Origin of the sequence: Streptomyces sp. NPDC059009, assembly GCF_042740175.1 — a bacterium.
In the GTDB taxonomy this organism is placed as follows: domain Bacteria; phylum Actinomycetota; class Actinomycetes; order Streptomycetales; family Streptomycetaceae; genus Streptomyces.
Window position 1 is genome coordinate 1 of sequence record NZ_JBHYJB010000030.1, and the last position, 109,079, is coordinate 109,079.

At 68.7% G+C, this 109,079-nt stretch carries 125 protein-coding genes, 2 tRNA genes, 2 pseudogenes and 2 riboswitches (1 of these 131 running past the window's edge); of the genes and pseudogenes, 56 read left to right on the forward strand and 73 right to left on the reverse strand.

Features of this window, described 5'->3' with window-relative positions; translation table 11 throughout:
* Positions 1–138: 138 nt before the first annotated feature.
* Together ACFWYM_RS27325 and ACFWYM_RS27330 are read right to left on the reverse strand one after the other, a co-directional pair.
* Complete coding sequence (locus ACFWYM_RS27325) at positions 139–723, reverse strand: isochorismatase family protein (RefSeq protein ID WP_384842649.1); 585 nt, start codon at positions 721–723, stop codon at positions 139–141.
* A gap of 152 nt (positions 724–875) precedes the next feature.
* Positions 876–2,204, reverse strand: coding sequence for a nicotinate phosphoribosyltransferase (locus ACFWYM_RS27330; protein WP_384842652.1), 1,329 nt, complete (start codon positions 2,202–2,204; stop codon positions 876–878).
* A gap of 100 nt (positions 2,205–2,304) precedes the next feature.
* On the opposite strand from ACFWYM_RS27330, the gene clpS reads away from it, so the two are divergent.
* From clpS to ACFWYM_RS27380, 10 genes are all read left to right on the forward strand, one after another.
* Positions 2,305–2,616, forward strand: coding sequence for an ATP-dependent Clp protease adapter ClpS (gene clpS, locus ACFWYM_RS27335; RefSeq protein WP_384842654.1), 312 nt, complete (start codon positions 2,305–2,307; stop codon positions 2,614–2,616).
* A 9-nt stretch (positions 2,617–2,625) separates the two neighbouring features.
* Positions 2,626–3,243, forward strand: a complete 618-nt coding sequence (locus ACFWYM_RS27340) for a DUF2017 domain-containing protein (RefSeq protein ID WP_384842657.1) — start codon at positions 2,626–2,628, stop codon at positions 3,241–3,243.
* 359 nt (positions 3,244–3,602) lie between these two features.
* Positions 3,603–5,099: an amino acid permease gene (locus ACFWYM_RS27345; protein WP_384842660.1), complete on the forward strand. Its 1,497-nt coding sequence runs from the start codon at positions 3,603–3,605 to the stop codon at positions 5,097–5,099.
* 83 nt (positions 5,100–5,182) lie between these two features.
* Positions 5,183–5,605 (forward strand): Mov34/MPN/PAD-1 family protein, encoded by a 423-nt coding sequence (locus tag ACFWYM_RS27350; protein ID WP_384842663.1) that lies wholly within the window; start codon positions 5,183–5,185, stop codon positions 5,603–5,605.
* A gap of 3 nt (positions 5,606–5,608) precedes the next feature.
* Positions 5,609–5,745, forward strand: a riboswitch (cobalamin riboswitch).
* A 43-nt stretch (positions 5,746–5,788) separates the two neighbouring features.
* Entirely contained in the window at positions 5,789–6,787 is a 999-nt protein-coding gene (locus tag ACFWYM_RS27355; RefSeq protein ID WP_384842666.1) for an ABC transporter substrate-binding protein, read from the forward strand.
* On the forward strand, positions 6,784–7,830 hold the full coding sequence (locus ACFWYM_RS27360; protein ID WP_384842669.1) for a FecCD family ABC transporter permease: 1,047 nt from the start codon (positions 6,784–6,786) through the stop codon (positions 7,828–7,830). The genes ACFWYM_RS27355 and ACFWYM_RS27360 overlap by 4 nt, the downstream gene beginning before the upstream one ends.
* A complete protein-coding gene (locus ACFWYM_RS27365) occupies positions 7,827–8,681 on the forward strand; it encodes an ABC transporter ATP-binding protein (protein ID WP_384842672.1) in 855 nt (284 codons plus the stop codon). Before ACFWYM_RS27360 ends, ACFWYM_RS27365 begins: the two co-directional genes overlap by 4 nt.
* A gap of 66 nt (positions 8,682–8,747) precedes the next feature.
* Entirely contained in the window at positions 8,748–8,849 is a 102-nt protein-coding gene (locus ACFWYM_RS27370; protein WP_384842675.1) for a putative leader peptide, read from the forward strand.
* 147 nt (positions 8,850–8,996) lie between these two features.
* Positions 8,997–9,275, forward strand: coding sequence for a MoaD/ThiS family protein (locus ACFWYM_RS27375; protein ID WP_384842678.1), 279 nt, complete (start codon positions 8,997–8,999; stop codon positions 9,273–9,275).
* Positions 9,276–9,281: 6 nt separating this feature from the next.
* On the forward strand, positions 9,282–10,235 hold the full coding sequence (locus ACFWYM_RS27380; RefSeq protein WP_384842681.1) for a PLP-dependent cysteine synthase family protein: 954 nt from the start codon (positions 9,282–9,284) through the stop codon (positions 10,233–10,235).
* A gap of 177 nt (positions 10,236–10,412) precedes the next feature.
* Here the strand turns inward: ACFWYM_RS27380 and ACFWYM_RS27385 are convergent, their stop codons facing one another.
* Positions 10,413–10,886 (reverse strand): type II toxin-antitoxin system PemK/MazF family toxin, encoded by a 474-nt coding sequence (locus ACFWYM_RS27385; RefSeq protein ID WP_384842685.1) that lies wholly within the window; start codon positions 10,884–10,886, stop codon positions 10,413–10,415.
* A 249-nt stretch (positions 10,887–11,135) separates the two neighbouring features.
* Here ACFWYM_RS27385 and ACFWYM_RS27390 point away from each other — a divergent pair, with 249 nt between their 5' ends.
* Positions 11,136–11,888 carry an MBL fold metallo-hydrolase gene (locus ACFWYM_RS27390; RefSeq protein WP_384842688.1) on the forward strand — a complete coding sequence of 251 codons (753 nt, stop codon included), beginning with the start codon at positions 11,136–11,138 and terminating at the stop codon, positions 11,886–11,888.
* 57 nt (positions 11,889–11,945) lie between these two features.
* Here the strand turns inward: ACFWYM_RS27390 and ACFWYM_RS27395 are convergent, their stop codons facing one another.
* From ACFWYM_RS27395 to ACFWYM_RS27405, 3 genes are all read right to left on the reverse strand, one after another.
* Positions 11,946–12,851: a hypothetical protein gene (locus ACFWYM_RS27395; protein WP_384842691.1), complete on the reverse strand. Its 906-nt coding sequence runs from the start codon at positions 12,849–12,851 to the stop codon at positions 11,946–11,948.
* Between the two features lie 93 nt (positions 12,852–12,944).
* Complete coding sequence (locus ACFWYM_RS27400) at positions 12,945–14,210, reverse strand: PTS transporter subunit EIIC (RefSeq protein ID WP_384842694.1); 1,266 nt, start codon at positions 14,208–14,210, stop codon at positions 12,945–12,947.
* A gap of 253 nt (positions 14,211–14,463) precedes the next feature.
* Positions 14,464–15,777 carry a PTS transporter subunit EIIC gene (locus ACFWYM_RS27405; protein WP_384842697.1) on the reverse strand — a complete coding sequence of 438 codons (1,314 nt, stop codon included), beginning with the start codon at positions 15,775–15,777 and terminating at the stop codon, positions 14,464–14,466.
* Positions 15,778–15,999: 222 nt separating this feature from the next.
* On the opposite strand from ACFWYM_RS27405, the gene ACFWYM_RS27410 reads away from it, so the two are divergent.
* From ACFWYM_RS27410 to rdgB, 4 genes are all read left to right on the forward strand, one after another.
* Positions 16,000–16,233, forward strand: coding sequence for a glucose PTS transporter subunit EIIB (locus ACFWYM_RS27410; RefSeq protein ID WP_384842700.1), 234 nt, complete (start codon positions 16,000–16,002; stop codon positions 16,231–16,233).
* Between the two features lie 135 nt (positions 16,234–16,368).
* The gene (rph, locus tag ACFWYM_RS27415) at positions 16,369–17,109 is read left to right on the forward strand and encodes a ribonuclease PH (RefSeq protein ID WP_384842703.1); all 741 of its coding nucleotides are present in this window, start codon (positions 16,369–16,371) and stop codon (positions 17,107–17,109) included.
* A 132-nt stretch (positions 17,110–17,241) separates the two neighbouring features.
* Positions 17,242–17,634: a hypothetical protein gene (locus tag ACFWYM_RS27420; RefSeq protein WP_384842706.1), complete on the forward strand. Its 393-nt coding sequence runs from the start codon at positions 17,242–17,244 to the stop codon at positions 17,632–17,634.
* An 81-nt stretch (positions 17,635–17,715) separates the two neighbouring features.
* Entirely contained in the window at positions 17,716–18,321 is a 606-nt protein-coding gene (gene rdgB, locus ACFWYM_RS27425) for an RdgB/HAM1 family non-canonical purine NTP pyrophosphatase (protein WP_384842709.1), read from the forward strand.
* Positions 18,322–18,425: 104 nt separating this feature from the next.
* Here the strand turns inward: rdgB and ACFWYM_RS27430 are convergent.
* From ACFWYM_RS27430 to bcp, 3 genes are all read right to left on the reverse strand, one after another.
* Positions 18,426–18,509: transfer RNA gene (locus ACFWYM_RS27430), tRNA-Leu, on the reverse strand.
* 61 nt (positions 18,510–18,570) lie between these two features.
* Complete coding sequence (gene proP / locus ACFWYM_RS27435) at positions 18,571–20,070, reverse strand: glycine betaine/L-proline transporter ProP (RefSeq protein WP_384842713.1); 1,500 nt, start codon at positions 20,068–20,070, stop codon at positions 18,571–18,573.
* 111 nt (positions 20,071–20,181) lie between these two features.
* Positions 20,182–20,649 carry a thioredoxin-dependent thiol peroxidase gene (gene bcp / locus ACFWYM_RS27440; protein ID WP_384842716.1) on the reverse strand — a complete coding sequence of 156 codons (468 nt, stop codon included), beginning with the start codon at positions 20,647–20,649 and terminating at the stop codon, positions 20,182–20,184.
* A gap of 176 nt (positions 20,650–20,825) precedes the next feature.
* Here bcp and ACFWYM_RS27445 point away from each other — a divergent pair, with 176 nt between their 5' ends.
* The 3 genes from ACFWYM_RS27445 to ACFWYM_RS27455 all read left to right on the forward strand — a co-directional run bounded on the left by ACFWYM_RS27445 (position 20,826) and on the right by ACFWYM_RS27455 (position 22,070).
* Entirely contained in the window at positions 20,826–21,173 is a 348-nt protein-coding gene (locus ACFWYM_RS27445; RefSeq protein ID WP_384842719.1) for a DUF3618 domain-containing protein, read from the forward strand.
* Between the two features lie 114 nt (positions 21,174–21,287).
* A complete protein-coding gene (locus ACFWYM_RS27450) occupies positions 21,288–21,590 on the forward strand; it encodes a GroES family chaperonin (protein WP_384843083.1) in 303 nt (100 codons plus the stop codon).
* Between the two features lie 65 nt (positions 21,591–21,655).
* Positions 21,656–21,719, forward strand: a riboswitch (guanidine-III (ykkC-III) riboswitch).
* Positions 21,720–21,749: 30 nt separating this feature from the next.
* Positions 21,750–22,070, forward strand: a complete 321-nt coding sequence (locus ACFWYM_RS27455; RefSeq protein WP_384842721.1) for a DMT family transporter — start codon at positions 21,750–21,752, stop codon at positions 22,068–22,070.
* 4 nt (positions 22,071–22,074) lie between these two features.
* On the opposite strand, the gene ACFWYM_RS27460 is transcribed toward ACFWYM_RS27455, so the two are convergent.
* Positions 22,075–24,525, reverse strand: coding sequence for a transglycosylase domain-containing protein (locus ACFWYM_RS27460; RefSeq protein ID WP_384842723.1), 2,451 nt, complete (start codon positions 24,523–24,525; stop codon positions 22,075–22,077).
* A gap of 226 nt (positions 24,526–24,751) precedes the next feature.
* On the opposite strand from ACFWYM_RS27460, the gene ACFWYM_RS27465 reads away from it, so the two are divergent.
* Genes ACFWYM_RS27465 through ACFWYM_RS27480 form a run of 4 tightly spaced genes read left to right on the forward strand, consistent with a single transcriptional unit; the run spans position 24,752 to position 28,181 of the window.
* Complete coding sequence (locus tag ACFWYM_RS27465; RefSeq protein WP_384842726.1) at positions 24,752–25,567, forward strand: ABC transporter permease; 816 nt, start codon at positions 24,752–24,754, stop codon at positions 25,565–25,567.
* Positions 25,568–25,616: 49 nt separating this feature from the next.
* A complete protein-coding gene (locus ACFWYM_RS27470; RefSeq protein ID WP_384843086.1) occupies positions 25,617–26,381 on the forward strand; it encodes an ABC transporter permease in 765 nt (254 codons plus the stop codon).
* Positions 26,382–26,387: 6 nt separating this feature from the next.
* Positions 26,388–27,353 (forward strand): ATP-binding cassette domain-containing protein, encoded by a 966-nt coding sequence (locus ACFWYM_RS27475; RefSeq protein ID WP_384842729.1) that lies wholly within the window; start codon positions 26,388–26,390, stop codon positions 27,351–27,353.
* 9 nt (positions 27,354–27,362) lie between these two features.
* Positions 27,363–28,181 carry a DUF1707 domain-containing protein gene (locus ACFWYM_RS27480; RefSeq protein ID WP_384842732.1) on the forward strand — a complete coding sequence of 273 codons (819 nt, stop codon included), beginning with the start codon at positions 27,363–27,365 and terminating at the stop codon, positions 28,179–28,181.
* Positions 28,182–28,271: 90 nt separating this feature from the next.
* On the opposite strand, the gene ACFWYM_RS27485 is transcribed toward ACFWYM_RS27480, so the two are convergent.
* Complete coding sequence (locus ACFWYM_RS27485; RefSeq protein WP_384843089.1) at positions 28,272–29,591, reverse strand: SGNH/GDSL hydrolase family protein; 1,320 nt, start codon at positions 29,589–29,591, stop codon at positions 28,272–28,274.
* 239 nt (positions 29,592–29,830) lie between these two features.
* On the opposite strand from ACFWYM_RS27485, the gene ACFWYM_RS27490 reads away from it, so the two are divergent.
* From ACFWYM_RS27490 to ACFWYM_RS27505, 4 genes are all read left to right on the forward strand, one after another.
* Positions 29,831–31,318: a DUF445 domain-containing protein gene (locus tag ACFWYM_RS27490; protein WP_384842734.1), complete on the forward strand. Its 1,488-nt coding sequence runs from the start codon at positions 29,831–29,833 to the stop codon at positions 31,316–31,318.
* Positions 31,319–31,416: 98 nt separating this feature from the next.
* Positions 31,417–32,997 (forward strand): MFS transporter, encoded by a 1,581-nt coding sequence (locus ACFWYM_RS27495; RefSeq protein WP_384842737.1) that lies wholly within the window; start codon positions 31,417–31,419, stop codon positions 32,995–32,997.
* A gap of 45 nt (positions 32,998–33,042) precedes the next feature.
* Positions 33,043–34,017 carry a GlxA family transcriptional regulator gene (locus ACFWYM_RS27500; RefSeq protein WP_384842740.1) on the forward strand — a complete coding sequence of 325 codons (975 nt, stop codon included), beginning with the start codon at positions 33,043–33,045 and terminating at the stop codon, positions 34,015–34,017.
* Between the two features lie 107 nt (positions 34,018–34,124).
* Complete coding sequence (locus ACFWYM_RS27505; RefSeq protein WP_384842743.1) at positions 34,125–34,736, forward strand: Uma2 family endonuclease; 612 nt, start codon at positions 34,125–34,127, stop codon at positions 34,734–34,736.
* 4 nt (positions 34,737–34,740) lie between these two features.
* Here ACFWYM_RS27505 and ACFWYM_RS27510 read toward each other — a convergent pair whose 3' ends face one another.
* On the reverse strand, positions 34,741–35,049 hold the full coding sequence (locus ACFWYM_RS27510) for a hypothetical protein (protein ID WP_384842746.1): 309 nt from the start codon (positions 35,047–35,049) through the stop codon (positions 34,741–34,743).
* A 165-nt stretch (positions 35,050–35,214) separates the two neighbouring features.
* Positions 35,215–36,249: a hypothetical protein gene (locus ACFWYM_RS27515; protein WP_384842749.1), complete on the reverse strand. Its 1,035-nt coding sequence runs from the start codon at positions 36,247–36,249 to the stop codon at positions 35,215–35,217.
* 41 nt (positions 36,250–36,290) lie between these two features.
* On the opposite strand from ACFWYM_RS27515, the gene ACFWYM_RS27520 reads away from it, so the two are divergent.
* On the forward strand, positions 36,291–36,926 hold the full coding sequence (locus tag ACFWYM_RS27520) for a hypothetical protein (RefSeq protein WP_384842752.1): 636 nt from the start codon (positions 36,291–36,293) through the stop codon (positions 36,924–36,926).
* Here ACFWYM_RS27520 and ACFWYM_RS27525 read toward each other — a convergent pair.
* Together ACFWYM_RS27525 and ACFWYM_RS27530 are read right to left on the reverse strand one after the other, a co-directional pair.
* Positions 36,919–37,125 (reverse strand): DUF397 domain-containing protein, encoded by a 207-nt coding sequence (locus ACFWYM_RS27525; protein ID WP_384842755.1) that lies wholly within the window; start codon positions 37,123–37,125, stop codon positions 36,919–36,921. The genes ACFWYM_RS27520 and ACFWYM_RS27525 overlap by 8 nt on opposite strands.
* A complete protein-coding gene (locus ACFWYM_RS27530) occupies positions 37,122–37,970 on the reverse strand; it encodes a helix-turn-helix domain-containing protein (protein WP_384842758.1) in 849 nt (282 codons plus the stop codon). Before ACFWYM_RS27530 ends, ACFWYM_RS27525 begins: the two co-directional genes overlap by 4 nt.
* A gap of 180 nt (positions 37,971–38,150) precedes the next feature.
* Here ACFWYM_RS27530 and ACFWYM_RS27535 point away from each other — a divergent pair, with 180 nt between their 5' ends.
* Positions 38,151–38,852 (forward strand): ATP-binding protein, encoded by a 702-nt coding sequence (locus ACFWYM_RS27535; protein ID WP_384842761.1) that lies wholly within the window; start codon positions 38,151–38,153, stop codon positions 38,850–38,852.
* On the opposite strand, the pseudogene ACFWYM_RS27540 reads toward ACFWYM_RS27535, so the two are convergent.
* Both ACFWYM_RS27540 and ACFWYM_RS27545 read right to left on the reverse strand, forming a co-directional pair.
* Positions 38,805–40,991 (reverse strand): annotated as a pseudogene (locus ACFWYM_RS27540) (DUF3427 domain-containing protein); the annotation flags it as partial. The gene ACFWYM_RS27535 and the pseudogene ACFWYM_RS27540 sit on opposite strands and share 48 nt — an antisense overlap.
* A 440-nt stretch (positions 40,992–41,431) precedes the next feature.
* Positions 41,432–42,472: a hypothetical protein gene (locus tag ACFWYM_RS27545; RefSeq protein ID WP_384842764.1), complete on the reverse strand. Its 1,041-nt coding sequence runs from the start codon at positions 42,470–42,472 to the stop codon at positions 41,432–41,434.
* A 141-nt stretch (positions 42,473–42,613) separates the two neighbouring features.
* Here ACFWYM_RS27545 and ACFWYM_RS27550 point away from each other — a divergent pair, with 141 nt between their 5' ends.
* The 3 genes from ACFWYM_RS27550 to ACFWYM_RS27560 are packed head-to-tail and all read left to right on the forward strand — an operon-like array spanning position 42,614 to position 45,212.
* Positions 42,614–43,429 carry a class E sortase gene (locus ACFWYM_RS27550; protein ID WP_384843092.1) on the forward strand — a complete coding sequence of 272 codons (816 nt, stop codon included), beginning with the start codon at positions 42,614–42,616 and terminating at the stop codon, positions 43,427–43,429.
* Between the two features lie 11 nt (positions 43,430–43,440).
* Entirely contained in the window at positions 43,441–43,680 is a 240-nt protein-coding gene (locus tag ACFWYM_RS27555; RefSeq protein WP_384842766.1) for a DUF3311 domain-containing protein, read from the forward strand.
* 38 nt (positions 43,681–43,718) lie between these two features.
* Complete coding sequence (locus ACFWYM_RS27560) at positions 43,719–45,212, forward strand: sodium:solute symporter (RefSeq protein ID WP_384843095.1); 1,494 nt, start codon at positions 43,719–43,721, stop codon at positions 45,210–45,212.
* Here ACFWYM_RS27560 and ACFWYM_RS27565 read toward each other — a convergent pair.
* Positions 45,160–46,632: an MFS transporter gene (locus ACFWYM_RS27565; RefSeq protein WP_384842769.1), complete on the reverse strand. Its 1,473-nt coding sequence runs from the start codon at positions 46,630–46,632 to the stop codon at positions 45,160–45,162. The two genes, ACFWYM_RS27560 and ACFWYM_RS27565, sit on opposite strands and share 53 nt — an antisense overlap.
* A gap of 129 nt (positions 46,633–46,761) precedes the next feature.
* On the opposite strand from ACFWYM_RS27565, the gene ACFWYM_RS27570 reads away from it, so the two are divergent.
* The 5 genes from ACFWYM_RS27570 to ACFWYM_RS27590 all read left to right on the forward strand — a co-directional run bounded on the left by ACFWYM_RS27570 (position 46,762) and on the right by ACFWYM_RS27590 (position 51,056).
* Positions 46,762–47,292: a winged helix-turn-helix transcriptional regulator gene (locus tag ACFWYM_RS27570; RefSeq protein WP_384842772.1), complete on the forward strand. Its 531-nt coding sequence runs from the start codon at positions 46,762–46,764 to the stop codon at positions 47,290–47,292.
* A 26-nt stretch (positions 47,293–47,318) separates the two neighbouring features.
* The gene (locus ACFWYM_RS27575; protein WP_384842775.1) at positions 47,319–47,660 is read left to right on the forward strand and encodes a DUF6412 domain-containing protein; all 342 of its coding nucleotides are present in this window, start codon (positions 47,319–47,321) and stop codon (positions 47,658–47,660) included.
* A 116-nt stretch (positions 47,661–47,776) separates the two neighbouring features.
* Positions 47,777–48,535, forward strand: a complete 759-nt coding sequence (locus tag ACFWYM_RS27580) for a YidC/Oxa1 family membrane protein insertase (RefSeq protein ID WP_384842778.1) — start codon at positions 47,777–47,779, stop codon at positions 48,533–48,535.
* 147 nt (positions 48,536–48,682) lie between these two features.
* Positions 48,683–49,540 (forward strand): fumarylacetoacetate hydrolase family protein, encoded by an 858-nt coding sequence (locus tag ACFWYM_RS27585; RefSeq protein WP_384842780.1) that lies wholly within the window; start codon positions 48,683–48,685, stop codon positions 49,538–49,540.
* Between the two features lie 121 nt (positions 49,541–49,661).
* Positions 49,662–51,056: a choice-of-anchor A family protein gene (locus tag ACFWYM_RS27590; protein WP_384842783.1), complete on the forward strand. Its 1,395-nt coding sequence runs from the start codon at positions 49,662–49,664 to the stop codon at positions 51,054–51,056.
* Here the strand turns inward: ACFWYM_RS27590 and ACFWYM_RS27595 are convergent.
* Together ACFWYM_RS27595 and ACFWYM_RS27600 are read right to left on the reverse strand one after the other, a co-directional pair.
* Positions 51,043–51,522 carry a heme-degrading domain-containing protein gene (locus ACFWYM_RS27595; RefSeq protein ID WP_384842786.1) on the reverse strand — a complete coding sequence of 160 codons (480 nt, stop codon included), beginning with the start codon at positions 51,520–51,522 and terminating at the stop codon, positions 51,043–51,045. The genes ACFWYM_RS27590 and ACFWYM_RS27595 overlap by 14 nt on opposite strands.
* Positions 51,519–52,643 carry a Gfo/Idh/MocA family oxidoreductase gene (locus ACFWYM_RS27600; protein WP_384842789.1) on the reverse strand — a complete coding sequence of 375 codons (1,125 nt, stop codon included), beginning with the start codon at positions 52,641–52,643 and terminating at the stop codon, positions 51,519–51,521. Before ACFWYM_RS27600 ends, ACFWYM_RS27595 begins: the two co-directional genes overlap by 4 nt.
* A 56-nt stretch (positions 52,644–52,699) precedes the next feature.
* Between ACFWYM_RS27600 and ACFWYM_RS27605 the strand changes: the two genes are divergently transcribed.
* From ACFWYM_RS27605 to ACFWYM_RS27655, 11 genes and pseudogenes are all read left to right on the forward strand, one after another.
* On the forward strand, positions 52,700–53,944 hold the full coding sequence (locus ACFWYM_RS27605) for an ROK family protein (RefSeq protein ID WP_384842792.1): 1,245 nt from the start codon (positions 52,700–52,702) through the stop codon (positions 53,942–53,944).
* A 197-nt stretch (positions 53,945–54,141) separates the two neighbouring features.
* A complete protein-coding gene (locus ACFWYM_RS27610) occupies positions 54,142–55,281 on the forward strand; it encodes a hypothetical protein (RefSeq protein WP_384842795.1) in 1,140 nt (379 codons plus the stop codon).
* A gap of 159 nt (positions 55,282–55,440) precedes the next feature.
* The gene (locus tag ACFWYM_RS27615) at positions 55,441–56,223 is read left to right on the forward strand and encodes a GntR family transcriptional regulator (protein ID WP_384842798.1); all 783 of its coding nucleotides are present in this window, start codon (positions 55,441–55,443) and stop codon (positions 56,221–56,223) included.
* 138 nt (positions 56,224–56,361) lie between these two features.
* Positions 56,362–57,486 carry a TIGR03364 family FAD-dependent oxidoreductase gene (locus ACFWYM_RS27620; RefSeq protein ID WP_384842801.1) on the forward strand — a complete coding sequence of 375 codons (1,125 nt, stop codon included), beginning with the start codon at positions 56,362–56,364 and terminating at the stop codon, positions 57,484–57,486.
* Positions 57,487–57,491: 5 nt separating this feature from the next.
* Positions 57,492–58,184 carry a phosphonatase-like hydrolase gene (locus tag ACFWYM_RS27625; protein ID WP_384842804.1) on the forward strand — a complete coding sequence of 231 codons (693 nt, stop codon included), beginning with the start codon at positions 57,492–57,494 and terminating at the stop codon, positions 58,182–58,184.
* Positions 58,181–59,251 (forward strand): ABC transporter ATP-binding protein, encoded by a 1,071-nt coding sequence (locus tag ACFWYM_RS27630; RefSeq protein ID WP_384842807.1) that lies wholly within the window; start codon positions 58,181–58,183, stop codon positions 59,249–59,251. Before ACFWYM_RS27625 ends, ACFWYM_RS27630 begins: the two co-directional genes overlap by 4 nt.
* Positions 59,244–60,116, forward strand: coding sequence for a 2-aminoethylphosphonate ABC transporter permease subunit (locus tag ACFWYM_RS27635; protein ID WP_384842810.1), 873 nt, complete (start codon positions 59,244–59,246; stop codon positions 60,114–60,116). Before ACFWYM_RS27630 ends, ACFWYM_RS27635 begins: the two co-directional genes overlap by 8 nt.
* On the forward strand, positions 60,103–60,900 hold the full coding sequence (locus ACFWYM_RS27640; RefSeq protein WP_384842813.1) for an ABC transporter permease: 798 nt from the start codon (positions 60,103–60,105) through the stop codon (positions 60,898–60,900). Before ACFWYM_RS27635 ends, ACFWYM_RS27640 begins: the two co-directional genes overlap by 14 nt.
* Before the next feature lie 61 nt (positions 60,901–60,961).
* Positions 60,962–62,038, forward strand: a complete 1,077-nt coding sequence (locus ACFWYM_RS27645) for a 2-aminoethylphosphonate ABC transporter substrate-binding protein (protein ID WP_384842816.1) — start codon at positions 60,962–60,964, stop codon at positions 62,036–62,038.
* Positions 62,039–62,167: 129 nt separating this feature from the next.
* Complete coding sequence (locus ACFWYM_RS27650; protein WP_384842819.1) at positions 62,168–63,670, forward strand: alkaline phosphatase family protein; 1,503 nt, start codon at positions 62,168–62,170, stop codon at positions 63,668–63,670.
* A 71-nt stretch (positions 63,671–63,741) separates the two neighbouring features.
* Positions 63,742–64,119, forward strand: a pseudogene (locus ACFWYM_RS27655) (TIGR01457 family HAD-type hydrolase); the annotation flags it as partial.
* Between the two features lie 130 nt (positions 64,120–64,249).
* Here ACFWYM_RS27655 and ACFWYM_RS27660 read toward each other — a convergent pair.
* Entirely contained in the window at positions 64,250–65,029 is a 780-nt protein-coding gene (locus ACFWYM_RS27660; RefSeq protein ID WP_384842822.1) for an HAD-IIA family hydrolase, read from the reverse strand.
* A gap of 349 nt (positions 65,030–65,378) precedes the next feature.
* On the opposite strand from ACFWYM_RS27660, the gene ACFWYM_RS27665 reads away from it, so the two are divergent.
* The gene (locus ACFWYM_RS27665) at positions 65,379–66,647 is read left to right on the forward strand and encodes a hypothetical protein (RefSeq protein WP_384842824.1); all 1,269 of its coding nucleotides are present in this window, start codon (positions 65,379–65,381) and stop codon (positions 66,645–66,647) included.
* Here ACFWYM_RS27665 and ACFWYM_RS27670 read toward each other — a convergent pair.
* From ACFWYM_RS27670 to ACFWYM_RS27705, 8 genes are all read right to left on the reverse strand, one after another.
* Positions 66,582–66,956 (reverse strand): glutamate ligase domain-containing protein, encoded by a 375-nt coding sequence (locus ACFWYM_RS27670; protein WP_384842827.1) that lies wholly within the window; start codon positions 66,954–66,956, stop codon positions 66,582–66,584. The two genes, ACFWYM_RS27665 and ACFWYM_RS27670, sit on opposite strands and share 66 nt — an antisense overlap.
* The gene (locus ACFWYM_RS27675; protein WP_384842830.1) at positions 66,953–67,369 is read right to left on the reverse strand and encodes a hypothetical protein; all 417 of its coding nucleotides are present in this window, start codon (positions 67,367–67,369) and stop codon (positions 66,953–66,955) included. The genes ACFWYM_RS27670 and ACFWYM_RS27675 overlap by 4 nt, the downstream gene beginning before the upstream one ends.
* 162 nt (positions 67,370–67,531) lie before the next feature.
* A complete protein-coding gene (locus ACFWYM_RS27680) occupies positions 67,532–68,437 on the reverse strand; it encodes a JmjC domain-containing protein (protein ID WP_384842833.1) in 906 nt (301 codons plus the stop codon).
* Positions 68,438–68,450: 13 nt separating this feature from the next.
* Positions 68,451–68,846, reverse strand: coding sequence for a hypothetical protein (locus tag ACFWYM_RS27685; RefSeq protein ID WP_384842835.1), 396 nt, complete (start codon positions 68,844–68,846; stop codon positions 68,451–68,453).
* A 176-nt stretch (positions 68,847–69,022) separates the two neighbouring features.
* Positions 69,023–69,253, reverse strand: coding sequence for a DUF397 domain-containing protein (locus tag ACFWYM_RS27690; RefSeq protein WP_384842838.1), 231 nt, complete (start codon positions 69,251–69,253; stop codon positions 69,023–69,025).
* Between the two features lie 196 nt (positions 69,254–69,449).
* A complete protein-coding gene (locus tag ACFWYM_RS27695) occupies positions 69,450–69,575 on the reverse strand; it encodes a hypothetical protein (protein ID WP_384842841.1) in 126 nt (41 codons plus the stop codon).
* A gap of 21 nt (positions 69,576–69,596) precedes the next feature.
* Entirely contained in the window at positions 69,597–69,842 is a 246-nt protein-coding gene (locus ACFWYM_RS27700; RefSeq protein ID WP_384842843.1) for a hypothetical protein, read from the reverse strand.
* Positions 69,839–70,063, reverse strand: a complete 225-nt coding sequence (locus ACFWYM_RS27705) for a hypothetical protein (RefSeq protein WP_384842845.1) — start codon at positions 70,061–70,063, stop codon at positions 69,839–69,841. The genes ACFWYM_RS27700 and ACFWYM_RS27705 overlap by 4 nt, the downstream gene beginning before the upstream one ends.
* Before the next feature lie 159 nt (positions 70,064–70,222).
* Between ACFWYM_RS27705 and ACFWYM_RS27710 the strand changes: the two genes are divergently transcribed.
* Both ACFWYM_RS27710 and ACFWYM_RS27715 read left to right on the forward strand, forming a co-directional pair.
* The gene (locus ACFWYM_RS27710; RefSeq protein WP_384842848.1) at positions 70,223–71,461 is read left to right on the forward strand and encodes an XRE family transcriptional regulator; all 1,239 of its coding nucleotides are present in this window, start codon (positions 70,223–70,225) and stop codon (positions 71,459–71,461) included.
* The gene (locus ACFWYM_RS27715) at positions 71,452–72,006 is read left to right on the forward strand and encodes a GNAT family N-acetyltransferase (RefSeq protein WP_384842850.1); all 555 of its coding nucleotides are present in this window, start codon (positions 71,452–71,454) and stop codon (positions 72,004–72,006) included. The genes ACFWYM_RS27710 and ACFWYM_RS27715 overlap by 10 nt, the downstream gene beginning before the upstream one ends.
* 17 nt (positions 72,007–72,023) lie before the next feature.
* Here the strand turns inward: ACFWYM_RS27715 and ACFWYM_RS27720 are convergent, their stop codons facing one another.
* From ACFWYM_RS27720 to ACFWYM_RS27800, 17 genes are all read right to left on the reverse strand, one after another.
* Positions 72,024–72,299, reverse strand: coding sequence for a hypothetical protein (locus ACFWYM_RS27720; protein WP_384842853.1), 276 nt, complete (start codon positions 72,297–72,299; stop codon positions 72,024–72,026).
* Between the two features lie 85 nt (positions 72,300–72,384).
* Positions 72,385–72,789 carry a hypothetical protein gene (locus tag ACFWYM_RS27725; protein ID WP_384842855.1) on the reverse strand — a complete coding sequence of 135 codons (405 nt, stop codon included), beginning with the start codon at positions 72,787–72,789 and terminating at the stop codon, positions 72,385–72,387.
* A complete protein-coding gene (locus tag ACFWYM_RS27730) occupies positions 72,786–73,169 on the reverse strand; it encodes a hypothetical protein (RefSeq protein WP_384842858.1) in 384 nt (127 codons plus the stop codon). Before ACFWYM_RS27730 ends, ACFWYM_RS27725 begins: the two co-directional genes overlap by 4 nt.
* Positions 73,166–73,486: a hypothetical protein gene (locus tag ACFWYM_RS27735; RefSeq protein ID WP_384842861.1), complete on the reverse strand. Its 321-nt coding sequence runs from the start codon at positions 73,484–73,486 to the stop codon at positions 73,166–73,168. The genes ACFWYM_RS27730 and ACFWYM_RS27735 overlap by 4 nt, the downstream gene beginning before the upstream one ends.
* Positions 73,483–74,673, reverse strand: coding sequence for a hypothetical protein (locus ACFWYM_RS27740; RefSeq protein ID WP_384842864.1), 1,191 nt, complete (start codon positions 74,671–74,673; stop codon positions 73,483–73,485). The genes ACFWYM_RS27735 and ACFWYM_RS27740 overlap by 4 nt, the downstream gene beginning before the upstream one ends.
* 4 nt (positions 74,674–74,677) lie before the next feature.
* Positions 74,678–74,887, reverse strand: a complete 210-nt coding sequence (locus tag ACFWYM_RS27745; protein ID WP_384842867.1) for a hypothetical protein — start codon at positions 74,885–74,887, stop codon at positions 74,678–74,680.
* The gene (locus ACFWYM_RS27750) at positions 74,880–75,236 is read right to left on the reverse strand and encodes a hypothetical protein (protein ID WP_384842869.1); all 357 of its coding nucleotides are present in this window, start codon (positions 75,234–75,236) and stop codon (positions 74,880–74,882) included. The genes ACFWYM_RS27745 and ACFWYM_RS27750 overlap by 8 nt, the downstream gene beginning before the upstream one ends.
* Positions 75,233–75,697, reverse strand: a complete 465-nt coding sequence (locus ACFWYM_RS27755) for a toprim domain-containing protein (protein WP_384842872.1) — start codon at positions 75,695–75,697, stop codon at positions 75,233–75,235. The genes ACFWYM_RS27750 and ACFWYM_RS27755 overlap by 4 nt, the downstream gene beginning before the upstream one ends.
* A 34-nt stretch (positions 75,698–75,731) precedes the next feature.
* Positions 75,732–76,172 carry a CHC2 zinc finger domain-containing protein gene (locus ACFWYM_RS27760; RefSeq protein WP_384842875.1) on the reverse strand — a complete coding sequence of 147 codons (441 nt, stop codon included), beginning with the start codon at positions 76,170–76,172 and terminating at the stop codon, positions 75,732–75,734.
* Positions 76,145–76,297: a hypothetical protein gene (locus ACFWYM_RS27765; RefSeq protein WP_384842878.1), complete on the reverse strand. Its 153-nt coding sequence runs from the start codon at positions 76,295–76,297 to the stop codon at positions 76,145–76,147. The genes ACFWYM_RS27760 and ACFWYM_RS27765 overlap by 28 nt, the downstream gene beginning before the upstream one ends.
* Positions 76,294–76,671: a hypothetical protein gene (locus ACFWYM_RS27770; RefSeq protein ID WP_384842881.1), complete on the reverse strand. Its 378-nt coding sequence runs from the start codon at positions 76,669–76,671 to the stop codon at positions 76,294–76,296. Before ACFWYM_RS27770 ends, ACFWYM_RS27765 begins: the two co-directional genes overlap by 4 nt.
* Positions 76,672–76,676: 5 nt before the next feature.
* Positions 76,677–77,552 carry an AAA family ATPase gene (locus tag ACFWYM_RS27775; protein WP_384842884.1) on the reverse strand — a complete coding sequence of 292 codons (876 nt, stop codon included), beginning with the start codon at positions 77,550–77,552 and terminating at the stop codon, positions 76,677–76,679.
* Positions 77,553–77,633: 81 nt separating this feature from the next.
* Positions 77,634–78,071 (reverse strand): hypothetical protein, encoded by a 438-nt coding sequence (locus tag ACFWYM_RS27780; protein ID WP_384842887.1) that lies wholly within the window; start codon positions 78,069–78,071, stop codon positions 77,634–77,636.
* A gap of 118 nt (positions 78,072–78,189) precedes the next feature.
* Entirely contained in the window at positions 78,190–78,645 is a 456-nt protein-coding gene (locus ACFWYM_RS27785) for a hypothetical protein (RefSeq protein ID WP_384842890.1), read from the reverse strand.
* A gap of 44 nt (positions 78,646–78,689) precedes the next feature.
* A complete protein-coding gene (locus ACFWYM_RS27790) occupies positions 78,690–79,625 on the reverse strand; it encodes a hypothetical protein (protein ID WP_384842892.1) in 936 nt (311 codons plus the stop codon).
* Positions 79,607–79,873: a hypothetical protein gene (locus ACFWYM_RS27795; RefSeq protein ID WP_384842895.1), complete on the reverse strand. Its 267-nt coding sequence runs from the start codon at positions 79,871–79,873 to the stop codon at positions 79,607–79,609. The genes ACFWYM_RS27790 and ACFWYM_RS27795 overlap by 19 nt, the downstream gene beginning before the upstream one ends.
* A gap of 282 nt (positions 79,874–80,155) precedes the next feature.
* Positions 80,156–80,605, reverse strand: coding sequence for a hypothetical protein (locus tag ACFWYM_RS27800; protein WP_384842898.1), 450 nt, complete (start codon positions 80,603–80,605; stop codon positions 80,156–80,158).
* 223 nt (positions 80,606–80,828) lie between these two features.
* On the opposite strand from ACFWYM_RS27800, the gene ACFWYM_RS27805 reads away from it, so the two are divergent.
* The 3 genes from ACFWYM_RS27805 to ACFWYM_RS27815 all read left to right on the forward strand — a co-directional run bounded on the left by ACFWYM_RS27805 (position 80,829) and on the right by ACFWYM_RS27815 (position 83,045).
* The gene (locus tag ACFWYM_RS27805; RefSeq protein ID WP_384842901.1) at positions 80,829–81,758 is read left to right on the forward strand and encodes a hypothetical protein; all 930 of its coding nucleotides are present in this window, start codon (positions 80,829–80,831) and stop codon (positions 81,756–81,758) included.
* Between the two features lie 41 nt (positions 81,759–81,799).
* Positions 81,800–82,477, forward strand: a complete 678-nt coding sequence (locus ACFWYM_RS27810) for a hypothetical protein (RefSeq protein ID WP_384842903.1) — start codon at positions 81,800–81,802, stop codon at positions 82,475–82,477.
* 67 nt (positions 82,478–82,544) lie between these two features.
* Positions 82,545–83,045, forward strand: a complete 501-nt coding sequence (locus ACFWYM_RS27815; protein WP_384842906.1) for a hypothetical protein — start codon at positions 82,545–82,547, stop codon at positions 83,043–83,045.
* Positions 83,046–83,158: 113 nt separating this feature from the next.
* On the opposite strand, the gene ACFWYM_RS27820 is transcribed toward ACFWYM_RS27815, so the two are convergent.
* From ACFWYM_RS27820 to ACFWYM_RS27930, 23 genes are all read right to left on the reverse strand, one after another.
* Positions 83,159–84,094 (reverse strand): alpha/beta fold hydrolase, encoded by a 936-nt coding sequence (locus ACFWYM_RS27820; RefSeq protein WP_384842909.1) that lies wholly within the window; start codon positions 84,092–84,094, stop codon positions 83,159–83,161.
* Positions 84,095–84,251: 157 nt separating this feature from the next.
* Entirely contained in the window at positions 84,252–84,461 is a 210-nt protein-coding gene (locus tag ACFWYM_RS27825; protein WP_384842912.1) for a hypothetical protein, read from the reverse strand.
* Positions 84,458–85,258, reverse strand: a complete 801-nt coding sequence (locus ACFWYM_RS27830) for an N-acetylmuramoyl-L-alanine amidase (RefSeq protein WP_384842914.1) — start codon at positions 85,256–85,258, stop codon at positions 84,458–84,460. The genes ACFWYM_RS27825 and ACFWYM_RS27830 overlap by 4 nt, the downstream gene beginning before the upstream one ends.
* Positions 85,259–85,394: 136 nt before the next feature.
* On the reverse strand, positions 85,395–85,751 hold the full coding sequence (locus ACFWYM_RS27835) for a DUF2746 domain-containing protein (RefSeq protein ID WP_384842917.1): 357 nt from the start codon (positions 85,749–85,751) through the stop codon (positions 85,395–85,397).
* On the reverse strand, positions 85,748–87,073 hold the full coding sequence (locus ACFWYM_RS27840) for a tail fiber domain-containing protein (protein WP_384842920.1): 1,326 nt from the start codon (positions 87,071–87,073) through the stop codon (positions 85,748–85,750). The genes ACFWYM_RS27835 and ACFWYM_RS27840 overlap by 4 nt, the downstream gene beginning before the upstream one ends.
* Positions 87,074–87,086: 13 nt before the next feature.
* Positions 87,087–89,552, reverse strand: a complete 2,466-nt coding sequence (locus ACFWYM_RS27845; RefSeq protein WP_384842923.1) for a siphovirus ReqiPepy6 Gp37-like family protein — start codon at positions 89,550–89,552, stop codon at positions 87,087–87,089.
* Positions 89,552–90,403, reverse strand: a complete 852-nt coding sequence (locus ACFWYM_RS27850) for a phage tail family protein (RefSeq protein ID WP_384842926.1) — start codon at positions 90,401–90,403, stop codon at positions 89,552–89,554. Before ACFWYM_RS27850 ends, ACFWYM_RS27845 begins: the two co-directional genes overlap by 1 nt.
* The gene (locus tag ACFWYM_RS27855; protein WP_384842929.1) at positions 90,397–94,476 is read right to left on the reverse strand and encodes a hypothetical protein; all 4,080 of its coding nucleotides are present in this window, start codon (positions 94,474–94,476) and stop codon (positions 90,397–90,399) included. The genes ACFWYM_RS27850 and ACFWYM_RS27855 overlap by 7 nt, the downstream gene beginning before the upstream one ends.
* A 4-nt stretch (positions 94,477–94,480) precedes the next feature.
* Positions 94,481–94,747 (reverse strand): hypothetical protein, encoded by a 267-nt coding sequence (locus ACFWYM_RS27860; protein WP_384842933.1) that lies wholly within the window; start codon positions 94,745–94,747, stop codon positions 94,481–94,483.
* 110 nt (positions 94,748–94,857) lie between these two features.
* Positions 94,858–95,196 carry a phage tail assembly protein gene (locus ACFWYM_RS27865; RefSeq protein ID WP_384842936.1) on the reverse strand — a complete coding sequence of 113 codons (339 nt, stop codon included), beginning with the start codon at positions 95,194–95,196 and terminating at the stop codon, positions 94,858–94,860.
* Positions 95,197–95,299: 103 nt separating this feature from the next.
* The gene (locus ACFWYM_RS27870) at positions 95,300–96,040 is read right to left on the reverse strand and encodes a hypothetical protein (RefSeq protein WP_384842940.1); all 741 of its coding nucleotides are present in this window, start codon (positions 96,038–96,040) and stop codon (positions 95,300–95,302) included.
* Positions 96,041–96,114: 74 nt separating this feature from the next.
* Entirely contained in the window at positions 96,115–96,612 is a 498-nt protein-coding gene (locus ACFWYM_RS27875) for a hypothetical protein (protein WP_384842943.1), read from the reverse strand.
* Positions 96,612–96,995: a DUF5403 family protein gene (locus ACFWYM_RS27880; RefSeq protein WP_381272668.1), complete on the reverse strand. Its 384-nt coding sequence runs from the start codon at positions 96,993–96,995 to the stop codon at positions 96,612–96,614. The genes ACFWYM_RS27875 and ACFWYM_RS27880 overlap by 1 nt, the downstream gene beginning before the upstream one ends.
* Positions 96,995–97,330 carry a phage head-tail adapter protein gene (locus ACFWYM_RS27885; RefSeq protein ID WP_384842946.1) on the reverse strand — a complete coding sequence of 112 codons (336 nt, stop codon included), beginning with the start codon at positions 97,328–97,330 and terminating at the stop codon, positions 96,995–96,997. The genes ACFWYM_RS27880 and ACFWYM_RS27885 overlap by 1 nt, the downstream gene beginning before the upstream one ends.
* On the reverse strand, positions 97,327–97,788 hold the full coding sequence (locus tag ACFWYM_RS27890) for a hypothetical protein (protein ID WP_384842948.1): 462 nt from the start codon (positions 97,786–97,788) through the stop codon (positions 97,327–97,329). Before ACFWYM_RS27890 ends, ACFWYM_RS27885 begins: the two co-directional genes overlap by 4 nt.
* A gap of 70 nt (positions 97,789–97,858) precedes the next feature.
* Positions 97,859–98,920, reverse strand: coding sequence for a hypothetical protein (locus ACFWYM_RS27895; RefSeq protein ID WP_384842951.1), 1,062 nt, complete (start codon positions 98,918–98,920; stop codon positions 97,859–97,861).
* A 73-nt stretch (positions 98,921–98,993) separates the two neighbouring features.
* A complete protein-coding gene (locus ACFWYM_RS27900; protein ID WP_384842955.1) occupies positions 98,994–99,527 on the reverse strand; it encodes a hypothetical protein in 534 nt (177 codons plus the stop codon).
* On the reverse strand, positions 99,524–100,630 hold the full coding sequence (locus ACFWYM_RS27905; RefSeq protein ID WP_384842958.1) for a hypothetical protein: 1,107 nt from the start codon (positions 100,628–100,630) through the stop codon (positions 99,524–99,526). Before ACFWYM_RS27905 ends, ACFWYM_RS27900 begins: the two co-directional genes overlap by 4 nt.
* Positions 100,627–102,048: a phage portal protein gene (locus tag ACFWYM_RS27910; RefSeq protein WP_384842962.1), complete on the reverse strand. Its 1,422-nt coding sequence runs from the start codon at positions 102,046–102,048 to the stop codon at positions 100,627–100,629. Before ACFWYM_RS27910 ends, ACFWYM_RS27905 begins: the two co-directional genes overlap by 4 nt.
* A gap of 32 nt (positions 102,049–102,080) precedes the next feature.
* Positions 102,081–103,082, reverse strand: coding sequence for a terminase (locus ACFWYM_RS27915; RefSeq protein ID WP_384842965.1), 1,002 nt, complete (start codon positions 103,080–103,082; stop codon positions 102,081–102,083).
* Between the two features lie 37 nt (positions 103,083–103,119).
* Positions 103,120–103,431 (reverse strand): hypothetical protein, encoded by a 312-nt coding sequence (locus tag ACFWYM_RS27920; protein WP_384842968.1) that lies wholly within the window; start codon positions 103,429–103,431, stop codon positions 103,120–103,122.
* Positions 103,415–103,741 (reverse strand): hypothetical protein, encoded by a 327-nt coding sequence (locus ACFWYM_RS27925; RefSeq protein ID WP_384842971.1) that lies wholly within the window; start codon positions 103,739–103,741, stop codon positions 103,415–103,417. The genes ACFWYM_RS27920 and ACFWYM_RS27925 overlap by 17 nt, the downstream gene beginning before the upstream one ends.
* A gap of 38 nt (positions 103,742–103,779) precedes the next feature.
* Complete coding sequence (locus tag ACFWYM_RS27930; protein WP_384842973.1) at positions 103,780–104,208, reverse strand: hypothetical protein; 429 nt, start codon at positions 104,206–104,208, stop codon at positions 103,780–103,782.
* Between the two features lie 45 nt (positions 104,209–104,253).
* On the opposite strand from ACFWYM_RS27930, the gene ACFWYM_RS27935 reads away from it, so the two are divergent.
* The gene (locus ACFWYM_RS27935; protein WP_384842976.1) at positions 104,254–104,853 is read left to right on the forward strand and encodes a hypothetical protein; all 600 of its coding nucleotides are present in this window, start codon (positions 104,254–104,256) and stop codon (positions 104,851–104,853) included.
* An 11-nt stretch (positions 104,854–104,864) separates the two neighbouring features.
* On the opposite strand, the gene ACFWYM_RS27940 is transcribed toward ACFWYM_RS27935, so the two are convergent.
* From ACFWYM_RS27940 to ACFWYM_RS27955, 4 genes are all read right to left on the reverse strand, one after another.
* The gene (locus tag ACFWYM_RS27940) at positions 104,865–105,059 is read right to left on the reverse strand and encodes a hypothetical protein (protein WP_384842979.1); all 195 of its coding nucleotides are present in this window, start codon (positions 105,057–105,059) and stop codon (positions 104,865–104,867) included.
* 49 nt (positions 105,060–105,108) lie between these two features.
* Positions 105,109–105,180 (reverse strand) — tRNA-Trp (locus ACFWYM_RS27945).
* A gap of 321 nt (positions 105,181–105,501) precedes the next feature.
* The gene (locus ACFWYM_RS27950; RefSeq protein WP_384842982.1) at positions 105,502–105,825 is read right to left on the reverse strand and encodes a hypothetical protein; all 324 of its coding nucleotides are present in this window, start codon (positions 105,823–105,825) and stop codon (positions 105,502–105,504) included.
* Between the two features lie 88 nt (positions 105,826–105,913).
* On the reverse strand, positions 105,914–106,441 hold the full coding sequence (locus ACFWYM_RS27955) for a DNA cytosine methyltransferase (RefSeq protein WP_384842985.1): 528 nt from the start codon (positions 106,439–106,441) through the stop codon (positions 105,914–105,916).
* 1,618 nt (positions 106,442–108,059) lie between these two features.
* On the opposite strand from ACFWYM_RS27955, the gene ACFWYM_RS27960 reads away from it, so the two are divergent.
* Both ACFWYM_RS27960 and ACFWYM_RS27965 read left to right on the forward strand, forming a co-directional pair.
* Positions 108,060–108,458: a hypothetical protein gene (locus ACFWYM_RS27960; RefSeq protein ID WP_384842988.1), complete on the forward strand. Its 399-nt coding sequence runs from the start codon at positions 108,060–108,062 to the stop codon at positions 108,456–108,458.
* 86 nt (positions 108,459–108,544) lie between these two features.
* Positions 108,545–109,079, forward strand: the 5' portion of a protein-coding gene (locus ACFWYM_RS27965; RefSeq protein WP_384842991.1) for a hypothetical protein. 287 nt of this gene lie beyond the right edge of the window; 535 of the gene's 822 nt are visible here — the first part of the coding sequence; the start codon lies at positions 108,545–108,547; the stop codon falls past the right edge of the window.

Consider the following 109,079-nt stretch of genomic DNA (forward strand, 5'->3'; position numbering starts at 1 on the left):
GGGCTAGAGATAGCCCGTCCGGCGATTGAGGACTAGCCGCGTTCAGCGCCGATAGGGGGGTCTAGGGGCGCAGCCCCAGGAGGCCCGCCCAGGGCGACGGAGTCGCCGGATTCGGGTAGGGGTGGGATCGGGGGAAGGTCACACCACCGGCTTGCCCACGAGCTCGATGCCCGCGTCCCGCATCTCCGCCAGCGCCGCGTCCGTCGTCCCCTCCGCGACCCCCGCCGTCAGGTCCAGCAGCACCGTCGTCCGGAACCCCGCCCGCACCGCGTCCACCGCAGTGGCCCGCACACAGTGATCCGTGGCGATCCCCACCACGTCCACCTCGGAGATCTCCCGGGCCCGCAGCCAGTCCGCCAAGGACACCCCGTTCTCGTCGAGCCCCTCGAACCCGCTGTACGCGGCCGTGTACGCCCCCTTGTCGAAGACCGCGTCGATCGCCCCGGACGCGACGACCGGCGCGAAGTTCGGGTGGAAGCCCACGCCCTCCGTGCCCGCCACGCAGTGCGCGGGCCAGGAGTGGGCGTAGTCGGGGTGCTCGGCGAAGTGGTCGCCGGGCTCGATGTGGTGGTCGCGGGTCGCCACCACGTGGCGGTACCCCGCGGGGGCCTGGCCGATCAGCTCGGTGATGGCGGCGGCGACGTCCGCGCCGCCGGCCACGGCGAGCGAGCCGCCCTCACAGAAGTCGTTCTGCACGTCTACGACGATCAGTGCGCGGCGCATGGCGGATGTCCTTCTGTTCGGCGAGGTCCCGGCCGGTTCACACCGAGCGTAGAGACTTCAAGTACGTTGCGGGAGAGGGTAATTGGCGGGTGTGACAGAGCGGGGACACGCGCCCCGCGGGGCGCCCGGTTCGGCGCCCCGTAAGACTCCCTTCAGATGTATTCCGTCGGAATGACCGCTTCCCCCCGCGACAGCTGCGTCGCGGACAGCGGCAGTCGCCCCCGCGCCTGCGCGTGCCGGGCGCGCACCGCGTCCAGCGGTTCGCGGGCCACCACGGAGCCGCCCTTGATCAGCTGGACGAGGAGCTGGCGGTCCTCGAGCTCGGCGGGGACCGGACCGGTGCCGATCACCTCGGCCTCGGCGACGCCCTGCGCGTCGGTCCTGCGCGCGGCCCACTTGCGGCCGCCCACCGAGGACTTGGCGCCGAGCGACTTCTTCGCCACCGCCTCCAGGGGGGCCTTCGGGTCGGCGGAGTGGGCCCGGGCGACGAGCTTGTAGACCATCGAGCAGGTGGGGTGGCCCGAGCCGGTGACGAGCTGGGTGCCCACGCCGTACGCGTCCACGGGCGCCGCCGCGAGCGAGGCGATCGCGTACTCGTCCAGGTCCGAGGTCACGATGATCTTCGTGTCGGTGGCCCCGAGCTCGTCGAGCTGCTGGCGCACCCGGTGCGCGACCAGGAGCAGGTCGCCGGAGTCGATGCGCACGGCGCCCAGCTCGGGCCCGGCGACCTCGACGGCCGTGCGGACGGCCTGCGTCACGTCGTACGTGTCGACGAGCAGCGTCGTGCCCCGGCCGAGCGAGGCCACCTGGGCCTCGAACGCGGACCGCTCGTCGTCGTGGAGCAGGGTGAAGGCGTGCGCGCTGGTGCCGACCGTCGGGATGTCGTAGCGGAAGCCCGCGGCCAGGTCGGACGTGGTGGCGAAGCCGCCCACGTACGCGGCGCGCGACGCGGCGACCGCGGCCAGCTCATGGGTGCGGCGGGCGCCCATCTCGATCAGCGGGCGCTCCCCGGCGGCCGAGGCCATGCGGGAGGCGGCGGCCGCGATCGCCGAGTCGTGGTTGAGGATGGAGAGGATCACGGTCTCCAGGAGCACGCACTCCGCGAAGGAGCCCTCGACGCGCAGGATCGGCGAGCCCGGGAAGTAGACCTCGCCCTCGGGGTAGCCCCAGACGTCGCCGCTGAAGCGGTAGTCGGCCAGCCACTTGAGGGTCGGCTCGTCGACGACGCGGCGCTCGCGCAGGAAGCCGATGACGTCGGCGTCGAAGCGGAAGTTCTCGACGGCGTCCAGGACGCGGCCGGTTCCCGCCACCACTCCGTAGCGCCGCCCCTCGGGCAGCCTGCGGGTGAAGACCTCGAAGACCGAGCGCCGGTCGGCGGTGCCCGCCTTCAGCGCGGCCTGCAGCATCGTGAGCTCGTAGTGATCCGTGAAGAGTGCCGTGGAGGGGACGTCGACCGGCAGCCCAAGGTCCGCTGTGTTCATAAGGACGGATGCTACTCCCATCTCGTCACTCTGACGATTTCTAGGGGGTCGCCCGCGCCACCCGGGGGCATTTGTGCGAGGCCCCCCTCGGGGTGGCAGCATGGGGCAAGTGAGTACTCCCGTGGAGATCGAACGACCGGAATCGGCGGAGGAAGCCTTCGCGGTGCCCGAGCCGGACGTCCCCTGGATCACGCTCGTCCACAATGACCCGGTCAACCTGATGAGTTACGTGACGTACGTGTTCCAGACGTACTTCGGGTACTCGAAGGAGAAGGCCACGAAGCTGATGATGGACGTCCATCACAAGGGTCGCGCGGTCGTCTCCAGCGGCACCCGCGAGGAGATGGAGCGCGACGTCCAGGCCATGCACGGCTATGGCCTGTGGGCCACCCTCCAGCAGGACCGGAAGTAGCGACACCCGATGCCCTCACAGCCCAGTCAGTTCGAACCCCTCCCGGGCGGCGGCGCGGCCGTCGCGCTCGACGAGGTCGAGATCTCGATCATCCGCTCGCTCGCCGTCCAGCTCCTGGAGCTGATCGGCCCGGGCCCGGGGGCCGACGGCCCCGCCGAGGACCCGCTCGCCGAGCTCTTCGCCGAGGGCCCCAGCGAGCCGCCCGCCGACCCGGTGCTCCTGCGCCTGCTGCCGGACGCGTACGGGGGGCCGGGCAGTGAGCGGGCGGCCGCCGCCGAGGCCGACGAACTGCGCGCGTACTCCGCCGAGTTCCGGCGCTTCACCGAGAACGACCTGCGGGCCAAGAAGCGGGAGGACGCCCTCACGGTCATCCGCTCGCTCGACTCGGCGACGGCGGCCGGTGAGGGCGGGGCGGTGCTCAAGCTCACCGCCGAGGAGTCCCGGCAGTGGCTCGGCGCGCTCAACGACCTGCGCCTCGCGATCGGCACCCGCCTGGAGGTCACCGACGAGGAGGACGCGGACCTCCTCTACCACCTGCCGGACGCCGACCCGCGCAAGCCGATGGTGATGGCCTATCTCTGGCTCGGCGGGCTCCAGGAGACGCTCGTCGGCACGCTGCTGGGTTGACCTGCGGCCTTGCTGATGGCCTGAAGCAACCACTTCTGCGGCCGACTCGAAACCGTCCGCTCAACGGACGCTCAAATCCGGATAACGATCGTGTCACCATGACGTCCACCTATGGGGCGTCAAGGGAATTTTGTCCGGTTCTTCCAGTGGCGTGCGCCACACGCCGTCCAGTTGATCACTGTTGTGGCCGTGATAAATCTTCACGACCGCTCGGTGACGCCACCCATGTCGCCGAGGGCGCTTCAGCCGGCAGACCGCCGGTAGCACTCCATTCCATATCCGGGGGGATCAGGACCTGATCCGCGGCCAAGACGCAGGACGGCCTGCGGGCGCGGATCAGCATGGAGAAAGGCGTCACCATGACCTCAGTGCAGGTCGAAGAGCAGCACGGCGAGCCCGGCGGCGACGGAGCCGTGCGGGCCGATGGCTCGGCCGCTGAGGGCGAGGGCTATCAGCGCGGGCTCGGGGCCCGGCAGATCCAGATGATCGCGATCGGCGGTGCCATCGGCACCGGCCTGTTCCTCGGCGCGGGCAAGGCCATCCACAAGGCCGGACCGAGCCTCATCCTGGCGTACGCCATCGCGGGCCTCGTCATCTTCTTCATCATGCGGGCGCTCGGCGAGCTCCTCATGTACCGGCCCGTGTCCGGCTCCTTCTCGGAGTACGCGCGCGAATTCATGGGCCCGTTCTTCGGATTCGTGACCGGCTGGACGTACTGGCTCTTCTGGGTCGTCACCGGCATCACCGAAGTGACCGCGGCCGCCCAGTACATGCAGTACTGGACGCATGACTCGATCCCTCAATGGGCGTACGCGCTGATCTTCACGGTCATCCTGTACGGCGCCAACCTCATCTCCGTGAAGCTCTTCGGTGAGCTGGAGTTCTGGTTCTCCATGGTCAAGGTCACCGCGATCATCGGCATGATCCTGATCTGTGTCGGCATCCTCACCATCGGCTTCTCCGACGCCGGTGACACCGCCTCCGTGAGCCACCTGTGGAACCAGGGCGGGTTCTTCCCGAACGGCATCGGCTCCACGCTGATGACCCTGCAGATCGTGATGTTCGCCTTCCTCGCCGTCGAGCTGGTCGGCGTCACCGCGGGTGAGTCCAAGGACCCGAAGACGGTCCTGCCGAAGGCCATCAACACCGTGCCGTGGCGCATCGCCGTCTTCTACGTCGGCGCCCTGATCATGATCCTCTCGGTCGTGCCGTGGACCTCGTTCCAGCCGGGCGTCTCCCCGTTCGTCGCCGCCTTCGACAAGATGGGCCTCGGCGTCGGCGCCGCGATCGTCAACTTCGTGGTCCTGACGGCCGCCCTGTCCTCCTGCAACTCGGGCATGTACTCCACCGGCCGCATGCTGCGTGACCTCGCGCTCAACGGCCAGGGCCCGAAGTTCTTCACCAAGCTGACCAAGAACGGCCTGCCGCTGACCGGCACCACGGTCTCCGCCGCGTTCATGCTGGTCGGCGTCTGGATCAACTACCAGTGGCCGGGCGAGGCGTTCAACTACGTCGTCTCCTTCGCCACCATCTCCGGCATGTGGGCCTGGATCATGATCCTGGCCTGCCAGATCCGCTACCGCCGCAAGGCCGACCGCGGTGAGCTGCCGCAGTCGACCTTCAAGGCGCCCGGCGCCCCGTACACCAGCTGGTTCGCGCTGCTGTTCATCGGCATGGTCATCGTGATGATGGGCGTCGACAAGGACGCCCGGATCTCGCTGTACGCCGCTCCGGTCTGGGCCGCGATCCTGGTGGTCGCCTACCTGTTCCTGAAGGCCCGCAACCCGCAGGCGGCGGCCTTCAACAAGGCGAAGGCGGTCGCGTCCGCCGAGCCGCAGGACGCCGCCAAGGACTGACGTCCCGGCCGCGAAGTCCAGCATTCGGGCCCGCCCGTACCACCCTCCGGTACGGCGCGGGCCCTCTGCATATGCTGACTTCCATGCTGACCATCACCCAGGCCCTCCACGACCAGATCGTCGCGCACGCGCGCCAGGACCACCCCGACGAGGCGTGCGGCGTGGTCGCGGGACCGGCCGGTACGGACCGCCCCGAGCGCTTCATCCCGATGCTGAACGCGGCCCGCTCGCCCACCTTCTACGAGTTCGACTCGGGCGATCTGCTCAAGCTCTACCGCGAGATGGACGACCGCGACGAGGAGCCGGTGATCGTCTACCACTCGCACACCGCGACCGAGGCGTACCCCTCGCGCACCGACATCTCGTACGCCAATGAGCCGGGCGCCCACTACGTGCTCGTCTCGACGGCGGACACGGACGACGCGGGCCCCTTCCAGTTCCGCTCGTTCCGGATCGTGGACGGAGAGGTCACCGAGGAAGAGGTCCAGGTCGTCCAGGCATACTGAGCCTCGACCTTTCGACCTTTTGGACCTTGAGGCGGCAGGACCCAGGAAGCCGGTGCGAATCCGGCGCGGTCCCGCCACTGTGAGTCCGCCCCCGCGCGGGGCGGACGAGCCAGGAACTGACCTGCCGCCCTCTCCCACGACTCAGGGGACGCGGAAATCCCCTGGAGGAGGCAGAGCACCCCCATGTCCCGGCTCCGTACCGCGGCCCTCATATGCGCCGCGCTGCTCCCCCTCGCCACCTCCTGTTCCGGCTCCGGCGGGAGCGCGAGCGGGACCGACACCAAGGCGGCCGGGCCCGGATTCCCGTACACCGTCACCAACTGCGGGGTGAAGACCACCTACCAGGCGCCCCCGCAGCGCGCCGTCACCCTGAACCAGCACGCCACCGAGGTGATGCTGGAGCTGGGCCTCGCGGGGTCCCTCGCGGGGACCGCCTACTTGGACGACAAGGTCCTGCCGAAGTACGCGAAGGCGTACAAGGCGATCCCGGTGCTCGCCAAGGAGTACCCCTCCAAGGAGAAGCTGCTCGGCGCCAACCCCGACTTCGTGTACGGGGGTTACACCAGCGCCTTCAACGCCAAGGAGGGCACCGCCCGCGACGACCTCGCCGAGTCCGGCATCAAGACCCGCCTCAACACCGAGTCCTGCACCAGCGGGCGCACCTCGCTGGACGACCTCTACCGCGAGGTCACCGAGGTCGGCCGCACCTTCGGTGTCGCGGACCGGGCGCGGAAGTGGGTCAGGGAGGCCCGCGCCACCGTCGCCGCCACCGCCCGCGAGACCAAGGGGGCCAAGGGGGCCGAGGCCCTGAAGGTCTTCGTGTACGACAGCGGGGACAAGACCGCGTTCACCGCGGGCGGCAAGGGCATCGGCAACGAGATGATCAAGCGGGCGGGCGGCACGAACATCTTCGCCGACCTCGACAAGTCCTTCACCGACGCCTCCTGGGAACAGGTCGTCACGCGCAGGCCCGAGGTCATCGTGATCTACGACTACGGCACGACGACGGTCGAGCAGAAGAAGCGCCGCCTCCTCGACGACCCGGCCCTGCGCGACGTACCCGCGATCAAGCACAAGCGGTTCGCGGTGATGCCGCTGTCGGACGTGGTCCTCGGGGTGCGCGCCCCGGCCGCGATCGAGAAGCTGGCCCGTCAGCTCCACCCCGAGCCGGCCCACAAGTGAGCGACAGGACCCCGCCCGCGCGCGGGCCGCTGCGCTACTCCCTCGTGCTCGCCCTCCTGGTCGCCGCGCTGCTCGCCGCGATGGTCGCCGGGCTCGCCCTCGGGCAGGTCCGTGTGCCGCCGTCCCAGGTCCTCGACATCGTCACCGGCCGCGCGGAGCCCAGCCCCTTCCGCACGATCGTCCTCGACGTGCGGCTGCCGAGGGTGCTGCTCGGCGCGGTCGTCGGCGCGGGGCTCGCCGTCGTCGGCACGGTGCTCCAGGCACTCGTACGCAATCCCCTCGCCGACCCGTATCTGCTCGGCATCTCGTCCGGGGCGTCCGCGGGCGTGGTCCTCGTCCTCGTCTTCGGGCTCGGCGGGGGGCTCGGGCTCGCCACCACCGTCACGATGCCCGCGGGTGCCTTCGCCGGGTCGCTGCTCGCGCTCGTCCTCGTGTACGCCCTTGCGCGCCGGGGCGGGCAGCTGACCGGGGCGCGGCTCGTCCTCGCCGGGGTCGCCGTCGCGTACATCCTCACCGCCCTCGCCAACCTGGTCCTGGTCACCTCGGCCCGCCGCGAGCACTTCCAGGAGGCCCTGTACTGGACCTTCGGCGGGCTCGGCTCGGCCCGCTGGGACCTGCTGCCGCTGCCCGCGGCCGTCCTCGTCCTCGGCACCGGGCTGCTGCTCGCCCTGGCCCGGCCGCTCGATCTGATGCTGGTGGGGGAGGAGGGCGCGACCGTCCTCGGCCTGGACGCGTCCCGCTTCCGCGCCGCCGTGTTCGTGCTGACCTCGCTGGTGACGGGGGTCCTCGTCGCGGTCAGCGGCGCCGTCGGCTTCATCGGCCTGCTCGTGCCGCACGCCGCGCGCATGCTGGTCGGCGCGAGCCACCGCACGCTGCTGCCGGTGGTGGCGCTCGCCGGAGCCGCGTTCCTCGTCGTGGCGGACCTGGCGGCGCGGACCGTCGCGAGCCCGCAGGACGTGCCGGTGGGCATCCTCACGGCGCTCACCGGCGGCCCGTTCTTCCTGTGGCTGCTGCGCCGCCGCCCCGAGGGAGCCCCGTCATGACGGGCGACATGACGGGCGACATGACCGGCGACATGAACGGCGGAATGACCGGTGAACTGCGCGTGCACGGACTCTCGTACGAGATCGCCGGGCGCGGGCGCCCCCTCGTCGACTCCGTCGACCTCACCGCCGCCCCCGGCGAGACGGTCGGCCTCGTCGGCCCCAACGGCAGCGGCAAGACGACGCTCCTGCGCTGCGTGTACGGCACCCTTCGCCCCACCGCGGGGCGCGCCCTCCTCGACGGCGACGACCTGACCGCGATGGCGCCCAAGGCGCGCGCCCGGCGCCTCGCCACCGTCCCGCAGGACGGACAGGCCGTCTTCGAGCTGACCGTCCACGAAGTGGTCGCCATGGGCCGCTCCCCGCACAAGCGGTTCTGGGAGGCCGACACGGCGGCGGACACCGAGCTGGTCGGCGAGGCCCTGGAGCGGGTCGGCGTCGCGGACCTCGCGCACCGCCCCTTCCCGTCCCTGTCCGGCGGCGAACGCCAGCGCGCCCTCGTCGCCCGCGCCCTGGTGCAGCGCCCCACCCTGGTGGTCCTCGACGAGCCCACCAACCACCTGGACATCCGCTACCAGCTGGAAGTCCTGTCCCTCGTACGGCAGTTGGGCACGACGAACCTCCTCGCCCTGCACGACCTGAACCTGGCCGCGTACTACTGCGACCGGCTGTACGTGCTCGACGGGGGCCGGGTGGTGGCGTCGGGCGCCCCGAAGGAGGTGCTCACGGCGGAGCTCCTGTCCCGGGTGTGGGGTGTGACGGCGGAGGTCAGCACGCATCCGACGACCGGAGCTCCGACGGTCGTGTACCTCCCGGACCGCCCTTCTGCGCCCCCTCTGCCCGCATCCTGAGCGCGATCTGTCCACTATCTGAGATCACATTCCGGGACCCGGACAGGGAATCGATACGATGAGCCCATGGTTCTTCACGACGTGAGCATTCAGACGCCGGGCACGCTGCTCGTGGCGCGGCTGCACGTCGACCTGTGCCGTCTCAACAGCGCCATCTGTTCGCGCTGACCTGCCCGCCGCCGTCCGGCCGTGAGCCGCGGCGCCGCGCCCCGTGCGCTCTTCGCGCGCACCACGCACCCAGGCGGCTGCACGCCGCCACGCGCCACTCAGCGGGCGCGACGCCTCCCTCTCTTCTTCCGACAGGAGCCCCCTGCCATGGCCATCGAGGTCCGCATCCCGACCATCCTCCGCACCTACACCGACGGCGCGAAGTCCGTGGAGGGCAGCGGGGACACCCTCGCCGCGCTCTTCGCCGACCTCGAGTCCCGGCACACGGGTATCCAGGGCCGCATCGTGGACGGCGACCAGCTGCGCCGCTTCGTGAACGTCTACCTGAACGACGAGGACGTCCGCTTCCTCGACGGCATCTCCACGAAGCTCGCCGACGGCGACAACGTCACGATCCTTCCGGCGGTGGCCGGCGGAAGCCGGTAAGCGCCGATGCCGCGCTACGACTCCCCGCTGGCGGCGGTCGGCAACACCCCGCTGGTCCGCCTGCCGCGCCTGTCCCTCTCCGACGACGTCCGCATCTGGGCCAAGCTGGAGGACCGCAACCCGACCGGCTCCGTCAAGGACCGGCCCGCGCTCCACATGGTCGAACAGGCGGAGAAGGACGGCCGGTTGACGCCCGGCTGCACGATCCTCGAACCCACCTCGGGCAACACGGGCATCTCCCTCGCGATGGCCGCGAAGCTCAAGGGCTACCGGATCGTGTGCGTCATGCCCGAGAACACCTCGCAGGAGCGCCGCGACCTCCTGGCCATGTGGGGCGCCGAGATCATCTCGTCCCCCGCGGCCGGGGGCTCCAACACGGCGGTACGGGTCGCCAAGGAGCTGGCCGCCGAGCACCCCGACTGGGTGATGCTCTACCAGTACGGCAACCCGGACAACGCGGGCGCCCACTACGCCACGACGGGCCCGGAGATCCTGGCGGACCTCCCCTCCGTCACCCACTTCGTGGCGGGCCTCGGCACCACGGGCACGCTCATGGGCGTGGGCCGCTACCTGCGCGAACACAAGCCGGACGTCCGGATCGTCGCCGCGGAGCCGCGCTACGACGACCTGGTGTACGGCCTGCGGAACCTGGACGAGGGCTTCGTCCCCGAGCTCTACGACGCCTCGGTCCTCACCACGCGCTTCTCGGTGGGCTCGGCGGACGCGGTGACGCGCACGCGGGAGCTCCTCCAGCAGGAGGGGATCTTCGCGGGCGTCTCCACGGGGGCCGCGCTGCACGCGGCGATCGGGGTCGGGAAGAAGGCGGTGGCCGCGGGGGAGTCGGCGGACATCGTGTTCGTGGTGGCGGACGGGGGCTGGAAGTACCTGTCGACGGGCGTGTACACGGCGGCCACCACGGAGGAAGCGATCGAGACGCTGCAGGGCCAGCTGTGGGCGTAGGGCTGAGCCTCAATCGCCGGACGAGCTAGAAATAGCCCGTCCGGCGATTGAGGACGAGGCGCGAAGCGCCGACTGGGGGCAAGGGGCGTAGCCCCATGACAGCGCGCCAGGGCGACGGAGTCGCGGTTTCGGGAAGGGGCGGGATCGGGGAAAGAACCGCCGGAGGCCCCCCGCCCCCTACCCCGCCAGGTACCGCACCTGATCCCACAACACCGGATCCACCACCCCCGCCCGCCGCCGGAAGTCCCCCAACGGCACATCCCGCAGCTCGTCCGTCTCCAAGAAGCTCGCCCGCCCCTGCGCATCCCCCACCGACCCGGGCGGCAGCGGAATCACCCCGGCCCGCTCGTCGTGGTACTTGCTGGTGATCTTCGCGACGAGAGCGGCGTCCCCGCGCACGGCCAGCACCAGACACGGCCGGTCCTTCCCACCCGTCCCGTCCTCGTACGGCACCCGCGCCCACCAGATCTCCGCCGCCTGCGGCACCGGCTCCCGCCGCCGACGCGGCCCACGAGGCCCCCGCGGCGGCCGCCCAGCCCGGGGACGCGACCCCCGAGACCCCCGCCCGCTGCGCCCCCAGCCGTCCACGACCGCGACGACCAACGCGAGCCCCACCACGGCCGCGAGCGCCAGCCACCACGACGTATCCATACGGCCGAAGGTACCGGCGCCCAAGGAACCTCGCGCGCCCGCCCGTCTCCCACCACCGCCCTACCTGACGCGCTTCGCGCGGCCCCTCCTGTCCCATGCGCCCCCCGAACCGGTGACACCGCAGGTGAGTTCGCCCACAACGGCCCGCGACGGAGGAGCGACCGGTCCTTTCGCGCCTTACGCTCGACGGACCGCAGCACACTCCAGCACGCCCCCTTTCCCCCTTGCCAGCGCGGAGGTTCCGGCTCAATGAAGCTCACCGTCGTCGGCTGCTCGGGGTCGTTTCCGTCCGCGGACTCGGCCTGCTCGAGCTACCTCGTCGAGGCCGACGGCTTCCGGCTGCTGCTCGACATGGGCAATGGCGCCCTCGGCGAGCTGCAGCGCCACTGCGGTCTCTACGACCTCGACGCGATCTTCCTCAGCCATCTGCACGCCGACCACTGCATCGACATGTGCGCGTACTTCGTCGTGCGCTACTACCGGCACGACGGCGGCCGCTGCGAGCCGCTGCCCGTGTACGGCCCCGAGGGCGCCGAGCAGCGGCTCACCACGGCGCACGCGGACACGCCCTCCGCGTCCTCGATGAGCGAGGTCTTCGACTTCCACACGATCAAGCCGGGCACCTTCGACATCGGGCCCTTCACCGTCCGCACCGAGAAGGTCTGCCACCCCGTCGAGGCGTACGGCATCCGCGTCGAGCACGGCGGGAAGTCGCTGACGTACTCCGGGGACACCGGCCCCTGCGACGCCCTCGACGAACTCGCCGCCGACAGCGACCTGTTCCTCTGCGAGGCCGCCTTCACGCACGGCAAGGAGAACATCCCCGACCTGCACCTCAACGGCCGCGAGGCGGGCGAGGCCGCCCGGCGCGCGGGCGCCCGCAGGCTGGTGCTCACCCACATCCCGCCGTGGACGGACCCGCAGATCAACCTCGCGGACGCGCGCGCCGTGTACGACGGGCCCGTCGAGCTCGCGGTGCCCGGAGCGACGTACGAGATCTGAGCGACGTACGAGATCTGAGTCCGTCAGGCCGTACGCGACGTACGAGATCTGAGCCGGTCAGGCCGTACGCCGGTAGCCCCGGCCGCTGAGCGCCATCCGGTTCCACGTGTGCCGGCGGCCGCGGATCGCCACCGAGTAGTCGTACATGACCTCCGGGTCGCACATGCCCGGGATGTACGAGTCGCCGAAGTGATGGGCGTCGATGCCCACTTCCTTTGCGTTCAGGGCGAGTTGGGGCACCACATTGGCGTGCGAGCCCTCCTGGCTGGTGCCGATGGCGCCCATCACGATCGCGCCCGCGTCCTGCACGGCGGCCACCGCCTCGGCGGCCAGCTCCTTGGTGACGCCCGGCAGCGTGCCCGGCAGGGGCATGACGACGCCGTCCGCGCCCGCGTCGACGAGGGCGGTCAGGCGCCCGACCGTCACCCGCTCCGGGTGGCCCGCGTGGTGCATCTTGCCGCTCCACAGCGCCACGTCGTCGCCGAGGCCCTGGCGCAGCTCCTCGGTGACCCGGGCCATGCCCTCGAAGGAGCCGCCGGTGCCGGGGTTGGCCGTGATGCAGAGCATCGCCGCGCCCATGTCGATCAGGCGCTTGGCGTGCTCCGGCTTGGCGCGGCGGATCTCGGGCACGTCGCCCGGCTCCAGGTTGATGCCGACCGGGCGGCCGATGTAGGCGGCCAGGTCGGAGATGGAGGTGAAGGTGCCGAGGCCGGGGAGTTCGAGCTGCTCGCCGTCCCAGGCGCGCTCGATCAGGTTCAGTACGACGATGTCGGCGCCGAAGGCGGAGACGAGCTCCATGTTGTGGACGCCGCGGCCGTTCGGTTCGGGGATCATCGCGGCGCGCTCGGCGAACACCTCCGCGATCATCGTGCGGCCCTCGGCGGCGGCGACGGAGGCGGTGAGCTCCCGGCCGCGCAGGGCGGAGAGCTGCTCGCGGTGCAGGTCGAGAATGCGCGTAGTCATATCACCGACCGTACGGGGTGCAACAGGACAAAGCCCCCCGCCGTTGGTGCCAACGGCGGGGGGCTTAAGTCCTCTGGAAAGGGCCCGTGAGGCTTACTTCGCCTCGGCCTTCTGCAGCTCCGCGAGCTCCTCGTCGGACTCGCGGCCCGGCGTCGGGAGGTTCCACTTGGTGATCGCGAAGCGGAAGACCACGTAGTAGACCGCCGCGAAGCAGAGGCCGACCACGGCCAGGCCGATCGGGTTGGAGGCCCGGGTGAAGTTCAGCGCGTAGTCGATGAAGCCGGCCGAGAAGCCGAAGCCGTCCTTCATGCCGAGGGCCCAGGTGAGGGCCATGGAGACACCGGTGAGCACCGCGTGGATCGCGTACAGGACCGGGGCGATGAACATGAAGGTGAACTCGATGGGCTCGGTGATGCCCGTGACGAACGCGGTCAGGGCGAGCGAGAACATCATGCCGCCGACGACCTTGCGGCGCTCGGGGCGGGCGCAGTGCGTGATCGCGAGGCAGGCCGCCGGGAGGGCGAACATCATGATCGGGAAGAAGCCGGTCATGAACTGTCCGGCGCTCGGGTCACCGGCGAGGAAGCGCGGGATGTCGCCGTGGGCGCCGTTGTAGTCGCCCGCCTGCCACCAGGGGAAGGAGTTCAGGAGGTGGTGCATGCCGATCGGGATCAGCGAGCGGTTGGCGACACCGAAGATGCCGGCGCCGACGGAGCCCGAACCGACCAGCCACTCACCGAAGTTGTGCAGACCCGTGCCGAGGACCGGCCAGATGAAGCCGAAGACGATGCCGATGACCAGGCCCGCGAAGGACGACAGGATCGGGACGAGACGGCGGCCGCCGAAGAAGCCCGCCCAGTCGGGGAGCTTGGTCCGGTAGAACTTCTGGTACAGCAGGGCCACGACGATGCCCATGACCACGCCGCCGAGGACGCCGGCGTTGACCGGGGCGGCGTTGTGGACGATCTTGCCGTCGACGACCGCGTCGACCTTCGGCAGGTTGCTGTCGGTGAAGGTGCCGAGCACCTTCTGGAAGACCAGGTAGCCCGCGACGGCCGCGAGACCGGTGGAGCCGTCCGACTTCTTGGCGAAGCCGATCGCGATGCCGACGCAGAACAGGAGCGCGATGTTGTCGATGATCGCGCCGCCGCCGGCCGCCATGTAGCCGGCGATCTTCGTTATCCAGGTCGGGAAGGACGGCTTCCCGAGCATGTCGTCGGCGCCGAGACGCACCAGCAGCGCGGCGGCCGGCATCACGGCGACCGGCAGCATCAGGCTGCGGCCGATGCGCTGCAGAACAGCCATCACGCCGGAGCCCTTTTTCTTGTCGGCCGCGGGGGCGGCACTGGCCGTGGACACAACTTCCTCCAGTGGGCAAGGCGCCGCCTGGACATGGAAGTGGGGGACGGCGGCGTCTCCGGGGGACGCGGCGAGAAGGCCGCGTGGTCTACACCAATTAGTGGTGTAGACCTGTTGTAGCACGGTGAAGGCGACGTAAGGAACCCACGATTTCTGTGGGGCCGGTCATATCTGGAAATGACAGACCAAAGGCCCCCGGATCCGAGGTCCGAGGGCCTTGTGGGACGGCAGGGAACGCCTCCCGGGAGGCGGGTTACGCCTTGGTCTGCTCCGCGTCCAGTGCCGCCGCCTCTTCCTCCGGTTCACGTCCCGGAGTCGGCAGATTGAACTTCTGGATGGCGAAGCGGAACAGCACGTAGTAGACGACCGCGAAGCACAAGCCAATAGGAATGATCATCCATGGCTTGGTCGCGAGGCTCCAGTTGATGACGTAGTCGATCAGTCCCGCGGAGAAGCTGAAGCCGTCCTTCACCCCGAGCGCCCAGGTGACCGCCATCGAGACACCGGTGAGCACCGCGTGGATCGCGTACAGGAGCGGCGCGATGAACAGGAACGAGTACTCGAGCGGCTCGGTGATGCCGGTGACGAACGAGGTCAGGCCGACCGAGAGCATCATGCCGCCGACGACCTTGCGACGCTCGGGGCGGGCGCAGTGGGTGATCGCGAGGGCCGCGGCGGGCAGCGCGAACATCATGATCGGGAAGAAGCCCGAGGTGAACTGGCCCGCGGTGTGGTCGCCCGCGAGGAAGCGGTTGATGTCACCGTGCACGACCGTGCCGTCCGGCTTGGTGAAGTCGCCGAACTGGAACCAGACGAAGGTGTTCAGGAACTGGTGCATGCCGATCGTGAGCAGCGCGCGGTTGGCGACACCGAAGATGCCGGAGCCCAGCCACCCGAGATCCACGAGCCACTTGGAGAAGCTGGTGAGGGCGTCACCGATGGGCGGCCAGATCCAGACGCAGATCCCGGCGAAGACCAGGCCGACGAAGGCCATGATGATCGGCACGAGCCGGCGGCCGTTGAAGAAGCCGAGCCAGTCGACCAGCTTCACACGGTGGTAGCGCTGCCAGAAGAAGGCGGCGAGCAGGCCCATGATGATGCCGCCGAAGACCCCTGGATTCTGGTACGCGGCCTGCGCCACCGTCCCGTCCTCGGCCACGCAGACGCCGCTCCACATCCCGGCGCCGCTGAAGGTCGTGTCGGCCGGGCAGTCGTCGGGGAAGGCCCGCAGCACCGCGTAGTACACGAGGAAGCCCGCGACCGCGGCGAGCGCCGTCGAGCCGTCCGCCTTCTTGGCCATGCCGATCGCGACGCCGATGCAGAACAGCAGCGGCAGGCCGAGCGAGGAGTCGAGGAGCGAACCCCCCGCCGCCGCGAAGACCTTGGCGACGTTGGTCCAGCCCAGGCCGTCGGCGCCGAAGACATCGGGCTGGCCGAGCCGGTTGAGAATGCCCGCTGCGGGGAGCACGGCGATCGGGAGCTGGAGGCTGCGGCCCATCTTCTGCAGTCCGGGGAGCAGCCCGCTCCACCACTTCTTCTGCGGCACGGCCGCGGCGTCGGAACTCATCGGCGTCCTCCGGGAACACACCTGGTTTGGCAGTCGTTGCAAACTGGTGTAGACCAGTTGCGGAACTGACTCGGTGACGCCCCGCCAGGGAGTCACCTTGATCGCCATCATTGGGTACGGGTGCCGTAACCGCCCGTGAAGATGGTCCAACCGTGCGTTACCGTGGCAAAGCGGACCTACGGTGCGTCGAGGCCGCATCCTTCAGGAACAGGGAGAAACACCATGGCCAGCAAGGCTGAGAAGATCGTTGCCGGGCTCGGCGGCATCGACAACATCGATGAGGTCGAGGGCTGCATCACCCGCCTCCGCACCGAGGTCCACGACCCGAGCAAGGTCGACGAGGCCGCGCTGAAGGCCGCCGGCGCCCACGGTGTCGTGAAGATGGGCACCGCGATCCAGGTCGTCATCGGCACGGACGCGGACCCGATCGCGGCCGACATCGAAGACATGATGTGAGCGACTGAGCTCACCGCCGTGGGCCCCGTTCCGGACACCGGAGCGGGGCCCACGCGCGTACGCGGTCCCGGGCGGGCCCCCTCCCGTACACATTCACGGGTGGGGCCCCCTCCCGTACCGGATAGGGTCGTTGCCATGTCTCGAATTGACGGCCGCACCCCCGAACAGCTCCGCCCGGTCACCATCGAACGCGGCTGGAGCAAGCACGCCGAGGGCTCCGTCCTCATCTCCTTCGGCGACACCAAGGTCTTCTGCACCGCCTCCGTGACCGAGGGCGTCCCACGCTGGCGCAAGGGCAGCGGAGAGGGCTGGGTCACCGCCGAGTACTCGATGCTGCCGCGCTCCACCAACACCCGTGGCGACCGCGAGTCCGTGCGCGGCAAGATCGGCGGCCGCACGCACGAGATCTCCCGCCTCATCGGCCGCAGCCTGCGCGCCGTCATCGACTACAAGGCGCTCGGCGAGAACACCATCGTCCTCGACTGCGACGTCCTCCAGGCCGACGGCGGTACGCGCACGGCGGCGATCACCGGCGCGTACGTCGCCCTCGCCGACGCCGTCTCCTGGGCCCAGGGCAAGAAGCTGATCAAGGCCGGGCGCAAGCCGCTCACCGGCACCGTCTCGGCCGTCTCCGTCGGCATCGTCGGCGGCGTCCCGCTCCTGGACCTCTGCTACGAGGAGGACGTGCGCGCCGACACCGACATGAACGTCGTGTGCACCGGCGACGGCCGCTTCGTCGAGGTGCAGGGCACCGCGGAGGCCGAGCCCTTCGACCGCAAGGAGCTGGGCGCGCTGCTCGACCTGGCCACCGGCGGCTGCGAGGAACTCGCCGCGCTGCAGCGGCAGGCGCTTCAGGCGACGGTCCAGGACGGCTGAATTCCACGCTCTGCGTGGACAGTTGAACGGGCGCGCGGTCAACCGTCAGGCAGTCTGAGGGCGTTGTAACGAGTACGACGGGCGCGCGGGCCAGGCCGCGCGCCCGCCCGCACACGGGGAGGGACTCCGCCCATGTCCGCGCGCCACCGACGCATCGCCGTCGCCGTCACCACCACTCTGCTCGTCGTCCCGGCCGCGCTCGGCCTCGCCGCCTGCGACCCGCAGGAGGCGGTGGACTGCGTCCGCGCCGCCGACGCGGTCTCCGACAGTGTCGACGCCCTGCGCAAGGCCGCCCAGGAGGCGGCGCTCTACCCGGAGAAGGCCGACAAGTCCTTCGACAACATCCGGTCGGACCTCGACGAGATCCGCGACAAGAACGACGACCAGGACATCCGCGACGCCGTCGACCAGATGAAGAAGGCCGTGGACAACGTCGAGCGGTCGGTCGACGGCGGCGACAAGACCCCCGATCTCAGCCCCGTCGTGGACGCGGGCGGCAAGGTCACCAAAGCCTGCACGCCGTAAACCCCGTACATCCTGTGGGCCCGCACGCCGCAGAGGCGGGCCCGTCGGGGGCCGGTGCCGTCCGGGGCCGATACTTGAGGAATGACCCGCCTCATCCTCGCCACCCGTAACGCAGGCAAGATCACCGAGCTCAGGGCGATCCTCGCCGCCGCAGGTCTGCCCCACGACCTCGTCGGCGCGGACGCCTACCCCGAGATCCCCGACGTCAAGGAGACCGGCGTCACCTTCGCCGAGAACGCCCTCCTCAAGGCGCACGCCCTGGCCCAGGCCACCGGGCTGCCGGCCGTCGCCGACGACTCGGGCCTCTGCGTCGACGTGCTCGGCGGCGCCCCCGGCATCTTCTCGGCGCGCTGGGCGGGCCGCCACGGCGACGACACCGCCAACCTGAACCTGCTGCTCGCCCAGCTCTCCGACATCGCCGAAGACGCCCACCGCGGGGCCCACTTCGCCTGCGCGGCCGCCCTCGCGCTGCCCGACGGCACGGAGCGGGTCGTGGAAGGCCAGTTGCGCGGCGTCCTGCGGCACGGGCCCGCCGGGTCGGGCGGCTTCGGCTACGACCCGATCCTGCAGCCCGAGGGCGAGATCCGCACCTGCGCCGAGCTCAGCGCCGACGAGAAGAACGCGATCTCCCACCGGGGCAAGGCATTTCGGGCCCTCGTGCCGGTGCTGCGCGAGCTGGTGGCGTAAGCGCCTTCCAGCTCGGGTGGTTGCCGTCCGTTCGCGGCTGCGGACCGCGGTCCGTCCTCGCGCAGTTCCCCGCGCCCCTTACCGGGGCGCGGGCGCGGGCCTCGTGCGGCCGGAGGGACTCGAACCCTCACGGGAGTTACCCCACTGGGACCTAAACCCAGCGTGACTGCCAGTTCCACCACGGCCGCGTGCGGCCCCATCGTAAGGGACCGCACCTGGTCGCCGGGCGGGCCGTCAGAACTTCGGGACTCAGAACTTCGGGACGTTGGCCTGGGACTCGACCAGCTCCGCCGCCTCTTCCTTCGTCTCGACCGACGGCGGCGAACCGGCGAGCGGCTGCTGGGCCGTCTCCTTCATGCAGGCGACCGCGATCACGCCGATGAGGGACGCGGCCATCGCGTAGTACGCGGGCATCATGTCGGTGCCCGTCACGGAGATCAGGGCCGTGATCACCAGCGGGGTCGTGCCGCCGAAGAGCGAGGCCGAGAGGTTGTAGCCGACCGACAGGGAGCCGTAGCGGACCTGGGTCGGGAAGAGCGCGGGCAGCGCCGCCGACATCGTGCCGAGCATGCAGACCAGGGAGAACCCGAGCATCAGCATGCCGAGCGAGACGGCCCACAGCGCGCCGTTCTTGACCAGCAGGAACGACGGGATGGACAAGAAGAAGAAGCCGAGCATGCCCGCCATCAGGAGCGGCTTGCGGCCGAAGCGGTCCGAGAGCCTGCCGACCTGGTTGATGACGCACATCAGGACGACCATCGTCCCGATGAGGATCAGCAGGCCGTGGGACTCCTTGTAGCCCATCTCGTCGGACAGGTACGTCGGCATGTACGACAGGAGCATGTAGTCCGTGATGTTGTACGCGCCGACCAGGCAGATGCAGAGGATCAGCGTCGGCCAGTAGTCGCGGAAGATCTTGGCCAGGTCGCCCGTGGCCGTCGCCTCCACCGTCGAGGCGGCGTCGCTCGCCTTGTGCGCGGACTCGTCCTCCAGCTTCTGGAAGGCAGGCGTCTCGTCCAGCCTGAGCCGCAGATAGAGACCGACGAGTCCGATGGGCCCGGCGACCAGGAACGGCACGCGCCAGCCCCAGGACTCCATGCCGTCGCTGCCGAGCCACCCCGTGAGGATCACGACCAGGCCGGCCGCGCCCACATATCCGGCGAGCGTGCCGAACTCCAGGAAGCTGCCGAAGAAGCCGCGGCGCTTGTCGGGCGCGTACTCGGCGATGAAGGTGGACGCCCCGCCGTACTCACCGCCCGTGGAGAAGCCCTGGACCAGGCGGAAGAGGATCAGCAGGGCCGGGGCCCAGAAGCCGATCGAGTCGTACGAGGGGATCAGGCCGATGGCGAACGTGCCGACCGCCATCATGATCATGGTCATCGCCAGGACCTTCTTGCGGCCGATCTTGTCGCCCATCGGGCCGAAGACCATGCCGCCGAGTGGCCGGACCAGGAACGAGACGGCGAACGTCGCGAACGACGAGATCAGCTGGACCGTGTCGTTCCCTGACGGGAAGAAGACATGGCCGATCGTGACCGCGAGATAGGAGTAGATGCCGAAGTCGAACCACTCCATGGCGTTCCCGAGCGAGGCCGCCTTGACCGCCCGCTTGACCGCCGCTTCGTCGGTGACGGTGATGTCGGTCCGGCGCAGCGGGGGATTCCTGCGGCGTCTGACGGCTCGGAAGAGCGCGCGGTGGCGCTTGATCGCTTGGGGATCGGTAGGGGTCGGTTCGTTCTCGGCAGCCATGAAGGATCACTTGCTCAGTACGTGCGAGAGCAAACGAAAGCCCCCCAAGAGGGGGGCTTCGTCACATTCGGTGAGGGGCCTGCGGCGGCTCGGATGCCGATCAGATGCCGGTCAGATGCCGAGATCCTTGATGATCTTGGCCACGTGGCCGGTCGCCTTCACGTTGTAGAAGGCGTGCTCGACCTTGCCCGCCTCGTCCACGACGACCGTCGAACGGATGACGCCCGTCACCGTCTTGCCGTAGAGCTTCTTCTCGCCGAAGGCGCCGTACGCCTCCAGGGTCTCCTTCGACGGGTCGCCGACCAGCGTGACCTTCAGGCTCTCCTTCTCGCGGAACTTCGCGAGCTTCTCCGGCTTGTCGGGCGAGACGCCGATGACGTCGTACCCGGCCTGGGCGAGCAGGTCGAGGTTGTCCGTGAAGTCGCACGCCTGCTTGGTGCAGCCGGGGGTGAGGGCGGCCGGGTAGAAGTACACGATGACCTTGCGGCCCTTGTGGTCGGCCAGCGAGATCTCGTTGCCGTCGGCGTCGGGCAGGGTGAAGGCGGGGGCGGTGTCGCCGGGCGTGAGTCGCTCGCTCATGTCTCTCGGTCTCCTCGCGAAGGGTGTCCCCTCGGCTCTTCAAGAGCTTGGGGGCGCAGTGACGCTGACGAGCGTAATGGGGGTGCCGTGGGGTGCGGGACGCGCGGAGCTGACAGACTGTCGCCCACAGACTCGCAACTGGTACGGAAACGGCCACGGACCACGGAGGCAGCGCGGTGTCGGACACGTCAGAGGCGGCGAACAAGCCGGACGCCCGGACCCCGGCGGAGATCGAGGCGGACATCAGGCGCCGCCGGGACGCGCTCGCCGAGACCCTCGACGAGATCGGTGTGCGGGTGCACCCGAAGACGATCGTCGGCGACGCGAAGGCGAAGTTCGTCTCCAGCGTCGACAACTCCCTGGGCCGCGCCTATGTGGGGGCCAACCGCTTCGTCTCCGACGTGCGCTCCCAGCTGGTCTCCGAGGACGGCGCCCCGCGCCTGGAGCGCATCGTGCCGGTCGCGCTCGTGGTGGTCGGGGTCGTGGGCCTGCTCGCGGTCGGCTCGCGGCGCCGCAAGGGCTGAGCCGGAATCGGCTTCGACCCGGCGGCGTACGGGCGCGGTCGCGGCAGGTAGGTTCGAGGCGTGAGCGCCAACAGCCAGGGACACGGGTCCCATGACGACAAGCTGCCCATCCGCATGCTGCACGACCGTGTGCTCGTGCGGCAGGACACCGCCGAGGGCGAGCGGCGTTCGGGCGGCGGCATCCTGATCCCCGCCACGGCGGCCGTCGGACGGCGCCTGGCGTGGGCCGCGGTGGTGGCGGTCGGCCAGAACGTACGGACCGTGGAGCCGGGCGACCGCGTCCTGTACGACCCGGAGGACCGGGCCGAGGTCGAGGTCCGGGGCGTCGCGTACGTCCTGATGCGCGAGCGTGACATCCACGCGGTGGCGGCCGACCGGTTCGAGGGCTCCGAGGACTCGACCGGCCTCTACCTGTAGGACGCGCGACCCGCAGTACCCGTACGAAAGGGCTGGTGACCACCGTCACCAGCCCTTTCGCATGGTGTTTGCTACCTTGGAGACACCCGACGAGACGCGCCGTACCGGGACCTGAAAAGACGACGCACCCCCGTAGTTCACGATTCCGGAGGTGCCGTCATGGCCTGGGTCCTGCTTGTTGTCGCCGGTCTGCTCGAGGTGGGCTGGTCGATCGGGATGAAGTACACCGAAGGCTTCACGCGGCTGTGGCCCAGCGTCTTCACCGGCCTCGGCATCGTCGCGAGCATGATGCTCCTCTCGCACGCCGCGAAGACCCTCCCCATCGGCACCGCCTACGGAGTCTGGGTCGGCATCGGCGCGGCCGGTGCGGCGGTGCTCGGCATGCTGGTGCTCGGTGAGCCCGCGACCGCCGCCCGGATCTTCTTCGTGGCCCTGCTCCTGGTCGCCGTCGTGGGGCTCAAGGCGACCTCGGGGCACTGACCCGCTACGGCGAGCGGCGGGCGTTCGGCGTCGCGTCCCGGTTCTGGACCGCGCCCCCGAGCAGCCCGCCGCCTGTGTCCGTGGTCCCGCCGCCGTCGGTCCCGCCCTGGTCCGCGCCGCCGTCGGTGGCGCCCCCGTCCGTGGCGCCCCCGTCGGTCTGCCCCGCGGTCTGCCCGGCCGTCTGACCCTGGGTCTGGCCCTCGTCCTGGCCCTGGGTCTGGCCGCCCTGCGTCTGGCCGCCCTGGGTCTGCCCGGTGGTCTGGCCCTGCGTCTGCCCCTGGTCCTGGCCCTCGGTGTCGCCGCCGGTCGTGGCCCCGCCGGTCTCCGGGTCCTCGGGCCCGGTCGGCTCGACCGGTTCGGTCGGCGTCACCGGCTCGCTCGCGCCCGGCTCCAGCTCCAGGTCGAAGTCGCGGGCCGGGGTGCCGGTCAGCGCCGCCTTGGTGAACTGGGCCCAGATGCGCGCCGGGTAGGCCCCGCCGTTGATGCGGGGCTGGCCGAGCGCTCCGTACAGCGGGGTCTGCACCGCCGTGTCGGGGTCGGCGCCCATCACGGCCACGACCGTCGCGAGGTCCGGGGTGTAGCCCGCGAACCAGGCCGCCTTGTCCTCCTCGGCGGTGCCGGTCTTGCCCGCCGCCGGGCGGCCCGCGCCCTGCGCCGCCGTGCCGGTGCCGCCCTCGACGACGGACTGCAGGATCGACGTGGTGGTGTCGGCGGCCTCGCGGCTGACGGCCTGCTTCGTGGTGTCGTCCGGCAGGTCGACGTCCTCGCCGTCCTTGGTGACCTTCTCGACCAGGGTGTACGTGCCGTGCTTGCCGTGGTTCGCGAGCGTCGCGTACGCCTCGGTCATGTCGAGGACGGAGGCGGTGGCCGGGCCAAGGGCGATGGAGGGGGTGGCGGTCAGGTCCGGGGTGGTGGAGGGGATGCCGAGGTCGACGGCGGTGTTCTTCACCTTGTCGGAGCCCACGTCGACGGCCATCTGGGCGTAGACCGCGTTGACGGACTTGTCGGTGGCCTCGCGGACGGTGATGTCGCCGTAGGAGCGGTCGTCCTCGTTGGCGGGGGCGTAGCTGCCGCCGCTCCAGCCCTGCACCGGGCGCTTGTTGTTGCCGTTGTAGATCGTGTTCGGGGTGATGGTGCGGCCGTCCTGCGTGGTCGAGCCGTGCTGCACCGCCGAGGTGAAGACGAACGGCTTGAAGGTGGAGCCCACTTGGAAGTCGCGGCGGGTCGCGTTGCTCACGTACTGCTTCGTGTAGTCGATGCCGCCGTACAGCGCGACGACCTTGCTGCTGTCCGGGTCGATGGAGGCCCCGCCCACCCGCACGTTCCGGTCGATCTTGCGGGCCTTCTTGTCGAGCTGGTCCATCACCTGCTGGTCCACGGCCTTCACGAAGGCGTCCTGACGGTTCTTCTGGATGGTCGTGGTGATGCGGTAGCCGCCCTTGTCGAGGGTGTCCTCGTCGACGATCTTGTTGCTCGTCAGATAGTCCTCGACGGCGTGCACGAGATAGCCGCGCTGCCCCGACAGATCGGCCGTGCCCTTGGGCTCCTTCGGGACGGGGAACTTCATGCCCTTGCGGTCGGCGGCGCTCAGCCAGCCCTCCTTGACCATCCCGTCCAGGACGTAGTTCCAGCGGCCGAGGGCGCGCTGCTTGTTCTCCGGGTGGGTCGCCACGTCGTACGCGTTGGGGGAGTTGAGCAGCGTCGCCAGGTAGGCGCTCTTCGCCGCGTCCAGGTCCTCCACGTCCTCGCCGTAGTACGCCTGGGCCGCGGCCTGCACCCCGTACGCGTTGCGCCCGAAGAAGCTGGTGTTGAGATAGCCCGCGAGGATGTCGTCCTTGCTCACCTCGCGGTCCAGCTTGATCGCGATGAAGAACTCCTTCACCTTGCGGGTGACCGTCTGCTCCTGGCCCAGGTAGTAGTTCTTCACGAACTGCTGGGTGATGGTGGAGCCGGACTGCTTGCCCTTGCCGGTGAGGGTGTTCCAGGCGGCGCGGATCATCGCCTTCGGGTCGATCGCGGACTCGCTGTAGAAGTCGCGGTCCTCCGCCGCGAGCGCCGCGTGCTGCATGTCCTTGGGGATCTTCGACAGCGGGACGTTCTCGCGGTTGACCTTGCCGTCGCGGGCGAGCTGGGTGCCGTCCGCGTACAGGTAGACGTTGGACTGGGCGGTGGCGGCCGCGTTGGCCGGGGGGATGTCGACGAGCGCGTAGCCCGCGAAGAAGCCGCCGACGCACAGCAGGATCACGAAGATGAAGGTGCCGAGCACCATCCGCCAGGTCGGGACGAGCCGCCGCCACCCCTTCCGCTTGGGCCGCTTGGGCTTCTTGCCCTTGCCGCCCTTGCCGCCTTCACCCGCGGGCGCGCCTGCGGCGGAGTCCGCGGGGGTGTCCGCCGGCTCCCGGGGCGCCCAGCCCTCGTGTCCTGCGGCCCCCTGCTGCTGCGGCTCGTCGCTCATGTCCTGCGGAACTCCCGTTCGCGTCCTACGTCCAGTACGCCCAGTACATCCAGTACGCCCTGTGTACGCCCTGTCCGACCCATTGCACACCGTCGTACGAGTCGCGGTGCGCCAGGCACGCGCCGGGCGCCGAAATTGCGTGGCAACGGCCACCCGGATCGGACTAGGCTCCTGCGTTTTGTGCTCTTTGGCCTGAGAACGCTTTCGACCAGGGAAGGGACACTTCGTGAGGACAGGCCGGTTCCGTCTTTACTCGGCCGTCGCCAGAAGCGGCTTCCGCCGCTACGCCACCTACCGCACCGCCACCGCCGCCGGAGTCTTCACCAACACCGTCTTCGGCCTGATCCTCGCCTACACCTACATCGCGCTCTGGGACGAGCGGCCGCACCTCGGGGGCTACGACCAGGCGCAGGCCGTCACCTTCGTGTGGCTGGGGCAGGCGCTGCTCGCCGTGATGGCGCTGATGGGCGGCGGCTTCGAGGGCGAGCTGATCGAGCGCATCCGCACCGGGGACATCGCGATCGACCTGTACCGGCCGGCCGACCTGCAGACCTGGTGGCTGGCGACCGACCTCGGCCGGGGCGCGTTCCAGCTGCTCGGCCGGGGCGCCCTGCCCATGCTCTTCGGCGCCCTCGTCTTCGAGCTCGCGCTGCCCGCGGACCCGCTGCGCTGGCTGGCGTTCCTGGTGTCCGTCGTGCTCGGCGCGGTGGTCAGCTTCGGGATCCGCTATCTGGTGGCGCTCTCCGCGTTCTGGATGCTGGACGGCGCGGGCATGACCCAACTGGCCATGCTCGCGGGCACGTTCTTCTCGGGCATGGTGCTCCCGCTGAACGTCTTCCCGGGCGCCCTCGGCGAGTTCGCCCGCGCGCTGCCCTGGTCCGCGCAGCTCCAGGTGCCCGCCGACGTCCTCCTCGGCACGCACACGGGCACGGACCTGCTGTGGACGTACGCCTTCCAGCTCGGCTGGGCGGCGGCGCTGCTCCTGGCCGGGCGGCTGCTGCAGACCGCGGCCACGCGACGGGTGGTGGTCCAGGGTGGCTGACCTCGCCCACGTACGGGACGGGCTGCGCGCCTACCGGCTGATCTCCGCCATGTGGATCCGCTCCCTCATGGCCTACCGCGTGTCCTTCGCGATGACCCTGCTCGGCAACTTCGCGGTGACCGCGTTCGACTTCGTGGCGATCCTGCTGATGTTCTCCCAGGTGGACCGGCTCGGCGGCTACGGGCTGCCCGAGATCGCCTTCCTGTACGGCGTCTCGTGCACCGCGTTCGGCTTCGCGGACCTCGTGATGGGCTCCATGGACCGGCTGGGGCGGCGGGTGCGTGACGGCACGCTCGACACGCTCCTGGTGCGGCCCGCCCCGGTGATCGCGCAGGTCGCCGCCGACCGCTTCGGGCTGCACCGGCTCGGGCGCCTCGCGCAGGGCGCGCTCGTCCTCGCGTACGCGCTCGTGGTCCTGGACGTCGGCTGGACCCCGCTGAAGGTCCTGATGATCCCGCTGATGCTGCTCTGCGGCGCCGCGATCTTCGGGTCCGTGTTCGTGGCGGGCGGCGCCTTCCAGTTCGTGGCGCAGGACGCCTCCCAGGTGCAGAACGCCTTCACGTACGGCGGCACCACCCTTCTCCAGTACCCGCCGACCGTCTTCGCCAAGGACCTGGTGCGCGGCGTCACCTTCGTGCTGCCCCTCGCCTTCGTCAACTGGGTGCCCGCGCTGTACGTGCTGGGGCGGCCCTACCCGCTGGACCTGCCGCAGTGGGTGGCGTTCACGCCCCCGCTGGTGGCCGCCGTCTGCGTCGGCCTCGCGGGCCTCGCCTGGCGCACCGGCCTCCGTTCGTACCGCAGCACAGGGAGCTGAACTGCCGTGGAAACAGACCTCATTGAGCTCGACGGCGTCGAGAAGGTCTTCGACGTCCGCAAGAAGACCGGCTTCCTGCGCCGGGAGCGGCACGAGGTGCGCGCCGTCGACGGGATCTCCTTCACGGTGCCGCGCGGCGAGATGGTCGGCTACATCGGGCCCAACGGCGCGGGCAAGTCGACGACGATCAAGATGCTGACGGGCATCCTGACCCCGAGCGGCGGCCGTCTGCGCGTCGCGGGCATCGACCCCTCGCGCGAGCGCACGAGGCTGGCCCGCCGCATCGGCGTCGTCTTCGGCCAGCGCACCACGCTCTGGTGGGACCTGCCGCTGATCGACTCGTACCGCCTGATGCACCGCATGTACCGGATCCCCGACGACCGCTTCCGCAGCAACCTCGACCGTTGCATCGAACTCCTCGAACTGGGCGCCCTGTTGGATGTCCCCGTGCGCCAGCTCTCCCTCGGCCAGCGCATGCGCGGCGACATCGCGGCGGCCCTCCTGCACGACCCGGAGGTGCTCTACCTGGACGAGCCCACGATCGGCCTCGACGTCATCAGCAAGGCCAAAGTGCGGGGATTCCTGCGGGACTTGAACGCCGAGTCCGGCACGACGGTCCTCCTCACCACCCACGACCTCACCGACATCGAGCAGCTCTGCAAGCGCGTCATGGTCATCGACCACGGCCGCCTCATGTACGACGGGGCGCTCGCGGGCCTGCACGAGGTGGGCGAGAGCGAGCGCACCCTCATCGTGGACCTGGAGCGCGAACTGCCGCCCGTCCGGGTCGAGTCGGCGCGTGTCGTGAAGGTCGAGGGGCCCCGGCAGTGGCTGGCCTTCCCGGCGGGCGGCTCGGCGGCGCCGCTGGTCGCGCGGATCGCCGCCGAGTACCCGCTGGTCGACCTCTCCGTGCGCGAGCCGGACATCGAGGACGTCATCGCCAAGATGTACGCGGAGCAGGCGACCTCGTAGGCTGCTCGTATGACCGAACTCCCCGAGCCCGCCGATCTGAGCGCCGCCGATCTGCGGGCCTCCGACGCCGACCGCGAGCGCGTCGCCGAACAGCTCCGTGACGCCCTGGCCGAGGGCCGCCTCGACATGACGGAGTTCGAGGAGCGCCTGGACGCCACGTACAAGGCGCGTACGTACGGCGAGCTGGCGCCCATCACCCGCGACCTGCCCGGCCCCGGAGCCCCGGCCCCGGCTCCGGTGCCGAAGGTCGACATGGTCAAGCACCCGGCGGCGGGCGGCGGTTCGGCCGACCCGGTCGCCATCGACTGGGACGAGCGGGTGGTCGGCGGCGAGGCGTCCTCGACCTGGGGCTTCGCCTTCTGGGGCGGCTTCGGCCGCAAGGGCCAGTGGAAGATCGGCCGGACGTTCACGGCGTTCACGATGTGGGGCGGCGGTGAGATCGACCTGCGCGAGGCCCGGTTCGCGGACCGCGACGTGGAGATCCGGCTCTTCACGATCATGGGCGGCATCCAGGTCGTCGTGCCGCCCGACCTCCAGGTCTCGGTCCGCGGCATCGGCATCATGGGCGGCTTCGACGACCATGCGACGGGCGAGGGCACGCCCGGCTCACCGCGCGTGGTCATCAAGGGCCTCGCCCTGATGGGCGGCATCGGCGTCGACCGGAAGATGCGGCGCATCGAGCGGCAGCGCCTGCGGGAGGAGCGCCGCCAGGACCGCCTGGACCGGCGCGATGCGCGCCGGGCCGCCCACTGGGACCGGGCGGAGGAGCACCGGCTGCGCCACGAGGAGCGTTTGGAGCGGCGTTTGGAGCGGCGCCGGGATCGCTGATGTCCTGGGTGGGGCGCCCTCCCGGGGCTTCGCCCCTGGACCCCCGATCGGCCTGAACGGCCTCGTCCTCAAACGCCGGACGGGCTATGACTACAGTTCGGCGGCCGCCGAACCCCTCAGCTGGGCCAGGTTGAACGTCTGCGCCATCCGCTCGTAGCCCGCGTCGCTCGGGTGCAGATGGTCACCGGAGTCGTAGCGGCTGCGCAGCTTGCGCGGGTTGTACGGGTCCCGCAGGGCCTTGTCGAAGTCCACGGCCTCGTCGAAGACGTTGCCCCCGCGGATCTCCGCGTTCACCGCCTGGCGCACGGCCTCCAGGCCGGGCTCGTACCCCCGGTGCCCCTGGAACGGCATGAGCGTCGCGCCGATGACCCGGAGCCCGCGCGTGTGCGCCTGCCGGGTCAGCTCGCGCAGGCCCTCGACGATGCGGTCCGGGTCGTTCTGGTGCGGGTTGCGCAGGATGTCGTTGACGCCGAGCGCGATGACGACGGCCTTCACGCCCGTGCGGCCGAGCACGTCGCGGTCGAAGCGGGACAGGCCGCTGGGGTTGTCCGCGGGCGAGCCGTTGCCGTCGGACAGGATGCGGTTGCCGCTGATGCCCTGGTTGGCCACGCCGTAGCGGGGCGCCCCGGACTCGGTGCGCAGCCGGTCGGCGAGGACGTCGGTCCAGCGGCTGTTGGCGCCCATCGTGGAGGTGATGCCGTCGGTGAGCGAGTCACCGATGACCACCACGGTGCCGTTCGTCTCGTGCGTGAGGACGTCCACCGCGGTCAAGTAGCGCCAGTACGGGCTCTGCTGGCGGTAGGCCGCCCCGGTCACGTCCTCCGTGCGGTCCCCGGCGGCCACGTAGCTGACCTGGCGGGCGTGCGGGTGGTAGGTGACGGGGCCCGACGCGGTGGGCGAGAACGTGGTGACGAGCAGGTCCGCGTCGCTCGGCACCTGCAGCCGGGCCGCGTCGCTGAGCACCTGCTGGCCGGGCGGGATCACGACCGACGTATTGCCGTTGAAGGTGAGCCGGCGCAGCGTGCCCGGGGCCGCCGAGGGGTCGTTGGCCGCGGCGGCGAGGGCGATGGAGGCGTGGGTGATGCTGAGCGGCGTGCGCCCGTACAGGTTCGACAGGGTGATGCGGGCGCCGTCGCCGCCGACGCTGGTGTGCATCACGTTGCGCACGGAGCGGCCGGCGAGGCCCTTGCGCGCGGTGCCCGGCTCGGCCCCGGCGGGCGAGGCGGACCAGGTGCCGACCCAGGTGCCCGCGGAGGCGGGGTTCGCGGAGTTGCGCGGGGTGCGGGGGCCGGAGCTGAGGGTGTCCTGGCCGTCGTCGGTGCGTGAGACGCCGACGTATATGGCGGCGGAAATCACCACTATCACCGCGAGAACCGCGGCGAGGACTGCATAACCGTGACGCCTGGTCATGCTGGTCATGCGGCTGTGTCTCCTTGGGCAGGGGGAGCCTGCGGGGCTCCTATGTGATCACCCCATGATGCGTCATGGGCCGTGAGGCGGCCGACACTGCCCCCCTCCGACTCCTCAGACGCCGGGAACTTGTCGTCCGTTCCAGGAGTCGCTCAGGAAGAGACAATGCGTATGAGGATCGATACAGAGGATCGATACGTGCGCGGAGACCGACGGGGCGAACGGGCCGGTGGACTGGGATGGAACGCGTAAATGGGCCGGAAGTGACCGAACCGGACGGTGAGCCGGGCAGTGGGCCGGACAGTGGGCAGCATGCCCACGCCGACCGGTCCGCAAGCGGAGCCTCGTTCGGAGCAGCCGGGTCCACGAATGGCGCAGGGGCGGGGGCCGGGGCGGGTAAGGGGGCAGGCGCGGGGTCTGGGGCCGGTGCAGGGGCAGGTCCTGGGGCGCGCCGCCCCTCCTCCCCCATGGCGTACACCCCCGCCGACGAGGAGAAGCGCCGCGGCGTCCGCCGCATGAAGCTCACCGCGACGGGCCTGCTGCTCTTCGTCGCGGTCGTCTACGTCCTCGCGAAGTGGGCGCAGAACTCCGGCGCCGGAGCCTGGGCGGGCTATGTCGCGGCGGCCGCCGAGGCGGGCATGGTGGGCGCGCTCGCCGACTGGTTCGCGGTGACGGCGCTCTTCCGCCACCCCCTCGGCATCCCCATCCCGCACACGGCCATCATCCCCAACAAGAAGGACCAACTGGGCGCGTCCCTGGGCGACTTCGTAGGCGAGAACTTCCTGTCGTCGGAGGTCGTACGGGACCGGCTGCGGGCCGTGGGAATCGGCGGCCGCCTGGGCGCGTGGCTCGCGGAACCGGCCCACGCGGACCGCGTCACCGCCGAACTGGCCACGGCGCTGCGCGGCGCCCTGACCGTCCTGCGCGACTCGGACGTGCAGGCCGTCGTCGGCGAGGCCATCACGCGCCGCGCCGACGCCCAGGAGATCGCGCCGGGCCTCGGCAAGATGCTGGAGAAGGTCGTCGCGGACGGCGGCCACAAGCGGGTCGTGGACCTGGTCTGCGTGCGCGCCCACGACTGGCTGGTGGCGCACAGCGACTCGGTGATGGACGCGGTGCAGGGGGGAGCCCCCGGCTGGACCCCTCGCTTCGTGGACAAGAGGGTGGGCGAGCGCGTCTACAAGGAACTCCTCCGCTTCGTCACGGAGATGCGGGACATGCCCGCCCACCCCGCGCGCGGCGCCCTCGACAACTTCCTCGCGGACTTCGCCACCGACCTCCAGTCGGACACGGACACGCGGGCGCGCGTGGAGCGCCTCAAGCGGGAGGTCCTCGGCCGGGGCGAGGTCCAGGACCTGATCGCCTCCGCCTGGTCGGCGGTGCGCCAGATGATCGTGGCGGCGGCGGAGGACGAGCGCAGCGAACTGCGCCTGCGCGTACGGGCGTCGCTGCTCTCGCTGGGTCAGCGGATGGCGACGGACGCCCGGCTGCGGGAGAAGGTGGACGGCTGGGTGGAGGGCGCGGCGGTGTACGTGGTCACCACGTACCGCAGCGAGATCACGTCCCTGATCTCGGACACGGTCGCGAGCTGGGACGCGGAGCACACGTCGCGCAAGATCGAGGCGCACATCGGCCGCGACCTGCAGTTCATCCGGATCAACGGCACGGTGGTGGGGTCGTTGGCGGGGTTGGTCATTTATGCGGTTTCGCGGGCGCTGGGGGCTTAGCGCTGGGGGCTTAGCCCTGGGGGCCTGGCAACTGGTTGCCTGACCGGCGGTGGGTCCCATCGCGCGTGAAAGGGGCGTTCGGGGGCACTCTGGGCAGCATGAGCGCCTCGCCGTCTCCGACCCCGCCGTCGCGGCAGCCGCAGGCCGCGGCCCCCGGGCCCGACACCACCGTCACCACCGCCGTGCCCGCGCGCCTGGACCGGCTGCCCTGGTCCCGCTGGCACTGGATGATCGTGATCGGTCTGGGCACCGTCTGGATTCTGGACGGCCTGGAGGTCACCACCGTCGGCAACATCGCCAGCCGCCTGGCCGAGCCGGACAGCGGCCTGGACATCACTGCCGCGCAGATCACGGGCATCGGCGCGGCGCTGTACGTGGCAGGCGCCTGCACCGGCGCCCTCTTCTTCGGCTGGCTCACCGACCGCTACGGCCGCAAGAAGCTCTTCATGGTCACGCTGGCGGTCTATCTCGGCGCGACGGCCCTCACCGCGCTCTCCTTCGACGCCTGGTGGTTCTTCCTCTTCCGCTTCCTCACGGGCTTCGGTATCGGCGGTGAGTACGCGGCCATCAACTCCGCGATCGACGAGCTGATCCCCTCCCAGTACCGGGGCCGCGTCGACCTGATCATCAACGGCAGCTACTGGCTGGGCGCGATCGGCGGCTCACTCCTGTCCGTGGTCATGCTCAACACGGACATCTTCCCCGCGGACATCGGCTGGCGCCTCACCTTCGCCCTCGGCGTCGTACTCGGCCTGGTGATCCTCCTCGTCCGCCGGCACGTGCCGGAGAGCCCGCGCTGGCAGTTCATCCACGGCCGCGGCGAGGAGGCGGAGGAACTGGTCGCGTCGGTGGAGCAGGAGATCGAGCGGGAGAAGGGCAGGCAACTCCCGCCCCCCGACCGTGAGATCACGATCCACCAGCGCAAGAGCATCGGATTCGGTCTCATCGCGAAGACGGTGTTCCGGGACTACCCCAAGCGGGCGGTCCTCGGCCTGTCCCTCTTCATCGGCCAGGCGTTCCTCTACAACGCGATCACCTTCGGCTTCGGCTCCATCCTCACGACCTTCTTCGACGTGGCCTCGGACCACACGGGCTACTACTTCGCCGTGATCGCGGCGGGCAACTTCCTGGGCCCGCTGTTCCTGGGCAAGCTGTTCGACACGGTGGGCCGACGGGTGATGATCTCGTCGACGTATCTCGTGTCGGGCGCCCTCCTGTTCGGCACGGCCTGGCTCTTCGACCGCGGTTCCCTCAACGCGACGACGATGACGGCCTGTTGGTGCGTGGTCCTCTTCTTCGCGTCGGCGGGCGCGAGCAGTGCGTACCTCACGGTCTCCGAGATCTTCCCGATGGAGACGCGCGCCATGGCGATCGCCTTCTTCTACGCGATCGGCACGGCGGCCGGTGGCATCAGCGGTCCGCTGATCTTCGCCGACCTGACCGAGTCGGGCGTCGTCGGCGACACGGTCCTCGCGTTCCAGATCGGCGCGGGTCTGATGTGCGCGGCGGGCCTGGTGGCGGCGGCGTTCGCGGTACGGGCGGAGGGGCGCTCGCTGGAGGACATCGCGACGCCGTTGTCGGCGGCGAGGCCGACGGGGCCGACGGGGCCGACGGGGCCGACGGGGCCAGCGACGCCGGGAGCAACGGGGGCGACGGGGGCAACGGGGGCGACGGGCTGACCCCGTCGTCGCCGCGCCCGTTCAGCCCCATGCGAGGATCCCGCCATGGAAACTCATCGGGTGGCGGTCCTGGTGCGGGACGGCGTCCTGCCCATGGAGCTCGGCCTGGTGCACCAGTTGCTCGGCACCGCGCGTGGCGGGAAGGGCGATCGGCTCTACGAATTGCGGACCTGTGCGATACCGGGCCCCCGGGAGGTCCGTACGGACGCGGACTTCCCGATCCGGGCTCCGTACGGCCCCGAGGCCCTGTCCTGGGCGGACACGGTGCTGGTCCCGGCGTCGCACGAGGAGGACGAGGGACTGGTGCCCGGCGGCCTGGCCGCGGACCTGCGGACGGCACTGGCCGACGCCGCCGACCGCCCTGGTACCCGTATCGCCTCCATCTGCACGGGCGCGTTCGTGCTCGCGGCGGCGGGCCTCCTGGACGGCCGCCGTGCGACGACGCACTGGCTCGCGTCGGACCTGCTGGCACGGACGTTCCCCTCGGTGACGGTGGACGCGGACGTGCTGTACGTGGACGAGGGCGCCGTCCTGACCTCGGCGGGCGAGGCGTCAGGGGTGGACCTGTGCCTGCACCTGATCCGCACGGACTTCGGCGCGACGGTGGCGGCGGACGTGGCGCGCCGGATGGTGGTCCCTCCGCACAGGGAGGGCGGCCAGTCCCAGTACATCCAACGCCCGCTGCCGGAGCACGACTTGACGTCGACGGGCGCGGCGAGGGAGTGGGCGCTGGCGCGGCTCGGGGAGAGGCTGACTCTCGGAGAGATGGCGGAGCGCGCCGCGATGAGCACGCGCACGTTCAGCCGCCGCTTCCGCGAGGAGACGGGCCTGACCCCGATGCAGTGGCTGACGCAGCGGAGGGTGGAGCGGGCTCGGGAGTTGTTGGAGGGGACGGACTACACCGTGGACCGGGTGGCGGCGGAGGCGGGCTTCGGGACGGGGACGTCGCTGAGGGTGCACTTCGTGGCGGGGGTGGGGGTGGCGCCGGGGGCTTATCGGGCGACGTTCAGGGGGCGGTGAGGTGGCTCGCCTCGGGCGGTGCCTGATGTGTGCTGGGCGTGCTGGGCTGGCGTGGGCGATGTCCAAGATCCGTGGTCCTGGCTCGCCGGAATCGCTACCGTCGCGGCATGACCGCAATGCCCAACTGGGCGCACCCGCCGCGTGCGGAGGGCTGGTTTGCGGAGGACCTGGACCTCCTTCCTGAGGCGCCTCGCCACACCGAGCTCATCAATGGAGCCCTCGTCTTCGCGATCCCGCATCAGCGGTCGTGGCACAGCCGCGTCGTCACCGGCCTCACCACCCTCCTCATGGCGCAGGCCCCGTCAGGGTTCGAGGTGGAGCGGGAAATGACGGTCCGCCTTGACGCCCGTAACCGACCGGAGCCGGACCTGCTGGTGACGACGGCGGCCTACGACGCCGACCGCACGTGGTTCGCCCCGGAGGACGTGCGGCTCGTCGTCGAGGTCGTCTCGCCCGAGTCGGCGCACCGCGACCGCACGGTGAAGCTTCGGAAGTACGCCGAGGCGGGCATCCCGCACTACTGGTGCATCGAGGATGAGGACGGCACACCTGTGGTCCACGTCTACGAGCTCGACGCACCGACGGGCGTCTACGCACCCGCGGGGATTTTCCGGGGCGCCCTCAAGCGCCCCGTGCCGTTCGAGATCACTGTCGATCTCGACGGGCTCACCCCGCGACGCGGCGCGGGAAGCCCCTCGACCACGGGTGAGGCTGACTAGCTCACTAGGCGGAGCGCCGGTCGACCAGTACGTACGACGCGGCGGCCACGGCCCCGGCGACCCCGAACACGGCGGGCCAGGCCCCGACCTTCTTGGCCAGCGGGTGCGAGGCCCCGAACGCGCCGACGTACGCGACGCTGAGCGCGGCGGCGGTCTTCACCCCGGCCTTGGCCCGCCACTGCTGCGCGGCGGCGGCCCCGGCGACGGCGAGGACGGCGCCGCCGAGCGGCCGCTTCTTGGTGAACCGGGCGGTGGCGTACCCCCCGACGAGTCCGCTCACGGCTACTGCTGCGCTTGCCGGAACCTTGGCCATGGTTGCCCCGCCTTTGATTGGTTTGTCTGTGTCTTGGGGTGAGGTTAACGCGGGGTGGTGGAGGCTTTGCTGCGGGCCCCTCGTGTCCGGTGACTGCGCCCGTGCGGAGACCGCCAGCTCCGGCAGCTGCACGGGGAGTCACCGCTTGCTGAAGGCTGGTTGCTGCTAGGCGGGCAGGGGGCAATCCAAGCAGCGGAGTCCACGAGGAGTGCTGGTGCTGCCTTCGAACTCGGAGAAACCGCCGCTCTCGTTCTGATACACGATGCCAATCCCGTGTTCGGCAAGGAGCTCACGGAGATCCTCGCGAGGAAGCTCTGGAGCCAGCACCATCAGGTTGAGCGGCTGATCGTGGTCGAGGCTCATCAAATAGCGTCTTGCGTGCAGGAGTTGAGCAAGAGCCTGAGTGATCGACTCGCTTGCTGCGCTGCCGGTCGGCTCGTACACGGTGTTGTTCGTCTGGTTGTAAAGCTCGAACATGAGGTGAGATGACGAGTTTCGCATCGACAACTCAAGCTGACCGATGCTCTCCCCAGATGCAACTTCCTGGTCCTCGAAGGAGTCCGCCAAGTCGTCGCGGGCGGCCATGACTTGATCGACATCGACCTGCGGCTGACGTTGGCGTCGCTGGCGTCGGAGTGCCCGGCTGAGGCGGCCGCCAGTCCGGTTGAACCGACCCCTGGAAGCAGGTGCCAGTTGAAGGGTGTCGGAAGCCTCCCGGATGTATGGGCCGATGGGGCGCAGCCTAAACACAATGACGTTGCGAGTATCACCCAGTTCGTCCCTTGCTGCACCGATTTCAAACGGATTGCGTTTATCTAGGCTGAATTCGCCTATATATCTGTGCGTCCGAGTGTCGCTACCGGGGAGTTTTCCCACGGCGACGAACACGTGCAAGGTGCGTCTCTTGCGGGAATGCTCCAGGATTGCGGTATTTCCGCCTCCCTGGGCGCCATCGAAGGTCTGATCCCCCCGCTTCCCAGCTCCGGTATAGGTGAATATGGGACCCAGGTCGTCGTCCTCGGCAAGCCAGCCGTCGCGATATCCGTAGCGCTCGCCAACCTTGCTGTCGGAGAAGACGAGGACGTTCCGCTTCTCGACTGCAGGACAGATACCGGCGTAGCCGCTGCCGCCGAGTACGGGGTGGATCTGTGCGCGCGTGAGGATGTCACCGGGCCGAAACCCGGACGTGGGCGTCGTCATGAGTTGAGGCTAATGGGTTCAGTGCGCATGGGGTGCGGCAGGTGAGCCACATCGCTCGGTGGTGCATTGTGACGGCGCTAGACCCGGGCGAAGATGATGCGATGAGTGATGCAACGGGGACGGTCGTAGCGAGTGCTATCGCTTTCGTGGCCGCAGTCATCGGGGCTGTGATCGCTGGTCTATACGCCAAGCGTGGCGCAGAGACGGGAGGGCGTAAGGCAGTTGAGGCGGCGCTCGCGCAAGTGCACGGGCAAGCGGCAGCGGAGCACTGGCAGTGGGTACGTAGCCAACGGCATCAGTCCTTCGCCAATCTTCTCGCGTCCTATGCCGCTCTGGACGAGGGGCTTGCGCGTCTTGCGCCTGAGGTGCGAGAAGGTGCCAGGCTTGATGAAGTAGCCGGGCGTGAGCTGCAGCAGCGCACACTCGAACTGCAAGCATCAACAAGCAAGTTGGCGCTGTGGGGGCCAGATGAGGCAAACGTGCTGGCCTATGCGGTGACTCAGGAGGCGATGGCTGGGATAAGAGCTTTGCTACGAGCAGCGCATGTGAGTTCCGCGGGCTTGAGTGTAGATTGGTCCAGTTTTGACCGAGCGCGAGAAGGGATGACGCAAGCCCATGCCGAGTTCCTTCAACGTGCTGGGGAGATCATTCGTGACCCGCTGCAGCCAGTCAACTAGTAGAGGTATCGATCTGTGATGGCGGATTCCGTATAAAGCCCTGCCAGGCAGCAGCGCTCACTATGAGCTGCGGCCCCAAGGCAACCTTGGAGTCGCGTACCGCGATGCCTCCGACGAGTGTGGCTACTTCCAAGCACTCGCCCCCCATGCCATTGCTGTAGCTGCTCCTGCGCCACTGGACGCTCGACGACAGCATCATCGGGAGTGTTCCTCCAAGAGTCTTGTGATCAGCAAGGCCGAGCGCTGGGGGCTCAGCGCTAGGGCCCTGAGGTGGTCGAACGCCTTCGTGTAGAGGGCCACGTCCTTGGGGTCTTCGAGATAGACCGAGTCGGTCAGTCCTTCCCGATACACGACGTCCGGGTCCTCCTGCTCCGGGAAGCCAAGGACGGTGAACGATCCCGTTGTGGGGTACGCACCCGCATCGAACGGGAGGACCTGCACCGTTACATTCCTCAACCTCGCCATTTCCAGCATACGTTCGAGCTGCCCCGTCATCACCTGCCGACTCCCGACTAGGTGCATGAGTGCGCTCTGGTGCACGACTGCCCACAGGTCTGGCGCGCCATCGCTGGTGAGGAGCTCTTGGCGCCGCATGCGTACGTCCACCATGCGCTGGACTTCATCGGCTGTGTGGTCGACCCACGCCCGACTCTGCTCGGCGGCGTAGTCAGGGGTCTGAAGTAGTCCGGGGATGAACTCGCCTTGGTAGCTGCGCAAGTTGACCGCTGCCTGCTCCAGGCCCACATACACGGAGAACCATGAGGGGACGGCGTCTCCATGAGCGTGCCACCAGCCCTTTGTCTTGGACTCCTTGGCCAAGGACTTGAGGAGATCGCGTAGTTCGTCCGAGGTGCCGTAGGAGCGGCATAGTGCGTCTACGTCAGACGGCTGAACGCGTCCTTGACCTGTCTCCATCCGGCTGACCTTGGAGCCGCTCCAGTCCAGCTCCTTGCCTACCTGATTGCAGGTGAGTCCGCTCTCCTCCCGGAGCTTCTTGAGCTCGATTGCCAGTCGTCGGCGTCGTGCCGTGGGGGATCCAGCCATACCAACTCCTCGTGCCGTAGCGGAAGTTCTATCCCATCGGAAGGTGAGAGAAAGGCCAATCACCCTAAGGGGGGAATCCCTCCCTGCATGTTGCATAACGGGATGCCCCACTGAGACTCTCTCACTGAGAGTGGTCGAAGGTCACGTAGTGCACGCGAGCGGCTCGGGAGGCGGGCAAGGATGATCTACGCCAGTCAGTTCTTGAGGCGAAAGCCATGGGATCTTCCCTTCGAAGCGGAAGCCCGCGAAGTTGCGGGCTTGCGAAGGGTGTTGAAGATCCACCTCACTCTGTGGGGGCTGCCGGAGGTTGTAGAAGCGGCACAGACCTGTGTCTCGGAACTCGCGTCAAACGTCATCAACCACGTGGGTGTCGGTACGCCTGCCACCTTGGCGGTGTCCATGCGAGACACCTACCTACGTATCGAGATGCATGATCCGGATGCTCGAGCGCTACCTACGCTCCTTGCTGCCGGAGATGAGGAGGGGTCTGGGCGAGGTGTGCAGCTCATCGACGCGATCACCAAGCACCGTTGGGGTGTCATTCTTCGCGGAGCATCCAAGGTGGTGTGGTGTGAGTTGGCGACGAACCTTCCCTGTGCCAGCAGCCACGACGCTCCTCTCACGGCGTTGCGAGAGGGCAGTCAGTTTGGGGCGCAGGTTGGCCCGTATCGCTCCGTGCGCCCAATGGGGCCGGGGCGTCTGGAAGCGACTGTTGCCGAGGAGGCGGCAGTCGAATTGATCGCCGACCTCCTCGACTGTCTCCGCGCACACGGTTGTGATCCCGACGATGTGCTGGATAGGGCTCAGATGCACTTTGAGGCGAAAAGTGAGAGTTCAGCTCGACGTGGCGGCGGCCGAGTACGTCCACACATCGGCTGGTAGCTCGTGGTCCAGCTGCCAGGTGATCGCCATCGGCTTGCTGCCGACGTGGGAGACGTAGCGAGCGGGGCCAAGGAGCATCCACGGTGCGGGGCCGCCGATGTCCGTGTTCTTGTATCGACGTACAAAGAGCAGGATGTGGCTGCCTCGCTGGGTGTGCTCGCGGTAGCGGCGACCGGTTGTGGAGTTCTCGTCCGTGGTGCTCTGCGACTCCCAGTGGAACAGGGTTGGGGCCATCGCGTAGTCCTTGTAGCGGACCGTGGGAGAGAACTCCTTCTCATCTTTCTCCAGGGTGACGAGGAGAGCGTCAGTCTTGAGCTCCTTTGCGTCAATGACTCCCTGGGCAAAAGATCCCGGCATCTGGCCGCCGAAGCGCGCCACGTTGAGGGCCGCGAGGATCTCGGAGCGGTTGTACGAGCTATGGATCTTCAGGGGGAGGCCCCGGTGAGTTCCCTCCAGGGGGAGCGGGACGTGATCCGCGTGAGCCAAGCAGTGATTGAGGACTTGGACTAGCTCGTTACGGACCGCCTTCTGGGTACGCAGCGAGGCGAGCCCTTCCTGATAGGTCGTGAACCTGCCGGCCTTGTCCCAGAAGTTGAAGAAGAGCATGCGAGCGTACCGCTGCTCTAGAGGAGGCAACGCGTCGTAGTGCGGGGCGTCATCTGCGAGAAGCCGTTGGTAGGACTCAATGCGCTCACGATCGTCCACGTGGAGGAAGGATGGCATGCGCTTGAGAAGGGCCAACTCGCCCTCGGGAGGGGTGTCAGTGAGGAGTTGCGCCCGCCGGAGGAGAGTGGTCCATGAGTTTCCGTTGCCCCCGCGATAGATCTCTTTGATCTCGCGTCCGCTCTCCTGTAGGTAGCGGGAGAGTTTCGTCTCGGCGTAGCTCGCCACTTCGCGGGAAAGCACGTTTGCGTTGACGTTGAGCTGATCCCGGATGTTGTTGATGATGGTCTGTTTGGCCTTGCTCTCCAGCGTGATTTCGCAGGATGCGGGAAGTGTGGGAAAGTCGTGCTCCAGGTTGTCGAGGAGACGCTTCCTGGTGAAGTTTGTCAGTGCGCGGAATTGGTTCTCGAATCGGAACTCTTTGCGGTGTTGGCCGATGAAGTCGAGAACGGTGAGGATCTCCTTCTCCTCCGTGCGGCGTAGACCTCTCCCGAGTTGCTGAAGGAAGAGGGTCGCGCTTGCGGTGGGGCGCAGAAGGAGCAAGGTGTCGATGTCGGGGATGTCGAGGCCCTCGTTGAAGAGGTCAACAGAGAAAATCACCTGGATCTTCCCGGCCCTGAGGTCCTCAAGAGTCTGCTTGCGCTCTTCTCGTTGGCTCTCACCGGACAATGCGATGGCATTGAGCCCTGCCTCGCGGAAGTATTCAGCCATGAAACGCGCATGCGTAACTGAGACGCAGAAGCCGAGTGCGCGCATGGCACCTGGATCGGAAATCTTGTCCTGCACGGAATCGAAGATGAGCTGTGCGCGCTCCTTGTTTCCAGTGAAGATGCTACTCAGGGAGTCCCTGTCGTAGGTGCCGCGCTTCCACTCCACTGCCCTCATGTCAGTGTCGTCGCTGATCCCGAAATAACGGAAGGGGCTGAGTAGTTCGTTCTCTAGGGCTTCCCATAGGCGCATCTCCGCCGCAATGCGTCCGTTAAAGAACTCATCTTGAACCGTCTTGCCATCCGTGCGTTCGGGTGTTGCGGTGAGGGCGAGTAGCTCTCCGGGGGTGAAATGTTCGACGACCTCTCGATAGGTGCGCGACGTACCGTGGTGGAACTCGTCTAGCACGATGACGTCGAAGTGTCCCGGTGAAAGCCTGTTCAGGGCCAGAGAGTTGAGAGATTGGATACTCGCAAAGACGTGCTCCCAGTCCTGAGGAATCTCGCCGCTGTGGTATGCCTCGCCGAACTTTGGGTCATTGAGTACACGTCGATACGTATCCCTCGACTGCTCAAGAATCTCCCTGCGGTGCGCGACGAAGAGGAGCCGTAGAGTACGGCCTGCATCGCGGCACAGCTGCTGATAGTCGAGGGCGGCCATGACGGTCTTTCCAGTACCGGTGGCAGCGACCAGGAGGTTGCGGTGCAGACCGCGAGCCGAGCGCTCTACACGCAAGCGCTCCAACATGTCCTTCTGGTGCGGATAGGCCGATATGTGCCGTGCAGAGGCTGTGCGATTCAGCCACTCGCGGGCGCCCTCTAGGGTGCTTACCGCCTCCAAGATCGCGTTCGCCGTGTGCAGCCGTTCGTCTTCGGGGAGGTGCTGGAGCGCGCTGCGAACGGTCTCGGCAGCGCGCCAGGCGAGGGTACGAGGTGTTGATTCGGATCTGGCCACGCCTTCGATGTCAGGCAGGCTGTCTTCGTCGAATTCCTTCAATCGCTCTTCGAGGCGTAGCGCAATCAGTCGCTCGTACAGGTCGGAAGTCGTGTTGGTGGAGCCGGTCGCCTGAGTCATGCTTGATCTCTCCCCGTGAAGTCAGCACGCGCGATAGAACCGCGATGGAGCAGCCCTAGGAGAATATGCGGCGGACTTGAGTGGTGTTGCGGGAAGGTCTCAAGTGGATGAGGTGCCCGAGGAGTGGGACGTGCCTACTCTCGTCCCACTCCGTGGCACCCCTCATAGGCAACCCCCGACCCACACCAACACCCCTCCCCACCCTCAGGCGGCCACCCCACAGCCCGCCCCCGCGCCGCCAGCGTCGTCGCGTACTGGGGCAGCAGCTCCACCGCCTCCGGAGACGCCCCCTCCGACGCCGCGAACGCCTCGTACGACGGGACCGTGCCCGTCACCACCCCCAAGTTCGGGGTGCCCGATTCCGCCAGCTCCCTCAGCGACGACTCTATGGTCGCCAAGTGCTCCTCGTGGGAGGGGTATTCCGCGCTCAACGCCGGGTACGCCGCCAGCAGTTCCGTCAGTTCCGTGGACGGCCAGTGGAGGACCGCCACCGGGAACGGGCGGGACAGGGCTGCCCTGTACGAGCCCAACTCCGCCTGCAGGCGGGCGATTTCCGCGCGGAGTTCCGCGGGGTTCTCCGAGCCGAGCGACCAGATCCTCTTGGGGTCGTGGAGTTCGTCCAGTGTGATGGAGGAGGGGACCGAGGACGAGGCCGAGGAGGAGTGGATCCGGTCCGCCGTCTCGTCCCACTCGTCGTGGGTCCGGCCCAGGAGGCGCCGTACCCGGTGGCGGCCGAAGAGCAGGGGGTGCGTGGGGTAGGGAGGCTCCGGCACGTCCGTCAGGAGACGCGTCGCCGCCTCCGTGAACGTCTCCTCCGCCTGTTCCAGCTCGTCGTGGGACTCCAGGGACTCCGCCACGATCACCCACGGCGCCGGGTCCTGGGGGGACGACGTGCGGACGCCCGTGATGATCGCGCGGGCCTCCGCCTCGTGGCCGTACTCCCAGAGGTTCGCCGCCTTCAGCGCCTTCACCAGGAGGGGGTTCTCCATGCCGTCCGTGGAGAGCAGCGCGTCGTAGAGGCTCGTCGCCCGCGGGCGGTCGTCGGCCAGTTCGTAGTGGGCCGCCGCCTGGAGCAGCAGTTGCTCCGCGTCCTTCGGGTAGAGGCCCGCCGTGCGCTCCAGGCGCTCGGCTTCTTCGATGTGGTCGGCTGGCGTGACAGGCGTGTCGGGGCGCATACGCGACACCGTACTGCCCAGGGGATTGTCACGTGTATGGGCGGACGCGTCGCACATCTATGGCCTGTTGTGCGGGGAGCACCTATCGTGCGGCCGCCGGTGGTGGAGGGAGTGGTGGAGGGAGCGGGCGTGTGCCTGGGAGTGGAGGGGCGGGAGGTTCCCGTCGTCGTGCAGGGGCGCCCACGCGTCCGGTCCCGCCTCACGCGCGCCCTGTGGAACGGTGCCGAAGTCGCCGTCACCCTCGGACTCGTCCTTCTCCTCCTCGTCGTCCATCAACTGTGGTGGACCAATCGGCAGGCCCGCGCCGGGGCCGAGAGGAAAGTCCACGCCCTGGAGAGGGAGTGGGCAGCCGGGGAAGGGAGCGGGAGTGGGGCCCCTGAGGAAGGCCCTACGTCCATCCCCGAGGACGCGGGGGCCTCGACCGCCCCCGAAGAGCCGCCCTCCGGATCCTCCCCCCGTTCCCCGCGCCAGCGCCCCGTCGCCGCCCAGCCACCCCCACCCCGCTGGGACCAGGCGTACGCCATCCTCCGCATCCCCCGCCTCGGCCTCAGCGCCCCCGTCGCCGAAGGTGTCAGTAAGGAGAATGTGCTCAATAGGGGCTACGTAGGGCACTATCCGCGCACCACCCAACCCGGTCGCCCCGGAAACTTCGCTCTCGCCGGGCACCGCAACACTCATGGCGAGCCCTTCCGCCACATCAACCGGCTGCGCAAGGGCGACACCCTCACCGTCGAGACCAAGAGCGCCACCTACACGTACGTCGTCGACAGCGGACTCCCCCAGACCTCGCCCGGCGACGGGGGTGTCATCAGGCCCGTGCCCCGCAGTGAACGGCACCCGAGCGCCGGATATCGCGCGGCCGGCTACTACATCACCCTCACCACCTGCACCCCGGAGTACACCTCCAAGTACCGCCTCGTGGTGTGGGGCAAGTTGCGCGCGATGAAGCCCCGATAGGGTCCTTCTCCGTGATCTCTCCCGCGATCTCTCGCCGCCCGCACCTCCTCTGGCTGCTCGTCCCCTTCGTGCTCTACCTGGGGGCCCTGCCCTTCGCCAACCGCGTGCACCCCGTCGTCCTCGGGCTGCCGTTTCTCTTCTTCTGGCTGCTCGCCGCCACGCTCCTCACCCCCGTCGCCGTCTGGCTCACCTACCGCGGGGATCAGAAGCTGAAGAAGGCCCAGGCGCTGAAGAAGGGAGAGCGGGCGTGAGCAACGGAGCCGTCGCCACCACCATCTTCGCCCTCTTCATGGCCGGCACCGTCGCCCTCGGCCTCCTCGCCGTCCGCGGGAGAGGGAAGCAGGGCGGGCTCGCCGAGTGGTCCGTGGGCGGGCGCAGTCTCGGGGCCGTGTTCATCTGGGTGTTGATGGCGGGGGAGGGGTACACGAGCTTCTCCTACCTCGGGGCCGCCGGGTGGGGGTACAACTTCGGGGCGCCGGTTCTTTACGTCGTCGCCTATATGTCCTGCGGGTACGCCGTCGGATACGTCGTCGGGCCCACCCTCTGGGCCTACGCCCGGCGGCACGGGCTCGTCAGCATCACCGACATGGTCGCCCACCGGTACGGGAAGCCCTGGCTCGGTGCGGTCATCGCGCTGCTCGCGACCGTCTTTCTGCTGCCGTACATCCAGTTGCAGATCACGGGGATGGGTGTTGTCGTCTCGACCATCTCGTATGGGGCCATCAGCCTCAACTGGGCCTATTTCATTGGGTTTGCCGTCACTGTTGGATTCGTCGTCGTCAGTGGGCTGCGCGGGAGTGCCTGGGTTTCCGTCCTGAAAGACCTTCTCGTCATCGTCACCCTCGCCTTTCTCGCCGTCTATGTCCCGCTGCACTACTTCGACGGCTACGGGGACTTCCTCCACCGGGTCACCAGTGAGAAGTCCGCCTGGCTCACCCTCCCGGGCTCCGGCGGCAGCCCGTACGGCACCGGGTGGTTCGTCACCACCTCCTTCCTCAATGCCCTGACCGTCGTCATCTTCCCGACCACCGTCGCCGGGTATCTGGGGGCGAAGAGCGCCGACGGGCTGCGGCGCAACGCCATCTGGCTGCCCGCCTACAACGTGCTGCTGTTCGTGCCCATGCTGCTCGGGATCGCCGCGCTGTTCGTCGTGCCGGGGCTTGCCGGAGCCGGGTCCAATCTCGCGCTCTTCGAGCTCGTCGTGGATTCCCTGCCCGCCTGGGTCGTGGGAGTCGTCGGTGTCGCCGCCGCGTTGTCCTCGATCGTGCCGATGGCCGTGTTCATGCTCGTCATCGGGACGATGTGGGGGAGCAGTGTGCTGCCGCTCGTGCCGCGGTGGCGGGGGGCTGTGCGGCAGCGGGTCGGGTCGCAGGTCGTGGTCGTCGTCGCCGGGGCGCTCGCGCTCGTCATGACGTATGCCGCGCCCAACACCCTCGTACGGCTGTCCCTCATCTCGTACGAGGGGATGGCCCAGCTCGTGCCGATGGTGCTGCTCGGCCTTGTGTGGCGGAAGCTCTCCCTCGTCGGAGCTCTCAGCGGGCTCGTGGTCGGGGTCGTCATCGTGTGCGTCCTCGTGTTCAGCGAGCACGACCCTGTCCTCGGCGTGAACGCGGGCATCCTCGCGCTCGGGGTCAATCTCCTTGTGGCGCTGGGGGTTTCGTTCGCGTACGAGAGTCCGGCCGATCGGGCGGACCCGCGGCCGGACGACATCGTGCTCGCCCGGGATCCGATCAGCGAGGACGGCGAGCCCGCCGCCGAGGAACCTGCCGTGTCCGCAGGCTAGGAGCCTGCCGTGTCCGTGTCCGTGTCCGCAGGCTGAGCACCACGACAGCCGCCAGGACGCCCAGGCCCGCCGACACCCACAGCGCCACGTCCGCGCCCCGCGCCAGGGAGTCCGTCGACGTCGACACCGCGATCATCAGCGCGACGCCCGCCGCCGAACCGATGTAGCGGGCCGTGTTGTTGGCGCCCGAGCCCATCGCGGCCCGCTCGGCGGGGACCGACTCGACGGCGAGCTGGGGGAGGGCCGCGTTCAGCAGGCCGCTGCCCGTGCCGGAGATCAGGAGGCCGGGGAGGAGGCGGGCCCAGGAGCCGGGGCCGGAGGTGGACGCCGCGCCCAGCATGGTGAGGGTCGCTGCCGTGTGCAGGGTGAAGCCGATGGCGAGTTGGTGGCGGGGTGAGACGTGGCCTGCCAGGCGCCGGGCCTGGAGCGCGATCACGAACGAGACGCCCGACCAGACCATGAACAGCCACGCCGTGTCCATCGCCGACAGGCCCACCGTGTGCTGGAGCAGCGTCGGCAGGTAGCTGAAGAGCGCGATCACGGACAGGCCGGTGAACAGGGCGCCCGCCGCCGACGCCAGGAACGGCGGCTTGCGGAGGAGGTCCAGGTCCAGCAGGGGTGTGGACGTGCGGCGTTCCACGATCGTGAATGTCCACGCCAGCGCCGCCGACGCGATCAGCAGGAGCGCCACCGGTGCGCGCAGCCAGCCGTCGCGGCCGAGCGTGAGCGCGGCGATGAGGGCCACGAGGGAGAGGGCTAGCGTCGCGGCTCCTGCCGCGTCCGGGCGGCCGGCCCGTGGAGAGCGCGACTCCGTCACCGCACGCGGGACGAGCGGTGCGATCGCCAGCGTGAGCAGGCCCAACACCCCGTATGCGAGGCGCCAGTTCGCCGCCGCCGCGATCCCGCCCGCCGCGACCGGGCCGAGCGCGATGCCGCCGCTCACGAACGCGCCCCACACGCCCGTGGCACGTATCCGGCCGGGGCCCGCGGGGAAGGCCCGGACGAGCAGGCCGAGGCTGCTCGCGAGGATCGCCGCGCTCGCCGCGCCCTGGGCTACGCGGGCCAGCGTGAACTGCCAGGTGTTCGAGGCGAGCGCGGCGAGCATGGTGGTGATGCCGAGCGCCACCGTTCCGTACAGGAAAGTCCTGCGGCGGCCGTAGTCGTCGGCGAGGCCGCCCGCGATCAGGAGGAGCGCGGCGAGGCCGAGCGGGGTGCCGTTCAGGAGCCATGCCTGGCCGGAGAGGCCGGTGCCGAGGGACGCGGCGGTGTCGGGGAGCGTCACCATCGGCGCGGTGTACGTCATGAGGGCCAGTGCGGTCGCGGCGCTGGTGACGGCGAGGGTGGCTGCCGGGCGTGGCGTGGAGCGGGGAGGTGCCGAGGGGTCTGCTGTGCGTACCGCCTCTGACAGCGAGCGCGACATGGGTCTGCCTCTCCGGAATGGGGTGAGTTCACGTTTAAGTTCAATGAATGAACTTCTGTGGTGTGGTGACCGTAGCATTGAAAGTTCGTTCACTGAACCTTGAACCGGAAAATTGGCTACAGTGGGGGCATGGCACTGGGTAAGGACTACGCCGCGCAGGAGTGCTCGATCGCCCGCGCCCTTGAGGTCGTCGGGGAGCGCTGGACGCTGCTCGTGATCCGGGACGCCCTCTACGGGGTGCGGCGCTACAACGACTTCCTCGTCCACCTCGGCATCCCGCGCGCCGTCCTCGCCTCCCGGCTCCAGGCGCTCACCGCCGCGGGGATCCTGGAGAAGCGGCCGTGCGCACAGGCTCCGCGCCGCCATGAGTACGTGCTCACGGAGCAGGGGTGCGCCCTGTGGCCGACCCTGCGCGCGCTCGGGTCCTGGGGGCGCGACAACTTCTCCGACGCCAAGCCGCTGCGGTACTTCCGTCATGCGGAGTGCGGCACGGAGCTCGGTGCGTACGGGGAGTGCCCGCGCTGCGGAGCCGTCGTGCCGGTCGCGGACGTCGAGATGGTGCCGGGGCCCGGGCTCGATCCGGACCCGGTGGATCCGGTCAGCCGCGCGCTGCTGGCGCCCCGCAGGCTCCTTCAGCCGGTCGAGACGGATCCTGTATAACGGGCAGTACGCATATTCGTATTCGCATGTACGAGGGAGGAGGCCCCGTGAGAGACGTCGTCCGGAACGCGAAGGCGGCACTGCGGCCCGCCCTCCTCCTGCTCTTCGTGCTCGTCGAGGTCGTCCTCGTCGACACCGGCAGCCTCACCGCCGCCGTCGCGCTCGCCGCGACCGCCGCGGCCGGGTCGGCCCTCGCCGTCTGCTCCCTGCTCGCCGCGCGCAGCGCGCCCGCCGTGCCGCGCACCCGCGTCCGCACGGCCATCCGCGACCGCGAGCAGCGCACCGCCTTCCTGCCCCAACGCGACCCCGACGCCCGGGGCCGCACACGTCCCCGAGCACCCGGCCGTCTCGTCATGACGGCCGCGTAGGCCGCGTAGGGACCTTTCGCAGCGACAACTCCCTCGCGCCCTTCGCGGGTCGTCACGCCGTCACGCCGTAAGGCGTTCCCTCTCCCGGCACGACGAGACCCTCGGAGGGCTCACCCATGTCCGTCTTCGCCAGCCTGGTCGAGCACCTGGCCGACCTGCTGAACCCGCTGTTCCACGCGTCGGCGACCGCCGCCGCCATCATCCTGTTCACCGCCTTCGTGCGCCTTCTCGTGCACCCCCTGTCGCGGGCCTCCGCGCGCGGGCAGAAGGCGCAGGCGCGGCTGCGGCCGCGCATCACCGAGCTGCGCGAGAAGCACAAGAAGAACCCGGAGAAGATGCAGAAGGCGATCATGGAGCTGCATCGCGAGGAGAAGGTCTCGCCGCTCTCCGGCTGTCTGCCGAGCCTCTTCCAGCTGCCCGCCTTCTTCCTGCTCTACCACCTCTTCTCCAACTCGGAGATCGGCGGCGAGACCAACAAGCTGCTCGGGCACACGCTCGGCGCGGCCCCGCTCGGCGGGCGGTGGGCCGACGCCCTGGGGGACGGCGGGGTCTTCGGGGCGCAGGGCCTGGTCTACCTGGTGCTCTTCGCGATCGTCGCAGCCGTCGCCACCTTCAACTACCGGCGGACCAAGCGGCAGATGGCGGCCAATCCGACGCCGGCCGTCGGCACTGGTGACGCGCCTCAGGTGCCCGGTATGGGGGCCATCACCAAGTTCATGCCGCTGATGTCGTTCATGACCCTGTTCACCGTGGCGGTCGTGCCGCTGGCCGCCGCTCTGTACGTGGTGACCAGCACCACGTGGAGCGCGGTCGAACGGGCCGTCCTTTACCGGGACATGCCGGGAGTTAACGGGGCGCTCGCTACTGCCGGGTAACGGTCCAGTACGTGAACCGGGTCTTGCATAGCGGACAGATTCCTCGGAGGATCGACCAAACCTCCGATGGCCGCACCCCATCGGCCGGGAAGGCCCCGACCCCTGTCCTCCTCAGGCGGGGCCCCGCTCGACCAAGGGAGATTGACCATGAAGCTGCTGCGTGTAGGCACGGCGGGCGCCGAGCGTCCCGCGCTGCTCGACGCCGAGGGGACCCTGCGGGACCTGTCCGGGATCGTCGCGGACATCGACGGCGCGCTGCTCGCGGACGACGCCGCCCTCGCCCGGGTGCGGGCGGCCGCCGCGTCGGGCGAGCTGCCGGTGCTCGACGCGACGGGGCTGCGCGTCGGGCCCCCGGTCGCACGCATCGGCAAGGTCGTCTGCATCGGCCTCAACTACCACGACCACGCCGCCGAGACGGGCGCCGCGACCCCCGCCGAGCCCGTGGTCTTCTTCAAGGCGGCGGACACGGTGGTCGGTCCCGACGACACCGTTCTCGTCCCCCGCAAGTCGGTGAAGACCGACTGGGAGGTGGAGCTCGCGATCGTCATCGGGCGGACCGCGCGCTACCTGGAGTCGCACGAGGAGGCGCTCGCGCACGTGGCCGGCTACGCGGTCGCGCACGACGTGTCGGAGCGGGAGTTCCAGATCGAGCGCGGCGGCACCTGGGACAAGGGCAAGAACTGCGAGACGTTCAACCCGCTGGGCCCCTGGCTCGTCACCCCGGACGAGGTCGGGGACCCGCAGGCCCTCTCCCTGAAGCTGTGGGTCAACGGCGAGCTGAAGCAGGACGGCTCGACCTCCGACCAGATCTTCCCGGTGGCGGAAGTGGTGCGCTACGTCAGCCAGTTCATGACCCTGTACCCGGGGGACGTCATCAATACGGGCACCCCGGCGGGCGTCGCCATGGGGCAGCCGGAGCCGAAGCCGTACCTGCGCGCCGGGGACGTCGTGGAGCTGGAGATCGAGAAGCTCGGGCGGCAGCGGCAGGAGCTGAAGTCGGCGTAGGGAGAGGCCGGCTCGCCGTGGAGCGGGACGAGTCGGCGTAATGGGGTAACTGTCCGGCCGTTCGGGGAGGGCGCGCGCGTCCCTCCCCGCCGCGCCGCCCGCTTTGCGCATATTGCCCTCTATGACGAAAAAGAGCGCAGTACGCGGCCGGACCCTCTCCATCGCGGTGGCGGTGGCCGGTGCCGCGGCACTCGTCGGGGTCCTCGCCGGGCACGGCGTGGCCGACCCGCTCCCCGACGGGCTCGGCCCGTGCCTCGGCAGCGAGTGCCCGGACGACTACGACGACCCCAACAACGGGTCGATCGCGGGCCGCGACAGCAACATCAACATCTTCGTCGGCGAGGACATGCGGGTGCGCCAGGCCGCGGCGGAGGCCGAGGGCAAGGTCGTGGTGCTCGGGAACTTCGACATGAACAAGCGCGCCGGTGTCTCGCAGGTCTACAACGTCGGCGTCGTCGGCGTCGGCTCCCGCGTCCCGCCGCCCAACGGCAGCGACTTCCTCACCGTCCGCAAGGACCTGAGCGTCGCCGCCGGGCAGCGGCTGCTCGCCGAGGAGGGCTCGACCAGCGGCGTCGTGCGGTACGGCGGCAACCTCAGCGGCACGGTGATCCCGAAGCCCGTCCAGGACCCGACGGCGGGCGACAAGTACACCGGGCTCTCGCCCCAGCTGCAGTCGGCGAGCCACTGCTACGCCTACGACCAAGGGGTGGCGCGCAAGGCCACGGGCACCGCGGTCAACGACGGTTCCACCACGACCTTCACCGGCGACGGGACGTCCGCCATCCAGGTCTTCAACGTCGACTTCGACCTGGTGAGCAGGAGCGGCGGCGACGAGGGCATCGCCTTCCGGAACATCCCGGCGAACGCCACGGTCCTGGTCAACCTGACCGGTGACGCCCGCGCCATCCGCACCTACACGGGCACCTTCCCGGGCGGGCTGCGCGAGCGGCTGCTGTGGAACTTCCCGGACGCGAGCACGGTGACGCTCGCGGGCAGCGGGCAGTTCCAGGGCGCCGTCCTGGTCGGGCAGCCGGGCAGCGAGACCACGGTGACGCTGCCCGGCATGAACGGGCGCTTCTTCACGGTGGGTTCGCTCACCCACTCCTCGATCAACGGCGGCGGCCAGGAGTTCCACGCCTACCCGTTCAACGGGGACCTGCCGACGTGCGGCCAGCTGAACCCCACGGTGTCACCGACCCCGACCCCCACGCCCACGCCGACCCCCACCAAGTCCCCGACCCCGACCCCGACTCCGACCAAGTCCCCGAGCCCGACGCCGAGCCCCTCCAGGACCACCCCGAAGCCGACGCCGAGCCCGACCCGCAGCGAGCCGGGGACCGTCGGCGGCCTCACGACGGGCGGCTCCACCGGAGGCGAGCAGCTCCCGGACACCGGTGCCCGGGCGTCCACGAAGGAGCTCGCCGTCGTCGGGGCCATCTCGGCGGCGCTGGTCACCGCCGGAGCGACTCTGGTGATCGTCGTCAACCGTCGCCGTCGCACCGCTACGGAGAGCTGAACCGCTCCAGAGCCTCCACCACCAGCGCGTGGTCGGCCAGTTGAGGCAGGCCCGACACGGTGACCGTGCCGATGACGCCCGCGCCCTCGACCCTGACCGGGAAGGCCCCGCCGTGGGCCGCGTACCGGTCGGGGTCGAGGCGCGAGGAGTCCTCGAAGGTCGTGCCCTTGGCCCGGAACCGGGAGCCCACCAGGTACGACGAGCAGCCGTAGCGCTCCACGACGCGGCGCTTGCGTGCGATCCAGGCGTCGTTGTCGGGCGTGGAGCCGGGCAGCGCGGCGTGGAAGAGCTGCTGGCCGCCGCGGTGGATGTCGATCGCGACAGGCGCCTCGCGCTCACGGGCGAGCTGCACCAGGAGCGAGCCGAGGGCCCAGGCGTCCTCGTACGTGAAGCGGGGCAGGGTCAACCGCCGCTCCTGCGCTTCGAGTTCGTCGACGGTGGGTGTGGGTGTGGGTGCCGTGCTCACAGCGTCACCGTCACGCCGTCGCGGGCCGAGCGGCGCGCGGCCTCCAGGACGTCCAGGGCGGCGGCCGCCTCGTGGGCGGTGACCGGGTTCGGGCCCTGGCCGCGCAGGGCGGCGGCGACGGCCGCGTAGTACGCGGGGTAGTCGCCGGGCAGCGTCTCGACCGGGCGGCCGCCGCCGGTCAGCGGGGACTCGCCGGAGCCGACGCGGCCCCACATGCACTCGGCCTCCACGCCCCAGTCCTGGCCGGCTGCCTCTTGGCCGTCCCGGCCGCCCGCCGAGGGCCGCTTGCCCTCGCGCAGGGCCGCCTCCTGCGGGTCGAGCCCGTACTTCACATAGCCCGCCGAGGAGCCGAGCACCCGGAAGCGCGGGCCGAGTTGGGCGGTGGTGGCGCTCACGTACAGGTGCGAGCGGACGCCGTTCGCGTGCGTGATCGCGAGGAACGTGTCGTCGTCGGCCTCGGCGCCCGGGCGGCGCACGTCCGCCTCCGCGTACACGGCGGCCGCGGGGCCGAAGAGGACGAGGGCCTGGTCGACGACGTGGCTCCCCAGGTCGTACAGCAGACCTCCGATCTCCTCCGGGTTCCCGGACTCGCGCCAGCCGCCCTTGGGTTGCGGCCGCCACCGCTCGAAGCGGGACTCGAAGCGCCACACTTCGCCCAACTCGCCCTCGGAGAACAGCTGTTGAAGGGTGCGGAAGTCGTTGTCCCAGCGGCGGTTCTGGAACACGGAGAGCAGCAGGCCGCGCTCGTCGGCGAGGGCGGCGAGCTCACGCGCCTCGGCGGCGGTGCCCGCGACCGGCTTGTCGACGACGACGGGCAGGCCCGCCTTGAGGGCGGCGGTGGCCAGCGGGACGTGGGTCTTGTTCGGCGACGCGATCACGATCAGGTCGAGCTCGTCGGCCCGCTCCCACAGCTCGTCGGCCGAGGCGACGGTGCGCAGACCGTCCCCGAACTCGGCGCGGGCCTGTGCCTGCCGCTCGGGGTTCGAGGTGACCACCGTGTCGAGGGTGAGGCCCTCGGTGGCGGCGATCAGGGGGGCGTGGAAGACGGAACCCGCGAGGCCGTAGCCGATGAGGCCGACGCGGAGGGGCGCGTGGGGGGCGGTGTCGGTCGGGGAGGTCATGCACTCCACTTAAGCAACGCTGTTGCCAAAGTGCAAGCGGTGCGGACAATGGGTGGGTGGACAGGACACCGACAGCTCAGCCCGCAGGGGTCAACCTCCTTGCGCTGCGCGGGCACAACGCCGCCCTCGTGCTCGACCTGCTGCGCGCGGCGGGCGAGGACGGCATCAGCAGGCTGGAGCTGGCCGCGCGCACCGGGCTCACCCCGCAGGCCGTCAGCAAGATCACGGCCCGGCTGCGCGGCCAGGGCCTGGTGGCGGAGGCGGGACGCCGGGCCTCGACGGGCGGCAAGCCGCGCACGGTCCTGCGCCTGGTGCGCGGCGCCGCCTCGGCGGTCGGCCTGCACCTGGACCGGGACGAGCTGCGCGCGGTCCGCGTCGACCTGCTCGGCCGGGTGGTCGAGGAGCGCCGGTGCCCGCTGGACTTCGGGGCGGGGCCGGAGGCGGTGGTCGAGGTGGCGGCGGCGCGGGTGCGGGATCTGGTGGCGGGCGCGAGCGACTTGTCCGGGCCCGGGTCGGAGGAGGGCTCTGTGCCGGACCCCGCGCCGGACCCCGCGCCGGGCTCCGTGCCAGGCTCCGTGCTCGGTGTCGGGGTCGCCCTGCCGGGCCCGCTCGACCACGCGCACGGCGTGCTGCACCGGGTCACCGGCTTCCCCGAGTGGGACGGCTTCGCGCTGCGGGACGTCCTCGGGGAGCGGCTCGGCCTCCCGGTCGCCGTCGACAAGGACACCAACGCCGCCGCGCTCGGCCTCGCCCTCACCGGCGGCGCCGACTCCTCCGCGTCCTCGGCCTCCTCCGCGTCCCCGGTATCCCCGGCGTCCTCCTTCGCCTATCTCCACCTCGGTACGGGACTCGGGGCCGGGCTGGTCCTCGACGGCTCCCTCTACCGTGGCGCGCGCACCGGGGCGGGCGAATTCGGCCACCAGGTACTCCAGTTGGACGGCCCGCTCTGCGACTGCGGTGAGCGCGGCTGCGTCGAGGCCCTCTGTCTCGCGGCGGTCCGTGAGGGTGCCACCGACGAGGCGGCGCGCGTGCTCGGGGTGGCCGCGGGAAATCTGGTCAGCCTGCTCGACATCGACCGGGTGCTGCTCGGGGGCCGAGTCGTTCTCGCTGCTGAGGACCGTTTCGTACGGGGGGTTGGGGCCGTGCTCGACGAGCGTGCCCGGCGCGGGGGCGGGGATGCGCGGGTGCCGGTCGCGGTGGCGGCGGGCGGGACCCGAGCGGTCGCCGAGGGGGCCGCACAACTGGTCCTCGCACCACTTTTCGGCCGGGCTACTGTGGCCTTTCCCGCCAATCGGAATTGACGGAAACTCGGCTGATGGAGGGGACTTTGGCGGCCGGTTGGTCCTAATGGGCCACGCGAGGCCGGTGAGGTCGCGCGCGCGTGGCAGGGTCCTGGGCCACGACAGGTGAACGTCGGCCCGCGTCGGGCTCTCCTTTCCGGCCGGGTACCGCCTGTGTGTTCCGGTTCCGCGCCCTGCCGCTCCAGCAAAGGCTCTTCATGCGTCTCCGCAGTTCCCTTGCCTTCGGTGTCACCGCCGCTGCCGCCGCCACCCTCGCGCCCGCCGTGGTGGGCTCGCCCGCCGTCGCGGACGAGGGCAACAGCGTCCTCAACAGCAACGTGTGCGCGGTGACGGGGCTGTTCGGCGGGATGATCCCGGACTCGTCCTGCGGCGGGGCACAGGCGGACGCGGCGGCGACGATCGACACGACGCAGACACAGCCCCAGCAGCCTCAGGTTCAGCAGCCCCAGGCTCAGCAGCCCCAGGCTCAGCAGCCCCAGGTTCAGCAGCCCCAGGCCCAGCAGCCGCAGGCGCAGCAGCCCCAGGTTCAGCAGCCGCAGGCCCAGCAGCCCCAAGCTCAGCAGCCGCAGGCTCAGCAACCTCAAGCGCAGCAGCCCCAGGCCCAGCAGCCGCAGGCGCAACAGCCCCAAGCCCAGAAGCCCCAGCCCCAGCAGCCCCGCCCCAACGAGGCCCTCACCAGCACCACCCCGACCACGGCCCAGCCCACCTGTGCCACCACCGCGAACAGCAACGCCTTCCCCATCAAGACCGCCATCCACGACGGCCCCACCACCTACGTCCCCGGTGGCGGTTTCCAGAACTGGACGGTCGACCTCACCAACACCACCGGTGACAGCTGCGGCAACATCCACCCGGTCGTCGTCTTCGTCGACCAGGAGGGGACGCTCAAGGCGCAGCAGCCGCAGCTGGAGTTCTACGACGGGTCGCGCTGGCGGCCCGTGCCCTTCACGCACACCGGGAAGAACGAGAACGTCGGGGTCTTCGACGACGGCTTCGCCGGCTTCACGGTCCCTCCGGGGCAGACCGTGTCCGTGAAGGTCCGGCTCTCCTTCACCTCCGACACCGCTCCCAACCACGTTGTCGCCAACGCCGCGATCGTGCAGCGCCGCGCCGACGACGGGGACTGGGTGGGGCAGTCCAACGACTACCCCTTCGAGATCGTCGCCTCCGGGGAGGCGGACAAGGAGCACACCGGCTCCACGTCCCCCCGCCCGGACGCGGCGGAGCTCGCCAAGACAGGCTCGGGTGCCATGCCCGGGCTTGGGGTCACCGCCGGCGCCTTCCTCCTCGGCGGCGGTGCCCTCGTGGTGGGATATCGGCGCCTTCGCAGGCGCTGAACCAGCCGTTCCCGCCACCTTCCGGAAGACCGCGCCCGTGCCGCTCCAGCCGAAGCAAGACCGGCGGCACGGGCGCGGTCGCGTGTCCGGGGCACGCACCCCTCACCGCGACACCGTGCGTTCACTTTCACGTTCACGAACGTCTGCGAACATCCCCCCGTGGACATCCCGAACCTCCGTGACCTGGCGCCCGGCGCGCCCATCCGCTCCGGCATCCCCGAGCACGGCCGCATACCGAAGTACTACGCGGTCAAGGCCAAGATCTCCCGGCTGATCGAGGAGTTGGGGGACGGGCAGCCGCTGCCCACGGAGCGCGATCTCGCGGTGCGCTTCGAGGTCGCCCGCGAGACCGTGCGGCAGGCGCTGCGCGAGCTGATCCTGGAGGGGCGGCTGAGGCGGCAGGGGCGGGGCACCGTCGTCGCGGGCCCCAAGCTGGAGCAGCCGCTCTCGCTCGCCAGCTACACCGAAGGCGTACGGCGGCAGGGGCGCACCCCCGGCCGCACGCTCATCTCCCTGGACCGCTTCCCCTGCTCGGCGGCGCTCGCGCCCGAGGTCGGGGTCGAGGAGGGCGAGCCGGTCTGGCACATGGAACGGGTGCTGCTCGCGGACGAGGAGCGGGTGGGCCTCGAGTCCACCTATGTGTCGGTGGCCCGGGCGCCGCGCCTGGAGGGCGAGTTCGAGCCCGACTCGTCCTTCTACGCGTATCTGCGCGAGCACCTCGGGATCTCCTTCGGGGACGCGGACGAGCGCATCGAGACGGTCCTGGCCACGCCCCGGGAGGCGCTGCTCATCGGGACGCCGCCCGCGCTGCCGATGCTCCTGATCCACCGGCTGTCCCGGGACACCGCGGGCCGGCCCCTGGAGCGGGTGCGCACCCTCTACCGGGGCGACCGGTTCTCGTTCACGACGCGGCTCGGCGGATATGGGGACGAGCTGGGCTGAACGGCCCTTGCGCGCGGGGCGATCGACCCGTTCGGGTAACGGCGAGGTAACGGGTCTAGGCCATCTTTGGGTGGGCGTTCACCGTCCCGTTGCCCTTCGGTCCCGCGCGGGACACCGGCCGCAAGGAGCGTTGCCGCCGTGAGAGTCATCGTCGTAGGAGCCGGCGTGGTGGGCACCATGCACGCCTGGCACGCAGTGGAACGCGGCCACGAGGTCGTCCAGATCGAGCGCGAGAGCGAGGCGCGCGGGGCCTCGCTCCGCAACTTCGGACAGATATGGGTGAGCGGCCGGGCGGGCGGCGAGGAGCTCGAAACCGCCCTGCGGGCACGGGAGTTGTGGGAGGGGATCGGGGCGCGCGTGCCGGGCCTCGGCTTCCGCGCCAACGGCTCCCTCACCCTCGTACGCAATGAGAGGGAGCGGGCCGTCGCCGAGGCGGCGCTGGCCAGACCCGACGCCGCCGCGCGCGGCTACAAGCTGCTGACCGGTACGGAGGCGCGCGAGGTCAACCCGGCCCTGCGCGGCGACTTCACGGCGGCCCTGTACTGCGAGCGGGACGCCGCCGTCGAGCCGCGCACCGCCCAAGTCCAGTTGCGGGAAGCCCTGTCGGCCGGCCCCCGCTACACCTTCCTGCCGGGCCGTGAGGTGCGCGAGGTCATCGGCGAGAGCGCCGTCCGCGACGACCACGGCGACGTGCACACCGGGGACGTGGTCGTGCTCGCCACCGGGGCCTGGCTCGGCGGGCTCGTCCGGGAGCTGGCCGGGCCCGAACTCCCGGTGCGCCGCGTCCGGTTGCAGATGATGCAGACCGAACCGCTCGGCGAGACCCTGACCACGTCCGTCGCGGACGCCGACAGCTTCCGCTACTACCCGGCGTACGCCTCGCCCGCGCTCGACGAGCTGAACGCCGGGCAGGCGCAGGCGCCGACCGCCGCCGCCCACAAGATGCAGCTGCTGATGGTGCAGCGCGCGGACGGCGGGCTGACCATCGGCGACACCCACGAGTACGAGCACCCCTTCGCCTTCGACACCGTCGAAGAGCCCTACGACCACCTCGCCGAGGTCGTCGAGGGCTTCCTCGGCCGCCCGCTGCCGAAGATCAGGCGGCGCTGGGCCGGGGTGTACGCGCAGTGCGTCGACACGAGCCGGGTCGTGCACCGGCAGCAGGTCCGCGAGGGCACCTGGCTGGTCACCGGGCCCGGCGGGCGCGGCATGACCTGCTCGCCCGCGATCGCCGAGACAACCGCCAACGAGCTGGGATGGTGAGGGAGTTGACCGACGACATTCGACTGGTCGTGCTGGACATGGCCGGGACCACCGTCGCCGACGGGGGCCTCGTCGAGCAGGCGTTCTCGGCGGCGGCGGAGAGGCTCGGGGTGGCGCCCGGGTCCGCCGACCACGAGGAGAAGCTCGACTATGTCCGCGCCACCATGGGCGAGTCCAAGATCTCCGTCTTCCGGCATCTGTTCGGGGACGAGACGCGCGCCCAGGAGGCCAACGTCGCCTTCGAGAAGGCATACGGGGAGCTGGTCGACGGCGGCCGCATCGCCCCCGTCCCCGGGGCGCGCGAAGCCATCGAGGAGCTCAAGTCGGCCGGAAAGGCAGTGGTGTTGACGACCGGGTTCGCCCGGGTCACCCAGGACGCCATCCTTGACGCGCTCGGCTGGCGCGACCTCGTCGGGCTCACCCTGTGCCCCGCCGACGCGGGCGGCCGGGGGCGGCCCTTCCCCGACATGGTGCTCGCCGCGTTCCTGCGGACGGGGGCGGCGGACGGGGTGCGGGAGATCGCGGTCGCCGGGGACACGGCGTACGACATGCGCAGCGGGGTCAGGTCCGGGGCCGGGGTCGTCGCCGGTGTGCTCACCGGGGCGCACGACGAGGCGGTGCTGCGGGAGGCCGGGGCCACGCAGGTGCTCGGCTCGGTCGCCGAACTCCCCGCGCTGCTCAGGGGTGTTGAGGAATGAGCGCGGCCCCCGCCCGGAGCGGCATCCGCTTCGACCGCGTCTCCGTCGCCTACAGCGGCACCGTCGTCCTCGACGCCCTCGACCTGACCGTCGAACCCGGCGAGGTCATGGCCCTGCTCGGCCCCTCCGGCTCCGGCAAGACCACCGCGCTGCGGGCCGTCGCCGGGTTCGTCCGGCCGGTGTCGGGGCGGGTGTTCATCGGGGAGCGCGACGTCACGGGGCTGCCGCCGCACCAGCGGGGGATCGGCATGGTCGTCCAGCAGTACGCGCTCTTTCCGCACCTGCGGGTCGCGGACAATGTCGCCTTCGGCCTGAAGGCGCAGAAGGCCGCGAGGGCTGAGATACCGGGGCGGGTGGCCGAGGCCCTGGAGATGGTCGGGATGGGGGAGTACGCGCGGAGGTACCCGCGCGAGCTGTCCGGCGGGCAGCAGCAACGCGTCGCCATCGCGCGGGCGCTGGCGATCCGGCCGGGGGTGCTGCTCCTGGACGAGCCGCTGTCCGCGCTCGACGCGCAGCTGCGCTCCGGGATGCTGGCCGAACTCGCCCGGCTGCACCGGGAGTTGCCCGATGTGTCGATCCTCTACGTGACCCATGACCAGGTCGAGGCGCTGACCCTCGCCGACCGGATCGCCGTGATGGACCGGGCGCGGCTTCAGGACTGCGGGACGCCGCAGGAGCTGTACCGGGCGCCGAAGAGCGAGTTCACGGCTTCGTTCGTGGGCAACGCGAATCTCCTGGCGGTGACCGTGGGGGAGGCCGGTGTCACCTTCGGGGACGCCGAGCTCAAGGTCGACACGGGGGCGGCCGGGGTGGGCGCGAGCGCCACGCTGTGTGTGCGGCCGCATCTCGTCGGGCTCGGGGACGGGCCCAACTCCCTTACGGGGAAGGTGTCCGAGGTGCAGTGGCGGGGGGCCACGCATCGGCTGTACGTGGAGGTGGCGGGGCAGCCGGTGAAGGCCGACCTCCGAGAGCTGAAGGCGCCGCCGTCGATCGGGGACGAGGTGACGTTGCACTTCGCGCCCGAGGACGCGGTGCTGCTGTCGGCGGGGGTGAGCAAGGATGGCTAGCGTCGTACTCGGGACCCGGGCGGGGAAGGCGGCCACGTCCCGTACCCGCATACCGAGGTTCGTGTGGGCCCTGCCCCCCGTCGCCCTGCTCGGACTCGTCTTCCTCTACCCCCTCGCCCTCGTCGTCCAGCAGTCCGTGCAGCCCGACACCGGGGGGACCTCGCTCGCGCCCTACTCGGACGTGTTCGCCTCCGAGGCGTTCCGGGAGGCGCTCGGGACCACCGTGTGGCTGGCCGTCGGGGCCACCGTCGGGTGTCTCGTGCTCGGGTTCGCGCTCGCGCTGGTCATCGCCTTCGTGCCGTTTCCCGGAGGGAAGGCCGTCGCCAAGTTCATCGACGTCTTCCTCTCCTTCCCGTCCTTCCTCATCACGCTCGCGCTGCTGTTCATCTACGGCACGAAGGGCATGGCGAACGGGATCTGGACCGATGCGACCGGGGCCGCCGACGGGCCCTTCCAGTTCCTCACCACCCCGTGGGGCGTGCTGCTCGCCGAGATCACGTACTTCACGCCCTTCGTGATGCGGCCGCTGCTCGCCGCCTTCTCGCAGCTCGACACCGCTCAGCTGGAGGTGGCGTCGAGTCTCGGGGCGCGGCCCCTGCGCGTCGTGCGGCAGGTCATCCTGCCCGAGGCGCTGCCCGCGCTCGCCGCGGGCGGGAGCCTCGTCCTTGTCATGTGTCTCAACGAGTTCGGGATCGTCCTCTTCACGGGGGCCAAGGGCGTCACGACCCTGCCGATGCTCGTCTACAGCAAGGCCATCCTCGAGTCCGACTATCCGGCGGCCTGTGTCGTCGCCGTCGTCAACATCGCGATCTCCGTGGGGCTTTACGGCATCTACCGGGTGGTGAGCCGTCGTGTTGGTGCATAGCCGCAAGGGGAAGTGGGCGACCTGGGTCGTCTTCTTCGTCTTCTTCCTGCCGCTCTTCGCGCTGCCGTTGCTCGTGATCCTGGCCGCTTCCTTCTCCTCCCACTGGTCGGGGGCCTTCCCGTCCGGGTTCACCGCCGAGCACTACTCGGCCGCCACCCGGGGCGAGTCGCTGAAAGCCCTCACCACCAGCCTCGTCACGGCCGTCACCGCCAGCCTGCTCGCGCTGACCGCGGGGGCGTGGGCCGCGCTCGCCGCCGCCTCGTTGAAGAAGGGCGGCAAGAGGGTGCTCGACGCGCTCTTCATGCTGCCCGTCGCCGTGCCGTCCGTCGTGGTCGGGCTCGCCGTCCTGGTCGCCTTCAGCAAGCCGCCGATGATCCTCAACGGCACGCGCTGGATCGTGATCCTCGCGCACGCCATTCTTGTCACGGCGTTCGCCTACCAGTCGGTCTCGGCCGCCATCCTGCGTCTCGACCCCGCGTACGAACAGGCCGCCGCCTCGCTCGGCGCCCGGCCCGCGTACGTCCTGTGGCGGGTGAAGCTGCCGCTCCTGCTGCCGTCCCTCACGGCGGCCGCCGGGCTCTGCTTCGCCCTGTCCATGGGCGAGTTGAGCGCCACGATGATGCTCTACCCGCCGAACTGGATGCCGCTCCCGGTGCAGATCTACGCGGCCACCGACCGGGGCGCCACCTTCACCGGGGCCGCCGTCGCGGTGGTCCTGATGGCGGCGACGCTGCTCGTGCTCTTCGCCGTGTCCCGCATCCGCACCCGCGCCTCCTACCGCTGAACTCCCCTTCCCCTCAAGGCCCTCAAGGTTCCCCAAGGTTCTTCAAGGAGTACGAAACGTCATGCACCGGCTTACCTCCGCCCGCGCGCTCGCCGCCGCCTGTGGCAGCCTCGTCCTCGCCGGCTCGCTCACCGCCTGCGGCGGCGACTCCGCCGCGTCCGACGCCAAGGAAGTCACCGTCTACAGCGCCGACGGCCTCAAGGGCGAGAACGGCGACGGCTGGTACGACCAGGTCTTCAAGGACTTCGAGAAGAAGACCGGCATCAAGGTCAACTACGTCGAGGGCGGCTCCGGCGAGATGGTGCAGCGCGCCGTCCGCGAGAAGTCCAACACCCAGGCCGACGTCATCATCACCCTGCCCCCGTTCATCCAACAGGCCGACGAGAAGGGCCTGTTGCAGGCGTACAAGCCGAAGGGCTCGGAGGAGGTCGACGGCGCGAACAAGGCCGCCGACGGTAAGTGGACCGCCGTCGTCAACAACTACTTCGGCTTCATCTACAACAAGAAGGAGCTGGCGGGCGGCAAGGCCCCCAAGACGTGGGAGGACCTCACCGACTCCACGTACAAGAACAAGGTGCAGTACTCCACGCCCGGCGTCGCGGGCGACGGCACCGCCGTGCTGATCAAGGCCATGCACGACTTCGGCGGCAAGAAGCCCGCCCTGGACTACTTGAAGAAGCTCCAGTCCAACAACGTCGGCCCGTCCGCCTCCACCGGCAAGCTCGCCCCCAAGGTCGACAAGGGTGAGCTGCTCGCCGCCAACGGCGACGTGCAGATGAACTACGCCCAGTCCAAGGACATGCCGAACCTCGGCATCTGGTTCCCGGCCACCGAGAAGGACCCCGGCAAGCCCACCACCTTCGCGCTGCCGTACGCGGCCGGGCTGGTGAACAAGGCCCCGCACAGCGCCAACGCCAAGAAGTTCCTCGACTATCTGCTCGGACAGAAGGCGCAGCAGCAGGTCAGCGAGGTCGGCGGCGGCTTCGCGGCACGCAAGGACATCAAGGCGACCGACGAGAACGCCGTCGCCCTCGACAAGCTCATGGACGGCGTCGACGTCTTCGAGCCGGACTGGGACGACATCTCCGAGAACCTCCCGTCGTACGTGGAGGACTGGAAGTCGGCAACCGGCAGCTGAGAGTTCACCGCGCGGCTCTGGCCCCAGAGCGTTCGATAGCGAAAAGATAACGGGTATGGACCCAACGCCCCTGAGAAATCAGGGGCGTTGGTGTGCGCCAGCGCCCTCACCCCACACTTGGAGGACCACGTGTCGTCAGGCATCACCCGCCGCTCACTGCTCGTCTCCACCGCAGCCCTCGCCGCCTCCGCGGGACCCGTGGCCGCCGTCGCCCGGGCGGCTTCCCGCGCCGCCAAGACCCCCAAGGTCCTGGTCATAGGTCTCGACGGGACCCTGCTCGGCAGAGTCAAGGACGCCGCAGCGCCCACCCTCAAGGGCCTGATGGCGGCCGGGCTCACCGCGCCCAGCAGCATCTACGCCAACCCGCTCGCGCCCACCTCCTCGGGCCCCGGCTGGTCGACCCTCATCACGGGTGTCTGGCCCGACAAGCACAAGGTCGTCAACAACGAGTTCACCGGCCACAACCTGGCCCAGTACCCGGACTTCCTGACCCGCGTCGAGCGCGCGAAGCCGGACCTGAAGACGTACGCGGTGTCCTCCTGGGCCCCGATCACCGACATCATCTTCTCGGCCGAGGTCGACCAGCGCGTCTCCACGCCGGGCGCCGAGTACGACACGGGCACCACGTCCCGCGCCGTCGAGCAGGTGAAGAGCGGCGACCCGGACGCCGTCTTCGTCCAGCTCGACAACGTCGACCACGCGGGCCACACCTACGGCGCCGCCAGTCAGCAGTACCTGGACGCGATCCACGGCGTCGACGCCCAGGCCGGGCAGATCATCGCGGCCGTCACGTCCCGTGCCACGTACGGGAACGAGGACTGGCTCATCATGATCACCGCCGACCACGGGCACACCGACGCGGGCGGCCACGGCGGCTCCAGCTGGCCGGAGCGGCAGACCTTCATGATCGCGACCGGGGGCGGGGTGAGCGCCGGTTCGGTCCGGTACGACGTCCGCATGCCCGACGTCGCCGCGAGTGCCCTCGCCCATCTGGGCGTGCCCGTCGACCCGGCCTGGGGCCTGGACGGCCGCCCCGTGCAGCAGCCCTCCCCGGACGCCTTCGACGCCCTGCGGGGCAAGCTCCAGAAGCGGGTCGACGAGACCGGGATCGGCGCCGACGTCATCGGCTTCACACACACCCCGCCGAGCGGCTGGAGCGTCGAGAACGCGAAGATGGGCACCGGCGGCGTCACCGAGTGGCGGGGCTGGTCCTTCACGACGGATGAATTCTGGACGAAGGCCGAGCGCGACCAGCAGCGCGAGAACAACATCCGCGCCCGGAACGTCTTCGCGGTCGCGGACGGCGACGAGTGGTCGGACAAGCCCGTCTCCGGCACCTTCGACTCGACGCTGATCAGCCCCGCGTACGAGGTGCGCGGCGGCGCGCGGGCCACGCTCACGTACACGACGTACTACCGCCAGGAGGCCCCGCAGAAGGGCGAGGTCCTCGTCTCGTACGACGGCGGGGCGCCGGTCGCGGTGAAGACCTACACCGCCGACACCCCCTCGGTGGTCGAGACCGTCCGCCTCGATGTGCCCGCGGGCGTGCGGAAGGCACAGGTCCGCTTCCGCTACACCGGGGGCAACAACTGGTACTGGGTGATCGACGGGGTCAAGATCACGGCATCCTGATTAGGCTGGGGGCGCCGGCACAGCGCTGTCCCGGCGCCCCAGGCAACCCGTACACCGCAGGAGTGCACCCCATGGCAGAGCTCAAGCCCATCGAATCGTGGCTCACCGACATGGACGGCGTGCTCATCCACGAGGGGGTCCCGATCCCCGGCGCCGACGCGTTCCTGAAGAAGCTCCGCGAGTCCGGCAAGCCCTTCCTGGTCCTCACCAACAACTCCATCTACACCGCCCGTGACCTCCAGGCCCGGCTGACCCGCATGGGCCTGGAGGTGCCGGTCGAGAACATCTGGACGTCGGCGCTGGCCACGGCCCAGTTCCTCGACGCGCAGCGGCCGGGCGGCACGGCGTACGTCATCGGGGAGGCGGGCCTCACGACGGCGCTGCACGACATCGGGTACGTCCTGACCGACCACGCCCCCGACTACGTGGTCCTCGGCGAGACCCGTACCACCGAAACATATTTGGCCCTGACCTGCGATTTGTCGCCCACGGTGACGAGACTTAAACGGCAAGTCCACCATCACAGAAGGCCCTCCCAAGATACCGGGAGGGCCTTCTGTGTTGCAGGGGAACCGTGTGTCAGATGCGGTCGACCAGGTCTGCGATGGAGTCGACGACGTGCGTCGGCGTGTACGGGTACTGATTGATGCTCTGACGATTGCTCAGGCCGGTCATCACGAGGTACGTCTCCATGCCGGACTCAAGACCCGCGAGCACGTCGGTGTCCATCCGGTCGCCGATCATCGCGGCCGTCTCGGAGTGGGCGCCGATCTTGTTCAGGCCGTGCCGCATCATCAGCGGGTTCGGCTTCCCGATGAAGTACGGGTCCTTACCGGTGGCCTTGGCGATCAGGGCGGCGACCGAGCCAGTTGCCGGCAGAGGGCCTTCTGCCGAGGGTCCGGTCTCGTCCGGGTTGGTGCAGATGAACTTGGCTCCCGCGTTGATCAGACGCACGGCCTTCGTCATGGCCTCGAACGAGTACACCCTCGTTTCGCCCAAGATGATGTAGTCGGGGTCGACGTCGGACATCGTGTAGCCGACCTCGTGCAGGGCCGTGGTCAGACCGGCCTCGCCGATGACGTACGCCGAGCCTCCAGGCCGCTGCGAATCGACGAACTGCGCCGTCGCGAGAGCGGAGGTCCAGATGTTGTCGACCGGCACTTCGAGGCCCATGCGGGCCAGGCGGGCTTGAAGGTCGCGGGCGGTGTAGATCGAGTTGTTCGTCAGGACCAGGAAGGGCTTGCCCGAGTCCTGGAGCTTCTTCAGGAACCGGTCGGCGCCGGGGATCGGTACGCCCTCCTGAATGAGGACGCCGTCCATGTCGGTAAGCCACGCCTCGATCGGCCTGCGCTCGGTCATGATCTCCAACCCTTCGGCCTCACGGGCCTTACATGCCGTGTGATCTGCATCGCCAGCCTACGGGACGCGGCATGGCCGAAATCGAGATGCAGGTGACCGGTGAGTAACTGCAAGTCCCGATCGGCGTATCTGCGTTGCAGAAGTGACCGCTGCGGAGTGTGACCTGTGCATGCCGACAGGTCAGGGTTTAGTTCATTTTGGTCCGCCAAATATCTTATGGATCGCGTATGTGCACCGTGCAAAGATGTAGCCCCGGGCGACGGTCGAATGAGCGTTCGAGTCGCCCCGGGTGAAGGGGAACACACCAGTACAAGCCTTCGGGGGGCCTGCCTTGCTTCCTTCTGCATCTTTGCGACACCTCGACGAAGAGGTACCCACTCGTCAGCGCGTCAAGGGACGCCCAGCCGTCGTCGCGACAGCCTTCGGTCTGGGGCTCGTCTGCGTCAGCCTGAGCGTGTCAGCCGGGCGGCTGACCTATCAGGCCGCACAGCATGAGGGGACGACCGTGCTCGCGGCGGGCGTCTCCTCCGATGGACAGGCCCGTGTGGGGTCCAACTCCCGCGAGACCTCCGTGGAGCCTGTGGATCAGACGGCAGACCTCTTGCGGGCTATCTCGGGGCCCGGCGAAGCCGGGGGGATCAGGATCAGCGAGCGTGTTCGTGGCGAGCTGATCGAGAAGCTGAAGAGGTCAGGTCTGACGGCGGAGGAAGCCGTCGAGGTGGTCGATACGGGGGAAGTCCCGAAGTCGCTGCACCACCACATCCGCGGTGTGGCCAAGGGGGGCCGGGCTCTGCCGCAGCCCATTACGGAAGCGCTCCAGTACCTCGACGGGAAGCCGGAGACCGTTGGTGTGTCCGAGGGGAACGCGGAGGAGAAGGGTAAGCGGGGCAAGCACGCGGGCGGAGATGGCCAAGAGAAGGGCCCCAAGGAAGGCAAGGGGAAGCACAGGGGGAAGAAGGACAAGCGCGAGGGCGAAGAGGGGTCGGCTTCCGGCCACGGTGAGAAGGGCGGGGAGGGGCAGTCAGGTGTCGAGGCGCTTGTCGTGGTTCCGGCCGGTGGTGCTGGGGAGGAGCACCACACGGACGACTACGACACGGGTGACGCGCTTGGCGATCTTGTGGACTCCCTGAACCCGTTCCAGGGGTGGAGCGTCAACCTCTATGCGGTCGAGCAGTCTGTCGTGACCCCGGTCTCGGAGTCGCCGGAGGAGGTGAAGGTGGTGGTGACGACGGAGACCAGTATCGGCATCACCGTGACCACTGAGATCACCAAGAAGGCTGACGAGGCAGCGCCCACGCTCGTAACTCAGGCCGTCGATAGCGCTACGGGGCAAGAGCTGACGGACCCGATCACTGCGAAGGCGCCGAGCATCGACGCCGTGTCCGCCGTGGCCCTCGGACAGCTTGCGCAGGGGATATGGGAGGCGAAGACGGACCCCAAGGAGCAGCCTGTCGACTCCGCCGAACCCACTGAGCAGATGAGCGAGGGGGAGACGGGCTCCGAGACGGCTGTCGGTTCCGCCAGCACCGAGGCAGAGATTCCTGCCGAGGGGTCAGAAGCCGGTGACGGGCTGTCCGGTGAGCCGCTGGGCGATCTGCCACAGCATCCCGCCGCGTGACGCTTTCATGAGCACCTTGTCGCCGGGCAGGAGGATCTTTTCGAGGAAGTCGGCGGCCGTCTTGTTGTCGGCGACCATGGCGAGGTGCTCGACTCCGTGGTGCCCGGCGTAGAGAACCATCTGCTTCACCATGTCGCCGCCGACTCCGATCACGATGTCGACGCCCAGCTCGCCCGCCATCCGGCCGACGTTGCGGTGGGCTTCCACGGCCTCGTCGCCCAGCTCCAGCATCTCGCCCAGAACGGCGATGGTGCGACCGCCCTGCGGCTTGGCTGCCGTGTCAGTGGCGGTGCCGCCTGCCTCGGTCATCGAAGGTCTCCGTTGTTCAGGGGAGCGAAGGTGATTGCCCGTCCCGTGTAGGAGGCGGACAGACGGCTAAGCGGGGCATGGTCGTGAGTCTGGCCCCAGCTCGACGGGTCCCTGAAGTGGACCGTGGGGTTGGGGCCAGATTCGCATCCGCGCAGGATGATGAGGTGTCCGCCTGACCGGCCGTCCTCGGGGAGCTGCTCGGTGACGGACACGATGAGTGGTGCTTCCTCGAGTCGCGCCGGCAGCTCCTCGGCGGGAACGGGTTCGGCGGTCGAGGGAACTCCCAGCTCGGTGGCCAGGCGGGCGATCCCTGCGTGCAGTGCTCCACGGGGCGTCAGGACGTCGCCCTTGACCGCGAGTTTCAGGAGTTCCGTAACGGTCGGCGCCTCTCGCCCGTAGGCCAGGAGGATCATCCGCAGAGATGCCAGGCCGCACGCCCGGTTGGACCACTCCATCCGGTCCCCGAGTGCCCACCCCCCGTGGAGATCCCATTCGGCGGGGTCGATGAGCTGACGGCACATAGGGACTTCGTGGACGTGCGGCAAGGTGGCGGACTCCTGTGGGCAGGCAGGTGGTTAGGTCGTGTACTCCAGCTCGCTAAGCGCAGCTTGATGCACGAGGTCTGCTACCTGCGCGATGTCGAGACTATTGAGGTAGCCGATCAGCTCGGTGCGGGACTCGCGGAGCTGCTGCGTCAGAGCTGCACCCGTGAGACGACCAGGCCGGACGATGTCCCGGAACTTGGGGTCTTCGATCGCGCCGGCTATCAGCTTCTCCGCCAACCACAGGTAGGTGCGCTCTCGGATGGCGAAGGTCAGGTGGAGGCTCGGCTCGTCGGGGTCGGAGACGAGAGGATTGTGCACCCAGCCGCGGGGGAGCAGCATCGTCTGGCCGGGCTGAAGGAGGATCTCCTTGTCCGGTCCCGCTGCCTCCCAGGTCTTGACGTAGTCGTCCTTCCAGCGCTGGACGCTGTCGTTGTATTCGCGCATTGGCGATTCGACCAGCGGCTTCCAGAGCTGCCACACCTTCGTCCCGGAGAGCTGGACGATCACGGCCATCTGCTGATCCCAGTGGTGCTGGAGGCCCTGCTTCCCACCGGGAGTGAGAAAGGCGTGGATGTAGTTCGAGTAGCCGGTCTCCTCCTGAATGACCTTCGAGACGCCAGCTAGGAAGGGCATGACACGCTGGAGATTGCCGAGCCTGATCGTGTACCCGTCCTCGTACAGCCGCCGCAGTGTGGCGCCTCTGGTGCGCCCGTACAGATCCGTGTAGAGCTTCGGGTTCACTGAGGGCCGCGGTGCCTTGACGACCGCGACTTCGGCAGCAGGAGCGCAGCCAGTGAACAGCCACTCAGCCAGGGCGGCAATGGAGATCTGCTCATCGAGCGCAGTCTTCCCCCGCTCGTACACCTCGGGCTCGTCAGGCCAGGTGAGGAGCAGATCGGAGACCCCATTCTCGGGCAGTAAGAGGCGCAGTGACATGGGCGTCGACTCCTCACGCTGGGGGCAGTGGGCAGGCGATCTCCGGGTGGAACCGGTTCGGGCAGCACACCACCGAGTACGAGATCAAGTTCTCGGAAGGCAGGTAGTAGCACCAGGTCACATCGACTCCGCGCGGGAGTACGTCTTCTGCGTACTCCATCTTCCAGTCGAGCCCGCAATACGCCTGACGGCCGTCCTTGCGAATGAAGGGAGGAGCCTCCTGGTACTGCTTGTTCAGCCAGTTGAGCGCCAACTGGTGGTCAGTCCACGTGCGTTCAGCCGAGACCGCGTGCTTCTTCGTAAGCCAGTGGCCGGTCATCAAGGGCGGCACGTTGCCGTTCGTGAACTCGGAAGCGGCCTCGCGGTACCGGTCGGCAACAGACACCTGCTTCTTGTCCTCGGGGTCCATCACCGAGGGGGGTCCGTTGGGGTGCGCAGGTCGTCGGCCTCCCTCCTGGTGGTACGTCATCGCCGAACCGACCCACGGACCGAACCCGTGCCAGTGACCTGACCAGCTCATCTTTGCCTTTCAGTGGGGTGGCCGGGCCGCCGCGAGGGCGACCCGGCGAGGGGGATGCGGATGTCCTACAGGGAGATGCCGTGCTTCTCGGCGTAGCCGCGCACGAACTTGTCCATCTCGGCCTCGGTGAAGCGCAGCTCCTTGCCGGCGCCCTCGGGCTTGGTGTCGCGAAGCACGTAGCCGCCACCGACGAGGTCGGTGATCTCGACGCACTGCTCGTGTTCGCCGCCCTGGTTGCCGCCGCAGAAGTTCTCGGCCGAGCCCTCGTTGACCGGCAGCGTGTAGAGGTCGCTCATGGGATAGTCCTCTCGGTGCATCTGCTTGGCGGAGAGTGAAGGTCTCCGCTCGGTTGCTGTGCACTTGCTGACCCACCCCGGCCGACCTGTCCTTCTTCGGGGGATTGGCTGAGCCGGGGTGGGGGCTTGGCTCCGCCTCCGTGGGTTCGACACTTTGCGTGGGGCACAGTCGGTCAGGTCACCACGAAGACGGAAGTCAGTGGCGGCGTATGCCGTATGCGACGGCGGAGGTCAGGAGCGCTACGGACGTTCCCCAGGCGAGGAACGCGAGCAGGATTCCCGCTACCTTGCCGTCCTTCCAGTCGGGAGGCAGCTTGATCATTTGGGCCACTTCCCGGTCTGGTCATTCCGCCTCTTGAGCTTCTTCGACAGGGGGTCCTGCGGCTCCTGGTCCGCCATGCTTCTTCACCACCTCGGTCAGCTTGCGGGCCGCCGAGATGCCGACGCGCCCGAGCTGGATGCCGTAGGCGCTGCCGGGCAGCGTAGGTGGGTCCACTGACAATGAGGGCAGGTGGACACCCGCGTCCTGTAGCGCATCGCGAAGCTCTCGCCAGACCTCGGACGCCTCTTCCATGGGGTCGGTACTCACAGACCAGCCGCCTTCCTGAGCTGCTTGACGGACTCGGTGAACACCTCGGCCTGTCGAGCCGTCAGCCAGCCCAGAAGGACAACCCGTTCGCCGTTCGCGTCCACGGCCTCGGCGTCGTAGGTCATTGCCTGCGGGTGGATTCCCAGGTCGGCGAATGCCTGCCGCAGCTCGGTGAACATCACTGCGTAGCTCGGCTCGGCCACTTCCTGGCGGTTCGTCATCTTCCTCGCCTCGTGTGGGGGCTGGCTTCTGGTGACAACCAGTGAACGACCGCGACGAAATCTGCGACAGGTGAAACCCGGTGGAACTCCAGCGCACGACCCCGGTGATTTTTACCTTCGCGCTGACACGGCCTGGTAGCGGAGCGCTACCTTCATGGGGTGTACGCGAACGCCAAACTCGAAGCGCGGATGGAGCAACTCGGCTTCTCCCAAGCCGGGTTAGCCAGGGAAGTTAACCTCGCCATCGAACGGCTGACCGGCTCGCCTGGCTCGGTCACTGACGCGGACGTACGTCGCTGGCTGCGGTACGAGACGAAGTGGCCGCAAGATCGTATTCGGCTTTGCGTCGAAGAGGTGCTGGAGTCCACGTCCGAAGCCCTAGGGTTCATCCCCCGCAAGAAGAGGGAGGACGGGCCCGTGCAACGTCGCGCATTCGGCAAGGCAGTAGGAGGAGCGGGCTTGGCCCTCGCTGCTCCGCAGAAACGACAGCGACGTCTTGGCGTCAGTGACGTCGAACGGTTCAGCCAGGACTACGCGTACATCCGCCAGGAAGATCGGGTCGTCGGCGGCACGAAACGGGTGGAGAACCTGGCCGTCGAGCTGAGCCTCCGCATCCAATCTGCGCTCTCGAACGGAGCGGTCTCCAGTCGCGTGCGGGACATGCTGAACAGCCTCGCCGCCGACGCGATGGCTGCGGCAGCGTTCGCCGCCCTCGACGCGCGCTCACCGCGACGAGCCCGTACGCACCTGGAGAAGGCCATGACCCTGGCTGGCCTCTCCCGTGATTCCCAGACCATGTACCGCATCTGGGACCACCTGATGCTCACATCAAGCATGCGCGAAGACCATGCTGAGGCCGCTGCCAGCGCCGAGGTGCTGAAGCGCTCAACTGCCGCGCGACGTGATCCACTCTTCGCGGCCCTCGGGCACATGCGCAACGCCAACGCACTGTCCCAGCTCGGCCGGGGCACGGAAGCGCTGCGCGCGTTCGCTCTGGCCGAGAAGCACTTCGGCCGTACGACACAGGAAGGTCGCTCTGGCTGGATCAGCTTCTTCACGCCGGTCGAGTTCGACGCCCTGTCCTCGTACATGTGGGCAGCCGTGGGCGAGCACGGCCGGGCCGAGTATTGCCTGCACCGGACGCTCTCGGCGATCCCGGTGGACATGACCCGCGACAGAGCACTGTTCACAGCCCACCTGTCCCTGTCTCAGTTCAGGCAGGGCGATCTTGAACAGGGCTGTTCCACGGCCAGGAGAGCCGCGACGCTACTGTTGCCAGACTCAGGTTCGCAGCGCACCGTTGGCTGCCTGGTCCATGGGCGTGACCTGCTCATCGCCTCCGGATCGAAAGCACCCGAGGTAACCGAGTGGATCGAGGAGTCCCGCCAATGGACCTGAAGCGGTACGGCCGCGCCGACGCCCAGGACGTGCGCTCACTGCTGTTGGACATCCACGACGAGGTCTACGCGGACAACCCCGACCCCTTCCATCGCCGTGAGCGCTGGTCCTATTTCCTGGACCGATGGTCTTCGCGAGAGGACTGGCGATGCATTGCCGGCTGGGAAGAAGGCGGTCCTGTCGGCTTCGCGTACGGCTCCGCGTTCAAGCCGGGCGGATGGTGGAAGGGCAGCACGAGGCCAGCGGATCTACGGGGGCCCGTGTTCGGGCTGTCCGAACTCATGGTCCTGCCGAAGTGGCGCGGGACTGGTCGAGCGAAGAAGATCCACGACACCCTGATAGCGCCCGTGAAGGCGCGGGTGGTGTCGCTTCAGGTCGAGGTCGAGCACCACAAGGTAGTCCGCCTCTACGAGAGTTGGGGCTATCGACAGGTGGACGAGTTCAAGCCGGGAGACGACACCCCTGTGTACGCAGCGATGGTGAAGGATCTTCCCCAGGCCAAGGATTTTCCGGCGCCAAACCTGCGAAGCGGCACGTTCGGATGATGGAGTCGCGGAGCTGGTCAGGCTGTTGGAGCTAGGGCTACCAAGAGCGGGCCCGCAGCCGTCGTCCAGCCGCGTCCAGCCATCAAGGCTTCGCAGCCATCAGTGCATATGGCCTTCTGCGTGGGGGCAATGAAGGTCCGGTGGAAGTGCTCCTGTGCCTCGGGCGTCATGCCGCTCGATGCGACGGCTGCCCCCACGCGCTCGCGGAGGGTGTGCGCCGCCTGGCCGAACCCCAAACCGGTCCACTCGTCCATGTGCTCACCGGCCAGCGCCCACGTCATCTTGAAGTCCATGCAGGCATCCTACCTGCGGAAATGCCGAAATGCCCGCCCCAACTGAGCCTCCAAGAAGGCTAGTTGAGCGGGCCCGGCAGGTGACTCAGATCGGTCGGTTGGTAAGGACGGACAGCACCTTGATCACGCGCTTCAGGGTGCCGGCGGAGTACGCGGCGAGGTCGGAAAGGTTCTTGATCTGCGCCGCCGTCTCCTCCTGCGTCGGGGTCTCCTTGGCGAAGTAGGCCAGGGACAGGTCGATCCGTGCGTCGAGGTAGCCGATCGCTTCGAGCGCCTCCTCGTGCAGGGCGTCGAGTGCGCCCTCATCCTCGATCTGCTGCACTTCTTCGTCGTTGAAGGGACGGGTCGCGAGCGTGCCGTCCGGCTGCCGCTCGTAGTAGGTGCGGCTCGCGTCGTCCCAGAACTCGATGTCCTCCGGGCTCATGCCCGGCGGCGCGGGGGTGGGCTGAGGCTCCTCGACGGGCAGTTCCTCGGGCGACGTCTCACTCACGCTGCGGTCTCCAATTCCTCGTAACTGTCGATGTAGTCAGTGCCGTTGAGGTGGGCGGCGAGCTTGCCGACTCCGCGCTCAAGGCGGTAGCGGACGGCCCGATCCGTGACGGCCTCGCGAGCCGCCATGCGCCGGTCGTCCCAGTCGAGGGCGAAGCGCATGAACAGCGCCCGCCGCTCCACCAGGGACAGCGGGGCCGTGCGCCAGCCCTGCCGGATGTCAGCGAGATGGGCGAACAGGGTGCCGGCGGACTTCTTGTCGACGGTCCCCTTCGGCATGTCCGCATCCGGAGCCGTGGGGTTGCGGATGCCGTAAGCGGCCTCCACGTCCCAGACGGCCGGAAGCAGGTGCTCGACTAGGCGCCGGTCGTAGCCGCTCACACGCGCCCCTTCTCGGCGGCTTCGCAGGCGGCTTCGTAGGAGGTGTGCCGGATGCGGTACTTGGCCTCGGTCTTCACGCGGTCGACGAGATCCAAGTACAGGCGGTGGTAGAGAACGCCGAGGCCGAGGTTGGGATCGGCGAGGCACTCGTTCACCATGTCTGGCTTCGTCGCCAGGATGATCAGAGCCTCCTGGCGGGCGTCCTCGTACTCCATCGTCAGCGTGTCCTCGTATCCGTCCGCGATGCGGCGGGCGGCCCGGCCTGCCAGTGCGGCGACCTCCAAGAGGTCGAGGACGCGCCAGTCCGGGGCGGTCACCTGACCACCTCCTTCACCGGCACTTCGCCGTCCTTCGTGACCAGGACCATCAGGCCGGGAGCGCCCCGTGTGCCGGTGCGGTGCCGCCACCACGTCGACTCGGACTCCATGGCCGGGACCTGCACGAAGGTGCGCGGGCCGTCCGTGGCGACGTGCTCGTGGTGCAGGTGTCCGGCAAGGAGCAGATCCGCGGTGTGCATGGCCGAGGTCTTGTCGAAGGCTTGGCCTCGCCACCAGTCGAAGTGCTTGCCCGACCTCCACTGGTGGCCGTGGGCGTGGGCGACGACGGTTCCCGAGCAGTCGACGACGACGGTCAGTTCGTCCGTGTCGGGGACGTACACCTCGACGTGAGCGAACTCTTCGCCCGCCCAGGACAGGGCCTCGCTCACGGAGATCAGGGCGTCCGTGTCGTGGCTGTCGTCGTAGCGGGTCACGCCCTTGCCGCCGGGCCTTACGGCCTCGCCGTGGTTGCCCGGGACTGCCACGACGGTCAGGCGCGAAACCAGCGGGGCAAAGGTGATGACGGCGTGGGCCATGAGTCGGCGGGTGAGGCGAATCTGTTCGGTGAGGGTGAGCGGGGTCCGCCAGGTGTTCGCGCCGCCCTGCGAGACGAAGCCCTCGACGTGATCGCCGAGCCACGCAATGTGGACGTGCTCGATCTCGAACCGCTTCCGGTACTCGCCAAGGAGGTTGGCGGCCTTGTCGATGCAGTGCATCGCGCGCTTGATGGTGCCCTCGTAGCCGTCGCCGTCGATCTTCCCGAACTGCATGTCGCCGAGGGCGACGATGTACGTGAACTCGCCCTCGCCTTTGTCCTGCACAAAGCCCGGGGCATCGTCGAAGACCTTGAGCAGTTCGTCGATGTTCGGCGTCTCGAGTTCCGCCGGCACCTTGCGGCGGCCGAACGAGTAGCGGGCAGACACCCCGGGCTCGCCGCTCGGCATGGTCCACTCCGAGGAGCGGAAGCCGGTGATCTCCCACTCGGCGGGGTCGAGGCCGTGAGCGCGCAGAACGTCGGCCGCGCTCGACTCGGGGTCGATGCCCTCGGGGCCGCGAACGGTCACCTCGGCGGCGTCGCCGGTTACCTCGATCTGCCGGGTGAAGTCCTTGTCCGGGTCGGCCTGACGGCCCGGCAGGGCCGGGGCGGTCGGGGTCGACAGCAGATCGTCGAGAAGCGAATCTGGCACTAGGTTAACAACCTTCCCTGAGTGAACGTCGGTACGTACGGATGGTGGAAGCCGAGACGGCGTGGCCGTGCTTGCGCAGGACCAGGGCCAGGCGCTCGGCGGAGGCGCCACGGTCGAGAAGACGCAGAACGACCGTCTCCCGCACGTCGGGCTCCAGCTCCTCGTAGATGCGGGCGAGGGTTGGGCCGGGCTGTCCCGGCAGGAACTCACTCATCGCGGCCCTGCTCGTCGAGTGCGCGCACGGCCTGTACCGCGTATGCGGCCACGGTCAGGAGCCGGTTCCGGCGGGCCTCGGGGGTGGCGGCGGAGAGGGCGGCGAACGTCTGCTCCAGGAGATGGCCGTCCGTGCCCTCGACCCCCAACTCGGCCCGGCGGACGTTGTGGGCGAGCCACGCTTCGTACCGCTCGGCATAGTCGGCGAGATGGGGCGTCCGGCCTCCGATCAACGGAAGCGTGGGTGGGATCTTGGCCGCTCGGTCCTGAACGGCCTTGAGCGTCTCGTCGATGGCAGGTGCCCGCCGTACGGGCTTGCGGGTGGTCGCCTTCTTCGCCGTCTCGGTCACTGCTCGTCCTCCTTGATCATGTCGTGCAGGGTCGCGAGGCCCCCTTGCTTGTAGGTGTCTGTCACGTCTCCGTTCCGGAGTCGCATCCCCTTCGCCTGGCGCAGAGCGCGGCAGATCCGAGTGGTGAACTCGGCGCCCGCGTCGTCCGGGTCGCCCCAGACGCGTACGCGGTTGAAGCCCGCGAGCATGCGCCGATGGCGCCCCTGCCAGATCGACGCGCCGGGGATCGCTACCGCGTGAAGTCCGGCCTTTTCCAGGATGATTCGGTCGAGTTCGCCTTCGGCGACTTCGATCGTGTCCACAGCCCTGTGGATGGAGTCGACGCCGTACATGCGCGGAGGCTCGTCCTTGACGGTGTTGTACTTGCCGTGGCCGAAGGCCCGGTGGTCGTGCTCCTCAAGGCAGCGGAAGCGGATCGCGAGTGGGGCGCCGGTCCGGTCGAGGTAGGGGATGGCCAGCATGCCCCGGTACTTCTCGTGGCCAGGGAAGGGGTGGTCAGCGACGACGCCAAGCCGGTACGTAGTTGCCTCGTCCCGCCCGATCCCCCTGTCGAGGAGATACCGTGCGACGCCCGGCGTAAGAGCTGCCTGATAGGCCGCGGTTGCCTCCGCCAGCATCTCGCGTTGCGAAGGAGACAGAGGCCGCAAGGGCTCGCGCTCCGACAAAGTCTGTGCCTTCCTTTTCCATGATCAGTGAGAACGAATCGCCGCCCTTCCCGCAGGAGTGGCACTTCCACAACTGCCGGTCGGTGTTCCACGAGAACGACGGCGTCTCGTCGTCGTGGAAGGGGCACCGCGTCATGCCGGTCGCCCGCTGGGAGTTGAAGTCGATGTCGTAGTGCTCGAAGACGGCTTCGAGCGTGGGCTTCTCGTCGTGGTCCTGGTGGTCGTTGTCGACGCGGGCGAACCTCACGCTGCCCTCCGCCCCATGAACCATCCCTGGTCGTCGTCGTAGCCGAGGGAGTCGAGTCCGGCGCCAGCGGCGGTCTCCAGGCTGAAGCGCCCCAACTCTGTGGTGAGCCGCTCCAGTTCAGCCGCCTCTTCGAAGGTGAGCGCGCTCATTCGACATCAAGCCCGAAGTGCCGGGCCACTGTGGTCAGGACGTACGCCTGGTGCCAGGGCTTACCGCGCCGCTTCACGACCACCACGCCGTCGACCCTGCGCACGTCGATGCCCCTGTGCCGCGCGAAGTTGGCGACCTCGCGCTCCATCTCGTCCACGAACGGGCCGGGGGTGAAGGCCGCCGCGTTCTTGTTCTCGATCACGGTGAACAGGCCGTCGTCCTCGCGGATGACCTGATCACCCTCGTCGTCCTTCCCGGCGAGGCGCAGGCGCTCGATGTCGAACCCCTCGTCTCGCATCGCCTTGTTGAAGTCGATCTCCCACGCCGCACCCCGGCGTTTGTTGGCTCGGTTCCGGGCGCTCACGTCTGGCACTACCCTCACACTCCTTGCTGCTTTTCGAGGACGGTCGTGGGCGACCACGGCTGGGACGGCGATGCGAGCGGGATGGTCCGCTCCAGCTTGGAGAAGCGCGTCACCTCCGGGTGGCAGCGCATCGACGCGTACCGTCTGGCCGTGGGGTCGCAGGGCCCCATGCGCTGTTTGATCACAGCGACCCGGTACTCGTGCGAGGTCGGGTCCAGCGCCACCGACAAGGACAGCTCGGGCTTCTCTGACAGGCCGCCCTTCACCTGGTCGCGGGATGGCGGCGCCCACGGATCGGACTTCGCCTCCCAGGACTTGTCGCTCGCGTGGTGCAGCACGATCACGGTCGCGCCGGTCGCGCGGGCCAACTCGGTGAGCCCGCTCATCACTGCCATCTGTGCCGTGTAGTCGGACTCGGCCTCGGCGAAGTCCATGAGGTTGTCGAAGACCATGACGGCCGGGTAGTTGTCCCACAGCTCGACCCACGCTTCGAGTTCCTCGTCGATGGCCTGCCAGGTGATCGGGGAGCCGAAGGCGAACGTGAACGGCAGGCCGGACAGTGAGTTGAGGTACTCGGCGCGGTGTCGTCCGCCGGCAGCCATCCCGGCCTCGACCATCTCCGTGGTGTCGCCGGTCATCATCGAGGCGAGCCTCGACGATGCGGTGAAGGCGGACATGTCGGCGGAGAAGTAGAGCGTCGGCAACGCCATCTGTGCAGTCCAGTACAGGGCGAAGCCGCTCTTCTGCGTTCCTGAACGGCCCGCGATCATCACCACCTCGCCGTGACGCGGGCGGCACCCCATCCCGTACAGGGCCTCGAACGCTTCGACGCGCGGCAGCTCCTTGCCGGACTCCGCATGCAGGGCGAGCGACCTAGCGGGGGTCAGCACGGGCGTACTCCTTTCTCGATTCGGTGTGGTTGGGCGAGGCGGGGGCCAGCCGTACGACCGGCCCCCAGCGCCTTGCGTCGATCAGTCGAAGGACGGGGCCTCAGCGGCGGCTGCGGTCACCGCGGCCTCGCGCTGCTCGGCGTACTGGATGACGGCCTGGCGGACCGAGGCGTCGTTGACGGGGCGCCAGACCCAGGCCGGGTACGCGCCGGGCCGCTTCGGCGGGATCTGGGCGAGCTGCACGATGGTCGCGCTGCCGACCAGCCCGGCGAGGTCGCGGGCGAGGAGGGTCTGCTCGATGCGCATGCCCTTGTTGATCTCGGGCGACTGGGCGTCGAGCGCGGCCTTGTCCTTGAAGACCGTCACGTCGCAGAGTGCGGAGTCCTTCGGGCCGTTCGGGGTGGGGCGCTGAGCCTCGTACGAGTTGACTTCGATCAGCAGGGCCGGGGCGTCCTTCACCTCGGCGGGCTTGAGCCAACCGCCACCGGTGCTGGGGATGTCGACGAAGTTCAGGGACAAAGGGATTCTCCTTCAGTTCGGTACAGGGGGTGCGTCTCGGCGAGACGCGGCTCGGTGCTCGGTGCGTACTTGAGGACGGACGCGAGGATCAGTGGGAGGAAGCGGGAAGCGGCGTACGTCATGCGGCTTGCAGCTCCCGGCCTCGGGCCTTGTAGGCGGCCATCACCTCGGGGTCGGCGAAGAAGGTCTGGTTGCCTGCCCAGAACTTCTGGAGGTCGCCGATGCTGGCTTGCTTCTTGATCTCGGCCAGGGCCCAGGCGCTTCCGCTGTCCTGTGCTGTGGCCGGGGCAGCCTCGGCCTGCGACCACGGGTCGTCGGTTCTCTGCTCCTCCGGCTGCTGGACGCCGATCCGGGTCGCGCCGAGGTAGGCGGCGAGGTTGCCGTTTCCGTGGGCGATGTTCGTGGCCTCGACCACCAGCTCGCTCAGCGTCAGGTACTCGACCATCTCGGGCTTGAAGCCGAAGTGCAGGGTGATCCAGGACCGGATGTCCTCGGGCGTGCCCTTGAAGACGGCCCAGGTGTCCTCGTAGCCCTTGCCGTACTTGATGGTGATGGTGATTCCGTGGTCGCTCACTTGCTCCCCTCCTTCTTGGAACTAACTTAACACTCGGAACTAGGTTAACAAAGCGGGGAAGATGTGACCCCGGACACCCATGGGAGCATGGCGCCTTTCCTGCTGCGCATGGCACGGATCTGGCGGGCGAGACGTGCGGCATCCCAGCCGATCTCCAGGTCGACCCAGTGCAGGGTGCAATCGCCGGAGCCCGCAGGGAGGTTGATGATGATGCCCCACTTCTTCGAGACGTGTCCGGGCAACGGGGAGTAGGCCACCGCGGCTTCCTCCGCCGGCACCTCCCGCTTCTTCCAGGCGGCGAATGCCCGCCGGTCCGCCGGGTCAACGGGGAAGCGGGTGTGATCGTAGAACTCGCCGTGTGCGTACACGGCGAGCTGGGTGGCCATCTTCAGTGCGCCGTACCGGACGGAGCCCGTCTTGAGGTCCCCGATGAAGTGCCCCTCGATGTGCTCGCCGTCCGGGCCGGGGCCCGCGTACTCCAGGAGCCGGTCGAAAGTGCCGCCCGTCCTCAACTCGGGTACCACGACGAAGCGTTCGACTGCCTTCACCGCGAATGGCACCGTGGCCCCCATGTACGCGGCCATGTCGCGCTGATCGAGCGCCGAGGTGCCGATGGGGAGCGGCTGCCCCCGGTCGACGTACTCGGAGAGCGTGTGAAGGTGGGTCCCCTTCTCGCGTTTCGCGTTCGCCCCCGAGATGTCCTGTGCCTGCTCTGCGAGCTGGTCGAGCCTGCGCTTGTCGGCGGGCTCCTGCGGGTCGAGCTGGTTCACGACGCTGAGGAGGTCCGGCCGCTTCGCGGCCCCGACCAGTGTCATGCGGGACTTCCATCCCGACAGGGCGCTCTTGTCCTCGATGCAGTCGATGAACGTCGTGGTGCGGGTTAGGGCCGTGGGCCTGCCTCCCTGCTTGGGGATGACGAGCGGGCGGTCCCACCCGTCACGGGGCACTTCCACAGCGGGAGTCAGTTCGACGATGTGCACAGGATCTCCGTCTCGAAAGGGTCGTTCGCGAAAGGGTCGATGGGATGGAGCCACATGCGTACGGAGCCGTCCGGCAGGGCCTCCGGGTCCGCGTCGGGTACCGGCTCCAGGCCGAGCTTCTCGGCGCAGGCGAGGGCCTGGGCGACGTCGGCCGGTGCCGCGTCGGGGTGCGCGGTCACGGAGTAGTCCCACTCCTCGGCTCTGCACACCAGAACGGCGTGGCCGAAGACGTGGCGGGTTGCGGTCAACGTGTCGTCCCCCTGTGAAGGTAGTACCAATCTGCTTAGTCCTACACCTTGCAAACGGAACGAGTCAACGCAGTTCCAGACGGCATGCGCAGGAGGCCCGGATCGCGCCTCCCCAGGCGATCACACGAGCTACTCGAACACTAGAACAGTGCTGGTAGGCGCCCTATAAGCGTGTGACCTGCATCGGTTCCATGCATAGGGTGAGAAGAGCATGAGAAAACCCCCGGCCGTACGGCTCGGGGGTCAACCTGTCGCGCAAACGGAATGGAGCATGGTGGGCGCCTAGTCCTCGCTCTGGGGGCGCAGCCCGCCCTTCGGCCGGCGGATCAGGTCTGTGTCGGAGTCCTCGCGCGGCACGTAGAAGAAGCCGTCCTCGGTGTCGCGGTCGTAGTACACGACCTGGTTCGTCTCCTCCAGCATGTTCTTCCAGCTCTGGAGCTTCGACGCGGCGCGTCCCTTCAGCTCCTCGCCAGCGCGCATTCGCGCCTCTGAACGCAGCATGACCAGCGGATACGCGAGCATGTGCTCCTTGGCGATCTTCCAGGGGATCAAGTTCGTATCCCGGACCACGCGGGGCTCAATGCCCTTGCGTCGCCGGAAGGTGGACCACATCGGGACCGTCGTCTCGATGCCGTACTTCTCCTTGTACTTCTCCACGATCCAGGCGTACGTCTTGCCCTCTTCGATCCAGCGGATCGCCTCTTGCTCGTTCTGGATCTTCCTGGGGGGCATGTTCTGCTCCGGTCTCTGTTGCACGGTGCGGAGGGGTTCTGTGAACACGTTACCGCGAGGAACGAGGTTCACAGTGAGCGCGGTGTAAAGGTTGACCCACGCGCTTATGTCGTGTCAACCTATGGCCGTGATCGCGACCGGTCACACCTTCACAGACTAAATACAGGTGACCCCGGCGGTGCGCTAACACCCCGGGGTCCGGCACCAGGAGCTAGCACTCCCAATGCAGATCCATCGTATCCCGACGCATGAGCGGGATTTCGTGATGATCGCCAACAAGGCGATCCAGGACCCGCGCATCAGCCACACCGCGCGCGGCATCCTTGCCCTCGTCCTGTCCCTGCCCAGCGGGGTCAAGGAGAACGTCCGCACTCTGTCCGACAACTATCCGCAGGGCCGATCCGCGGTGGCCAAGGCCGTCAAGGAGCTGCGTGACCTCGGGTACTGGGTGACCCGCACGAGCCGCGACGGGGAGACGAACCAGATTGTCTCCACCGTGGACGTGTACGAGCTGCCGAACCTTGCTTCCGCTCCGGTTCCCACTCGTCCGGTCACCGGCCGTACGGCTGCCCGGAAGGCAGGCACGTCCCCTTCCGGGGAAAAGGACTCTTCAAAGGACGGGGACAAGAGCCCTCCCTTCCCTCCCGCCGAGCCCCGCGAGGACACGCCCCCTGCGGCTGACCCGAGGGAGGGCTCCAGCGCCAAGGACGACAAGCAGTCGGCGGAGGCCGCCCGCATCCTGCGCCGCCTCGGTGCCATCGACACCCGCCTCCGCCTCGCCGACCGCCAGATCAGCAAGCTCGTCCCCGAGGTCGCCGACTGGCTCGACCGTGGCGCCACGATCGCCCAGATCACCGACGCCGTCACGCAGGGCCTCCCCGCGAAGGTCTACTCGGCCTCCCGCCTGATCGCCGACCGCCTCGACCGCAAGCGCCCCGAGCGCAAGCGCCAGTGGCGACAGATCCACGACTGCGCCGAGTGCCGCGATCCCCTGCCCTTCGGCCAGGAGACCGGCATCTGCGACGGCTGCGCAACCGGCGTCGCCTTCTCGATCGACTGCACGACCGGCGAGATCACCGAGGCCACGCCGCCCGCGATCACCCCCGCCGGCATCGCCAGCTTCCAGGCCGCACGCGCCGCCATGCGCGCCTGACCAGACCTTCCCCCGCGTCACACCCCCTTGAAGGGACACCCATGTCTTCCCGCCTGCCCCGCTACGCCTACATCGTCGGCGGCCTGGTCCTCGCCGTCGCCCTCGCCATGTCCGCCCCCGGCGAGTACCAGCTCGCCCGCGCAGCCGGATGGAGCGAGGTCGTCGCCGCCGGGATGCCCGTCTGCATGAGCGTGTACGCCGTCGTCGCCGTCTGGTTCACCGAGAGCCGAGCCAAGGGCGAGAAGGGCCGGGGCTCCGCCATCGTCGGTGCTGTCGGCGCCCTGGCCATGACTCTGACCGGACAGGTCGTCGCCCACTGGATCGCCGCCGGATACATGGAGTCGTCCAAGGCCCTCGTCGCCGCAGTCTCCGCCGTCCCGGCGATCGTCGCCGGGCACGTCGCCCACATGGTCATCCGGGCCGCCCGGGAGATGCCGACGGAAGTTGAACTGGTCGTCGAGGACGAGCACCAGGACGCGGAGGCCACTCCCGTGCAGACCACCCTCGACGGTGAGGAGCTGCCCGTGGACGAGGTGGCCAAGGCTCGTGCCAAGCGCCGTCCCGGCCGCCCGACCCCCAGCCTCGACGAGATCAAGGCCGCCGCCAAGGCCCTCCTCGACCAGGGAGAGGAGGTCACCGGACCCAACCTCGCCAAGCACATGGGGCGTGACCGCCGCACCGGCAGCCGCTACCTGAAGAAGCTCAACACCGCTGCCTGACAAATGCCCTCTCGCCGTACGGGACAATGGCCGCCCACTGTCCCGTACGGCGAGGAGCACGACCAGAATGGACATCACGATCACCGTGCGTGCCTGTGACTACTGCAAGAAGAACGACCGGCCCACAGCCCGCTACACCCTCACCCCCGAGAAGGGCGAGCCGGTGACACGCGACCTGTGTGCCGAGGACGTGGCCCCGCTCGAAGCGCTTTTCGGCCCGCTGGTGCCCGTCGAGGTGCAGAGCCCGCAGGATGTCTTCAAGGAGCAGCTCCTCGCGCTCATGGAGGAACACGAGCGGGACAACCGGGCCCGCCGGGCAAGCGTGGAGGCCAAGCGCCGAATTCTCCGTGGCGTCGTCCCGCACGAAGCGCCGGTCGACGGGGCCGAGGGCAAGGCTCCGGCCAAGAAGACGACAGCGAAGAAGGCCCCGGCCAAGGAGACTGCCGCGAAGAAGGCCACGCCCGCCAAGAAGACCACCGCCAAGAAGACGACGGCCGCGAAGAAGACCGGCACCAGGAGTCTCACCGTCGAGGAGATCGAGGCCATGAAGGCTGAGGGCAAGCTGTAGACCCAACGCAGAAAGGCGCCCCCTCACCGGCCGGTGAGGGGGCGCCTAACGAAATGCCTTCCGCGGAACAAGCCGGGTGACCAGGGTTCTCTGCCAGCAGGGGCGGCTGCGACCTATTCGAGGGTCTTGATCCAGTCGGTCACGATCTTGACGTAGCGGGCTGGGTCGGCGGCGTGCATCTGGTGGGCGGCGTCGGGTAGCGAGGTGTAGGTGACGGGTTGGCCGGCGGCCTTCATGATGCGGCAGGCGTTCTGTGCCTGGAGGTCGGTGCAGGCTCCAAGCATCAGGCCGGTTTCCGGGTCGATCATGTGGGCGTGGTGGGTGAACAGGACCGGTACCTTCACCTGCTCAAGGATGGTCTCGTGGTCGCTGGAGGCGAACGCCAGGCCGCTGGCCCACGATGCCGTCACCTCCGGGTCGAACTCCTTGAGGTGCTGCGGTGGTTCGGGGTCCTGCGGGCTGCCGGCCAGCATGCCGGGAAGCTCCTTCGGCGCCGCCTGCACGAGGCCGTCCCAGTCTCCGATCGACCACTGGTTGCCCAGCCACTTGCTCCGCAGCTCGAACACTGGCCCCAGGTTGGTGCGCACCCCGGGCCCGTAGGCCGGAGCGACCTCGCAGGCGAACAGCGGCGGGTCTTCCAAGATCGCAGCGCGCAGCTGTCCCGGTTTGGCGTACGCGGCCAGCCAGGCGGTCATGACGCCACCGACCGAGTTGCCGGCCACCACGGCGGGCCGCTTGATGACCAGGTCCATGAAGCGGACGAGGTCGTTGCCGAAGTTGTCCAGTGCGTAGCGACCCGGCGTCCAGGTCGTGCGGCCTTGCCCGCGGGTGTCGACCGCGAACACCTGGAACTGCGAGGCCAGCAGGCCGATTGCTTCCTCGTAGGTCCACCACGAATCTGCCCCGCCGGGCACCAGCAGGAGGGCGGGGGCTTCTGGGTCGCCCTCCACGACGTAGTTCATGCGGATCTCACCGAGGTCCACCGTGCGCTCGCTAAATGCATGCTCGACGAAGATCTCAGCTCGGTCCGCAGCCTCAGAGATGCCCATTTCGTCAGCGCCCTTCTCTGTATCTGGAATGTCGGCGCCATATCAACATCTGCTGGTTTGACTCTTGTGCTGCCACTCCGTCTGTAACCAGCCTCTGGGAGCCATTCGCGTCCCCCTTGGGCTCTCAGCGAGGCGAAGATCATTCTGTTAGGGGTACCTACTCGGGATCGGAGCTGTGCGGACCGTCGACCAGGCCCAGAGAGGTAGCCACCTGGACGATCAGGGCGACCTCGGGGCGGTCGGCGTAGACGACTGCGACGGCGCTCACCACGACCCCCAGGGCCGCGACGATCGCGGCGACCCGGGAGCGGTAGCGGACCGGCAGGGCGGACAAGAAGGCCGCGACGGGCTTGCGGTGCTTGGTCATCGGCGGCCCGCCTGCTTCTGGAGCGCGATGAAGCCCTTGGGGCCGATCCGCGGGTCGTGCAGCCCGCTTCGGTAGGCCGGGTTGCGGTCGTGGAAGCGGGCCACTGCCTTCTGCGTCTCGGTGCCATAGAACTTGGTCACCGCTCCCTTGATCGGGCCGTACCCGGCCTTGATGAGGAGCTGCTGAAGCTCGGCGACCTGGGTGTGGGTGGCGCCCGGCTTCACGGCGGAGTTCAGACTGACGATCTTCGAGCCTGACGAGCCAGACGAGGAGCCCGAGGACGATCCGCCGGCACTCTTCACGAGGGCGATCAGACGCGAGATCGGGAAGTTCCCGGGGTCACCGTGGTCGTTCTCCGGAACATGCTGGTGACCGCAGATTCCACGGAACTTGTTCCACTCGGCGAAGGTCATGCGCTGCTTGTTCTTCGAGCCGTACGAGGCCGGGTAGGCGAGCCACGGCTTCAAGGTCGCCACGAGCGGGATGCCGGGGTACGTGGTCGTCAGCCACTTCACGAGGTCGACGAGGCCCTTCATGTCCGCGTCGGTGGCGTTCGGCCAGTACAGCCCGGGACCGCCCTTGACGCAGGTGCCGACCAGCTCGATCTGCACCACGTTCAAGGTGTTGGTCGCGACGCCGCCGCTCTTGTTCACGAGGGCACGCGAGGACTCGTTCGCGTCGAAGTGCTGCCGGACGGTCGTGCCCTTCACGGTGAAGTTCGGCGCTGAGCCGCCACCGCCGTACGACGGGAAGCTCGATCCCTCCGTGGTGTGCAGGACGATCACGTTCGGCTTCATGGTGTCGCCGGGGTACTTGTTCGCGAACCACTGGGACGTGGTGTCGGCCTTGGGGTACTTCGCAGACAGGGTGGGGCTCCTTCGGGAATGCGAAAGGCCCCGTCCGGCGGGACGGGGCCAGGGGGAAGCGGTGAGGTCAGGGCCTGGGGACAGGTCCGCTGATGTGCGTGTCGAGACGCTCGGAGACGGCCATGCGCTCAATGCGTTCGTGGGACAGCTCGGTGCGCAACTCACGGATGTCCCGGCTGTGTTCGGCCTGTCCCGTGAGGACACGATCGAGTCCCGAGATCACGCGGTCGAGGTCGTCCCGCAGGTTCGTGGAGTGCGTATTGGAGACCTGATCGCGGGCCTCCTGCGCGTGCTCGCGCACCTCGTTGAGCGCTGTCCCCTGGCGTCGGACCAGCTCGACGAGGACGCCGACAAGGGCGACGAGGACAGTGCCGGCGGCCGACACGATGGCGGCCTGAGTCGCCGGAGCGAGGGACAAAATCACGCAGCCTCCAGGGCCGCGAGCCGCTCCTCCAGGTCCCGCAGACGCCGCTCCTGCGCCTGCACGACAGGCAGGAGGGCCACGCCCAGGAGGTCATAGCGCAGGGCGTCGATCTCGCCGTCCATGTACTGCACAAGCCAGTTCAGGCCGATGTCGTGCACCTCGTCGGCGATCAGGCCGACCTCGCCCTTACGGCCCGGCCTGACCTCGCCGGTCTCCTCGTCGAGCTGGTCCTTGCGGTCGTAGATGACCGGCCGCATCTTCAGGACGTCGGCGGGGTCGATCTCGAAGTCCCGGATGTTCTCCTTGAACTTCCGCGCCGAGGTGTTGCGACAGAACGTGCCCGAGCCTTCGACCCACACCGCGTACCACGTGCCATCGGTGGCGGTGTTGGAGTACGGCTTCTTTGACCCGTTGGCCCAGGCGATTGTGTCCCCGGACTCCAGGTAGGAGGAGTGCGAATGGGACGACGGCGGGAACGTGGACGGCTTCGAGGTCACGCTCGACCAGGTGTGGGAGTGGGTCGCCGGGGCGTAAGTCGACGGCTTGCCGCTGATGTCCTCCCAGTCGTGGCCGTGCGCGCTCGGGACAAAAGTCGTCGGCTTGCCGGTGACCTGGTCCCATTCGTGCGTGTGACTCGACGGGGGCATGGTCGACGGCTTGTCCGTCAGGTCGGCCCACTTGTGCGTGTGCGCGGACGGGGTGAACGTCGCGGGGACACCGGCCAGGGACGACCATGTGACGGAGCTGACCAGGGACGTCCATGCTGTCCCGTTCCAGAACTCCCAGGACGCCGTGGTGTTGTTGTAGCCGACCTGTCCCGTGCGCGGGGACGTTGGGCGGGTGCGCGTGGCCCACGAGCCCACGCGCATGCCGACCACGGGACGCATCGCGGTGATGTTGGCTGACGTGATCGACGTGACGCTGGCCCCGACCGCGACCTGGGCAAGCTCCATCTCGAAGATGCCGGTATCGGTCTGGGTCAGCGCAGTGGGAGTCGAGGAGCCCGCGGTGCCCTGAAGGACCGCAAGAACGATGCTGTTCGTGCTCGGGTCCAGGCGGAGCACTACGCGGTCGACGCGGGCGGAGGTGCCGGCGGCCGGAATCGTCAGGGACTCGGTGGCCGTCGACTGCACCATGAAGCCGCGCACGAACGCGAGGCCCGGCGCCACCGTCACCTGCATCCCGGTACCGGCGTTGACTCCGAAGGCCGTGCCCGAGGAGTAGGAGGCGACGACGCCGTTGTCCTGATACTCGCGGAACATCTGCGAGAACTGCGTCTCGGTGACGGCCTGGCCGTCGAACGGGTAAGACGTGATTGCCAAAGGGGTCTACTCCTTAGAGGGCCGCGCCCGCGTCCTCGATGACGAGTTGCGACAGGCTGCCGGGGAGGTACCGGACCATGCCGTACGTCGCAGCGGGACGGCGCGTGTTGAGCGTGACGCCGACCGTGACGGGGCCCGCCGGGGCGTTGTTGATGTAGCAGTTGAAGTCGAGGCCAGTGCCCGTATTCGAGTCGTCGTCGAACGTCGTATTGAAGGTGTCGCCGACGAGCGTGCTTGTCGCGCTGACAGTGGTGCCGCTCGCCCAGCGGACAGTCGTGTACGCACCCTGCTTGGCGAAGCGGTTGGCCGTCTGGTCGCCCACGCCGTCCGTGTCTACGACGGCGATACGAAGGTGCACCTTGTAGCAGCGGCCCGCCTCGGCCGTGAACGTCTGGCGGTAGACCACGCTCGCAGTGTCGCCGACGTGCTCCGTCGTCGAGAGCGCCTGTATCGACAGCACGCCCTTCGCGGAACTCTCGTTGACCGCCGCCGTCTTCCACGCCGTCCAGCCGGACGCGTCATTGCCCGTACGCCACCATTGCTCGACGGTCGTCGGGCTGAGCCGGAGCCACGTCTGGTGCGCGTAGGTACTGCCTGTCGGACGCACGGTCCGCACCGTGCCGTACTTGCCGCCGTTCCCGAAGGACCATCCGCCGGCAGCGGCCTGTGTCTCGTTCATGGTCAGCGTGGACTCGCCCGCCGGATAGGTGCTCGGCAGCGAGGTCTGCTTGTAGTCGGCCGGGAGGAGTTGGCTGTCGAACGCGACCTGGCGCCAGGGGGACCAGCCATGCGTCGAGTTGCCTGCGCGGGTCCACGTTTCGGGGGTGGTGTTCCCGGCGACGTTGTGCCAGGTCTGGGTGGCGTCACCTCGGAGCCTCCGCGTGACGACGATTCCCCACTTGCCGCCGAAGTCCCAGCCGCCTGCGGTGGATTCGGCGTCGGTCAGGTACAGGGTTGAAGCGCCCTCGGGGTAGTCTCCCGCGCTTGTCGACTGCGTGAAGGCGCCCGCCGAGAGCTGGTTGTCGAAGGCGACCTGACGCCACGCGGACCAGCCGGAGGTGTTGCCCCCGCGCACCCACATCTCATGGGAGGTGGTGCTCGCGTGGACACGGCGCCACGTCTGTACGGCGTCGCCGCCCGACCAGACCTGGGTGACCACGAAGCCCCACTTGCCGCCGAAGTCCCAGCCGCCTGCGGTGGACGCGGTGGCGCTCAAGTAGAACTGGACCGTCTCGCCCTGTGGGTAGGCAGTTGGCGGAGTGGCCTGGGTGATCCCGCTGTACGACGGGTCGATCACGCGGGCGCCGGGCGGTGTTGCTTCTGCCGTCCGCTCCAGGGAGGAGACCCGCGACTCCAAATCCTTCTGGGCGGTGGCGGCTGCCGCGTCAGCTGACAGCGGGGTCGGGTCGCCCAGGGTGGCGCCGAGCCGGTAGCCGTCCTCGGTGACCTTCAACGTCATGCCGGTGACGATGGCGGCCATCTCCGTGCCGCCGACGATGACCGTCACCTTGTCGCCGAGGAACCAGTCTCGGCCGAAGTCGAGGGCGGAGTCCTCCATGGGTACGGCCTGGGCCGCCTTCACGGTGGTGCCGCCATCGGCGAGGGACTCGGTGCCCTTCTGCGTCAGCTCCGCCGTGTCCGTGGACGACCGCTCGTCGATGAACGACTCGATGCGGCGACCCCAGTCGTCCTCGGATGCGATCGAGTCGGGGTTGTCGACGGGGACGAAGAGCCGGTTCGAACCGTCTCCATCGCCGCCAACGATTACTCGAGTGCGTGCCGGCGGCGAAACGGTGACGCGCTGCCCCGCGAGCGTGTTGTTCACGACGCCGAGCCGGGCGTCCTTGGTTCGGTCCGCGACCGCGTACGTCTCGAAGACGAGGTTCGCGCCGCGCTGGACGACTCGGAAGCCGAGTCCATTCGGTTCGGCCAGTTCCTTGCACAGCTCGCCGAGCTGCTGGAAGCGGGGCGACTTGGAGACGATGCCGCCCCGTTTGCCGTTCGTTCCCATGACCAGACCGGCCCGGCGCCGGTTGGTTGGCGCGTTGGGTCCGCAGTTCGCCGAGACGTAGTAGTGCATCAGTGTCTCGGCCGCGTCCGTCTTGTCGTCCGTCGCGACGGTCTGCGTGGCCGCGTCACCATTGGACGGCTGGGGCCAGGCGAGCATGTCCGACAGGATGATCGTGTCGTCCACACCCTCGACGGTCAGCGTGCCGAGAGGGTCGGTCGCGGTGACAGCGGTCTCGGTCTTCGTCACCGGCCCGGAGAACAGAACGTCGCTCGGGCCGGTGACGATCAGGCCCGCGCCCGGCGTCGACAGGACGGGAGCGAGCCAGTGTTCGGCGCTGATCGTCAGCTTCCACGTGCCGACGTTGTTGTGGATGTCTTCCGCTTCCAGCAACAGAAGGTCCGCGGGGATGGTGCCGACGCGAGTCAGGGTCTTGTCGCGTACCTCGACGAGGAGGTCTTCCTGCCGCACTAGATGACCACCCACTTTCGAGGCCGCCACGAGACGACGATCCGCGAGGCGGTCGTCGTGTTCAGCAGCGAGACAGAGATCGTCGAGGTGCCCGGCGGGACGGACCAGAAGCGCGGGGCGGTGGCCAGGTAGCGGTACACGTTCGCCCCCGACCCATCGCGGACGACGCCCGTACCCATGTCGATGGTGATGCTGCCTGTCGAGGTGATCGCCCCCGTGTAGTGGAGCGTCTCGCCGTTCGGGCCGATGGCCTTGAAGTTGTCGCCCGGCCCGTACACCTGGAACACCGGATACGCCAACGTGTCGCCGTCGTTGGTGAGTTGGACGCTTCCGATCGCCTGTGATGCGGCGAGCGGCATGGCGGTGAGCTGCGACAAGAAGGGAGCCGCCGAGGTGCCTCCGATGCGAACGGTCTGCGACACCTCGGCCAGGAAGTACGGAGTCGAGGCGCGCAACGTGATGGTCGTCTGCGCGTCCCGCTCACCGCTGCCCGGGTCGATCTCGCCGCCGCCCGTCCACGCGACTGGGGTGGACCAGCGTCCCCCTGCACTGTCGACGCATGTCAGCGTCAGGCCGTTCTCCGTGGCCAGGACCCGCGCGAGGCGGGTGACCAGCTCGGACAGGTGGGCTCGGTCCCGGCCCACGATGTCCATGGGTATGTCGATGTCGCGGGGCAGGACGCGCCGCCCACGGTAGGCGGCGCCGTCCCCCGCACCTTCGAGCCACTGCACGGAGAGTTGGGGCAGGCCCAAGCCGGTCGCGCCGGCAAGGGCCTGGAATCCCACTCCGTCCGTCTCCACCCCGGACAGATTCACGCTGTCCGACGCGGTGCTCAGTTCGAGCTTTACCAACCGACCATCCTTGCCCGCGAGGACGCCGCGAACAGCTCCTCCTCGGACGAGAGGGAGCTGCCGTTGCCCGCGTAGTAGTTGAGAACCTTGGTGACGGTCTGGCCGCCACCGGCAGACAGACCGCCGGAGACGGCGGCCGTGACCTCGCGCGATGCCCCCGAAGTGGCGCTCTCTGCAAGCGCGTTGGTCGCGCGCTCGACACGTCCTCGCTCGTCAGAGACTCCGAGCGTGAAGCCCTTGCCGACGTAGGACCCGAGCTTCCGGAACACCCGAGAAGGCGAGTGGATGTCCAGCGCCTTCTTGATCGCCTTCGTCATCGACTCGGCGATCTTGAGCATCTGCTTCTCGATGACGGACTGCTGAGCCTCAAGGCCCTTCACCAGGCCCTCGGCCGCCTGCACCCCGGCGTCGTACATGTAGTGCGAAGCGGTCGACCCGGCGGAGTTGGCGTACTTCTCCAACTCCTTTTGCAGGTCGTTGATCTCGGCCACGCCAGACGCCCCGGCCTTGGCGATGGCCTCGGCTGCGGCGAGTCCTGCCTCCGGACCAGCCTTAGCGATCTGGTCGTACGTGGCGTCGTTCAGACCGAGAGCCTTCAGCTTCTTCAGCACGGCCGCGTACTTCTTGGCCTGCTCGACCGCGTTCTTCAGCGAGTCCGAGATCCCGCCGAAGGTGGCGTCCTCGACCTTCGTCACGTCGCCTGTGGAGAGCACCTTGTCCGCGACGCTCTTGGCGTAGTCGTCGCGCTGCTCGCGGAGCTTGTCGAGCTTGTCCTGCGCCGCCTTGAGCTTGGTGCCGGCGGTGTCGTACGCGGACAGCAGCTTGAGGAGCTGCGCTCGGTCCGCATTGACCCTGGCCTTCAGCGACTTCGAGGCGTTCTTCGGGATCTTGGCCGTGAGGTCGTTGAGCGACTTCTTGACGTCGTCGTACTTCGACTCAAGGCCCTTGATCAGGCCGGAGATGATCAGGCGCCCCGCGTCGTACAGGAGCACGGCGTCCTTCTTCGGCGGGCCCTTCCAGGAGGTGAGCTTGTCGGTGAGTTCGCCGAGCTTGTTCTTCACCGAGCTGAACATCGACTTGATGCCGTCGATGAAGCCCCTGATCAGCGCCTTACCGGCGTCGAGCAGGGTCGAGCCAAGCGAGCCGAGAGCGTCCTTCGCCTTGCCTGGCAGCTCCTTGACGGTGGTGACGGCCTTGCCGATCCACTCACCGATCGTGCTGATGAGCCGACCGAGGGCCGTGACTGCCGTGTCACGGATCGAAGTCCAGGCCGAGGAGAAGAACCGGCCGATGGCTGCGAGCCCGTCAGTGACGATGCCGCGCATCCCGGTGAAGAAGACACCGAGGAATCCGCGGATCGCGTTGAACGCGCCCGTGAAGATGCCCTTGATCAGTTCCCATCCGGACTTGAAAAGGGCACCGATCGCTTTGAGGCCCTTGCCCACCGCGCCGAGGAGGCCGACGCTCAGGAACGTGATGCAGGCGCCGAGGATCGTGTCCCAGATGCCCTTGACGAACTTCCAGATGCCGGACCAGAACTGGTTCCAGCCGTCCTTGAGGGTGGAGAAGTTGCCGGTGAACAGGCCCTTGATCAGGCCCCAGGCGATCTTCAGGGCGCCGACGATGGTGTCCCAGACGCCGACGACGATCTCGACCAGGCCCTCGAAGACGAGCGCGACGCCGTTGACGGCATCGACGAGCGTCTGACCGAGGATCTCGGCAACGAACTGGATGACCGGTACGAGAACCGGCATCAGGAAGTTGACGACCGCGAGCAGCGCGTCAAGGACCGGCTGGATCGCTTCGAGGAGCCGCTGAATCGCATCCGCCAGGGGTGGAAGGACTCCCTGAATGACCTCGCTCAGCATCGGGAGCAGCGGCTCAATGACCGCCGTGACGATCTGAAGCGCTGTCTCGATGATCGGCTGAAGAGCCGTCAGCACCTGCTGTAGGGCCTCGGAGAGGACCGGCAGGATCGGAGCCAGGGCAGACGCCAGTGTGGCCACCAGCGGCGCGAGCGCCGTGAATATCTGCGCGAAGAGCTGCGCGATGATCGGCAGGATCGGGGCGAGCGCCTCGACGAGCTGCGCGATGACCGGTGCTACCGCCGTGACGATCTGCCCGAAGGCGGTGGCGATCGTCGGCAGAATGCCGCTGAGCGCCTGGAACGCTGCGCCTAGCGCCTCGCCGACGATGGGAACGAGCTGCGCCAGGATCGGCGCGATCGTCTCGATCGCCTGAGTGAGTGCGCCGCCCAGGAGCCCGATGATCGGGATGATCGCCGGGGCCAGCGCCGTGAACGCCTGCGAGAGCGGGATGAGGGCCGCCGCGACGAGCGGGCCGAGCATGGTCGCGAACGCGCCGATGACCTCCATCAGCGCACCGAGCGCCTGGCCGAGCGGGGCCATTGCGGGCGCGAGCGCCACCACGGCGTTGAGCAGGCCGTTGAACATGGCCAGGACGCCGTTGAACACCTCGGGCTGCGCGAGGGCGTCCGCCACTGCGGCCATGGCCTGGCCGATGATCGCGCCGACCTGGGGAAGGAGCGCGGTCAGCAGGTGCCCGAGCGTGACGAACAGGTTCTCAACCGCTGGCCCGGAGATCGTGGCGATCTGCTGCATCGCCTGGTGGGCCGCCAGGAAGACGTTCGTCAGGCCCTCTTGGAAGCCCTCGCTGTCCACCGTGGCGTGGATGGACTGGAGCGCCGAGTTCAGCGACGCCAGCGAAGTTCCGCCCGCCTCGGTGGCCGCGCGAGCGACGCCCGAGAGGATGCCGTACGTGTTGTAGAGGACCCCGCCGAGATCCTTGAGGGCCTGGATACCCTCGTCGATCTCGGCCTTGATCCCGTTCTCGCCCTTGCGGGTGAGGAAGTCGGAGAACTGCTGGGAGAGGTCGACGAACCACTGGGCGAGCTGCGGGAGGTAGCTCGTGCCGACCTTGCCCAGGGTCGCGATGATGTTCGCGAATGCGCCCGTGCCCTCGGTGGCGATGTTGATGGACTCGGACAGGTCCGAGAACATCTGGTTGAGCGCCGGGTCGAGCGCGCCTTGCAGGCCGGTAGCGAGTCCGGCGAAGAATCCGCCGAGTTGGGTTGCGGTTTTGGCGACTCCGGCCGTGAACTCCGGGAGGAGTTCGTCGACCATCGTGCGGATGGGCGCCGCGGCCTTGGCCCAGAAGTTCTCGCTGATCGTGTCCTGGAGACCGCTGAGCGCGGTCTTGACCTCCGGGATGACCTTGTTGAAGTCCTTCAGCGCGGCGACTGTTACGCCCAGGCCGACCGCGAAGCCGCCGAGGAGGCCGGGCAGGAGCGCGACCGTCGGGCCGATCTGGGCGAGGCTCGCGGCCAGGGCGAAGAGGTTGCTCGTCGCCGCGATGGCTACGCCGACCAGTCCGGCGACGGCCGACGCCAGGGAGCCGATGATCGGGACGGTCTTGTCGAGGTTCTTCAGCGTCCGCCCGAGGCGCTCGAACATCGAGTTGAGGACGCGTGCGCCCGACAGTGCCGCAAGCGCGGTCGCGACCTTGGTGACCGCCGTGTTGTCCAGGTCGGGGATGATCGGGACAGTGCGCGGCCGGGTGAGCATCTGGAGCCGCGCGGAGATCTGGGCGCCGGCACCGTTCGCGAGATCCGGCTCGACCTTGATCTTCAGAGGACTGATGTCGTCGGCCCAGTCCTTGAGCTTCTGCTTCACGCGGTCGGCAGAGTCCTGGTCAAGCTCCAGCTCGACCTTGCCCTGGCCGGTCAGCTCGCCGATCTTGAAGTCGATCTTCTCCCGCTTCGCCTTCTCGCGGAGCTTGACCGCCGCTTCCTTGACGGCCCTGGCCATGCCGTTGTCGTCAATGGTCGTGTAGAAGCGGATCTTGCGGGCGTCGGTCGACTTGTTGTCGCGGTTGATGCCGCGAACGATGTCGAGGACGTCACGGCGCGCGCCGGTCGCGTCGGCCTTCGTCTGGATCGTGATCGCGAGATCGTTCTCGATCCGCTTGAGCTGTTCCTTCAGGTCGCGCTTGAAGCCGGACGTGTCCGGCATGACCTTGACCGCGATCCGGCCGACGATGTTCGCGTCGGACACCCATTTACCTCCGCTGAAATACCTTGTAGATCTCGGCGACCGAGCGGGGCTTACGGGCCTTGGGCTTCGCGGACTGCTTCTTCGTCTGCGGCCTGGGATAGGCGGGGATCTTCGGGGCCCTGCCCTTGCCCCACTGGCCGGTCGCGCGCGTGTTCTGGTTGATCGCGTCGAAGAGGTCGGCGGTCAGGTGGCGGTCCTGGCCCCAGCCGAACTGCTCACGGCCGCCCGACGCGAGGGCGATCGTCAGTGACGTGTCGGGAAGCCTCTGCACGAGCAGAAGGACGAGCGCGGGAGAAGGCCCCCGGCCTGCGATCACCTCGGCGAGGTCGACGCCGAAGTGGAAGAGCAGGTCCGGGTACAGGCCCTCGCCGTACTCGTCGATCAGTCCTGCGAGGCCGAGGCTTCCCCCGCCTGGGTGCTCTCGCCGTAGTGCCCGAAGATCTCGGCGAGGATCGCGAGGTCGCCGCCCACCACCGCGAGGAGCTTGTCGGCCGCCTTGTCCGACTCGGCGATGGTGCGGATGGCGTCGGACAGCGCCTCGGCCTGGTCCACGTCGTCGTTGCCCATCTCCTCCTGGAGCTTCGCCAGGGCCTCGCGCTTCGCCTTCGATAGGCGGAGCGGGTTGAGGAGACGGACCGTGTCCTCGCCGAAGGTGATGTCGGTGGAGCCGTACTTGCGCTCAGCGGCGGCGCGGATGTCGTCGAGGGAGAAAGAAGCCATGGGGGTGCGGACCTCCAGAGAGAAGAGAGACAGGGAGCGGACCGGAGAAGGAAGGGGGAAGACCCGGCGCGGGCGGGTCCGCATGCGCCCGCGCCGGGAGCTGTCAGGTGGCCTGACCGGCCGCCCAGGCGGAGCCGTTCCAGAACGCCTTCGAGTTGTCGCCGAGCACGACGTGCTGCCCGGTGGTCCAGACGCTCGTCGGGGTGGCGATCACACCGGCCAGGGCGGCGAGGTTCGCGGGGGCGATAGCGCCGTCCGGGGTGAAGGAGCCTGGGGTGCCGGCGGAAGCGCCGGTCGCGAGCGTGCCGCCGAGCGGGGTGATGGCGTACGTCCACTCGTTGGAGCCGTAGGCCATGGGCTTCACACCGAGCGGCAGACCAGCGAGGGACTCGGTGTCGGAGATCGCCATGTCGTCGGCGCGGTAGATCTCCGCGCGGGGAGCGTAGAAGGCGAAGTGGTTGTCGCCGTCCACGAACACCGCGAGGAACGCCGACTGAGTGGGCTCCGGGTTGGTCGGTACGCCGACCGAACCGTCAGGCAGGATCGGGGCGTTGGCGCCGAAGTAGAGCTTCAGCCCGGCCGTGTCGAACTGCTGGAGTGTGAAGGTCATCGTCTCCGTACGCGCGCTGTACTTCGTGCGCAGGGACTTGTTCTGGAGCGAGCCGATCGTGGTCGCCTCGCCGCCCTCGGACGTGATGCCGAAGACGTCTTCCAGGGAGGTGTGACCGACGTTCTGCCATGGACTGAGCGGCGTCAGAAGATCCGAAGGCATCGGTGTACCGGTCGGCGCCGTCAGGTAGTTGCCGGAGCCGACGACAAGAGTCGCGGCGTCATTGATCGCCAAAGAGGAACGTTCCTTCGTTCGGGCATGAGAAAAGGCCCGCACCCCCGAGGGGCCGGGCCTTTCGTCTGCTGCGCTTACTGGGAGATGTAGGGGCGAGTCCGCGGCTTGCGGATCTGCACGTCGTAGATCGACTCGTAGCGCCAGATCCCCGTGGGGAGGTCGGCGTACTGCACGGGCCCCGTCGCGGTCGCCCAGTCCGTTGCCCGTCTGGGCGCCGAGTTCATGTCCACGCGGATGATGTGGCCGAGGCGGGGATAGACCTTCGGCCGCAACCAGGCATCGCGCAGCGCGACGCGGACAGCCTCGGAGAGGATCGCCGCGTCCTCGTCGCCGTCCGGGTCGGGGACGAAGACGTTGATGACCACGCGGGCGGCGTCGGTGAACCGGGTGTCGCCCTGCCATTCGCCCCAGGTCGGGTCGCGGCGGATGAGCACCAGGGGGAAGGTCTCGTGCAGGTCGACGAGCGACTTCACGCGCACGCCGGGCAGGCCCTCGCGGAGCACGGCCAGGAGGAGATCCTCGACGGGCGACAGCTCTGCCATGGCCTTGATGTGGGCGGGGAGTCCGGCCATCAGTCGAGGTGCACCTTGCCCTTCCGCTTCTTGGGCAGGTTCGCCGCGCGGGCCAGGATGAACAGGCCGTCGCTGGCCGGGATCACGTCGAGGTACGTCGAGCCGTCCTTGGCCGTCTTCACGACGATGGACTCGGCACGGCCGTACTCGATCGACAGGGCGGCCTTCTTGCCGCGCTCGTCGTCGAGGACCACGTACTTGTCGATCCGCCCGTCCACCATGTCGATCGTGGCGTGGCCCTCCTGGCGGTGCTGGAGGAGCAACTCCTCGGCCCTGGCCGCGACTTCGAACTGAGCCTCGTCGAGGGCGTCCTGAACGCCGGGCAGGCGAGCGAGGTACTCCTCCAGCTTCTTGCCACCCACGCGGGAGTAGACGAATGCCATCAGGGCCGCTCCCGAATGTCGATGGACCAGTGCCGCGTACGGCGGTCGCCGTGGTGGTAGGAGGGCGGCGTCACTATGTCCCACATGCGGCCCTGGTACTCGACGCGGGACCACAGGGTGACGCCCTCAAGGTGGGCGTCCACGATCATCCGCGTCACGTTGATCTGCTGCTGGCCGGGCACTTCCGCTTTGCCGGAGCGCTGCGGGATGAACGCGGCCTTCACCGTGACCGGGTTGTTCTCGTCCACGGCGATCACGGTGTTGCCCCGCCGGTCGACGACCTCCGTCGTCTTCCATACGCGGGCGGTCTGGCCGCGCCTTCGTTGCACGGTCACCAGGGGCTCGCCTCGCCCTCGAACAGCGGGAACGGCGAGGCGGGCGAGTAGTCGACCGGTACGTGACCGGCCGCGCTGTTCTTGCGCAGCTTCGTGCCCCAGGCGAAGACGGCCACGCTGGTGATGCCGGGCTTTCGGCCGGCAAGTTCCTCCAGGAGCCGGATCTCCTCGCGGGAAAAATAGACCGTGCCGCCGTCCCGGCCGATGTCGGACCACGCCAGCGTCTCGTCACCGGCTCGGCTCTGCGTGTAGCCGTTGGGGTTGCGCATGTACCGGGCCGCCGACTTCAGCACGAGTGTCTTCACCAGGCGCGGCGCGGTGGCCTCGGGCCAGTCGCGGCCGTACGTGGCCGCCAGGTCCGAGGCGTCGTCGAGCGCTCCCACCGCGATGCGTGCTTCGTCTTCGTCCAACTCCCAGTCCAGACGGCCCTTCAGCTCGTCGAGAGTGGCGTACGCCAAGCGGGCTCCTTCCTCGGGAGAGGCGGCAGCACCAACCTTTGGAACTAGGTTGACACTGCCGCCGGTTGGATCAGCCGTTGGCGGCGTCGGCCTCGGGCTTCATGCCGGTCGGGGTCCACACCTTCGCGTCCGAGACGCCCGTGATCTTGGCCAGCTCGGAAGCTGCGGCCGGGTAGTCGGAGGCGCCGTCGAGCGTGAGCTTGATGCCGCGCACGAAGTGCTCCTGCGTGGAGATGACCTCCTTCTCGTTGGCTGCGTCCCAGCCAACGAGGATGTCCGTCACACTGCGGAAGCCCGCGTACGTGTTCACGACGGAACGGTCCTGCATGTAGAGCGGGTCGTAGTCGCGGACCCAGCGCAGCGCGATGTTCTCGAACGAGGTCGTCGCACCGTACGGGACGGACTGCGGGACGCTCGGGGCGCCGGACAGGAAGATGAACGCCGAGGACGCGAAGGCGTACGCAGCGTCGGCCGGAATGGTCTGGTCGACCACGATGCGGAAGCCCATCCGGTCGCCGATGCTCGCGGTCCGCAGAGCCGACTCGGCCTCCGAATCGCCAACGTTCTGGGCGAGGTTGAGCTTGTCGTCGTTCAGGAGCGCCGACTCGAACTCCGTGCCCACAAGCAGGTAGCGGCCTTCCTTCGGAGCGTGGAAGGCGTTGAGGACCCGGCGGGCCTCGATCAGCGCAGAGCGAAGGTTCTGCGCGGCATTGCCGATGGTGACGTTGTACGTCTGGCCGGTCAGGGTGTTGACCGCCCGGCGCTGGAGACCACGGGCGACGGCCTTCGACTGGGGCCGAAGCAGCTTGCTCCAGTTGTCGATGTCGAAGTCGTTCTGCTCGTCGGTCAGCTTGACCGCCGAGTACACGTTGCCGCCGAAGGTGACGGCGATGGTCCGCTCCGCGTACTCGTCGAAGACGATCGGGCTGGAGCGGTCGTTACGCCACGCGTAGTCGTGGAACGGCAGGATGCCTTCGACCTTCATGGAGATCGTGTCGTTCTCGGCACCCTTGAACTGGTCGATGCCCTGCTTCTGGAACAGGTTCGGGATGAGAAGCTCCTGCTCCAGCATCCCGACAGCCGCGTTCACGAGCTTCTGGGGCTTGACGACCTGGTGCTGTGCGGTGGGCAAGTGGTGCTACCTCCGGGGCATAAAGAAGCCCCCGGCCGAACGGCTCGGGGGTCGGGTACGGGGACCTCGGGCGCTAGAAGCGCCGGGTTCGCCGCGCGAGCTTGCGCGGGTCCATCTCGCCGTCGTCGTCGCCCTCGGACGGGTCGAGACCGCCGCCCAGAGCGGGCGGGGCCTTCGGGGCGAGGAGCGACTGAAGCGACTTGGCGTCGGCCTCCAGCTCCTCGGGCGTCGTGCCGCGAAGACGTCCGGCCAGCTCCTCGGGCAGGTCGAACCGGCGGGCCACGGAGGCGACGACGAGCGAGTGCTCCAGCTCCGCGTTCTTCGCCTTCACCTCAGTGAGGGCGGCCTCGAACTCCTCCGGGCTTTTGGCCTCCGAGAGCTTCGTCTCCGCGTCGCGCAGCCGGGTTCGATAGCCCGCGGCCTCACCGCGAACCTTCGCCAGCTCCTTGCGCGCCCAGTCGGGCAGTTCGTCTTCCGGGGTGCCCGACGATCCGCCGGCACCCGCATCGGGAGTCGGCGTCTGCTCGTCCGGCTTCTGGCCGGTCGGGGTCTCGCCGGACTGCTCGCCGGGCTTGTTCTCGGCAGTGATCTCTTCGGGCAACGTCACGCCTCCGGGGCTGTGTCGGTGGATTGCCGCGCCTCCTGGGCTGCGGCCTGTCTCGCTTCGCGCTGCTTGGCACGGATGAACCGGCGCCAGACGGTCACGGCGTCCTTGCCGGTGTGGCCCTTGGTGACCTTCGGCCACAGGGCCTCGTACTGCCGCGACAGCGCAGTCAGTTCGCTCGACTGGTACTGATCCCGATTCCAGATCGGCATCGCGTAGCAGTGGCAGTTGTCGTGGTACTTGTCGCCGTCGTTGAAGAGGGCGGACTTCTCGCTCTTGTAGACCGGACCCCGGCTGATCAGCATCGCGCACCAGCCGCACGGAGTGCCCGTACGGGAAAGACGGACATAGCCGAGGGCCCGCCTGTCGCGGGACATGTGAGTCCAGTTCGAGGACCGCGCCCCGTTCATCGCGACACGGGAGGCGGCTGCCGCCTGCTGAGCCCCGGCCTGCCGGTGGGCACCGTCAGGATCGGCGTCCTCGACGGTCAGGCGGCGATCGAGGTTGGCGGTGCCGAGGGCCTCCAGGACCAGGCGGAGTTCCTCCTCGGCCTGGCGCTCGACGCGCTCCTCTTCCTCGCGCAGCCCTTCCAGCTCCTCGACAAGGATGCGGTCCCAGTCCTCGTCTTCCTCGTCCTCGACCGGTTCCCCGGGCAACGTGGTGGTGTTGTCGGGCTGGAAGGTGTCGTCTTCCTCGCTGCCGGCGCTCCTCGAGTCTCTGTCTTCGTCCTCTGGGATCGGATCGGACGGGGACTCGGCGGGCGGCTCGTACGTTCCGGCCAGGGCCGCGAACTCCTGCCGAAGGTCAGCAAGCGTCACGTGGTCGGGCTCAGGGTGGTACGGGTCGGCCACGGTCGTGCCGGTCTGAAGCGCACGGGCAAGCCGGTAATAGGCCCGCGCCAGGTCGCGCGACTGGCGGCGCCGCGACATGACGAGCGTGATGGCCTTGCGCAGCCACCCGCCCGCCGTCGCGGCCCGCCCGTCGACCGGCACGTCCGCCCACAGGGAGAGGGCCTCAGCTGTGGTCTGCGCGCCGATCTGAGTCAGCGCTTCGTGGTAGGCGGCCGAGACATCATCGGTCTCGGCCTGTCGCGTCCTCCGTGTCATGCAGCCGCCGGCACGTCATCCGCGGTGGCCTTCTCCGGGGTCGCCCGGCTCAGCGCGGAGGCCAACTGGCCCACGGAGTCTTCCTCGTCCGCGAGGTCGTCCCACTCGTCCAGCTCGGTCTGCGTGACGTTCGGGACCCGCTTCCACAGGCCCTTTGCCGGGATACCGAGCTGCTCCCGCAGCTTGCCCAGCGCATCAGCGGCCTGAGCGAGGGAGCGCTGCTCCATGTCACGCCAGATGACCTCACCCTTGAAGTCGTCCGCGCCGGACGCCTGGTCCAGCTCGGCCGCCAGCCGGAAGACCCGCTCCCACGCTTCGCCGAACACGGTCCTGAACTCCTGGATGCGTCGGCTCAGCGAGGTCTCGGCGGCCTGGAGCGCCTCGGCCGAGAGGTTGGCGATCTGGCCAAGTAGGTGATGCGGGGGCACCTGAGCGACCGCGCTCAGGTGCCGGATACTCATGTCGATCGACTCGATGAAGCCCCCGAGCGGGGTTTCATCCAGTGAGCCGAATTTGACGTCCGGGTCCTCGGCGAACAGGAACCGCTTCGCGTTGTGGTTGATCGGCAGGGGGATCGGGTTGCCCTGCTCGTCGTAGACGACCTCGCCCGTCTCCGGGTCACGCTGGACCGGCGGTGCCATGCCCGTCACCGTGCGGACCTTCGTGGAGCCGTACGACTGCGCGAGCAGCAGATCGAAGATCGTCTGGTTGATGCGGTTCTGGAGCGGGATCATTGGCTCGACCGCGCCTACGGTGCGGCCTTCCAGGTCAACCGATGCCGCGAACCGGGTAACCGGACATTCGCTCGCGCCATGCCGCCGGGCCTCGCCGACCCTCACGCCGTCCTCGTCGTCCAGGCTCTTGAAGGTGACCGCGTACTCGTTGCGCGCGTCCCACATCCGGGCCCGGCCCACCGCCTCGCCCAGAGGCCAGGCAGTGACGGTCAAGGCGGCAAACGGGGTGTCGTCGTTGGCAGGGTCCTCGTAGAGGGCAGCGGTCCGCAGCGCGGACAGGCCCTTCGTCAGGACTACGCCGCCCGTGCGCTCGGTCAGCGCGAACGAGTGCCCGTACGTCAACGCGCCCTTGTAGATGGCGGATTGGCGGGCGTCGAGCCGGGAGCGCTGCCAGTGCTCCCACTGGGGGGAGGACAGGTCCGTCGCCGAGTTGCCGTTCGAATCGCCGCCCGCGCGAAAGCCGTCGACATAGAGGGCCTGCGTGGGCGTCGCCACGAGAAGCGGCATCCAGTTGGACGTCGCACGCTTCGCGAGGAGCCGGTACTCGTCGTCCGCCATCGCGGGCATGTACGGGTCGTCGTGCCGACCGTGCAGGTAGTCATCGATCCGGGCAAGCCGGTCCTTGTCCCTGCCCAGGATGGCGAGGAGCTGCCGCGCGAGCGCGGCAGGCGACGTGTCGGTCAAGAACTCACCACCGTGGTACTAGGTTGACAGTGCTACAGGAAGAAGCCCCGGCCGGTCCGCCTGCGGACCTTCTTGCCACGGGCGCGGAGATCGACCAGGGCCTCGTGCGCGAGCATCAAGGCGGCGTAGGCATCGACCTTTTTCGGCGACTCCCGGCTCTCCTTGCCGAAGCTCACGCCGTAGTTGTTCGAGCGGCGCATCGCGTTCAGCGTGTGCCGGCGGAGCTTGCGGTCGCCGTCGTGCTTGAGCTTGCGGTCGAAGACCGATCGCATCAGCCGCTCGTGCGCCATGGTCGACGCCTTCAGGGAGGAGCGCATGTCCCAGCCGATCGCGTCCTTGCCGGGCGCCTTCACGGCCAGGCCCTCGCCGTACGCGGCATCCCACTCGGAGATGTACGACTCCCACAGCGCCACGTCGGCGTAGAACGCCTTCACGTCGAAGACGCGGAAGGCGTCGTGCACCGCGCTGTCGACCTGGGCGCGAGGGACGATCCAGCCGTCGCCCTTCGGGCCGTCCGGCTTCTCCCACAGCCCAAGGACGAAGGCCGCCATGTCCGAGGTGCGGACGGCCACCAGGCAAGTCGCGTCGTCGGTCTTGCCGCCGTCGAAGCCCAAGGTGATCTCGTCGCCCGGGTCGAGGCGGAGCGCGTCGTCGCGGAGCACGTCCCATTCGGCGGGGCCGTACAGGGCGTCCTCGGAGGCAACGATCTGGTTCAGCCACATACGCCGAGAGCGGCTCGGCGCCATCGTCGTATCGAGGATCGACTGAAGGATCGTCTCGACCCGCAGCCACACCGCGTCACCGCGGATCTTCGGCAGGACGATGCGCATCGCCTCGGGCGTCAGCGGCGTTGCCGGGTGCGCCTCGATCGAGTCGTACATGAAGCCGATGTCAGAGGCCCGGCCTTCGAGGATCTTCTCGAAGGCTTCCCGCATCTTCTCGGCGACGGAATCCTCGCCGGGCAGATAGGCGTTCGTGATCGCCAGGTAACGCGCGTCCTTCTTGGTCGCGTTGCCGTCGATCGTCTCGTACATGCGGTCGCCGCCGTTGCCGGTGACCCAGTGGTGCGTCTCATTGAGAACAACGAACGTGGCCCGCTAAGGACCGCGCCCCCTCAAGGGCGCGGTAACTACTCGTCACCGCCTCAAGTCGTTGCCGGCCACCGTTCGCACGGATCAGCTCGGCCCCGGCTTTGATGCCGTACGTCTCGATCATCCGCTCGGAGATCAAGGACGGCATCAGCGTCATCGTGTTGCGCGTCTGGTCGCGCGAGACGGCCGCGATCTGCACCCACGCCTGCGGGTGCGGTACGCCGACAGGCTGCCCGTCCGGGCCCCAGTGGGAGAACCGCGACGGCCCGACGAACTCAACGAGGGAGACCACCGCGAGCAAAGGGTCCTTGCCCTAAGCCCCAGCCTTTGAGGCGCTGAAGGACTCCCTTGCGGTGGACGAACCGGCCGTTCTCGTCGACCGCGTACCACCACAAGACGAAGCGGAGCTGCTCGCGCGTGAAGCGCCAGGGCCCGCCGTTCTCGGCGTTGATGTACTCCGCGCACCATCCGGCGATCTGCCAGCCGAGCGTGCGCTCGGGCAGCGACCAGGAACCGTCCGGCTCCTTCAGCCAGGTGGGGCCAAGGAACGTCGGAACGAGTGCGTCGATCTCTTCTTCTGTAAGGACTGGAATGGGACTCACCTCCCTTCGTCGGTCGGGCCGCCCGGAGGGCGGCTCACCTACTCGGCGAGCCCCAAGTCCTGCTTGTAGTCAGCGATGGCGAGGACAGCCGCAGACTGCACCTCGGGCTCAGGCTCGTGCAGTTCGATGCGCACGCGGCGCCGGTCCCCCTCGGCGACGAGGAGCCGCTCAAAGGCGGAGTAGATCGTCTGGAGCATCTGTCCCGACCGCTTCCCCGACTTCTTGTAGTAGGAGAGGTCTTCGCACAGCGAGTAGGCCAGAGCCCAGTCGGACTGCTGATAGAAGTCGGCCTGGCCGGACTCCTTCAGGGAGTCCCACAGACGCTTTGCGATCGGATGCCAACTCCGGTCGGCGTTCGGTACTTTCGCCGGGCGGGCCAGGCCGCGAGTCACGGACTGGACCTCGCCGCCCTTGCGCTCGCGGGGGCGGGCCAGGTCGGCTTCACGGTTGGGTACGGGGCCGGGCACAGGTCACCTCGCTCGGTCGTCAGTGGCCGTGGTTACGATCACCGTGTGTCCATAGAGGTGATCACTTCCGTCGTCTCCGCCGCCGTCGCTGTCGTAGGCGTCCCGGCGGTCTATGTGCAAGCTCGCGCTGCTCGCCTGTCAGCAGTGGCCGCAGGACGCGCGCAACTTGAGCACGCGCGGAGGACGAGCCAGCATGCGGCGTGCGTCGAAGTGTTGGCCGCTGCCGACGAGCTGAAGCGGGCCTGTGACATCAGTGGAGGCGCCGCGTCGTGGCTGGGCATGATCTACGAGGACCAAGCCGACGAAGACGAATCAGTCAGGGCGAGGGCCGCAGAGCGTCGAGAGGAAGCGGAGCGGCGCCAAGACGAGGCATGGGAGCACGCCTTCGAGGTGTACGAGCGGCTCCTCAAGGCGGTAGCCCGCCTGGAACTAGAAGGCCCTGATCGGCTCATACCCTCGGCGTCCCGGCTCGCTGACATGGGGGACTTGCTCCAGCTACCGGGCAAGTCCCCCACGTTTGATGAGGACGAGCCCGTCTGGGTAACGGAAGACGAGCAGCGCCCCTTTGCGTGGGTTACGAGTCAGTTCAAGACCGCGCGCAGCGAGTTCGTTCAGGGCACGCGGACGTATTTCAACAGCATCTGACTCCGGGAGTATCAGAACGCGCCGCCGGTCAGGAAGTGCGTCGACAGCCAGGCGCAGAAGGCGAGGAGCACGAAGCGACGCAGTCGCACGGAGCCGGTGACGGCCGGGCGGGGCTCGTCGTGGCGGCCGATGCCGAACCACTTCCAGACGTGCTCGGACAGGGTGTCGCCTCGGTCGTCTCGGGCAAGGGCTACTCCTTCGATCACAGCGAAGGCTCCGAGCCAACCGGCCCAGAGCCACGACCAGATATCCATGCAGGCCGAGAGGGACTCGAACCCCCGCCACCGGCTTTGGAGACCGGCGCTCTTCCAACTGAGCTATCAGCCCTCGCAGTTCACAGGAGCCCGGGGTGTGCCTCGGTCCTGCGGAACCTGCGATCAATGCGTCGCCGCTGGACGGCAAGCGCGAGCGCGCCTTCGCGCGACGACTTGGCCCGGTGATGAAACCCGCAGAGCGCTCTCAGGTTGGTCTCTCGATGGTCATCACCAGGCACGATGTGGTCCACGTCCGTGGCCAGCTCCTCGCAGCGCTCCCCGTACTGATCACGGTGAGTGCAGCGATGTCCGTCGCGGCGCAGAATCCGCAGCCGGATGCGCGGCCAGTCCGCCGGCAACCTCTCGCGCCGGTCTGATCCTGACCAGTTCGGCATCAGACCTCCAGGTCGAGGAGCGCGGCGAACGCGGTCGTGGCCTGCTGGGGCACCACCCCGTTGCCGAGGATCTGGAGCTGCTGTCCGCGCGTCAGGCCCGGCACTGCGGTGACGTGTCCGAGGGGGAGGCCCATAAGCCACTCGACCCACTCGACGGTCACGCGCGGACCGCCCTTGCGTCCCGCTTCGGTGGGCGGAGGTGCGGCGCGGCCGGTCACGTCCTCCCACTGCCGGATGGCCGGAAGGTACTCGCCCCACCAGTGCGCGGGAGAACGCGGACCGGTCACCGCGGCCTCGGGCTCACGGCCTTCGAGGATCGTCACCGAGTACGGGAGCGAATAACAGGCTTCGTCATCCAGGGTTGGCCCGTGGCCACCAGCTCGACGTTCAGCAGGCGGGCGTGCCCCGCCGTTAGACCCCAGATTTGAGGTCGGCGTCTTCAGGGGCCGCGACACAGAACCACCGGTCACGGAGGTGAGGGGCGTGAGCTGCGGTAGCTCGTACGCAGACCCATTGCGCGCGGTACCCGATCGCGGCCAGGTCACCGAGGACGACTTCGAGGCCGCGCGTCCGGAGGTTCGAGACGTTCTCCAGGAAGAGGAGTCGCGGTCGAATGACGCGAACCGCGTCAACGACGTGGGTCCAAATTCCAGAGCGAGTGCCTCGTATGCCAATCCGGTTCCCCGCAATCGAAATGTCCTGGCAGGGAAAACCTGCGGTGATCACGTCGACCCGGCCGACGAGTTGAGCCCAGTCGATGTCGCGGATGTCGCCGAGGTTCGGGGCATCCGGGTATCTCTCGGCAAGGACGGCGCTTGGGCCGGGGGCGCTCTCCGCCACGTAGACGACGCGCCCGCCGATCAGGGGAGCAACAGCCATCCCCAAGCCGCCGTAGCCTGCGCAGAGTTCGAGGATCTTCAGGCAGACCCCCTCGCGCACGAAGTACGTAAAGACGTACTTGTCTTCTCTCGGGTGGCCCCTTCGGGGCCCAGCCTGCAAATCACGAAAGGCGTCTTCACGAAGCGAGCCCCGACAGGGGCTCAAGCCTTGCGACTTACGTACTTACACTTAGAAGTCGCTAGTTGATCTTACTTTCGGAAAGACCGAAGGGCGTGACTCGCGCCACACTCGACGGCGACCGAAGGGCGACGGCGACCGAAGGGCGACGGCGAAAGGCGCAGCGGCGAAGGGCAGTGCCGCCCGAAGGGCGGACAGGGCGAAGACGGCAGACGGCTGTGGCGGCCGTGAGGCCGCCCCTTCATGAAGACGCGAAGACGTACTTCAGGCAGGCGAGCACTGAGAAGGCGGCGTGAGGTGACCGCGTCGTGGCCTGCATTCTTGTGCAGTGCCGGCGGAGCCGCTGCAGAATGCTCTCGCCGCCGCTGACCTGCGCGTATGTGGGATCTTGACGCGGCAGGCGAGAGGCCCTCGTCGACCTTGGAACCGTGGCGGAATCCGAGCTGCTAAGACGCGGCGGCTCGGCGCCAGATCGCGAAGGGGTCATATCCCCACCCCGGCCGGTCCACCCGACTTACTGAGCGCTCGCCCACGTATGTCCGCTTGTGTCGAGATCCGCTGGGCGAGCGCATGCATGTACGCGCGCGCAGAGGCTGAGGAACCAGGGCTCGAATTTGGGGCTTGCGCTTCCCGCCGGGCAGCGTGTTAAGGTGTGACCACACCGCAGCGAACGCCACGGCAACGAGGCGAGCGAGGCGGGGCACGCAAGAGGATGGAACCGCAGCACTCGCAAGGGAGTTGCGGAACTGACCGGAGAGTGTGTTAAGGTAGTACCAACACCGAGCGAACGGGCCGCAAGGTCAAACCGCTCACCTCGGGCCTTGGTCCTGGGGTCGCGAAAAGAGATCGCGGCGCTGACCGAACCGGGATTGTGTTAAGGTAGGACCATAACGGTAGGCCGTAAGGCCCGCCTCACGAACACGGCATGTCGCCTGAGTAGGACAATCCCTCTCAGGTATGCAGGGCACAGACGGGCTTGACGTCACGTACGCAAGAGGTGGGGCATCCCACCGTCGAGGGCAAGCGTGGCCGAGACGACATCGAACCCCTGGGGTACAGCCAACGTGCTAAGCGCCGGACCTTCGTCCGATACTCGCTCTGCGCGGTCCTGGTGAAGCCGCGAACCACCCCCTATGGGGGTAGGCGTGGTGGGGAGTGCCTGCCGGATGCCCGGCGGGGACGGCGCTAGGCAAGCCGCGCGGTGAACCATGTTGACCAGGGCTCACCGTTCATCCGAACGGCCGGGGAAACCCGGACCGTACGGGCCGGACGGCCAGAAATGGCCGACCGGCGGGTGATGCGAACGGTGAGTCCCGGTGGTCGGAGTAATCCCGCTGCCGAGTGCCCAGATAGACCGACGCCCACCCCCATCAGCAAGGCCCCTCCCGGAACGGCTTCGGCCGGGTCCGTGCCTCGAAAGCAGGAGGGGTCGCCAGCTCCCTGTGCCGCCGGCATGGGTGAGCTATGCCGCCAGGCCAACCGGCCTGGCGATTCACCGGAGCTACTGTTAAGTTAGTTCCACTCCGAGAGGTCAGGTCACATGGCCAGCAAGTACGTCTTCACCGAGACTGACCGCCTGCACGGAAAGCGGGTCGGCCTCATGAAGAGCGAGGGCGACTTCCGCTGTTACGAGTGCATCGACTTCAGCTTCTACGAGCGGGATGTCGACGCTCGGGACGCCTACAAGCGGTGCACCTACTGCGGCGGTTTCGTCTTCATCGCCCCCGCGACGATCGCGGACATCGAGGCGCCGAAGCCGGTCCGTCCCGTTGATCTGGCCAAGCGCCATGTTCAGCGGATCGACTACGCGACCATCGCGTACAACCTGGGCCGACGCCTGGAGGACGTGTCCTTCGCCTACGACAAGGCCCGTCAGCGGATCGCGGAGCTTGAGTCTCGGCTCGCTGAGCGCGAGAACGTCGTGCTGCTCGATTTCTGACCCCCACTTGTCAAGGTAGTTCCACGGTGCCCCTTCTCGACACAGGGAGACGGGGAGGGGCACCCCGCCCTGAAACGCGAGGACACATGATCAGCTACGAGTGCGACTACGACACGATGAGTGAGTACGCCGGGCAACTCCTGGAGCGCCCCACGAACTTCGGCGGCGACGACCGGTACTACCGAACCCATGCCCCGGTGATCGGCAAGGCCGACTACTCCGACGACTTGATCGCAGAGTCGAACTACGAGACGGCGCTCGGCCTTCTCCGCGCCGCCGCTGACGACGGCCGCAACGACACGGAGATCTCCGACGAGCACGTGATCGACGCAGGCATACGTCACTGGGGCTGGGGCCAGTGCTCCCAGGCTTTCGTGCAGGTCTACGCCGACGACGTGATGCTCTGCCGCAAGTGCGACAGCGTGGCGTTCTGGGCCGTGAGCCACAAGAAGTACGGCAGACGGCGCTTTCTCTGCGACGGGTGCAAGAGCGACTGGGACTGGGACGTCCAGCACTACGGCCTGCCCGCACTCCCGCCGATCAAGTACCGGCCGAAGTTCACTGCGGCCTGGCGCGAGGCGTGCTCGATCCTCTCCGCGCTGGAGAACTATCCGATCCTCG

Bases quoted from the DNA above. Each gene is read 5' to 3' on its own strand.
- ACFWYM_RS27325 (WP_384842649.1), bottom strand. From the start codon at position 723: ATGCGCCGCGCACTGATCGTCGTAGACGTGCAGAACGACTTCTGTGAG.
- ACFWYM_RS27330 (WP_384842652.1), bottom strand. From the start codon at position 2,204: ATGAACACAGCGGACCTTGGGCTGCCGGTCGACGTCCCCTCCACGGCA.
- clpS (WP_384842654.1), top strand. From the start codon at position 2,305: ATGGGGCAAGTGAGTACTCCCGTGGAGATCGAACGACCGGAATCGGCG.
- ACFWYM_RS27340 (WP_384842657.1), top strand. From the start codon at position 2,626: ATGCCCTCACAGCCCAGTCAGTTCGAACCCCTCCCGGGCGGCGGCGCG.
- ACFWYM_RS27345 (WP_384842660.1), top strand. From the start codon at position 3,603: ATGACCTCAGTGCAGGTCGAAGAGCAGCACGGCGAGCCCGGCGGCGAC.
- ACFWYM_RS27350 (WP_384842663.1), top strand. From the start codon at position 5,183: ATGCTGACCATCACCCAGGCCCTCCACGACCAGATCGTCGCGCACGCG.
- ACFWYM_RS27355 (WP_384842666.1), top strand. From the start codon at position 5,789: ATGTCCCGGCTCCGTACCGCGGCCCTCATATGCGCCGCGCTGCTCCCC.
- ACFWYM_RS27365 (WP_384842672.1), top strand. From the start codon at position 7,827: ATGACGGGCGACATGACGGGCGACATGACCGGCGACATGAACGGCGGA.
- ACFWYM_RS27370 (WP_384842675.1), top strand. From the start codon at position 8,748: ATGGTTCTTCACGACGTGAGCATTCAGACGCCGGGCACGCTGCTCGTG.
- ACFWYM_RS27375 (WP_384842678.1), top strand. From the start codon at position 8,997: ATGGCCATCGAGGTCCGCATCCCGACCATCCTCCGCACCTACACCGAC.
- ACFWYM_RS27380 (WP_384842681.1), top strand. From the start codon at position 9,282: ATGCCGCGCTACGACTCCCCGCTGGCGGCGGTCGGCAACACCCCGCTG.
- ACFWYM_RS27385 (WP_384842685.1), bottom strand. From the start codon at position 10,886: ATGGATACGTCGTGGTGGCTGGCGCTCGCGGCCGTGGTGGGGCTCGCG.
- ACFWYM_RS27390 (WP_384842688.1), top strand. From the start codon at position 11,136: ATGAAGCTCACCGTCGTCGGCTGCTCGGGGTCGTTTCCGTCCGCGGAC.
- ACFWYM_RS27395 (WP_384842691.1), bottom strand. From the start codon at position 12,851: ATGACTACGCGCATTCTCGACCTGCACCGCGAGCAGCTCTCCGCCCTG.
- ACFWYM_RS27405 (WP_384842697.1), bottom strand. From the start codon at position 15,777: ATGAGTTCCGACGCCGCGGCCGTGCCGCAGAAGAAGTGGTGGAGCGGG.
- ACFWYM_RS27410 (WP_384842700.1), top strand. From the start codon at position 16,000: ATGGCCAGCAAGGCTGAGAAGATCGTTGCCGGGCTCGGCGGCATCGAC.
- rph (WP_384842703.1), top strand. From the start codon at position 16,369: ATGTCTCGAATTGACGGCCGCACCCCCGAACAGCTCCGCCCGGTCACC.
- ACFWYM_RS27420 (WP_384842706.1), top strand. From the start codon at position 17,242: ATGTCCGCGCGCCACCGACGCATCGCCGTCGCCGTCACCACCACTCTG.
- rdgB (WP_384842709.1), top strand. From the start codon at position 17,716: ATGACCCGCCTCATCCTCGCCACCCGTAACGCAGGCAAGATCACCGAG.
- proP (WP_384842713.1), bottom strand. From the start codon at position 20,070: ATGGCTGCCGAGAACGAACCGACCCCTACCGATCCCCAAGCGATCAAG.
- bcp (WP_384842716.1), bottom strand. From the start codon at position 20,649: ATGAGCGAGCGACTCACGCCCGGCGACACCGCCCCCGCCTTCACCCTG.
- ACFWYM_RS27450 (WP_384843083.1), top strand. From the start codon at position 21,288: ATGCTGCACGACCGTGTGCTCGTGCGGCAGGACACCGCCGAGGGCGAG.
- ACFWYM_RS27455 (WP_384842721.1), top strand. From the start codon at position 21,750: ATGGCCTGGGTCCTGCTTGTTGTCGCCGGTCTGCTCGAGGTGGGCTGG.
- ACFWYM_RS27460 (WP_384842723.1), bottom strand. From the start codon at position 24,525: ATGAGCGACGAGCCGCAGCAGCAGGGGGCCGCAGGACACGAGGGCTGG.
- ACFWYM_RS27470 (WP_384843086.1), top strand. From the start codon at position 25,617: ATGTGGATCCGCTCCCTCATGGCCTACCGCGTGTCCTTCGCGATGACC.
- ACFWYM_RS27480 (WP_384842732.1), top strand. From the start codon at position 27,363: ATGACCGAACTCCCCGAGCCCGCCGATCTGAGCGCCGCCGATCTGCGG.
- ACFWYM_RS27485 (WP_384843089.1), bottom strand. From the start codon at position 29,591: ATGACCAGGCGTCACGGTTATGCAGTCCTCGCCGCGGTTCTCGCGGTG.
- ACFWYM_RS27490 (WP_384842734.1), top strand. From the start codon at position 29,831: ATGGAACGCGTAAATGGGCCGGAAGTGACCGAACCGGACGGTGAGCCG.
- ACFWYM_RS27495 (WP_384842737.1), top strand. From the start codon at position 31,417: ATGAGCGCCTCGCCGTCTCCGACCCCGCCGTCGCGGCAGCCGCAGGCC.
- ACFWYM_RS27500 (WP_384842740.1), top strand. From the start codon at position 33,043: ATGGAAACTCATCGGGTGGCGGTCCTGGTGCGGGACGGCGTCCTGCCC.
- ACFWYM_RS27505 (WP_384842743.1), top strand. From the start codon at position 34,125: ATGACCGCAATGCCCAACTGGGCGCACCCGCCGCGTGCGGAGGGCTGG.
- ACFWYM_RS27510 (WP_384842746.1), bottom strand. From the start codon at position 35,049: ATGGCCAAGGTTCCGGCAAGCGCAGCAGTAGCCGTGAGCGGACTCGTC.
- ACFWYM_RS27515 (WP_384842749.1), bottom strand. From the start codon at position 36,249: ATGACGACGCCCACGTCCGGGTTTCGGCCCGGTGACATCCTCACGCGC.
- ACFWYM_RS27525 (WP_384842755.1), bottom strand. From the start codon at position 37,125: ATGATGCTGTCGTCGAGCGTCCAGTGGCGCAGGAGCAGCTACAGCAAT.
- ACFWYM_RS27530 (WP_384842758.1), bottom strand. From the start codon at position 37,970: ATGGCTGGATCCCCCACGGCACGACGCCGACGACTGGCAATCGAGCTC.
- ACFWYM_RS27535 (WP_384842761.1), top strand. From the start codon at position 38,151: ATGATCTACGCCAGTCAGTTCTTGAGGCGAAAGCCATGGGATCTTCCC.
- ACFWYM_RS27545 (WP_384842764.1), bottom strand. From the start codon at position 42,472: ATGCGCCCCGACACGCCTGTCACGCCAGCCGACCACATCGAAGAAGCC.
- ACFWYM_RS27560 (WP_384843095.1), top strand. From the start codon at position 43,719: ATGGCCGGCACCGTCGCCCTCGGCCTCCTCGCCGTCCGCGGGAGAGGG.
- ACFWYM_RS27565 (WP_384842769.1), bottom strand. From the start codon at position 46,632: ATGTCGCGCTCGCTGTCAGAGGCGGTACGCACAGCAGACCCCTCGGCA.
- ACFWYM_RS27570 (WP_384842772.1), top strand. From the start codon at position 46,762: ATGGCACTGGGTAAGGACTACGCCGCGCAGGAGTGCTCGATCGCCCGC.
- ACFWYM_RS27575 (WP_384842775.1), top strand. From the start codon at position 47,319: ATGTACGAGGGAGGAGGCCCCGTGAGAGACGTCGTCCGGAACGCGAAG.
- ACFWYM_RS27580 (WP_384842778.1), top strand. From the start codon at position 47,777: ATGTCCGTCTTCGCCAGCCTGGTCGAGCACCTGGCCGACCTGCTGAAC.
- ACFWYM_RS27585 (WP_384842780.1), top strand. From the start codon at position 48,683: ATGAAGCTGCTGCGTGTAGGCACGGCGGGCGCCGAGCGTCCCGCGCTG.
- ACFWYM_RS27590 (WP_384842783.1), top strand. From the start codon at position 49,662: ATGACGAAAAAGAGCGCAGTACGCGGCCGGACCCTCTCCATCGCGGTG.
- ACFWYM_RS27600 (WP_384842789.1), bottom strand. From the start codon at position 52,643: ATGACCTCCCCGACCGACACCGCCCCCCACGCGCCCCTCCGCGTCGGC.
- ACFWYM_RS27610 (WP_384842795.1), top strand. From the start codon at position 54,142: ATGCGTCTCCGCAGTTCCCTTGCCTTCGGTGTCACCGCCGCTGCCGCC.
- ACFWYM_RS27630 (WP_384842807.1), top strand. From the start codon at position 58,181: ATGAGCGCGGCCCCCGCCCGGAGCGGCATCCGCTTCGACCGCGTCTCC.
- ACFWYM_RS27635 (WP_384842810.1), top strand. From the start codon at position 59,244: ATGGCTAGCGTCGTACTCGGGACCCGGGCGGGGAAGGCGGCCACGTCC.
- ACFWYM_RS27645 (WP_384842816.1), top strand. From the start codon at position 60,962: ATGCACCGGCTTACCTCCGCCCGCGCGCTCGCCGCCGCCTGTGGCAGC.
- ACFWYM_RS27660 (WP_384842822.1), bottom strand. From the start codon at position 65,029: ATGACCGAGCGCAGGCCGATCGAGGCGTGGCTTACCGACATGGACGGC.
- ACFWYM_RS27670 (WP_384842827.1), bottom strand. From the start codon at position 66,956: ATGACCGAGGCAGGCGGCACCGCCACTGACACGGCAGCCAAGCCGCAG.
- ACFWYM_RS27675 (WP_384842830.1), bottom strand. From the start codon at position 67,369: ATGATCCTCCTGGCCTACGGGCGAGAGGCGCCGACCGTTACGGAACTC.
- ACFWYM_RS27680 (WP_384842833.1), bottom strand. From the start codon at position 68,437: ATGTCACTGCGCCTCTTACTGCCCGAGAATGGGGTCTCCGATCTGCTC.
- ACFWYM_RS27685 (WP_384842835.1), bottom strand. From the start codon at position 68,846: ATGGACCCCGAGGACAAGAAGCAGGTGTCTGTTGCCGACCGGTACCGC.
- ACFWYM_RS27690 (WP_384842838.1), bottom strand. From the start codon at position 69,253: ATGAGCGACCTCTACACGCTGCCGGTCAACGAGGGCTCGGCCGAGAAC.
- ACFWYM_RS27695 (WP_384842841.1), bottom strand. From the start codon at position 69,575: ATGATCAAGCTGCCTCCCGACTGGAAGGACGGCAAGGTAGCGGGAATC.
- ACFWYM_RS27705 (WP_384842845.1), bottom strand. From the start codon at position 70,063: ATGACGAACCGCCAGGAAGTGGCCGAGCCGAGCTACGCAGTGATGTTC.
- ACFWYM_RS27715 (WP_384842850.1), top strand. From the start codon at position 71,452: ATGGACCTGAAGCGGTACGGCCGCGCCGACGCCCAGGACGTGCGCTCA.
- ACFWYM_RS27720 (WP_384842853.1), bottom strand. From the start codon at position 72,299: ATGGACTTCAAGATGACGTGGGCGCTGGCCGGTGAGCACATGGACGAG.
- ACFWYM_RS27745 (WP_384842867.1), bottom strand. From the start codon at position 74,887: ATGAGTGAGTTCCTGCCGGGACAGCCCGGCCCAACCCTCGCCCGCATC.
- ACFWYM_RS27755 (WP_384842872.1), bottom strand. From the start codon at position 75,697: ATGCTGGCCATCCCCTACCTCGACCGGACCGGCGCCCCACTCGCGATC.
- ACFWYM_RS27760 (WP_384842875.1), bottom strand. From the start codon at position 76,172: ATGGTTCATGGGGCGGAGGGCAGCGTGAGGTTCGCCCGCGTCGACAAC.
- ACFWYM_RS27765 (WP_384842878.1), bottom strand. From the start codon at position 76,297: ATGAGCGCGCTCACCTTCGAAGAGGCGGCTGAACTGGAGCGGCTCACC.
- ACFWYM_RS27800 (WP_384842898.1), bottom strand. From the start codon at position 80,605: ATGCCCCCCAGGAAGATCCAGAACGAGCAAGAGGCGATCCGCTGGATC.
- ACFWYM_RS27805 (WP_384842901.1), top strand. From the start codon at position 80,829: ATGCAGATCCATCGTATCCCGACGCATGAGCGGGATTTCGTGATGATC.
- ACFWYM_RS27810 (WP_384842903.1), top strand. From the start codon at position 81,800: ATGTCTTCCCGCCTGCCCCGCTACGCCTACATCGTCGGCGGCCTGGTC.
- ACFWYM_RS27815 (WP_384842906.1), top strand. From the start codon at position 82,545: ATGGACATCACGATCACCGTGCGTGCCTGTGACTACTGCAAGAAGAAC.
- ACFWYM_RS27820 (WP_384842909.1), bottom strand. From the start codon at position 84,094: ATGGGCATCTCTGAGGCTGCGGACCGAGCTGAGATCTTCGTCGAGCAT.
- ACFWYM_RS27825 (WP_384842912.1), bottom strand. From the start codon at position 84,461: ATGACCAAGCACCGCAAGCCCGTCGCGGCCTTCTTGTCCGCCCTGCCG.
- ACFWYM_RS27830 (WP_384842914.1), bottom strand. From the start codon at position 85,258: ATGAAGCCGAACGTGATCGTCCTGCACACCACGGAGGGATCGAGCTTC.
- ACFWYM_RS27865 (WP_384842936.1), bottom strand. From the start codon at position 95,196: ATGGCTTCTTTCTCCCTCGACGACATCCGCGCCGCCGCTGAGCGCAAG.
- ACFWYM_RS27875 (WP_384842943.1), bottom strand. From the start codon at position 96,612: ATGGCCGGACTCCCCGCCCACATCAAGGCCATGGCAGAGCTGTCGCCC.
- ACFWYM_RS27880 (WP_381272668.1), bottom strand. From the start codon at position 96,995: ATGGCATTCGTCTACTCCCGCGTGGGTGGCAAGAAGCTGGAGGAGTAC.
- ACFWYM_RS27905 (WP_384842958.1), bottom strand. From the start codon at position 100,630: ATGACACGGAGGACGCGACAGGCCGAGACCGATGATGTCTCGGCCGCC.
- ACFWYM_RS27915 (WP_384842965.1), bottom strand. From the start codon at position 103,082: ATGTACGAGACGATCGACGGCAACGCGACCAAGAAGGACGCGCGTTAC.
- ACFWYM_RS27960 (WP_384842988.1), top strand. From the start codon at position 108,060: ATGGCCAGCAAGTACGTCTTCACCGAGACTGACCGCCTGCACGGAAAG.